The organism is Cutibacterium nasicola (genome assembly GCF_051303185.1).
Classification (GTDB): Bacteria; Actinomycetota; Actinomycetes; order Propionibacteriales; family Propionibacteriaceae; genus Cutibacterium.
Genome location: NZ_JBPPGE010000004.1, coordinates 1 through 115,343, shown reverse-complemented (window position 1 = coordinate 115,343; position 115,343 = coordinate 1). Strand labels below are relative to the sequence as shown.

95 protein-coding genes, 2 tRNA genes, 3 rRNA genes and 5 pseudogenes (1 of these 105 running past the window's edge) are annotated in these 115,343 nt (G+C 63.5%); 70 read left to right on the top strand and 35 right to left on the bottom strand.

The window, feature by feature from the left end:
• From ACSJJT_RS07955 to metG, 8 genes are all read left to right on the top strand, one after another.
• Positions 1-1,211, top strand: the 3' portion of a protein-coding gene (locus ACSJJT_RS07955) for an aminoglycoside phosphotransferase family protein (RefSeq protein WP_435917797.1). It extends 28 nt beyond the left edge of the window; the window shows 1,211 of its 1,239 coding nt (coding positions 29-1,239); its start codon lies beyond the left edge, outside the window; it ends in the stop codon at positions 1,209-1,211.
• A 192-nt stretch (positions 1,212-1,403) separates the two neighbouring features.
• Complete coding sequence (locus ACSJJT_RS07950; protein ID WP_435917796.1) at positions 1,404-2,525, top strand: BMP family lipoprotein; 1,122 nt, start codon at positions 1,404-1,406, stop codon at positions 2,523-2,525.
• Between the two features lie 137 nt (positions 2,526-2,662).
• Complete coding sequence (locus ACSJJT_RS07945; protein ID WP_435917795.1) at positions 2,663-4,252, top strand: ABC transporter ATP-binding protein; 1,590 nt, start codon at positions 2,663-2,665, stop codon at positions 4,250-4,252.
• Positions 4,249-5,514, top strand: coding sequence for an ABC transporter permease (locus ACSJJT_RS07940; RefSeq protein ID WP_435917794.1), 1,266 nt, complete (start codon positions 4,249-4,251; stop codon positions 5,512-5,514). The genes ACSJJT_RS07945 and ACSJJT_RS07940 overlap by 4 nt, the downstream gene beginning before the upstream one ends.
• Positions 5,511-6,869: an ABC transporter permease gene (locus ACSJJT_RS07935; RefSeq protein WP_435917793.1), complete on the top strand. Its 1,359-nt coding sequence runs from the start codon at positions 5,511-5,513 to the stop codon at positions 6,867-6,869. Before ACSJJT_RS07940 ends, ACSJJT_RS07935 begins: the two co-directional genes overlap by 4 nt.
• A 1-nt stretch (position 6,870) precedes the next feature.
• A complete protein-coding gene (locus tag ACSJJT_RS07930; protein ID WP_435917792.1) occupies positions 6,871-7,284 on the top strand; it encodes a cytidine deaminase in 414 nt (137 codons plus the stop codon).
• A complete protein-coding gene (locus ACSJJT_RS07925; RefSeq protein WP_435917791.1) occupies positions 7,281-8,183 on the top strand; it encodes an RNase H family protein in 903 nt (300 codons plus the stop codon). Before ACSJJT_RS07930 ends, ACSJJT_RS07925 begins: the two co-directional genes overlap by 4 nt.
• A gap of 66 nt (positions 8,184-8,249) precedes the next feature.
• Complete coding sequence (metG, locus tag ACSJJT_RS07920; protein ID WP_435917790.1) at positions 8,250-10,034, top strand: methionine--tRNA ligase; 1,785 nt, start codon at positions 8,250-8,252, stop codon at positions 10,032-10,034.
• 128 nt (positions 10,035-10,162) lie between these two features.
• Here metG and ACSJJT_RS07915 read toward each other — a convergent pair whose 3' ends face one another.
• From ACSJJT_RS07915 to ACSJJT_RS07880, 8 genes are all read right to left on the bottom strand, one after another.
• Complete coding sequence (locus ACSJJT_RS07915) at positions 10,163-10,684, bottom strand: 3'-5' exonuclease (protein ID WP_435917969.1); 522 nt, start codon at positions 10,682-10,684, stop codon at positions 10,163-10,165.
• A gap of 1,096 nt (positions 10,685-11,780) precedes the next feature.
• Entirely contained in the window at positions 11,781-13,436 is a 1,656-nt protein-coding gene (locus ACSJJT_RS07910; protein WP_435917789.1) for an MFS transporter, read from the bottom strand.
• Positions 13,437-13,530: 94 nt separating this feature from the next.
• A complete protein-coding gene (locus ACSJJT_RS07905; RefSeq protein ID WP_435917787.1) occupies positions 13,531-14,181 on the bottom strand; it encodes a uridine kinase family protein in 651 nt (216 codons plus the stop codon).
• A 34-nt stretch (positions 14,182-14,215) separates the two neighbouring features.
• Positions 14,216-14,914: a DUF2207 domain-containing protein gene (locus ACSJJT_RS07900; protein WP_435917785.1), complete on the bottom strand. Its 699-nt coding sequence runs from the start codon at positions 14,912-14,914 to the stop codon at positions 14,216-14,218.
• Positions 14,915-14,948: 34 nt separating this feature from the next.
• The gene (locus ACSJJT_RS07895) at positions 14,949-16,625 is read right to left on the bottom strand and encodes a phospho-sugar mutase (protein WP_435917783.1); all 1,677 of its coding nucleotides are present in this window, start codon (positions 16,623-16,625) and stop codon (positions 14,949-14,951) included.
• A gap of 24 nt (positions 16,626-16,649) precedes the next feature.
• Positions 16,650-17,462, bottom strand: coding sequence for a purine-nucleoside phosphorylase (locus ACSJJT_RS07890; protein ID WP_435917782.1), 813 nt, complete (start codon positions 17,460-17,462; stop codon positions 16,650-16,652).
• A 224-nt stretch (positions 17,463-17,686) separates the two neighbouring features.
• A complete protein-coding gene (locus ACSJJT_RS07885; protein WP_435917781.1) occupies positions 17,687-18,409 on the bottom strand; it encodes a hypothetical protein in 723 nt (240 codons plus the stop codon).
• A gap of 56 nt (positions 18,410-18,465) precedes the next feature.
• Positions 18,466-20,235, bottom strand: coding sequence for an acetyl/propionyl/methylcrotonyl-CoA carboxylase subunit alpha (locus ACSJJT_RS07880; RefSeq protein ID WP_435917780.1), 1,770 nt, complete (start codon positions 20,233-20,235; stop codon positions 18,466-18,468).
• 260 nt (positions 20,236-20,495) lie between these two features.
• Here ACSJJT_RS07880 and ACSJJT_RS07875 point away from each other — a divergent pair, with 260 nt between their 5' ends.
• Positions 20,496-21,014: an NUDIX hydrolase gene (locus ACSJJT_RS07875; RefSeq protein ID WP_435917778.1), complete on the top strand. Its 519-nt coding sequence runs from the start codon at positions 20,496-20,498 to the stop codon at positions 21,012-21,014.
• A complete protein-coding gene (locus ACSJJT_RS07870; protein WP_435917777.1) occupies positions 21,011-22,009 on the top strand; it encodes a magnesium transporter CorA family protein in 999 nt (332 codons plus the stop codon). Before ACSJJT_RS07875 ends, ACSJJT_RS07870 begins: the two co-directional genes overlap by 4 nt.
• Positions 22,010-22,602: 593 nt before the next feature.
• Here ACSJJT_RS07870 and ACSJJT_RS07865 read toward each other — a convergent pair.
• Complete coding sequence (locus ACSJJT_RS07865) at positions 22,603-23,337, bottom strand: DeoR/GlpR family DNA-binding transcription regulator (RefSeq protein WP_435917776.1); 735 nt, start codon at positions 23,335-23,337, stop codon at positions 22,603-22,605.
• A gap of 204 nt (positions 23,338-23,541) precedes the next feature.
• Between ACSJJT_RS07865 and ACSJJT_RS07860 the strand changes: the two are divergent.
• The 4 genes and pseudogenes from ACSJJT_RS07860 (at position 23,542) to ACSJJT_RS07845 (ending at position 27,682) form a co-directional block, all read left to right on the top strand.
• A pseudogene (locus ACSJJT_RS07860) lies at positions 23,542-24,133 on the top strand (HAD-IA family hydrolase).
• A 352-nt stretch (positions 24,134-24,485) separates the two neighbouring features.
• Positions 24,486-24,827 (top strand): hypothetical protein, encoded by a 342-nt coding sequence (locus ACSJJT_RS07855; RefSeq protein WP_435917775.1) that lies wholly within the window; start codon positions 24,486-24,488, stop codon positions 24,825-24,827.
• Between the two features lie 1,166 nt (positions 24,828-25,993).
• Entirely contained in the window at positions 25,994-26,365 is a 372-nt protein-coding gene (locus tag ACSJJT_RS07850; protein ID WP_435917774.1) for a hypothetical protein, read from the top strand.
• A 513-nt stretch (positions 26,366-26,878) separates the two neighbouring features.
• Entirely contained in the window at positions 26,879-27,682 is an 804-nt protein-coding gene (locus tag ACSJJT_RS07845; protein WP_435917773.1) for a hydroxymethylpyrimidine/phosphomethylpyrimidine kinase, read from the top strand.
• Positions 27,683-27,761: 79 nt separating this feature from the next.
• Here the strand turns inward: ACSJJT_RS07845 and ACSJJT_RS07840 are convergent, their stop codons facing one another.
• Positions 27,762-28,496: an SDR family oxidoreductase gene (locus ACSJJT_RS07840; RefSeq protein WP_435917772.1), complete on the bottom strand. Its 735-nt coding sequence runs from the start codon at positions 28,494-28,496 to the stop codon at positions 27,762-27,764.
• 57 nt (positions 28,497-28,553) lie between these two features.
• On the opposite strand from ACSJJT_RS07840, the gene ACSJJT_RS07835 reads away from it, so the two are divergent.
• Together ACSJJT_RS07835 and ACSJJT_RS07830 are read left to right on the top strand one after the other, a co-directional pair.
• Entirely contained in the window at positions 28,554-29,765 is a 1,212-nt protein-coding gene (locus ACSJJT_RS07835; protein ID WP_435917771.1) for an arginine deiminase, read from the top strand.
• A gap of 26 nt (positions 29,766-29,791) precedes the next feature.
• Positions 29,792-30,211: a hypothetical protein gene (locus ACSJJT_RS07830; RefSeq protein WP_435917770.1), complete on the top strand. Its 420-nt coding sequence runs from the start codon at positions 29,792-29,794 to the stop codon at positions 30,209-30,211.
• A 42-nt stretch (positions 30,212-30,253) separates the two neighbouring features.
• Here ACSJJT_RS07830 and ACSJJT_RS07825 read toward each other — a convergent pair whose 3' ends face one another.
• Genes ACSJJT_RS07825 through ACSJJT_RS07815 form a run of 3 tightly spaced genes read right to left on the bottom strand, consistent with a single transcriptional unit; the run spans position 30,254 to position 32,701 of the window.
• Positions 30,254-30,895, bottom strand: coding sequence for a Maf family protein (locus tag ACSJJT_RS07825; protein ID WP_435917769.1), 642 nt, complete (start codon positions 30,893-30,895; stop codon positions 30,254-30,256).
• A 1-nt stretch (position 30,896) separates the two neighbouring features.
• On the bottom strand, positions 30,897-31,130 hold the full coding sequence (locus tag ACSJJT_RS07820; protein WP_435917768.1) for an acyl-CoA carboxylase subunit epsilon: 234 nt from the start codon (positions 31,128-31,130) through the stop codon (positions 30,897-30,899).
• A complete protein-coding gene (locus ACSJJT_RS07815) occupies positions 31,127-32,701 on the bottom strand; it encodes an acyl-CoA carboxylase subunit beta (protein ID WP_435917767.1) in 1,575 nt (524 codons plus the stop codon). The genes ACSJJT_RS07820 and ACSJJT_RS07815 overlap by 4 nt, the downstream gene beginning before the upstream one ends.
• Positions 32,702-32,779: 78 nt before the next feature.
• Between ACSJJT_RS07815 and ACSJJT_RS07810 the strand changes: the two genes are divergently transcribed.
• Both ACSJJT_RS07810 and ACSJJT_RS07805 read left to right on the top strand, forming a co-directional pair.
• A complete protein-coding gene (locus tag ACSJJT_RS07810) occupies positions 32,780-33,619 on the top strand; it encodes a biotin--[acetyl-CoA-carboxylase] ligase (RefSeq protein WP_435917766.1) in 840 nt (279 codons plus the stop codon).
• 47 nt (positions 33,620-33,666) lie between these two features.
• Complete coding sequence (locus ACSJJT_RS07805) at positions 33,667-34,386, top strand: Type 1 glutamine amidotransferase-like domain-containing protein (RefSeq protein WP_435917765.1); 720 nt, start codon at positions 33,667-33,669, stop codon at positions 34,384-34,386.
• Here the strand turns inward: ACSJJT_RS07805 and ACSJJT_RS07800 are convergent.
• Positions 34,370-34,915 (bottom strand): PH domain-containing protein, encoded by a 546-nt coding sequence (locus tag ACSJJT_RS07800; RefSeq protein WP_435917764.1) that lies wholly within the window; start codon positions 34,913-34,915, stop codon positions 34,370-34,372. The two genes, ACSJJT_RS07805 and ACSJJT_RS07800, sit on opposite strands and share 17 nt — an antisense overlap.
• Positions 34,916-35,094: 179 nt before the next feature.
• Between ACSJJT_RS07800 and ACSJJT_RS07795 the strand changes: the two genes are divergently transcribed.
• The 3 genes from ACSJJT_RS07795 to purE all read left to right on the top strand — a co-directional run bounded on the left by ACSJJT_RS07795 (position 35,095) and on the right by purE (position 37,480).
• Positions 35,095-35,475: an MFS transporter gene (locus tag ACSJJT_RS07795; RefSeq protein ID WP_435917763.1), complete on the top strand. Its 381-nt coding sequence runs from the start codon at positions 35,095-35,097 to the stop codon at positions 35,473-35,475.
• Between the two features lie 249 nt (positions 35,476-35,724).
• On the top strand, positions 35,725-36,897 hold the full coding sequence (locus ACSJJT_RS07790; protein ID WP_435917762.1) for a 5-(carboxyamino)imidazole ribonucleotide synthase: 1,173 nt from the start codon (positions 35,725-35,727) through the stop codon (positions 36,895-36,897).
• Positions 36,890-37,480: a 5-(carboxyamino)imidazole ribonucleotide mutase gene (gene purE / locus ACSJJT_RS07785; RefSeq protein ID WP_435917761.1), complete on the top strand. Its 591-nt coding sequence runs from the start codon at positions 36,890-36,892 to the stop codon at positions 37,478-37,480. Before ACSJJT_RS07790 ends, purE begins: the two co-directional genes overlap by 8 nt.
• 72 nt (positions 37,481-37,552) lie before the next feature.
• On the opposite strand, the gene ACSJJT_RS07780 is transcribed toward purE, so the two are convergent.
• The gene (locus ACSJJT_RS07780) at positions 37,553-40,513 is read right to left on the bottom strand and encodes a glycoside hydrolase family 2 TIM barrel-domain containing protein (protein WP_435917760.1); all 2,961 of its coding nucleotides are present in this window, start codon (positions 40,511-40,513) and stop codon (positions 37,553-37,555) included.
• 284 nt (positions 40,514-40,797) lie between these two features.
• Positions 40,798-42,105 (bottom strand): LCP family protein, encoded by a 1,308-nt coding sequence (locus ACSJJT_RS07775; RefSeq protein ID WP_435917759.1) that lies wholly within the window; start codon positions 42,103-42,105, stop codon positions 40,798-40,800.
• 105 nt (positions 42,106-42,210) lie between these two features.
• Here ACSJJT_RS07775 and ACSJJT_RS07770 point away from each other — a divergent pair, with 105 nt between their 5' ends.
• Positions 42,211-43,236, top strand: coding sequence for a glycosyltransferase family 2 protein (locus tag ACSJJT_RS07770; RefSeq protein WP_435917758.1), 1,026 nt, complete (start codon positions 42,211-42,213; stop codon positions 43,234-43,236).
• 2 nt (positions 43,237-43,238) lie between these two features.
• Here ACSJJT_RS07770 and ACSJJT_RS07765 read toward each other — a convergent pair whose 3' ends face one another.
• On the bottom strand, positions 43,239-43,970 hold the full coding sequence (locus tag ACSJJT_RS07765; RefSeq protein WP_435917757.1) for a TIGR03089 family protein: 732 nt from the start codon (positions 43,968-43,970) through the stop codon (positions 43,239-43,241).
• Between the two features lie 67 nt (positions 43,971-44,037).
• On the opposite strand from ACSJJT_RS07765, the gene ACSJJT_RS07760 reads away from it, so the two are divergent.
• The 5 genes from ACSJJT_RS07760 to ACSJJT_RS07740 all read left to right on the top strand — a co-directional run bounded on the left by ACSJJT_RS07760 (position 44,038) and on the right by ACSJJT_RS07740 (position 51,285).
• Complete coding sequence (locus ACSJJT_RS07760; RefSeq protein ID WP_435917756.1) at positions 44,038-45,114, top strand: mannose-1-phosphate guanylyltransferase; 1,077 nt, start codon at positions 44,038-44,040, stop codon at positions 45,112-45,114.
• Entirely contained in the window at positions 45,111-45,845 is a 735-nt protein-coding gene (locus ACSJJT_RS07755; protein ID WP_435917755.1) for a hypothetical protein, read from the top strand. Before ACSJJT_RS07760 ends, ACSJJT_RS07755 begins: the two co-directional genes overlap by 4 nt.
• 148 nt (positions 45,846-45,993) lie before the next feature.
• On the top strand, positions 45,994-46,251 hold the full coding sequence (locus ACSJJT_RS07750; protein WP_435917754.1) for a WhiB family transcriptional regulator: 258 nt from the start codon (positions 45,994-45,996) through the stop codon (positions 46,249-46,251).
• A gap of 154 nt (positions 46,252-46,405) precedes the next feature.
• The gene (locus ACSJJT_RS07745) at positions 46,406-49,750 is read left to right on the top strand and encodes a glycosyltransferase (protein ID WP_435917968.1); all 3,345 of its coding nucleotides are present in this window, start codon (positions 46,406-46,408) and stop codon (positions 49,748-49,750) included.
• Positions 49,747-51,285, top strand: a complete 1,539-nt coding sequence (locus ACSJJT_RS07740; RefSeq protein WP_435917753.1) for a DUF5719 family protein — start codon at positions 49,747-49,749, stop codon at positions 51,283-51,285. The genes ACSJJT_RS07745 and ACSJJT_RS07740 overlap by 4 nt, the downstream gene beginning before the upstream one ends.
• Before the next feature lie 12 nt (positions 51,286-51,297).
• Here ACSJJT_RS07740 and ACSJJT_RS07735 read toward each other — a convergent pair whose 3' ends face one another.
• Entirely contained in the window at positions 51,298-51,717 is a 420-nt protein-coding gene (locus tag ACSJJT_RS07735; RefSeq protein ID WP_435917752.1) for a metallopeptidase family protein, read from the bottom strand.
• Positions 51,718-51,795: 78 nt separating this feature from the next.
• Here ACSJJT_RS07735 and ACSJJT_RS07730 point away from each other — a divergent pair, with 78 nt between their 5' ends.
• From ACSJJT_RS07730 to aroQ, 5 genes are read left to right on the top strand one after another with little or no spacing between them, the layout of a single operon-like run.
• Positions 51,796-52,170, top strand: coding sequence for a DUF3499 domain-containing protein (locus tag ACSJJT_RS07730; RefSeq protein ID WP_435917751.1), 375 nt, complete (start codon positions 51,796-51,798; stop codon positions 52,168-52,170).
• Between the two features lie 10 nt (positions 52,171-52,180).
• Positions 52,181-52,459 (top strand): Trm112 family protein, encoded by a 279-nt coding sequence (locus ACSJJT_RS07725; RefSeq protein WP_435917750.1) that lies wholly within the window; start codon positions 52,181-52,183, stop codon positions 52,457-52,459.
• Positions 52,456-53,493: a phosphoheptose isomerase gene (locus tag ACSJJT_RS07720; protein ID WP_435917749.1), complete on the top strand. Its 1,038-nt coding sequence runs from the start codon at positions 52,456-52,458 to the stop codon at positions 53,491-53,493. The genes ACSJJT_RS07725 and ACSJJT_RS07720 overlap by 4 nt, the downstream gene beginning before the upstream one ends.
• 1 nt (position 53,494) lies before the next feature.
• Positions 53,495-54,499: a cation diffusion facilitator family transporter gene (locus ACSJJT_RS07715; RefSeq protein ID WP_435917748.1), complete on the top strand. Its 1,005-nt coding sequence runs from the start codon at positions 53,495-53,497 to the stop codon at positions 54,497-54,499.
• Positions 54,496-54,927, top strand: a complete 432-nt coding sequence (gene aroQ / locus ACSJJT_RS07710) for a type II 3-dehydroquinate dehydratase (protein WP_435917747.1) — start codon at positions 54,496-54,498, stop codon at positions 54,925-54,927. The genes ACSJJT_RS07715 and aroQ overlap by 4 nt, the downstream gene beginning before the upstream one ends.
• Positions 54,928-54,983: 56 nt before the next feature.
• On the opposite strand, the gene ACSJJT_RS07705 is transcribed toward aroQ, so the two are convergent.
• Positions 54,984-55,226 (bottom strand): DUF3039 domain-containing protein, encoded by a 243-nt coding sequence (locus tag ACSJJT_RS07705; protein WP_435917746.1) that lies wholly within the window; start codon positions 55,224-55,226, stop codon positions 54,984-54,986.
• A 108-nt stretch (positions 55,227-55,334) separates the two neighbouring features.
• Here ACSJJT_RS07705 and ACSJJT_RS07700 point away from each other — a divergent pair, with 108 nt between their 5' ends.
• Positions 55,335-56,144 (top strand): RDD family protein, encoded by an 810-nt coding sequence (locus tag ACSJJT_RS07700; protein WP_435917745.1) that lies wholly within the window; start codon positions 55,335-55,337, stop codon positions 56,142-56,144.
• Positions 56,145-56,242: 98 nt separating this feature from the next.
• On the top strand, positions 56,243-58,351 hold the full coding sequence (gene malQ / locus ACSJJT_RS07695) for a 4-alpha-glucanotransferase (protein ID WP_435917744.1): 2,109 nt from the start codon (positions 56,243-56,245) through the stop codon (positions 58,349-58,351).
• Between the two features lie 101 nt (positions 58,352-58,452).
• On the opposite strand, the gene ACSJJT_RS07690 is transcribed toward malQ, so the two are convergent.
• Together ACSJJT_RS07690 and ACSJJT_RS07685 are read right to left on the bottom strand one after the other, a co-directional pair.
• On the bottom strand, positions 58,453-58,728 hold the full coding sequence (locus tag ACSJJT_RS07690; protein ID WP_435917743.1) for an HU family DNA-binding protein: 276 nt from the start codon (positions 58,726-58,728) through the stop codon (positions 58,453-58,455).
• A gap of 197 nt (positions 58,729-58,925) precedes the next feature.
• Positions 58,926-60,266 (bottom strand): nicotinate phosphoribosyltransferase, encoded by a 1,341-nt coding sequence (locus ACSJJT_RS07685; protein WP_435917742.1) that lies wholly within the window; start codon positions 60,264-60,266, stop codon positions 58,926-58,928.
• Between the two features lie 74 nt (positions 60,267-60,340).
• Between ACSJJT_RS07685 and clpS the strand changes: the two genes are divergently transcribed.
• Both clpS and ACSJJT_RS07675 read left to right on the top strand, forming a co-directional pair.
• Positions 60,341-60,634 (top strand): ATP-dependent Clp protease adapter ClpS, encoded by a 294-nt coding sequence (gene clpS, locus ACSJJT_RS07680; RefSeq protein WP_036975426.1) that lies wholly within the window; start codon positions 60,341-60,343, stop codon positions 60,632-60,634.
• Positions 60,631-61,191 (top strand): DUF2017 family protein, encoded by a 561-nt coding sequence (locus ACSJJT_RS07675; RefSeq protein WP_016665926.1) that lies wholly within the window; start codon positions 60,631-60,633, stop codon positions 61,189-61,191. The genes clpS and ACSJJT_RS07675 overlap by 4 nt, the downstream gene beginning before the upstream one ends.
• Before the next feature lie 3 nt (positions 61,192-61,194).
• Here the strand turns inward: ACSJJT_RS07675 and ACSJJT_RS07670 are convergent, their stop codons facing one another.
• From ACSJJT_RS07670 to ACSJJT_RS07660, 3 genes are all read right to left on the bottom strand, one after another.
• On the bottom strand, positions 61,195-61,737 hold the full coding sequence (locus ACSJJT_RS07670) for a NifU family protein (RefSeq protein WP_016665925.1): 543 nt from the start codon (positions 61,735-61,737) through the stop codon (positions 61,195-61,197).
• Complete coding sequence (gene feoB / locus ACSJJT_RS07665; RefSeq protein ID WP_435917740.1) at positions 61,737-63,695, bottom strand: ferrous iron transporter B; 1,959 nt, start codon at positions 63,693-63,695, stop codon at positions 61,737-61,739. The genes ACSJJT_RS07670 and feoB overlap by 1 nt, the downstream gene beginning before the upstream one ends.
• A gap of 61 nt (positions 63,696-63,756) precedes the next feature.
• On the bottom strand, positions 63,757-64,074 hold the full coding sequence (locus ACSJJT_RS07660) for a FeoA family protein (RefSeq protein ID WP_196768540.1): 318 nt from the start codon (positions 64,072-64,074) through the stop codon (positions 63,757-63,759).
• Between the two features lie 179 nt (positions 64,075-64,253).
• On the opposite strand from ACSJJT_RS07660, the gene murI reads away from it, so the two are divergent.
• The 25 genes from murI (at position 64,254) to ACSJJT_RS07535 (ending at position 90,261) form a co-directional block, all read left to right on the top strand.
• Positions 64,254-65,108 carry a glutamate racemase gene (gene murI, locus ACSJJT_RS07655; RefSeq protein ID WP_435917739.1) on the top strand — a complete coding sequence of 285 codons (855 nt, stop codon included), beginning with the start codon at positions 64,254-64,256 and terminating at the stop codon, positions 65,106-65,108.
• Positions 65,109-65,158: 50 nt separating this feature from the next.
• Entirely contained in the window at positions 65,159-65,923 is a 765-nt protein-coding gene (rph, locus tag ACSJJT_RS07650; protein ID WP_435917738.1) for a ribonuclease PH, read from the top strand.
• On the top strand, positions 65,920-66,534 hold the full coding sequence (gene rdgB / locus ACSJJT_RS07645) for an RdgB/HAM1 family non-canonical purine NTP pyrophosphatase (RefSeq protein ID WP_435917737.1): 615 nt from the start codon (positions 65,920-65,922) through the stop codon (positions 66,532-66,534). Before rph ends, rdgB begins: the two co-directional genes overlap by 4 nt.
• Position 66,535: 1 nt before the next feature.
• Entirely contained in the window at positions 66,536-67,348 is an 813-nt protein-coding gene (locus ACSJJT_RS07640; RefSeq protein WP_021104418.1) for a thymidylate synthase, read from the top strand.
• Between the two features lie 21 nt (positions 67,349-67,369).
• The gene (locus ACSJJT_RS07635) at positions 67,370-67,843 is read left to right on the top strand and encodes a dihydrofolate reductase (protein ID WP_435917736.1); all 474 of its coding nucleotides are present in this window, start codon (positions 67,370-67,372) and stop codon (positions 67,841-67,843) included.
• On the top strand, positions 67,840-69,258 hold the full coding sequence (locus ACSJJT_RS07630; RefSeq protein WP_435917735.1) for a DNA polymerase IV: 1,419 nt from the start codon (positions 67,840-67,842) through the stop codon (positions 69,256-69,258). Before ACSJJT_RS07635 ends, ACSJJT_RS07630 begins: the two co-directional genes overlap by 4 nt.
• Positions 69,259-69,650: 392 nt before the next feature.
• On the top strand, positions 69,651-70,535 hold the full coding sequence (locus ACSJJT_RS07625; protein ID WP_435917967.1) for a prenyltransferase/squalene oxidase repeat-containing protein: 885 nt from the start codon (positions 69,651-69,653) through the stop codon (positions 70,533-70,535).
• A gap of 1,460 nt (positions 70,536-71,995) precedes the next feature.
• The gene (locus ACSJJT_RS07620; RefSeq protein ID WP_435917734.1) at positions 71,996-72,178 is read left to right on the top strand and encodes a hypothetical protein; all 183 of its coding nucleotides are present in this window, start codon (positions 71,996-71,998) and stop codon (positions 72,176-72,178) included.
• 64 nt (positions 72,179-72,242) lie between these two features.
• Complete coding sequence (locus tag ACSJJT_RS07615) at positions 72,243-74,060, top strand: hypothetical protein (protein WP_435917733.1); 1,818 nt, start codon at positions 72,243-72,245, stop codon at positions 74,058-74,060.
• Between the two features lie 60 nt (positions 74,061-74,120).
• On the top strand, positions 74,121-74,675 hold the full coding sequence (locus ACSJJT_RS07610) for a hypothetical protein (protein WP_063279889.1): 555 nt from the start codon (positions 74,121-74,123) through the stop codon (positions 74,673-74,675).
• Positions 74,676-74,937: 262 nt separating this feature from the next.
• Positions 74,938-75,804 (top strand): hypothetical protein, encoded by an 867-nt coding sequence (locus ACSJJT_RS07605; protein WP_435917732.1) that lies wholly within the window; start codon positions 74,938-74,940, stop codon positions 75,802-75,804.
• Positions 75,801-76,817: an energy-coupling factor transporter transmembrane component T family protein gene (locus ACSJJT_RS07600; protein WP_063279891.1), complete on the top strand. Its 1,017-nt coding sequence runs from the start codon at positions 75,801-75,803 to the stop codon at positions 76,815-76,817. The genes ACSJJT_RS07605 and ACSJJT_RS07600 overlap by 4 nt, the downstream gene beginning before the upstream one ends.
• The gene (locus ACSJJT_RS07595; RefSeq protein ID WP_435917731.1) at positions 76,804-78,276 is read left to right on the top strand and encodes an ATP-binding cassette domain-containing protein; all 1,473 of its coding nucleotides are present in this window, start codon (positions 76,804-76,806) and stop codon (positions 78,274-78,276) included. The genes ACSJJT_RS07600 and ACSJJT_RS07595 overlap by 14 nt, the downstream gene beginning before the upstream one ends.
• Positions 78,260-79,147 carry an ECF transporter S component family protein gene (locus ACSJJT_RS07590; protein ID WP_021105648.1) on the top strand — a complete coding sequence of 296 codons (888 nt, stop codon included), beginning with the start codon at positions 78,260-78,262 and terminating at the stop codon, positions 79,145-79,147. Before ACSJJT_RS07595 ends, ACSJJT_RS07590 begins: the two co-directional genes overlap by 17 nt.
• 14 nt (positions 79,148-79,161) lie before the next feature.
• On the top strand, positions 79,162-80,277 hold the full coding sequence (locus ACSJJT_RS07585) for an AAA family ATPase (RefSeq protein WP_435917966.1): 1,116 nt from the start codon (positions 79,162-79,164) through the stop codon (positions 80,275-80,277).
• 2 nt (positions 80,278-80,279) lie between these two features.
• Positions 80,280-81,167 carry a DUF58 domain-containing protein gene (locus tag ACSJJT_RS07580; RefSeq protein ID WP_435917730.1) on the top strand — a complete coding sequence of 296 codons (888 nt, stop codon included), beginning with the start codon at positions 80,280-80,282 and terminating at the stop codon, positions 81,165-81,167.
• The gene (locus ACSJJT_RS07575; RefSeq protein ID WP_435917729.1) at positions 81,151-81,657 is read left to right on the top strand and encodes a hypothetical protein; all 507 of its coding nucleotides are present in this window, start codon (positions 81,151-81,153) and stop codon (positions 81,655-81,657) included. The genes ACSJJT_RS07580 and ACSJJT_RS07575 overlap by 17 nt, the downstream gene beginning before the upstream one ends.
• A complete protein-coding gene (locus tag ACSJJT_RS07570; RefSeq protein ID WP_435917728.1) occupies positions 81,648-82,619 on the top strand; it encodes a vWA domain-containing protein in 972 nt (323 codons plus the stop codon). Before ACSJJT_RS07575 ends, ACSJJT_RS07570 begins: the two co-directional genes overlap by 10 nt.
• Positions 82,616-83,566, top strand: a complete 951-nt coding sequence (locus tag ACSJJT_RS07565; protein ID WP_021105642.1) for a vWA domain-containing protein — start codon at positions 82,616-82,618, stop codon at positions 83,564-83,566. The genes ACSJJT_RS07570 and ACSJJT_RS07565 overlap by 4 nt, the downstream gene beginning before the upstream one ends.
• Positions 83,563-84,372 (top strand): tetratricopeptide repeat protein, encoded by an 810-nt coding sequence (locus ACSJJT_RS07560; RefSeq protein ID WP_435917727.1) that lies wholly within the window; start codon positions 83,563-83,565, stop codon positions 84,370-84,372. The genes ACSJJT_RS07565 and ACSJJT_RS07560 overlap by 4 nt, the downstream gene beginning before the upstream one ends.
• 338 nt (positions 84,373-84,710) lie before the next feature.
• Complete coding sequence (locus ACSJJT_RS07555) at positions 84,711-86,849, top strand: PKD domain-containing protein (protein ID WP_435917965.1); 2,139 nt, start codon at positions 84,711-84,713, stop codon at positions 86,847-86,849.
• On the top strand, positions 86,846-87,403 hold the full coding sequence (locus ACSJJT_RS07550; RefSeq protein ID WP_277101963.1) for an adhesin: 558 nt from the start codon (positions 86,846-86,848) through the stop codon (positions 87,401-87,403). The genes ACSJJT_RS07555 and ACSJJT_RS07550 overlap by 4 nt, the downstream gene beginning before the upstream one ends.
• A gap of 772 nt (positions 87,404-88,175) precedes the next feature.
• Complete coding sequence (locus tag ACSJJT_RS07545; protein ID WP_435917726.1) at positions 88,176-88,739, top strand: hypothetical protein; 564 nt, start codon at positions 88,176-88,178, stop codon at positions 88,737-88,739.
• A 316-nt stretch (positions 88,740-89,055) separates the two neighbouring features.
• Entirely contained in the window at positions 89,056-89,634 is a 579-nt protein-coding gene (locus tag ACSJJT_RS07540; RefSeq protein WP_435917725.1) for a hypothetical protein, read from the top strand.
• A 45-nt stretch (positions 89,635-89,679) separates the two neighbouring features.
• Positions 89,680-90,261 carry a hypothetical protein gene (locus ACSJJT_RS07535; protein ID WP_435917724.1) on the top strand — a complete coding sequence of 194 codons (582 nt, stop codon included), beginning with the start codon at positions 89,680-89,682 and terminating at the stop codon, positions 90,259-90,261.
• A 37-nt stretch (positions 90,262-90,298) separates the two neighbouring features.
• On the opposite strand, the gene ACSJJT_RS07530 is transcribed toward ACSJJT_RS07535, so the two are convergent.
• Positions 90,299-92,212: an alpha/beta hydrolase gene (locus tag ACSJJT_RS07530; protein ID WP_435917723.1), complete on the bottom strand. Its 1,914-nt coding sequence runs from the start codon at positions 92,210-92,212 to the stop codon at positions 90,299-90,301.
• A 54-nt stretch (positions 92,213-92,266) separates the two neighbouring features.
• On the opposite strand from ACSJJT_RS07530, the gene dcuC reads away from it, so the two are divergent.
• Together dcuC and ACSJJT_RS07520 are read left to right on the top strand one after the other, a co-directional pair.
• On the top strand, positions 92,267-93,712 hold the full coding sequence (dcuC, locus tag ACSJJT_RS07525) for a C4-dicarboxylate transporter DcuC (RefSeq protein WP_435917722.1): 1,446 nt from the start codon (positions 92,267-92,269) through the stop codon (positions 93,710-93,712).
• Between the two features lie 66 nt (positions 93,713-93,778).
• Positions 93,779-94,642 (top strand): MurR/RpiR family transcriptional regulator, encoded by an 864-nt coding sequence (locus ACSJJT_RS07520; protein ID WP_435917721.1) that lies wholly within the window; start codon positions 93,779-93,781, stop codon positions 94,640-94,642.
• Here the strand turns inward: ACSJJT_RS07520 and ACSJJT_RS07515 are convergent.
• The 4 genes and pseudogenes from ACSJJT_RS07515 to bcp all read right to left on the bottom strand — a co-directional run bounded on the left by ACSJJT_RS07515 (position 94,632) and on the right by bcp (position 97,534).
• Positions 94,632-95,792, bottom strand: coding sequence for a lyase family protein (locus ACSJJT_RS07515; protein WP_435917964.1), 1,161 nt, complete (start codon positions 95,790-95,792; stop codon positions 94,632-94,634). The genes ACSJJT_RS07520 and ACSJJT_RS07515 overlap by 11 nt on opposite strands.
• A pseudogene (locus ACSJJT_RS07510) lies at positions 95,793-95,996 on the bottom strand (lyase family protein); the annotation flags it as partial.
• A gap of 915 nt (positions 95,997-96,911) precedes the next feature.
• A tRNA-Leu gene (locus ACSJJT_RS07505) sits at positions 96,912-96,996 on the bottom strand.
• Positions 96,997-97,048: 52 nt separating this feature from the next.
• Positions 97,049-97,534 carry a thioredoxin-dependent thiol peroxidase gene (gene bcp, locus ACSJJT_RS07500; protein ID WP_435917720.1) on the bottom strand — a complete coding sequence of 162 codons (486 nt, stop codon included), beginning with the start codon at positions 97,532-97,534 and terminating at the stop codon, positions 97,049-97,051.
• Between the two features lie 83 nt (positions 97,535-97,617).
• On the opposite strand from bcp, the gene ACSJJT_RS07495 reads away from it, so the two are divergent.
• The gene (locus tag ACSJJT_RS07495) at positions 97,618-98,184 is read left to right on the top strand and encodes a DUF3618 domain-containing protein (RefSeq protein WP_435917719.1); all 567 of its coding nucleotides are present in this window, start codon (positions 97,618-97,620) and stop codon (positions 98,182-98,184) included.
• Between the two features lie 99 nt (positions 98,185-98,283).
• Here ACSJJT_RS07495 and ACSJJT_RS07490 read toward each other — a convergent pair whose 3' ends face one another.
• The 6 genes from ACSJJT_RS07490 to ACSJJT_RS07465 form a co-directional block, all read right to left on the bottom strand.
• Entirely contained in the window at positions 98,284-99,165 is an 882-nt protein-coding gene (locus tag ACSJJT_RS07490; protein WP_435917718.1) for a carbohydrate ABC transporter permease, read from the bottom strand.
• The gene (locus tag ACSJJT_RS07485; RefSeq protein WP_435917717.1) at positions 99,162-100,208 is read right to left on the bottom strand and encodes a carbohydrate ABC transporter permease; all 1,047 of its coding nucleotides are present in this window, start codon (positions 100,206-100,208) and stop codon (positions 99,162-99,164) included. Before ACSJJT_RS07485 ends, ACSJJT_RS07490 begins: the two co-directional genes overlap by 4 nt.
• A gap of 109 nt (positions 100,209-100,317) precedes the next feature.
• Positions 100,318-101,631 (bottom strand): ABC transporter substrate-binding protein, encoded by a 1,314-nt coding sequence (locus ACSJJT_RS07480; protein ID WP_435917716.1) that lies wholly within the window; start codon positions 101,629-101,631, stop codon positions 100,318-100,320.
• A gap of 413 nt (positions 101,632-102,044) precedes the next feature.
• A tRNA-Lys gene (locus tag ACSJJT_RS07475) sits at positions 102,045-102,117 on the bottom strand.
• A 56-nt stretch (positions 102,118-102,173) separates the two neighbouring features.
• Entirely contained in the window at positions 102,174-102,902 is a 729-nt protein-coding gene (locus ACSJJT_RS07470; RefSeq protein ID WP_435917715.1) for a type 1 glutamine amidotransferase, read from the bottom strand.
• Positions 102,899-104,053 (bottom strand): DUF1727 domain-containing protein, encoded by a 1,155-nt coding sequence (locus ACSJJT_RS07465; protein WP_435917963.1) that lies wholly within the window; start codon positions 104,051-104,053, stop codon positions 102,899-102,901. Before ACSJJT_RS07465 ends, ACSJJT_RS07470 begins: the two co-directional genes overlap by 4 nt.
• A gap of 333 nt (positions 104,054-104,386) precedes the next feature.
• Between ACSJJT_RS07465 and imuA' the strand changes: the two are divergent.
• From imuA' to rrf, 6 genes and pseudogenes are all read left to right on the top strand, one after another.
• Positions 104,387-104,983: pseudogene (gene imuA', locus ACSJJT_RS07460) on the top strand (DnaE2-dependent mutagenesis accessory factor ImuA').
• Positions 104,973-106,399 (top strand): annotated as a pseudogene (locus ACSJJT_RS07455) (Y-family DNA polymerase). Before imuA' ends, ACSJJT_RS07455 begins: the two co-directional pseudogenes overlap by 11 nt.
• 167 nt (positions 106,400-106,566) lie before the next feature.
• Positions 106,567-109,732, top strand: a pseudogene (locus tag ACSJJT_RS07450) (error-prone DNA polymerase).
• Between the two features lie 525 nt (positions 109,733-110,257).
• A 16S ribosomal RNA gene (locus ACSJJT_RS07445) occupies positions 110,258-111,783 on the top strand.
• A gap of 263 nt (positions 111,784-112,046) precedes the next feature.
• Positions 112,047-115,129, top strand: a 23S ribosomal RNA gene (locus ACSJJT_RS07440).
• A 98-nt stretch (positions 115,130-115,227) separates the two neighbouring features.
• Positions 115,228-115,343 (top strand): 5S ribosomal RNA (gene rrf, locus ACSJJT_RS07435); the annotation flags it as partial.

The following is a 115,343-nucleotide window of genomic DNA, read 5'->3' as shown; positions in this document are numbered from 1 at the left end:
CTGGTAAGGACCCTGACGGGGCGGTTCTGCTCACCGGCCCGGAAGCCGGAGAACTGCTGAAGACAGCCGTCGAGCACGCCGACGGAACCCTGCTGGAATGGCATCTCGACCACGTCGACGCCAACCCCGGCCAGTCGACCACAGCGACCTACCAGGCGCGGGTGCACTGGCCGGCGGGGGAACGACAGGAGCTCTTCGGCATGAGCGCTCGTGCCAGTGGTCCGGCAATGACGGATTCTCGCGCGGACATCTACGTTGACGGGTCTCGGGAGGTCGCCGTGTGGCGATACCCCGAAGATCCCGACCTGCCGGGGTTGTCGCGGGCTGCCTACCCCGAGAAGATGGCGGACATCATCTCGGACCTGGGGCTGGTCAATGGCCGCGTCAGTGCCGACCAGATCAGTCTCCGAATGATCGGGTACCGGCCCAGACGTCGCGCGGTGTTGTGCGTGGAGGTTGCCAATCGACGCTTCTACGTCAAGGTGCTGCGCGACGGCATCTTCCAGGCGACCCTGGCCCGTCACGACCTCCTCACGCGTGCGTGCGTGCCAAGTCCTCGCGTCGCCGGGGCCACCGACGACAATCTGCTCTTCCTGACCGAATTGCCGGGGCGTCCCCTCAGCAATGCCCTCTTCGAGCCGGGAAACCCGTGTACCGCCGAGAGTCTTGTCGGGCTGCTCGACCAGCTCCCTCCGCAGGTGTGCGACCTGCCCCGACGCTCCCCGTGGAGTGACACGGTGGACCATTACTGCCGCATGGTCGCTGCCGCAATGCCCGATCAGCAGGCTCGCCTGGACCGGATGTCGCGCATCATCTGCCAGGGGTTGGCGGGTCTGCCACAAGGAGACGAACCCACCCACGGTGACTTCCACGAAGGCCAGATCCATGTCTGGAATGGTCAGGTGTGCGGGATTCTTGACGTCGACACCATCGGACCGGGCCGACGAGCCGACGATCTGGCATGCCTAGTTGCCCATCTGTCAACGGTGCGGCACATGACTTCCTCGCAGGCGGATCGGATGCGACAGATCCTGACGGCATGGGTACCAGTCTTCGATGCGCGAGTCGATCCGGTCGAGCTGAGGTTGCGCTCCGCGGCAGTCGTGATATCCCTTGCGACCGGGCCCTATCGCAGTCAGGAAACCAACTGGGGTGCTGAGACGATGTCGATCATCGACGCGGCTGAGGCCCTGGTCAATCAGGTCGCCTGAGGGCCAGATGCGATCCACGAAGTGGACGTGTCGGTGAAAGTCGTTGAGGGATCTTCCCCCTTGGTGGGCTGAGTTTGACCATCGAGGTGTCGATTCCGCCACGGAGGGGTTACAGTTTGATGGCCCGATCGGCGAAACCTGCCAAGTGGGCTCCCTGTTCGTTGGATCATCGTCTGCTCCAGGAGGCAGTCCGTGAAGAAGTCACACCTCGCTATTCCCGCTGTTTTTGCAGCCGCAGCACTGTCGCTGTCGGCATGCGCGCAGGCTCCGGATGCGTCCTCGGGATCCTCGTCAACGTCCACTGCCACCTCAGATGCCGACAAGGACAACTCGAACTCCGGTGAGTTCAAGGCCTGCATGGTCTCTGACTCCGCTGGCTTCAACGACAAGTCCTTCAACGAGACCTCTCTGCGAGGCCTCAACAAGGCTGCCAGCGATCTCGGCGTCAAGACCGCCAAGGTGGAGTCGAAGGACGACAAGGACTACGCCACCAACCTGCAGTCCATGGTCGACGCCAAGTGTTCGGTCGTGGTCTCCGTCGGGTTCCTGCTCGAGAAGCCCACCATGGCCGCTGCCAAGGTGAACCCGAACGTCAAGTTCGCCATCGTTGACGACAACCCCAAGGGTGCCCCGTCGAACCTCAAGCCGCTGATCTTCAATACCGCGCAGTCCTCCTTCGAGGCTGGCTACCTGGCCGCCTCGTTGACCAAGACCGGCAAGGTCGCCACCTTCGGCGGCATGAAGATCCCGACCGTGACCATCTTCATGGATGGCTTCGCCCAGGGCGTCGACTACTACAACAAGCAGAAGAACAAGTCGGTGCAGGTCATCGGCTGGAATGCCGAGAAGCAGGACGGGCAGTTCGTGCCGCAGCCGAACCCGTTCCAGAACGTCTCCGGTGGCAAGACGACTGCCCAGGCCCTGCTCAACCAGGGTGCGGACATCATCCTCCCTGTTGCCGGTAATGCCGGAAACGGCGCTCTGCAGGTCGTGAAGTCCTCCGGTGGCAAGGCCAACGCCATCTGGGTTGACGGCGATGGCTGCAAGACCCAGCCCTCCTACTGTTCCAACATCATCACCTCGGTGTACAAGGGCATGGATGTCGCCGTGTTCGACGCCATCAAGGCTGCCAAGGATGGTTCCTTCGACAACAAGCCGTACATCGGCTCTCTCGAAGATGGCGGCACCGGCCTGTCCCCGTACCACGAGTTCGACTCCAAGATCCCTGCTGAGGTCAAGGACGAGCTGAAGACGATCAAGGAGGACATCACCTCCGGCAAGATCAAGATCACCTCGAAGGCTCAGCCCAAGTGAGTGTGAGGCGCGAACTCGGTTCGCCCAGCTTGTGAGCCGCCAACCGTGTGAGCCGACGACGCGCCGACCTCCCCGGGGAGGTCGGCGCGTCGTCGGCTCACACGACATCAGGGATCAGACGTGGAAGGATCAGCCCCGTGATCACCAACACCGCCGCTGCCCCACCCGCAGACCGCGCTCCCGTCAAGGATGGACTGAGTCTGCGCGGAGTCACGAAGAGGTTCGGGACGCTTACGGCCAACGACCACATCGACCTCGACATCGTCCCCGGGCGCATCCATTGCCTGCTCGGCGAGAATGGTGCCGGCAAGTCGACCCTCATGAACATCCTGTACGGGTTACTGCCCTCGGATGAGGGGTCGGTTTACATCGACGGCGTGGAGCAGCACTTCGACAATCCCAAACAGGCCATGGCAGCCGGCATAGGGATGGTCCACCAGCACTTCATGCTCGTCAACGTCTTCACGGTGGCCGAGAACATCGTGCTGGGACGTGAGGAATCGACTGCCGGTGTGTTGTCGATGGGACGAGCCCGCGCGAAGGTGCGAGAGCTGTCCGATCGTTACCATTTCGACGTCAACCCGGACTCGGTCATCGAGAATCTACCAGTCGGTGTCCAGCAACGTGTCGAGATCCTCAAATCCTTGGCCAATGACGCCAAGTACCTCATCTTCGACGAGCCCACCGCCGTGCTCACCCCGCAGGAGATCGACGAGCTCATGGCTGTCATGAAGACCCTGCGAGATGAGGGACGAGCCATCGTCTTCATCACGCACAAGCTGCGCGAGGTCCGCGCCATTGCTGACGACATCACCGTGGTTCGCCGCGGCAGGATCGTCGGTGAGGCTTCCGCCGACCAGTCCGAGGCCGAGCTGGCGGAGATGATGGTGGGACGAGCCGTCAAGTTGATCGTCGACAAGGACGACGCCAGGCCGACCGGGCCGCGTCTCGAGGTCGAGAACCTCACCGTGGCCGATGACCTCGGATCGGTCGTTGTCGACGACGTCTCCCTGACCGTCGAGGGAGGAGAGATCCTTGGTGTTGCCGGTGTGCAGGGAAATGGCCAGACCGAGTTGGCGTCCTCCCTGCTCGGGCTCATCAAGCCGACCTCGGGATCCATCCGTGTTGACGGCAAGGACACCAGCGGCGCAGCCCCGATCAAGACGATCGAGGCGGGTCTGGGATTCGTGCCCGAGGATCGTCAGCGTGACGGTTTCGTCGGTGAGTTCTCCATTGCCGAGAACCTCATCCTCAACCAGGGCGGTGCCTACTCCAAGCACGGCAACCTACAGCTCAAGCGCATCGCCGACAACGCCCGCGACCGCGTCGCTGAGTTCGACATCCGTACCCCCTCGGCCTGCCTGCCGGTATCCTCCCTGTCGGGCGGCAACCAGCAGAAGGTCGTCCTGGCTCGCGAACTGTCGCGCCCGTTGAGCGTGCTCGTGGCATCCCAACCCACTCGTGGTGTGGACGTCGGTGCCATTGAGTTCCTGCACCAGCGCATCGTCGAGGAGCGGGACAACGGCACCGCTGTGCTCATCGTCTCCACCGAGCTCGACGAGATCGAGGCACTGTCGGATCGCATCGCAGTGATGTATCGCGGGCGCGTCGTCGGCATCGCCCCGGCCGGAACTCCCCGCGACGTCCTCGGCCTCATGATGGCCGGACTCAGTTATGACGAGGCGTGTGACAGCGTCGCCACGGGACACAAGGAGGTCTCGGAATGAGCACCGAATCCCCGAAGCCCACCCATTCGAAGGAGACCACTGCGTCGACGGTATCCGCTTCGACCAAGGCCAAGCCGCGTCGTTCCTTCCCGTGGAATGACCTGTGGGTGACTATCGCCGCCTTCGTGCTGGCCTTCATCGTCTCGGCCATCGTCATGGTCGCTGCTGATCCGAAGATCAACAAGGAGTGGAGCTACCTCTTCTCCCGTCCTGACGCCCTGTCCGACTCCTGGGCCCAGATCTCCTCGGCCTATGCCGCCCTGTTCCAGGGAGCATTTGGGTCCTGGCAAGCCCTCACTGCGACGACGGCCCAGTCCGCCCCGCTCATTTGCGGTGGTCTTGCCATCGGCCTGGGCTTCAAGGCTGGCCTGTTCAACATTGGTGGTCAGGGTCAGGCCATCGCCGGCGCGACGCTGGCCGTCTGGGTGGGATTCAGCTTTCACAGCCTGCCGCTGTCAGTTCACCTGCTCCTCGCCGTGATCGCCGGATTCGTCGGCGGAGCCATCTGGGGTGCCATCGCCGGCGTCCTCAAGGCCCGCGCTGGCGCCAACGAGGTCATCGTGACGATCATGCTCAACTACATCGCCAGCGGCCTGTTGGCGTGGTTGCTGACGACGAAGGCCTTCCAGATGCCCGGTCGCACCGACCCGATCGCCCCGATCGTCGACTGGAACGCCACCTTCCCGCGCCTGGCAGGGTCCCAGTTGCACCTGGGCTTCTTCCTGGCGTTGCTGTTGGCCGTGGGCACCTGGTGGTTGTTGGACCGCACCCATCTGGGCTTCCAGATCCGTGCTGTAGGCGCCAATCCGAATGCCTCGGCGACTGCCGGTATGAACACCAACTCGATCATCGCCTGGACCATGGTCATCTCAGGTGGCCTTGCCGGTATGGCCGGGGTCGAGGTTGCCCTGGGCCCGATCTCGGGCGCCACCCCGACCCAGCTGTCCATCGGCCTGGTCGGAACCATCGGCTTCGACGCCATCACGGTGGCCCTGTTGGGCCGCTCCAAGCCACTCGGCATCGTGCTGGCCGGTCTGTTCTGGGGAGCCATGAACCAGGGCGGTCTGCGCATGCAAGCCATGACCCAGACGTCTCTGGACCTCGTCCGAGTGATCCAGGCCGTCATCGTCATGTTCGTGGCCGCTCCGATACTGGTCAAGACCATCCTGCCCTTCCTCAAGACCCGCAAGGACAAGCGAAACAACAAACGCGACCGCGGTCCGGTCCCAGCCGACACCACCACGAAGGGAGCCCTGGCATGAGCCCGGCATCGCGCTTTCCTCGTCCCACCACGTCCGACATCACCAAGACCGGTGCTGAGTTGCCCACCGAGGCCAGTCAGGCCCTTGACAAGGAACTGGAGTTCGAGCGGGTTGAGTCCCGCGAGGCTCGTACCCACCGTCTGTCGACGGGTGCGCTCATCGCCATCATGGCCGTGATTCTGTTCTTCCTGCTGACCAGGACCTCCGGCAGGGCTCATTTCGCCTTCACCGATGCGTTGGCAGGCAAGGATCTGGGCACCCTGACCGTCCCCGGATTCCCGATCGTCCTCGTCAGTGCCATCGCATGTCTGCTCGCGGCTGCTGCCTTCTTCATGGGGCGTAGCCGTCACACCCTGACCGTCACCGCTGGCGTGGTGGCCGGTATCGCCATCATCATCGGTTTCCTGGGCTGGGCGGCTGCCGGACGCGAACTGCCCTTCCAAGTGGCTGGCCAGCTGCAGGGCACCCTGTCGGTGGCCACCCCGCTGGTCCTCGGCGCTCTCTGCGGTGTCATGTGCGAACGTGCCGGTGTCGTCAACGTCGCCATCGAGGGCCAGATGCTGACGGCGGCCTTCGCGGCGGCCCTGGTTGGCTCGATGACTCATTCGGTTGTCGCGGCCATCGTCGCGGCGATCATCGCCTCGGTGCTGACGGCCGCCCTGCTGGGTGTGTTCACCATCAAGTACTTCGTCGACCAGGTCGTCATGGGCGTGGTGGTGAACCTCTTCGCGTCCGGTCTGACAGGCTTCCTCTACACCCAGCTGCTCTCTCTCGAGGCCGAGAAGTACAACACCGCCCCGATCATGGAGGCGGTGGCGATCCCTGGGCTGTCCAGGATCCCGTTCTTCGGCCCGATCTTTTTCTACCAGACGATCCTGGTGTACATCGGCTTCCTCTGCATCCCGCTGGTGTGGTTCTTGCTGTGGCGTACCAAGTGGGGTCTGCGGGTGCGCTCCGTGGGTGAACACCCCGAGGCTGCCGACACCGTCGGTATCTCCGTTGCCGGTGTCCGGTGGTCGGCGGTGCTCGTCGGTGGCATCTTCGCCGGTCTGGGTGGAGCCTACTTCACCATCGGTACCGTCGGTTCCTTCTCGAAGGACATCACGGTCGGCAACGGCTTCATCGCCCTGGCAGCCCTCATCATGGGCCGTTGGCGCCCCGGCCTGGCTGCCGTCATGGCACTGTTCTTCAGCTTCGTGACTCAGTTGTCCACCGAGCTGTCGACGATCAGCGCCCCGATGCCCTCCCAGTTCCTGCTCATCCTGCCGTACATCGCGACCATCGTCGCCGTGGCTGGTCTGGTGGGCAAGGTGAGGTCGCCAGCTGCAGACGGCATCCCGTATATCAAGGAGTGACGTGGACGTCAACTGGGGAGCACTGCGCCGTCGTGCCCGTGAACTGACCACACGTGCTTATGCGCCGTACTCCCACTTCCCGGTGGGAGCGGCTGGGCTCGCCGAGGATGGTCGCGTCGTCGTCGGGTGCAATGTGGAGAACGCCGGATACGGCGTCACCCTGTGTGCCGAGTGCGGGCTGATCAGTGACCTGGTGGCCGGGGGAGGGGGACATCTCCTCGCCCTCTGTTGCGTGGATACGACCGGTACGACGATCATGCCGTGTGGGCGTTGTCGTCAGTTGCTGTGGGAACATGGCGGTCCGACGATGCTCATTGACACCCCAGCCGGGGTGCAGACGATGGCCGAGGTGCTGCCGCAAGCCTTCGGCATCGACGACCTTGATCGCGTAGCCAACCAGCAGGAGAAGTCATGATCGTGGCCGCAGCCGACGGGTCCTCCCTCGACAATCCAGGACCAGCCGGTTGGGCCTGGTACATTGATGACGACACGTGGGCTGCAGGCGGCTGGCCGCGCGGCACGAACAACATGGGCGAGCTCAAGGCCGTCCTCGACCTGCTGCGCGCCACCCGCGACGCCGACGAGCCGCTGACGATCCTGTGCGACTCCCAGTACGCCATCAACTGCTGCACCAAGTGGATGCCCGGCTGGAAGCGCAAGGGGTGGCGCAAGCGCGACGGCAAGCCGGTCCTCAACCGAGACCTGCTGGAGTGTCTTGACGAGGAGCTGGAAGGCCGTGACGTCACCTTCGAGTGGGTCAAGGGTCATGCCGGTCATGTCATGAACGAGGCGGCCGATCAGCGTGCCCGCGCTGCTGCCACCGCATTCCGGGACGGCACTCCGGTGAATCACGGCCCAGGATTCGGTGGGGTCGCTCGCGAGCCCGAGCCGCAGGAGGACGTCCCGACCCCTGGACGCAGCGTCGAGCAGGAGGAACTGTTCGACCTGCCCGAGCGTCCGGCCTCCCCAGACCAGGAGCTCATCGGTGTTCTGACGGACATGGAGCGTCGCCTCCTGCAGACCGACGCCGTCGCCCATCGGCGCGCCCTCGAGGAGCTCGCAGCCCCCGATTTCGTCGAGCACGATGCGAATGGTCGGCTCTGGACGAGGGGTCGTGCCCTGGCCGACATGCCTGCTCCGCAGGTGAGGGCAAGCGTCGAGATCCTCGGAATGGTGCGTACCGGTCCGCAGGACGTCCTGCTGCGCTGGCGAGCTCGGGCCGGATCTCGGGTGAGTCTGCGAGTGTCCTTGTGGCACCGCGACCCCGAGCGTGGTTGGCAGCTGAGATTCCACCAGGTCACTCCGGTGCGCTGACCTCCGGGATGGTCACAGTCGCTGGAGAGGCGACCGAAACCGGGTCATACCGATAGAGTTGGCCCCATGTGTGCCAACATTCTTGCCGCTGTCGCGTGGCCCTACGCCAATGGGCCTCGACATATCGGCCATGTGTCCGGATTCGGTGTCCCCTCTGACGTCTTTGCTCGGTACATGCGAATGTTGGGCCACCGAGTTCTCATGGTCTCCGGCTCGGACTGTCACGGCACCGCCATCTCGGTCAAGGCTGACCAGGAGGATCTGACGGCCCAGGAGTGTGCCGAGAAGTACCACCGCATCATCGCCTCTGACCTGCAGGGCCTTGGTCTGTCCTACGATCTGTACACCTCGACGATGACGGACAATCACGCTCACGTCACCCAGGAGATCTTCACCCGGCTCTACGAGAACGGCTACGTCGTCAAGAAGGCCGAGATGGGTGCTTTCGAGCCGTCGACTGGCCGCACCCTGCCAGACCGCTACATCGAGGGCACCTGCCCGATCTGTGGGTACGACGACGCCCGCGGTGATCAGTGTGACAATTGCGGTCGTCAGCTCGACCCGGCTGACCTGCTGAACCCACGCTCCAAGAACACGGGGGCCACTCCGCAGTTCCGCGAGACCGAGCACTTCTTCCTCGACCTTCCTGCCCTCGCCGAGTCCCTGACGGCGTGGATCGACACCCGCACCGATTGGCGTCCCAACGTCCTCAAGTTCTCCCACAACCTCCTCGAAGAGCTGCGCCCGCGCGCCATCACCCGCGACCTCGACTGGGGCGTCAAGATACCGGTCGAGGGCTGGGAGAACGAGCCCATGAAGCGCATCTACGTGTGGTTCGACGCCGTCATCGGTTACCTGTCGGCCTCCATCGAGTGGGCCCGGCGCATCGGCAAGCCGGATGCCTGGCGCGAGTTCTGGAACGACGAGGGCGCCCGCTCCTACTACTTCATGGGCAAGGACAACATCGTCTTCCACTCCGTCATCTGGCCCGGCATCCTGCTGGGTACCAATGGCCGTGGTGACAAGGGCGGAGAACCCTCCGAGGAGCTCGGCATCCTCGACCTGCCGACTGAGATCGTCTCCAGCGAGTTCCTCACCATGAGTGGCTCGAAGGTGTCGAACTCGCGTGGCGCAACCATCTTCGTCGGGGACTTCCTGCATGAGTTCGGACCCGACGCCCTGCGTTACTTCATCGCGGTGGCGGGCCCGGAGAATCAGGACACCGACTTCACCTGGGAGGAGTTCGTCCGCCGGGTGAACTTCGAGCTGGCCAACGAGTGGGGCAACCTCGTCAACCGTTCCATCTCGATGGCCTTCAAGAACTGTGGCGATATCCCGGCCGCCGGTGAGCTGACCGACGCTGATCGCGAGCTGCTGGACGCCTCGGCCGGCGGATTCGACACCGTGGGGGACTTGCTGGGCCACGCCAAGTTCAAGGCCGCCATCACCGAGGCGATGAGAATTGTCGGACTGACCAATGCGTACCTCTCCACCCAGGAGCCGTGGAAACTCAAGGACAACCCGGAGCGCCGCGACACTGTGCTGCACGTGGCCCTCCAGGTCGTCAGCGACGTCAACACCATGCTCACCCCGTTCATGCCGCACTCGGCGCAGAGGATCTACGAGGCCCTGGGCGGCGAGGGCGTGTGGGCTGCTCAGCCCGAACTCGTCGAGACCGATGGTGCTGCCCCCATCCTCATGGGTGACTACGCCTCCGAGAAGGCCTCGTGGGGACGTCGTGAGATTGCGGTGGGAACCCCGTTGGCCAAGCCCAGCCCGATCTTCCGCAAGTTGGACGCCAAGCTGGCGGAGACCGGCCCGCAGTGGGCCCCGGTCAATCCGCAGCCCTGACGCGCATTCGGAGTATGTAGGCTTCCGGGGAGCTGTCAAGAACTGCTCTGAACCGACGATGGCGACGTTGCCATCGTCGGTTCTGGCAGCTGCGTGTCGTGCCCGGCAGGTACAAGCCGGACGAGAGGTCAGAGTTGGCTGGCCAGTCGCTGCAACTGGCAGACGATGAGGGCGCACGCCTCCGCGTCGGAATCCGCCCGGTGGTGAGTGAGGTGGTAATTGGGCGCGCAGGCCTCAAGCACCGTCGGAAGCTTGTAATTGGGTAGGCCAGGGATGAGGCGCTGGGCGGTCCGGTAGGAGCAGAAGAACGGAGACGGCAGGGTGACGGTGCCGAAGTACTCGTCGAGCTGTCGCCACACCCGCGAGTCAAACATGGCGTTGTGGGCGTAGACGGGGGAGTTGGCGACGAACGTCGAGATGTCGTCGGCCAGCTCGGGCCACATGGGTGAGTTCTGGACATCTGCCGCGGAGATGCCGTGCAAATAGGTGAACTGAAAACTGTCCCATCCCCGGGGCGGACGGATGAGGGTGTTGAACCTGTCGACGACCTGACCGTCAAGTACCTTCACCATGGCCAACTGGCAGGCCGAGACGCCACCCATCCGATTCGCCGTCTCGAAGTCGACCGCCACGAACTCGCGACTGGTCATGTGGACGGGAGTAGGTATCAGGGCCGAGCGACTTCCGGAAGCCAGGGCATTCGACGCCGACCTGCCGGAGGACACCGTCCGGGAACCACCGACGCCGTGCACACCACGGGACGCGGCCTGAGCTGCCTTCTGTTTCTTGGCTACCTCGACGAGCCGTTTCCACTGCTCATGGTGAGCGGAGGGATCTCGTCCCTCCACCTTGGCCCATATCTCATTGGCCTTGGCCAGACGCTTCTGCAGGTCGAGGCGGTGGTCCTGGCGAGTTGGCTCCAGACCAAGGTTCAGCCACGACTCGATCGTGTGCACCTCGGCGGCATAGGCCTTGACCTTGTGTTGGATCTTTGCCACCTCGATGACGTAGAACTCCATGACGTTGGCCGGACGGTTTTTCGCCGTCTCGACCATGGCATCCATGCATCCGGTGGCTATGACGAGGGCTTGCTCGTAGTCACCATCACGCTTGAGGGCAGCGATCGTCGGCGTCCAGTCACAGATGGCGCGGCCACGGTACCTCGGCATCACCCAGTCATCAGTGGCGTCCGTGGAAGCCGCCGCCGGCGCAGTGTGCGCGATGTCATTGGACGACCTGTCGCCGAGAGCCAGGTCGAGCCACGTGCGTAACCCCATGCGGAGCCTCCTGTCCCGGAACGTCGGGGGTGGGCCGCCCCCCAAGATGCTCAGCCAGGATATTCCGGACCTCCGACAGCACTGGTGGCATGGGCCGGAGTACCAGAGGCACATTCCAGAGATCGCAGAAATCCTCGCGACTGTGCGGCACGTCACCGTTGTCGTGCGGGGACACGTCATGATGTGCAGATCATGACTGTGTCACGATTCCTCGGAACGTGACCAGGAGGACGATGCCGTGAACCCGACCGTCGTCAACAGCGTAAAGCCAGAACTCCTCCTTGACCAACGAGAGCGGCTTGACTGCATGGCATGACGCAAGGGGCAATCAACCAGGCGGAGACTGGAAAGGCCGCTGATACGTCCGTCGTGCTGGATGCTGCGTTTTTTTGGGGGGGAAAAAAGAACCGGAAGGATGACAGTTGACGGGTTGGGGGCCGATGTCGACCCCCAACCCCTCAGTGCTTCATCACTGCGGTGCCTGTTTGCGGGCCTGACGCATGACCATGAGCGATCCGAGCAGACCGAGCACCAGGAAGAGCGCAGAGAACCCGATCGACCATGCCGCCGCGTGTGCAAAGCCAGTCTCGAGGCCGTGGATGACGGCGTCGCGGGAATCACCCAAGGGGCGAATCAACGGACTGTCAGGGGAGGCATTGCGCAACCCCGAAATGGCGGATCCGGCAGAGTCCTCGGTGGCCTGGACCACCTTGTCGAGCACCTTGGCCGGGACACCGCTGATTGAGGACACCGCATCAGGAATGGAGTGGTTCATCGCAGAGCCAAGGGTGGACCCGGCAATCGCGGCACCGAAGGCCGAGCCGAGCTGACGCACCGTCGACTGGGTGGCCGACCCCGCTCCCGAGTGCTCCTTGGGGATGTCATGCAACACCGTTGAGGTGAGCTGAGCCGAGGCCAGGCCCAGACCAATGCCGTAGACCACCAGGGTCAGCACGACGAACCACGTCGATGCCTGGACGCCGACCACCCATGCCAGCAGTCCGACCCCGACAGCCTCCAGAGCCAGTCCGAGAACCACGACCCCAGGGGCACCCATGCGGGCAGCCAGGTGACGGGCAGAGGCCCCGGAGAAGAAAGCCCCCAGCGCCATTGCGGCCAGTACGACGCCGGTGCGCACCGTCGACAGACCGACCGAGTTCACCAGGAACAAGGGCAGCACAAACATCAGCGAGAACTCGCCAATGGCCACCGTTGCGGCGGTGAGGTTACCCCAGGAGAAGGTGCCGACACTGAACAGTTTCAGATCGAGCAGAGCGTCACGGCCGACCTTGGCACGGTGGTTCTCCCACACGATGAACAGCACGATGAAGACCAGACCGATGGCAATCGTCCACGGCACCGGGGACATCGACCAGCTCTCCGGCCATGACCAGCCAAAGACCTTGAGGGTCTCCTTCTTGGTCCACCAGCCGAGGGAGGTGGCCTCGATGAGGCCGAAGACCAGCAGGCCGAAGCCGATGGCCGAGGTGAGCAGGCCGTCGACGTCAACGCCTTTCTCGGCCTGTTTGCCACGAGTTTGCGGCACCCATGCGGCGATTCCCGCCAGGACGAGCAGACCCAACGGCAGGTTGACCCAGAAGATCCAGCGCCAGGAGACGTACTCAGTCAGGACACCGCCCAGAAGTGGGCCCAGAGCGGCCATACCACTCATGACGGCACCCCAGATGCCGAAAGCCGCGGCGCGGTCCTTTCCCTGGAACAGCGAGTTCACCGAGGACAGGGTGGAAGGCAGTACCAGCGCGCCACCAACACCCTGGACAGCGCGCGAGGCGATGAGTGAACCAGAACCTGACGCCGTCGCTGCGAGTAACGAGCCTCCGACGAAGAGCAGCACACCTGCGGCGAAGGTGGTACGACGGCCGACCCGGTCACCCAGACGCCCGGAACCCAGCAGCAGTGCGGCGAAGATCACGTTGTAGATGGCGTTGACCCACTGCGCGTCGGTGAGGCTCAGGTTGAGCGCCGAGATCATCGTCGGCAGGGCGACACCAACAATTGTCCCGTCCAGAATGATGAGTGAGAGCCCGGCGGCGAGGACGGCGAGGGCTTTCCAGCGCCCGGGGAACGGTTGGGCCGGGGTGGCGGTGGAGGCGGCGTCTGTCACGACATTCCTTTCGACCCCACCGACACTACGGAGCATGTGGCCTCGCAGCATCGGCCAAAAGGTTGAAAAACCCTCCGGCACTCAGTCATGGTGACTAGTTCATGAGGCCCGCGACGGTGGCACGTGCTCGTCTCATGCTCATTGGCTGGAATCCCATGACGATGGCCCGCGATCGCATCGCCGGTTCGCTCTGGCACAGGGCCAGGCCGCGGCGAATCAACACCTGTGGTGACTTGCGGTGCTGTCGTAGATCGCGGATGAGACGGCGGGCGAAGTTGAACCAGCGGGGACGGTCCAACCAGATGGGCAGCACCTCCATACCGGCTCGCAGACACGGGTCGAGCAGGTCGAGGGCGAAGATCCCCTCGGCGACGACAGCTGGCGCGTCTCCCACGTTGACGAGGTGAGTGCCGTCAGCCTCGGACTTCGAGATGTCATAGCACGGGGCCTCGACACGCCCCATGGCGGCGAGTTCACCGAGGGCTTCCACAGCCGCTGGAAGGTTCCAGGAGGCGACGTCGTCCCAGTCGACCATGCCGTGCACCCGGGGGAGACCGAGCTCATCATGATCGCGGTAGAAGTCATCAAGGCGCAGTTCGGGCAGCTCCGCCACATGGGTCAGACGGGACTTCCCGGATCCAGAGGGCCCTGCCAGCAGGATGATCGTGCGCGCCACGGCTGTCGATTCTATCGGGATTGCAGATCGGACGTCGGCCCGGCTACCCTTGACGACAACGTTGATCATGATGCGATCAGCGTGCCTTACCACGCAGCGTGCTTTACCACGATCCGCCGCCTCCACCGCCGAACCCGCTGTCACTGGAACTCGATGAGAATCCAGAGCTGGAGCTGGAAGTACTGCTGGGTGACGCCGACATGGAATTGCTCATCTCGTTGATGGTGGAGGCGAGGTCGTGAGTGAAACCGCCCGCCATGAGGGGAATCCACGTTGGCCCGGGATCCCAGTTGCCGGCTGTCTCGAGGCGTGCAGATGTCGAGGTCCACTTCTCAGTAATTCCGAATGCTGCAGCCCAGGGTAGATAGGCCGAAAAGATGTCGAAACCCTCTTCGATCCTGAGCTGGTCGACCTCAATAGTCGAGGCATTGACGGGAACGTCCAGATTGTCGAAAATACGCCAGTTGATCTCGTCAAGGTGGGATGTGGCATTGTTGCGTGTGATAAGCCCGTGGGCCGTATAGGTGATCCGGTACTTCTGCTCTCCGGTAAAGGTGTGTTCGTCCGATCCAATTCGAAGGCTGGCCACCCCGCCGCCGGCAAAGTTCATAGTGGGGTCAGCCCCTGACGGGCTTGACACATGAAAGTCCGTGTAATCGACGTGACGAATATGATCGGGATCGTCAGTGAGTCTTTGCGCAGACACAAAGGTCAGATATGGACCGTGTTTGGGCTGGGTGCCGAAGTCGTATGTGAGGTCGAGAACGACTCCAGCCTTGCCGTCAACCCGTTGTGCGGCCAATCCGAAAAGGTTGACGGTGAGTGGTACCGCAGGCTCAGATTCCGAGGACCTGTGACATCTCCTGACGAAGCGTCGTCATCTGCGCATCGAGGCGTGCTTTGGTGGCTGCCAGGTCAGTCTGGGACTCCTCCGGCGTAGCTCGTGCCTCGAGGTAGCACTTGAGCTTGGGCTCGGTGCCGGAGGGACGGGTTACGACGTGGACGCGAGGCCCATTCAGCTCTATGGCATTCTGCTGGGGAAGCCCGGAACCATTCCTGGGGTCGTTGAGGTCGCACACCTCAACGGCATCGCCGAGCAGGGTGGCTGGCGGCTGGCTGCGAAGACGGTCCATGGCGTCGGAAATGATCGACATGTCCGTGACGCGCACGGCCAGCTGGCTGGTGCGGTGCAGTCCGTGGGCGGCCCAGATCTCGTCGAGTCGCTCGGAGATCGTGGTGCCAGAGGCCTTGAGCTCACCCGCCAGACGCATGATCGTTGCGAGGGCGGTGATGCCGTCCTTGTCCGGCACATGGGAGGGGTCGCAGCAGTAGCCGATGGCCTCCTCGTAGCCGAAGACGAGGCCGGGTACGCGGCCAATCCACTTGAAACCAGTCAGGGTCATGCGGTGCTCGCGTCCTGCTGCCGTGGCCATCCGTCCCAGACAGGTCGACGAGACCACCGAATTGGCGTAGACCCCGTCCAGACCACGTCGCAAGGCGTCGTCACCCAGCAGGGTTCCGAGCTCGTCACCGGTGAGCATCCGCCAGTCACCGTCGATGACGGCGGCAACGGCGCAACGGTCGGCGTCAGGGTCGGAGGCGATGACGACGTCAGCGTCATGCGTGCGAGCTTGGGCGATGGCCAGGTCGATGGCGCCTGGCTCCTCGGGGTTCGGGAAGGCCACCGTGGGGAAGTCCGGGTCTGGGTCGAGCTGCTCGGCGACTCCGATGAACTCCGGCAGGCCGGCCTTCTCCACGAGGCGACGCACGACACGGGTCCCGACACCGTGCATGGCGGTGTAGACCCAGGTGACGTCCGGATTGGCCTTGGTCAGCTCGGCAGCACGGGCGACGTAGGCGTTGATGAGCTCGTCGCCGATGAGTTCGATGTCGTCACCACGTGGGATCGCCGCGACGGGATCGGTCGATACGACCTTGATCTCGTGGGCGATCTCGGTGTCGATGGGAGGCACGATCTGGGAGCCGTCACCCAGGTAGACCTTGTAGCCGTTGTCGGCCGGCGGGTTGTGGGAGGCAGTTACCATGACGCCGGCGACCGCGCCGTAATGCTTGATGGCGAAGGCGGTCACCGGGGTCGGGATGGGGGAGTCGGCCAGCAGAGCGTGGAATCCGGCCCCCGCCATGATCTCGGCGGTGTCGCGGGCGAAGACGTCGGAGTTGTGCCGGGCATCGAAACCGATGACCACCGACCCCTCCTTCTCGCCGTGGGCACGCAGCCAGGCCGCGAATCCAGCAGCGGCCCGCTGGACGACGACGCGATTCATCCGGGATGGGCCGGGGCCGAGAGCGGCACGCAGGCCAGCGGTACCGAAGGTCAACGGGCCGGAGAAGGCCGACTCAAGGGCCTTGACGGCTTCGCAATCACCGGACTGGGCGCGGGTGAGCAGGTCGGACAGTTCGGCGCGGGTGACCTCGTCAGGGTCCTGGTCGAGCCAGGACTGGACCTCGGCGACGAGTTCGGGGGACAGGCCCTCGGGTTGTGTGGTGATCATGGTTCCTCGACAGTGTGGGGTGGATCAGATGGCAGCCGTGATGTCAGCGAGCAGGTTTGCCAGACGGGGAGCGGCCTCCTTGCCGGCGGCAATGACCTCGGCGTGGTCGAGAGGAGCGTCGGTGACACCAGCGGCGTGGTTGGTGACCAGGGACAGACCCAGCAGGTCGATTCCTGCTTCCCGGGCGGCAATGGCCTCCAGGGCGGTCGACATGCCGACGAGGTCGGCACCGATGGTGCGAGCCATGTGGACCTCGGCGGGGGTCTCGTACTGGGGGCCGCGGAACTGCGCGTAAACGCCGGTTGGGGTGCCCGGAGCCACCTTTTCGACGACCTCGAGCAGGGTCGGGGTCCATGCCGTCGACATGTCGATGAAGGTGGCGCCACGCAGCGGGGTGGCACCGGTGAGGTTGATGTGGTCACGAATGGCGACGACGGTTCCAGGACCCCAGGCCGGGTCAAGGCCTCCGCAGCCATTGGTGAGGATCATCGTGCTGGCGCCCAGGGCCGCGACAGTGCGCACTCCATGGACAACCGGCTCGACTCCACGTCCCTCGTAGAAGTGGGTGCGTCCGGTCAGAACGACGGCGGTCTTTCCGGTGGGCAGTGTGACAGCAACGAGGTCGCCGCCGTGTCCGGCAACGACCGGTGCCGAGAATCCAGGCAGCTCGCCGAGAGGGATCCGTCCACGGGTCTCGCCGAGGTGATCAACTCCGGCAGACCAGCCCGAGCCGAGCACCAGGCCCATGTCGACGCTGGTGAGCGAGAGGCGGGAACAGATGGCATCGGCAGCATCGCGGGCGATGGCCTGGGGGTCGGTGAAATCCGGTGTCGTCATGGGGTCAACCCTAGAGGTTTTCACCGACTCGGGCGCGAATCCCCGGCCCATTGTCAGCTGGTGTCCGAGTCCGGAGGGGTGGCGTCGATACGTGTGCTGAATCAGTCGCGTGGTCGAGGTGAGCAGTTTCTCTCATGTCAGCAGAAAGTCCGCCACGGCTGAATGAATGCGGCCATGACCTCCATGATGGCCACATGGAAAGGGCCTGGGGATCAACCGCAGGATCAGAAGTCGTCGAAGAGGGCGGAGAACAGTCCCAGACCCACCAGGCCGAGACCACCGACGGCCAACCCGCTGATGACCGGGTCGGACTCGTAACGGCGGTAGTAGCCCTGGACCCACGGCGCATAATCCGGGCCAGCCTGCCAGTAGGGCAGCTGGGCGCCGTTGACGTCGACGGTACGGATCCACGGGGAGCGTCCCTGTTGGATGCGCTGGGCGTCGGCTGCGCAGGCCGGAACCTTGCGCGCAACTCCGCCGTCAGGGGAGTACATGACGTCAGTGGTCGACGGGCCGTGAGCCGGGTCGAAGAAGCACGGTGGACGCACCTCGGGAATTGGCTCTCCATTGGCGCGGGCCTGCACGCAGGCGATGGCGTGACGACCCTCCTCGAGGGTCTCGGTGACGAGCGGGATCGAGCGGGTGCCCTTGTCCTGGGCCATGAGCGTCTTGGCGCGGTCGTAGCAGTCCAAGGCCATGCTCCAGTCCTTGCGGCCCTCGACCGACACCTCCTTGCCGATCATCTCCATGTCAAGATCGCGCAGGGCCTCACCGAAGGTGGTGACGTCCTCCTCGGTCTCCTGACGCATCTGCGAGACCTTGGCCTCGATGGCCTTGGCACGCCGGGCCTCCACCTCGCGGGACTGACGCTGGGCGCGCATCAGGGACGCCATCGTTGCCACAAATCCCACGAAGAACAGCAGGAAGAGCAGGAGGTCACCGGACATGGTCACCAGAATGCCCTGTGAAACGGACACTCACAAGAAGAATCACGCTGCACATTTCACTCATCGACGATCTCACAGATGACCTCGCCCGAGGCGACCGTCGAGCCAACCGCGGCGTTGAGGTTACGGATGACGCCAGAGCGATGGGCAGCCAGGGGCTGTTCCATCTTCATGGCCTCCATGACGACGATCTGGTCGCCCTCGTTGACCTGCTCTCCCTCGACGACATTGACCTTGACGATGGTTCCCTGCATCGGGGAGGCCACCGAGTTGCCGGTTGCCGAGGTGTGGCGTCCGGCGCGGTTGCGACGGGTGGGGCGACGAGACTTCGTACTCGGTGCCTGACGGGCGCCGTGCAGGGAGGCCGGGATGCGTACCTCGACGCGCTTTCCGTTGACCTCCACGACGACCTCGCGAGGGGGCTCGGTGTCCGCGGACTCTCCCAAGGACCCGGTGTAGGGCTCGATCGTGTTGTCGAACTCGGTCTCGATCCAGTCGGTGAAGACGCCGAAGTGGCCGTCGACCGCGGTGAAGGCAGGATCCTTGACGACCGCGCGGTGGAAGGGGATGACCGTCGGCATGCCGTCGATGACGATCTCGTCGAGGGCTCGGGCAGCGCGGGCCAGGGCCTGCCCGCGGGAGTCTCCCGTGACGATGAGTTTTCCGATGAGGGAGTCGAAGGCTCCCGGAACAGTCATGCCGGAGTGGTAGCCCTCGTCAACCCGGACACCGGGGCCATACGGTGCCTGCCACGACGTCAGGGTGCCAGGCGCAGGCATGAACCCCATGCCGGGATCCTCGGCGTTGATGCGGAACTCGAAGGAGTGGCCGCGCAGTGTCGGATTCTCGGGCTCGAGGTGGCCACCCTGGGCCACGTGGAACATCATCTGCACCAGGTCGACCCCGGCGACTTCCTCAGAGACAGGATGCTCCACCTGTAGACGGGTGTTGACCTCGAGGAAGCTGATGGTCCCGTCCAGACCGACGAGGAACTCGCAGGTTCCGGCTCCGACGTACCCGGCCTCCTTGAGAATGGCTCGGGAGGACTCGTAGAGACGGCTCAGCTGCTCGTCACTGAGGAATGGCGCCGGGGCCTCCTCGACGAGCTTTTGGTGACGACGTTGCAGGGAGCAGTCACGGGTCGAGATGATCTGCACGGTGCCGTACTGGTCGGCGATGCACTGAGTCTCGACGTGACGCGGCTTGTCGAGGTAGCGCTCCACGAAGCACTCGCCGCGTCCGAAAGCAGTGACGGCCTCGCGTACGGCCGACTCGTAGAGGTAGGTGACCTCATCCATGGAACGGGCGACCTTGAGGCCGCGGCCACCACCACCGAAGGCGGCCTTGATGGCGATCGGCAGGCCGTGTTCCTTGGCGAACTCGACAACCTCCTCCGGGCCGTCGACCGGGTCGGCGGTGCCGGGAACGAGGGGAGCACCGACCTTCTGGGCGATGTGACGGGCCTGAACCTTGTCGCCGAGGACCCGAATGGCCTCCGGGGGAGGGCCGATCCAGATGAACCCGGCGTCGATGACGGCTTGGGCGAAGTCGGCGTTCTCGGAGAGGAATCCGTACCCGGGGTGGATCGCGTCGACCTCGGCGCGACGAGCGACGTCAAGGATCTTGTCGACGTCGAGGTAGGTCTGGGCAGGGGTCACGCCGTTGAGGGCGAAGGCCTCGTCGGCAAGCTTGACGAACAATCCCTCGGAGTCAGAGTCCGCATAGACAGCCACGCTCGTGATACCGGCGTCCTTGGCGGCACGGACGACGCGCACCGCGATCTCGCCACGGTTTGCGACGAGTACCCGCTTGATGGTCCTGTCCACGGTTCCTCCGATCGGCTCTCGGGGCGGGGTGCCCTCACGGCGAGTCTAAAGGGTCAGAGTTCGTCCTCTCGTCACTGTCCATGTGTTCTCGCCCTTGACAATGCTGCGTCGACCTCGCGTGGTACATCCGGAAGATCCGATGGCACCAACCCGATCTGGTGGCAACTCCTGCCCGCAGAACCGGGATCGCCATCACAAATGCGGCGCGAGCTCGTCGTGGATCCGTGAGGATGGCGCACCTGACCGCTACCCTGACAATCATGGCGACACCGCAGTTCATCGTGGACCTCAGACGGCACATCGGACATGACCCGTTGTGGCTGTCAGGCAGTAGCGCGGTGGTCGTGCGCCAAGGACCGCGCGGACCCCAGGTGCTGCTCGTCAAACGTGCTGACACCGGGGCATGGACCCCGGTCTGCGGAATCATCGAACCGGGGGAGAGGCCTGATGAGGCCATCCTTCGCGAGGTTCGGGAGGAGACCGGCGTGGAGGCGGAAGTCGTCCGGCTGGTACGGGTCAATGTCGCCTCCCCGATTACCTACCCCAATGGCGACCGCTGCCAGTTCCTCGATCATGACTTCCTGTGCCGGTGGGTCAGTGGCGAACCTCGAGTGGGTGACGACGAATCCAGCTGTACGGGTTTCTTCGGCGTCAATGACCTGCCCGAGATGTCCCCGCATCATCGTCGACGTATCGAGGCCGCACTACACCCCTCTGACGACGTGGTCTTCAGCTCGGATGCAGACATCGACGGCGCCGACCGTGACGAGACCCCATGAGCCTGCCCCAACTCTCCTCCCGCGTGTGGCGGCACGGGAAGGTCGTTGCCGAATCGGTGCCCCTGGACACTCTGAGTGACGAGCTCGCCAGTGACCAGACGCTGATCTGGTACGACCTCACCGCTCCCGATCGCGAGGACATCGACATCCTTGCCGACGAACTCGATCTGGAGTTCCACACCGTCGAGGATGCCGAGGCTCCCGGCGAGCGTCCGAAGGTCACCCGCTATCCCGATCATCTCTTCCTGACGACTTACGCCGCGACCATCGGCGAGACGAATGACCCCAACAGTCGCATCATCATCTCCCGGGTATCTGTGTGGGTGTTCGAACATGGCGTCGTCAGTGTCCATCGCGACGACCTGCCCGAGATCGAGGAGGTGCTCAATCGCCTTGACGCCAACCGCGATCTGGTCTCGAACGGGCCGATGGGTATCGTCCATGCCATTCTTGACGTCCTCGTCGACGGTCATTTCGACACCGTCCAGCACCTGGACGACGTCGTCGAACTCGTTGAGGATCAACTCTTCGACGACTCGATCGACACCCAGCGGGTGCAGTTGCGGGTCTACCGGCTGCGCAAGGAGCTGGTGCAGTTTCGTCGAGTCGTGCTCCCGATGCGCGAGATCGTCTCGACGATCAGCCGTCCGAGCAGGGAAGCCGTGGCTGTTCCCCGGGTCCTCGAACCGTACTTCAACGATCTGTACGACCACTCCATGCGCGTCTCGGAATGGTCCGATTCCCTGCGGGACCTCGTCGCGACGATCTTCGAGACGAATCTGTCCATCCAGGACGCCAAACTCAACACCGTCATGAAGAAGTTGGCCGGGTGGGCTGCCATCATCGCCGTCCCGACCCTCATCACGGGGTGGTTCGGACAGAACGTTCCCTTCCTGGGCGACGGCCGACCACTGGGGTTGTGGATCTCGGTCGGGCTCATCACCGTGTCGAGCCTCGTGCTGTACCTGGTTTTCCGTAAGGAAGACTGGATCTGAGGAGACCAATAGGCGTCTGACAGTGCAGAACTCTTGTCCTCAGATTGCATCAATTGGGTAAGGCCGCTTATCGTATCGGCACATGTGAGACGCCCCGCGGCCGGACAGATCGTGCTGGCCGCCGACGACAAGCTCGCGGCCTACGCGCAGAGTGCGGTGAACGACATCCTCGACGGCTTGATTCCCAGTCGGCTCGGTTCTGCCGCCCATGCCTGGCCAGCGGCCAGCGGGGGCTGCATGTGCCCTCCTGCAGGGTTTTCGACTTTGCCCGGTCGACACGTCGGCGTGGTCGACCGGGGCCCTCGCGCACCCGTGGTTGGCCGGGTCTCGGAGAATGAAGGGCTAATAGTGAGTATTCCCTCACCCGGTGTGCACTCAAAAGGGAGCCTGACCCGGTTCTCCGGACACTGATTCTGAGGTGATGGTGGCCTCAGGGAAGGAGCTCGTGATGCCTGTTGCGAAGTCGCCGGAGTTCCGGCGTCGTGCCTCGGAACTGGCCGACCAGGGCGAGCCGGTGCGAAGAACCTGGCCGGATCGGGTCCTGTAAGAAATTCTCTAACTAGCCGAGAAGCGCGCTTTCGCTGGGGCTGGTCTCAGGCGGCGATATGGATCGTAGCTCCTGCCACGCGGAAGGCTTCTAGGGCCGCGTCAGGTGCGTCTGGGGTGGTGACGAGATCGTCGATGTCGTCGATCTGCCCGAATCGGAAACTGGAAGTTCTGGACAGTTTGTCGCCTGTGACGGCCAGGATAGTGCGGCTCGTGGAATGAAGGATGGCTCGTTTCACTTGGGCGTCCTGGTGGGTGGTGACGGTGAGGCCATTGCCGGGTGCCGCGGAGCACGCGCCCACGACGGCGATGTCGGCGCGGAATCCGTCCAGGGCCTGCAGGCATGAGGCGGCTTCGTAACGGAGGCTCTCCGCCATGACTGTGCCACCTGGTGTGGCGACCGTAGCTGTCCCGGCAGCGGCGAGGGGCAGGGCTGCACGCAACGAGAGACACAGTGCCGTCACGGGTTGGCCTCGTAGGGCCTCGGCCACGGCCGCCATGGTCGAACCGTTGTCGATCACCACCGCCATATCGTCATCAACCAGATCTGCGACGGCACGGGCGATGGAAGCCTTGCCCCCGGCGTTCTCGGCAGCCCGCAGCGAGTACGGCATCGGTGCGCCCCGCAATGCCACCGCCACGGCCCCACCGTGGACCTTGCGGAGCTGCCCGTGGCCTTCCAGGTCGGTGAGGTCGCGCCGGATCGTCGCCGGGGACGCCCCTGTGAGCTCGACGAGTGAGTCCACGGAGATTGGGGACGGGCCCAGCGCCCTGATGATCATTCTCTGACGAAATACTCGTTGCACATGATTATTTCATCACAGATGCTGGAGTCATGACACATCTGTGGAACCGAATCTGGGCCGTACTCACCACACGTGGGATGACTGTCACGGCGAGCGTGTGCCGCCAGTTGAACGGCCAGGCAGGGGATGACCATGGCGCGTGACGCGCTGCTCATCGGGATCCGGGCGGTTCTACTCGTCATGGACGGAACGTTGGTGGATTCCACCGAAGCCGTGGAGTCCATCTGGACCGCATGGGCACGTCGCAACGGCATCGTTCCCGCTGATGTGTTGGCCTACTGCCATGGCAGGGACGTGGCCTCAACGGTCGCGCACTTCCTGCCCCAGCTGTGCCAGGAAGAGGTCCGGGCGATGGCCGCCGACCAGCTCGATGCCGAATGCACACAGCTGGGCACCGTGAGACCCGTCACCGGAGGCCACGAGCTTGTCGGTTGGCTCGAAGGCCGCTCGATGACATGGGGCGTCGTCCCCAACGCTCCCTGTCGGCTCGCCCTCGCCCGGTTCGGCGCAGCGGGCTTTGCTCCGTCCCTGTTGGTCACGTTCGAAGACGTCGAGCACGGTAAACCGGCCCCCGTCGGGTACATCCAGGGCAGCCAGCGTTGTGGGGGCCGTTCTTGCCCATACTCTGGCCGTCGAGGACTCCGAGCCGGGCCTTGCAGCAGCACGCGCTGCCGGGATGGTCGTCGCGGCCGTGGGAGGACGCACCGACGCCGACCTGGTGTGCCACGACCTCCACGACCTGCGCAACCGATTCGTTGGAGCCATCCAGTGACAGCACTGAGATTCCCCCGGCCGTGAACGTCCGCGTCTTGCAAGCTCTCGGCGAGGAGGCAGTGCTGAACAGGCACCACACCAGCGAGCCTTCGCCGCGGCAAGGGGCAGAACGATGGCCGCTGAGCATCGTGCTGATGCCACCACCTGAAGCCACTCAGGCACTGGACTCCCTGACCCAGACAGCGGTGGATCTAGCCGGCCCCACACACCTCCGCAGCGGCGCCCAAGGTTGCGCACACATCACAATCAGAGCCTTGGAAAACCGACGACCCGTACCACCTGGAGATCCCCTCGCTATGAGGTGCGCACGCGCGTTGGACCGAGCCTGTGCCCAGCACCCTCCCCTCACCATGAGACTCGAACAACTCGTGCTGACACCCGGTGGCGTCCTCGCCGTCCTTGATCCGACCGGCGGGGATGCAGACCAGTTCCGAACGCATACCCTCGGCCGCGAACTCGGCCCCGACGCCCACAGAGAAGGACCCATCAGTCAGCGAGACCTCTGGTACGCGTCACTGCTCCATTTCCGCGGACCAATTCTCCAACCCCACGAGCTGGTCACCTGGGTCCGATCGCATCCAACTTCCACCGCATGGACCTTCCCAAAGGCGACCCTGTGCACCTACCGAACTACCACAACCGCCATGCTCCCCAACACCATCCACACGGCAGCCTTCCGACAAGTTTTATGACCGCGCTGGTCGAGTTGGCGGCACAGCCGCCTTGGTGCGGTTATCAAGTGCCCCAACCCGTAGGTTTCAGAGTGTCCTACAAACGGTGTAAGTGGCTCCGGGCCTTGACCTCGGGTTGTGGGAATGTGGAATCCAGCATGGGCTGGAGGAAACGAGATGATCAGGACCATGGCCAGGAAGAATTACTCGATGAAGTTTTCGTCAGCCGGCCGTTGACTTGTAAGAGACCACCCCGGACGCGACGTTGAAGCAGGTCGCCGCTGACCTGCGTCGTCCGGGGAACGCTCGCGTTGTGGGTCGAGGACGTGGGCAACAGGGTGCGGACGAACAACGCGACGGCGCAGCCCCCGAGGCTAGGGTGGACCACAAGCGCGTCGCGCAGGTGATGCGTGCCCAGGGGATCCGGCGTCGCCGGGTTCGCACCACGGTCCCCCTCGCCCGAGAGGTGCCACTTCCTGACGAGAGTGAGGATGATGTCTTGACACGGTGGATGGTCGCCGAAGTCATAGAAGCCAGGGGGCGTCTCGAATTCATGGTGCTGGCTATGCGCGAACCGGAAGTAGCCTAACTTGTGAAGGTCTGGCAAGACCGATACGTAGCGCACTTCGAGGCGAGGGGGTACCGGCACTCCGGGGCGCAGGCCGCTATGCGACTCCTCACGGGGGCATCCCTTGAGGACCTTATGACACGTGTAGCCCCCAAGTAACTCAAAGGACCGTGGACGAACCGGAAGGGACCTACTGACGAGGTCATGTCGACGGTCAGGTCACTGTCGATCGAGCATCTGGCCGCTCCCCGCGACATGCGCATCCCGGTCAGCCAGATCGGACACGCTGATTGCCGCATACTACTTCATCCCACCTGAGGTGACGGGTCAATGACGAGTCCTGACGCCGCCATGGGCGGTTCCGTCAATTTCAAACGGTGTCGTGGTCACTCCCCGGCGGGCCTGGACGGGTAAAATAACCTCGGGGGCTTCGCCAACCTAACGGACGACTTGGAGTCCAAAATCTTCGCGGCCTTCCCCACTGTTACCGTAGTCTGGCCCAGCCACGGTGGCGCCACTACACGCGGGGCCGAGCGGCCCCGCCATGCCGAGTGGTCGGGCACGCAGCTGGTAACCATATCGTTACCCTCCAGCACCACCTCTGCGTAGAGTGGCGACTATGAGCGATTGGATAACCATCCTTGGGGGCGCAGTTGCGGGCGGGGCCACGTCCCTGGGCGTAGCGAGCTGGCAGCGGTTCTCCGGGCGACGCGACAGGCTCGCCGATCTGCGGCTCGATTTGGTGCGGCGACTCGCTCGCGACAAGGGAGGTCCGGAGCTGGCGTCCGCCCTGAATGAGGTACCCGTTGTCTTTGGCCACGACGAGCGTGCTCTACGACTCTATCGAGCTTCCGTGCCTGGCAAGGATGGACGAGCAGACACAGATCGGGTGGAGGATCTGATTGTCTACTTGGCCCAGGCCGTGGGGCTGGGCAAGGTCGATGCCGCTGACCTTCGCAGCGGGTTTGCCTCGCCCCGTAGGCCCGTTTGACAACCTGTCTGAGCGTCTGGATTTACTCTGGGCATGCAGCCCCGCTGAGCTTGCGTGGCAGCGGGAGCCAGTTGCTGTTGTGGTGCCTGCCGGGAGCTGGCCGGTCGGCCTAGGTGTCTTCACCCCGAAAGTTCGGCGTTGACTGGCCGATCGCGCCGGGCGGAACAGGTGTTCCGCGTTGATGCAATGAACAACGCGACCAGCCAGCAGGCGATCCGGTTGCGATCAGGTCCGACCAAGTCCCAGCAGGTGGATCAGGCGGTGAGCGTGACTTACTGACCTTGCTCGGGCGGGTGATGCCGTTGTCTTGATATTCCGCCACCACTTCCTACCCGTTGTGCTCGGCGTCCTTGAGCCCGACCTTCAACTGTTGCTGGACGTTCAGCGCTTGGCCGCTTAGGTATTGGGAGATACGAGTGTAAAGGGCAGCTCGGACAGCCATGCGCCCAATGTACTCTTTAAGCTCTTCCGATGTTCCCAACATGACCGGGCAAGACTCCTAGACTGGCCGACGTGACGAAGATTGCACTAGCCATTGCCGGGTCCGAGGCCTCCGGTGGCGCCGGAGCCCAGACCGACCTCAAGACCTTCCACCAGCTCGGGGTGTTCGGATGCACGTCCCTGACCTGCATCGTCTCCTTCGATCCCGACAACGACTGGGGACACCGATTCGTGCCGGTCGATCCGCAGGTCATTCATGATCAGATCGAGGCCGCCGTCGCCGTCCACGGCCAGATCGACGCCGTCAAGATCGGCATGCTCGGTACCCCGACGACCATCGGCGTCGTCGCCGAGGCCTTGGAGGCCTACAAGTTCCCCAAGGTTATCCTCGACCCCGTCCTCATCTGCAAGGGCCAGGAGACGGGTGCCGCCCTCGACACCGACAACGCCCTGCGCGAGCAGATCCTGCCGCATGCCGACGTCATCACGCCGAACCTCTTCGAGACGCAGACCCTCGCCGACGTGGACGAGATCACCTCGGTCGAGGCCCTCAAGGACGCTGCCAAGAAGATCGGTGACCAGGGAGTTCCGGTCGTCATCGCCAAGGCCGGCACCCTGTTGAACACCGGCACCGCCCTGGACGTCTACTACGACGGCCACGACTGCGAGGTCCTCGAGGTTCCCGCCGTCGGTCAGGAGCGTGTCTCCGGTGCTGGCTGCACGCTGGCTGCCGCGATCACCGCGGAGATCGCCAAGGGAGCCAGTCCGCTGGACGCCGCTCGCACCGCCAAGCAGGTCGTCGTCTCGGCCATCGAGAATCGGATGCACGGCAACGCCCCGTTCGACTGCGTCTACCAAGGTAATTACCGAGCCTGATCATTCATGACTTGACCCCGGCGGATATCCGCCGGGGTCAAGTCATGTCTCGATCCGTCATGATCACAGAAGTTGGGGGTCAGCGTCGGAAGACCGGACGCACTGACAGCTCCTCGATCATGGCCTCGGGGCTGGCCTCCAGGGCCGCGCGGACGGTGACGGCGACGGACTGTGGCCGCAGGTGCTCGGCGGCGTCGTAGGGACGTCCGGCTTGGGCCTGCAGTTCCACCTGCATGTCGGTGTCGACACGACCGGGGTGGATTGACGTCACCCGTACGACACCACGCTCCTCCTCACGCAGGGCATGTGTGAGGGCACGCAAGGCGTACTTCGAGGCCGCGTAGACGCCGCCGCCAGCCGGGGTCCGCAAGAAACCAGATCCTGAATTGATCATGACGATGTCGCCATGGCTGGCCCTCAGCAGGGGCAGCACGAGGTGAGTGAGGTCGGCGACGGCGACGACATTGATCTCCAGCACTCGACGCCACTCCTCACGGCTCTGAGCTGCGATCTCACCGGGAGACGCGGCACTCACCCCGGCGCTGTTGACGAGAACATCGAGACTGTCCAGCTGAGACACGGCCGCCGCAGTGGCCTCCTCGTCAGCCAGATCGACGACGAAGGGGGAGGCGTCAGGCAGTTCAGAGACCACCTTCTCGACGGCCTCGCGGTGGCGTCCTCCCACGATGATGTGGTGGTCTCGCCCTAGTTCCTCGGCGATCGCCCGTCCGATCCCGCGCGTCGCCCCGGTCACGAGGACTTTCTTGGTGTGCTGGTCGTTGTGTGAAGTTTCCGACGTCGTGGGGGGTTCCATGACGCAACCGTACTCGTCTTGCCAGCGAGCAATCCCGGGTTGTGGTTGGCTACCGTCATGGCAGAAGGCACGTGCGATGTCAGATCCGAAGTCGGGCGGTTGCGGACCGTCATCCTGCATCGCCCCGGCGACGAATTGCGCAGACTGACGCCGCGCAACAACGACAAGCTCCTGTTCGATGCGATGCCCTGGGTCGATCAGGCCCAGCGTGACCACGACGTTTTTGCGTCGATCCTCACAGACCGCGGCGTTGAGGTTCTCCTGCTCGGAGATCTGCTGCGCGAAACCCTCGACGACGACGTTGCCCGTCACCAGGCTGTTGACGATCTACTCGCTGATCTGCGGTACGGCGACGGGTTGCGAAGCTACCTGTGTCAACGCCTGTCGGAGCTGTCCAGTGACATGTTGGCGAAGGTGCTCATGGCCGGCCTGTCCAATGGTGAACTGGCCACCGTCGAATCCGTCGCGCCCCGCAGCCTGGTGACGAGCCTGCTGGCTCCCGAGGACTTCATCATCGACCCGCTCCCGAACCTGCTCTTCACCCGCGATTCCAGTGTCTGGGTGGGTAACCATCCGGCCGTGACATCCCTGACGATGCCGGCACGGCGCCGCGAAACCCAGCTGACCGACCTCATCTACCGTCACCATCCAAGATTCCTGGGACACAGCGACTGCTATGGCTGGCGGCTGGAGAACCTGGAAGGTGGGGATGTCATGCATCTGGGGGAGCAGGTCATGGCGATTGGTGTGGGGGAGCGAACCACCCCGTCGGGGGCTGAGCGTCTTGCCCGCACCGCCTTCGAGCTGGGAGTGGCTCACACCGTCCTGGCCGTGCCGATTCATCAGCAGCGCGCCACCATGCACCTGGACACGGTGTGCACCATGGTTGACGTCGACGCCGTCGTCATGTACCCCCAGATTGCTGACAGCTTGACGGCTGTTCCGCTCACTCCTGACGGAGACGACATTCGTATCGGCGAGCCTGCCCCGTTCCTGACGGCTGCTGCCGAGGCCATGGGGATCGACCGGATGCGTGTCATCGACACCGGCCTCGACCCCGTGACTGCCGAGCGCGAGCAGTGGGATGACGGTAACAACACCCTGGCGTTGGCACCGCGCGTGGTGGTGGCCTACGAACGTAACACGAACACCAACGCCCGTCTGGAGGCCGCCGGCATCGAGGTGCTGACGATTCCGAGTTCAGAGTTGGGATCGGGCCGCGGTGGTCCGCGCTGCATGTCGTGCCCAGTGCTGCGCGACAAGCTGTGAGGCGGGATCGCGATAGCATCACCGAAATGAGATCCGCAGCAGCGCTTGCAGTGACGGCACTGCTCGTCGTGACAGGGTGCGCTCCCTCACACGAGGGAGCCGTACCAAGCCCAGTTTCTGCATCCGCCACCCCGGTTCCTGCCGATGCGGACACCCTCGCGGACCTGGGGTGTGACCATGGTCCCCGAAACTTCCGGCTGCCCAAGGGCCTGGCTGTCACCTTGCGAGTTGATCACGTCAACAACGTCACCCTGCTCACGAAGCCAGATACGTCGGGCAGAGTCCACGACTTTCTGGCCGACAACCTGTCGGCGTCAGGGTTCACGGTGACGGGAAATGCCAACGGGTCCCTCACCTTCGTCTCAAATCGCGCTGATACGAAGGGATGGAGTGGAGCGTTCACCAGCTCCGACGAGGCCGCCGGGTTGACCCTGCGACACGGCTGAGCGTCACTCCCGCGCGCCAGTGACGCTCAGGTCGGCACGAGCTCAGGCCAGGTGGCCACCCTCCGGACCATTCCACAGCGACGACCATTCGACGTCGAGGTCCATGAGCATCTGGCGCAGCAAGGGTAGGGAGAGTCCGGTGACATTGTGCGGGTCACCGTTGATCCGGGTGATGAAGGCACCGCCCAAACCGTCGATCGTGAACGCCCCGGCCACCTTGGCGGGTTCGCCACTATCCACGTAGGCGTCGATCTCGGCGTCAGTGAGATCTGCGAAGGTGACGACGGTTTGGCCGACGCGGGTCTGATCGCGGATCTGACCGTTCTCGATGACGGTGACATGGTGTCCGCTGACGAGGACGCCCTGGTGACCTCTCATCCGGCGCCACCACTGCCGGGCGCGCTCGGCAGTGTGTGGTTTGCCGAGAATGCGGCCGTCAAGGTTGAGAACGGAATCGCAGGCCACCACGATCATTCGGTCCGCGGAGTACTCCTCAAGGATTCCGGACTCGATGACGGAGTGGGCCTTGAGGCGGCACAGCCTCGCCGTCATCGTGACGGCGTCCTCCCCGCGAAGACGGCTCTCATCAGCCCCCGACGCAATGACGACGGGTTCGATACCCGCGGAACGCAGTATCTGCAGCCGGGCTGGGGATTTCGACGCAAGAACGAAACACGTGGCCATGTCAGTAGCGTCGCAGGGACCCTCGCCAGGCCGCTTGCCCGGGCATGAATGGCTCGCGGATGGTGCGCCAATAGGACTTCCAACCGAAAGCGATCGGTCGGTCGTCGGGCACATAGGCGTTCGGGCCCGGACGGGTGAGCTCGGTCAGCACTGCGACGAGGGCGCCGAGCTCCTCGTCGGTGAGATGCCCTTTCGTGACTTTGATCGGATCATCGTCCATGGCGTGCCCACTCACAGCGGGATGTTCCCGTGCTTCTTGGGAGGTAGCGCCTCGCGCTTCGTGCGCAGCAGACGCAGGGTGCGGATGACCGAGGCGCGGGTCTCGTGCGGGTGGATGACCTGGTCGATCCAGCCTCGCTCAGCCGCCTGGTACGGGTTCGACAGGGTCGTCTCGTACTCGTCGACGAGCTCCTTGCGCTTGGCCTCCGGATCGGGATCGGTGGCCAGGGTGCGGCGGTGCAGGATGCTGACGGCTCCCTCGGCACCCATGACAGCGATCTGGGCCGTGGGCCAGGCGAGGTTGACGTCGGCACCGAGGGTCTTTGACCCCATGACGATGTAGGCGCCGCCGTAGGCCTTGCGGGTGACGACGGTCAACAGCGGCACCGTGGCCTCAGCGTAGGCGTAGATGAGTTTCGCGCCGCGTCGAATAATGCCGTCATGCTCTTGCTCCACGCCGGGCAGGAATCCGGGGGTGTCGACGAAGGTGAGCACCGGGATGTTGAAGGAGTCGCAGGTCCGGACGAACCGGGCAGCCTTCTCGGAGGCGTCGATGTCGAGAGTGCCGGCGTTGACCATGGGCTGGTTGGCGACGATGCCGATGACGCGGCCCTCGATGCGTCCGAATCCACAGATGACGTTCGGGGCGAAGAGCTCGTGGATCTCCAGGAAGGTGTCCTCGTCGAGCACGGTCGTGATGATCTCGTGCATGTCGTAGGGATGGTTCGCGGAATCCGGGATGAGGACGTCCAGCTTGCGGTCATGATCGGTGATCGTCAGGTCAGCCTCGCCGTCATCGTAGAACGGCGGATCCTCCAGGTTGTTCTGCGGCAAGTAGCTGACGAGGTCGCGGACGAACTCGAGGGCGTCGTCCTCGTCATTGGCCAGATAATGGGAGTTGCCCGACTTCGTGGAATGGGTACGGGCCCCTCCCAATTCCTCGAGGGAGACGTCCTCGCCGGTGACCTGCTTGACGACAGCTGGGCCGGTGATGAACATCTGGGAGGTCTGATCGACCATGACGATGAAGTCGGTCAGGGCGGGGGAGTAGACGTGACCGCCAGCTGCGGCGCCCATGATGATGGAGATCTGGGGAATGACGCCCGAGGCCCTGGTGTTGCGACGGAAGATGTCGCCGAACCGGGCCAGCGAGGCCACGCCCTCCTGAATACGAGCACCGCCGCCCTCATTGATGCCGATGAGGGGACAGCCCGTCTTGACGGCGAAATCAATGATCTTGCAGATCTTCTCGCCGTAGACCTCGCCCAAGGATCCACCGAAGATCGTGACGTCCTGGCTGAACACACAGACCGGACGACCATGGATCGTACCGACACCGGTGATGACACCGTCGGTGTAGGGACGTTTGCGTTCCATGCCGAAGTTCGTCGAGCGGTGACGAGAGAACTCGTCGAGCTCGGTGAAGGAATCCTCGTCCAGCAGCCGCAGAATGCGCTCCCGGGCGGTCATCTTTCCGGCGGCGTGCTGCTTCTCGATGGCCGAGGGGGATGCGGCATTGACGGCCTCGTCGATCCTCCGACCAAGGTCGGCGATCTTTCCTGCCGTGGTGTGGATGTCGATCTCCATGGGCCGAGACTATCCATCACAGGCGACAAGCGTGGTGTCGGGCCGCTTCCCGGGACGGAGGGTGGATAGTCTGTGCGGGTGCCTTCCACACCTGCTGCCATTGCTGATCGCGTCGTCGAACTTGCCGGGAACACCATGTTCACCGGGCCGCGCGGGGGAGGGGTTGCGTGCGTCGACTCCACCGGCTCGACCAACGCTGACATGGCCGCCTTCGTCCGCGCCGGAGGGACCTCGTTTCGCCTCCTCGTTGCTGATCACCAGGATGGTGGCCGAGGACGTTTCTCACGCAGTTGGCACGATGTCCCGGGAACGAGTCTGGCGATCTCTGCCCTGGTGCCCAATGATCGTCCCGCCCAGGACTGGGGCTGGCTCTCGATGGTGGCCGGACTCGCCGTTGTTGAGGCCATCGAGGAGGTCGGCGGGGCCGATCGCTCCCGGGTGACGTTGAAGTGGCCCAATGACGTCCTGGTGGATCTTGGCGCCGATCATGGTGGCAAGGTGTGCGGGATCCTGTCGGAGTGTGTCGATGGACCGGCGGGTCCACACGCCGTCATCGGGATCGGGATCAACGTGTCGATGGGGATCGACGAGCTGCCCGTCCCGACGGCGACCTCCCTGGCGTTGTGCGGGTTGAACCACGACAAGAACGAGTTGTTGGCCAGCTTGCTGGTCCACCTCGACGAGTTGCTGACGGTGTGGCTGGGGACCGGAACCGTGCGGGATCAGTACGTGGCGCGATGCGACACCATCGGTGCCCCGGTGCGACTGACCTTTGACCCGGAGATCATCGGTGGAGGTGACGAGGCTGTCGACGGTGTCGGCGTCGACGTTGATGTCAACGGTGCCATCGTGGTGGAGACCTCGCAAGGACGTCGCAGCTTCAACGCGGGAGATGTCACCCATCTGCGCACCAGGTGAGTTCCACCACGGCCCCCTGAATGTCCCGACCACCTAGACTGCTGACCATGACGACCCACATCCTGGCTCTTGGTGGCGGCGGTTTCTCGATGTCGAACCGTGGTGAGCCCACCGCTCTCGACCGTCACATCCTTGACCTGTCCGGAAAGTCCTCGCCCCTGGTGTGTTTTGCCCCCACCGCGGCAGCCGATGACCCGGTCTACGTCAATCGTTTTCTGGCCGCTTACTCGGTGCTGGGTGTGCGGACCATGGTGCTGACCCTGTGGCAGGGGGCGGCGGAGTCGGTGGAACGCCTTTCCCGGGCCGACGTCATCGTGTCAGGCGCTGGTTCGGCTGCCAACCTCATGGCGCTGTGGCGGATGCACGGTGTCGACCACGTCATCCGCCGCATGACCTCGTCACAGGATGACGTCGTGCTCGCCGGGGTGGCCGCCGGTGCGGCGTGCTGGTTCTCCGGCTGTCTGACTGACGCCTTCGGTGACCTGCGTGCCTGGCGAGGTGGCATGGGTTTGCTCGACGGGTCGTTCTGTCCCCACTTCGACGGCGAGTCGGAACGTGCCCCGATCTATGCCCAGTCGGTTGCCAACGGAGTTCTTCCCGCCGGTTACGCGGTTGATGATGGAGCGGCGATCCACTTCGCCGACGGTGAGTTCTCCGGCGCGGTTGCCGAGCGTGAGGAGGCCACGGTCTCGAGGTTCTCCGCATCCGAGGAGCCGACGTCGTCGGGAGTTCTGCGCGAGGAGCTCGACGTCACCGTGCTATTATGACCTCCCACGGCTGCTGCTGGAAGCTGTCACCGTATTCGTCGCCGTCATAGCGCCCGTCGGTCAGGTCAGCGAGGAGGTCCGCCACCCGGCGGGCACCCGGGACGTCATTGAGGACCATCTGGTCCGACGGGGTGGTGAGGACGAGTTTCCCGCAACCCATGATCCGATCGAACACGCCCGCCTGCCAGGACACGTCAACAAGGCTGTCGATCATCACGTCGTGACCTCGCCTGACCACGACGCCATGACGCAGCATCACGCGTCGATCGGTGACCGTCATCGTCGTGGTGAACCACTTCAACCACGGGACGACGGTGCCGACGAGGATGAGTGCGGCTGCGATGGCCGCGACGATCGGCCAGTACTGGGCTCGCATCTCGACCGTCATGAGTCCGAGCAGGGCAGCAGCCCCGACGACTGCCACGAACCCGACGACGACGGGCCAGGACAGCGCCTTGGCGTGACGACGAGAGTGCACCAGCACCGTCTCGCCATGATTGCGCCGCAGCGGCTGTCCGACTCGCACCATGGTTCCAGTATGGACGACCTCGCACTGTGAACGAGTCACGTGCGGGCGGTCTGTGTCCCGGAAGTCCTGCTGGATGTCCACATCAACGTCGAGAGTGTCCACTTCCCCTCGCCGCACTGGCCTTCTCGCCTGCCGCGGCCCCGCTGGGAACGGACGTGTGTCTGCCGACCTTCGTCCAGATGACCCACGATCTGGACACCACCTCGGCGACGGTCCAGCTCACCTTGACGTCGTTCATGATCGGCATGGCTGTCGGTCAGCTCTTCGTCAGGTACACCCTGGTTTTCTCGATCGGGGTCGGAGCCCTCTTCGCCCACGTCTCGACATCCCCATACGTGTTGCAGCAGCTCGGGTTGTCGTCCAAGCTCCATGCCGTGGCGTTTGTGATCAATTCGATGATGATTGCCGTGTCGTCGTTGGTGGATGTGCGGTTGGTACGTCGTTTCCACGTCCGCAACATCCTGCATAGGGCCTGCGGCACCATCTGCGTCACGACGATTGTCCTGCTCCTCAGCGGTGTCTTGACCCTGGCCTGTCTGGCCCTGACACGTCGGTCCTGAAGGCCTTGCCCGGTCAGCTTCGGCCACCTGCCCCGCAACGCTCGTGGAGAATCCGGGAAAACAGGTGCACTCCGCCTGCTGGGGTGGCAGCAGCCTTGTATCCTTTCGGCTTGGCCACGGGCGATCGTTGTCAACGCCAGGTCGGCCTTCGACGTGACCCCGATACGTGAGCGATCCGGCGGGCACATCCACGGGTGGAAGATCCGGGAGGACAGCTCTCCCGCGGTTCTGTGTCCGGTGGCCGTTACGATGAGGGTCGTGACCTCCTACACCATTGGAATTATTGGCGGCGGGCAGCTTGCCCGCATGATGCACCAGGCTGCGATCGGGTTGGGGGTGCGCACCCGCCTGCTGGCCTCCGACCCTGACGAGTCCGCGGCCCAGGTGATGTCTGACGTCGCCGTCGGCTCCCATCTCGACCACGACGCCGTGATGGACTTCGCGGCGGGGTGTGACGTCGTCACCTTTGACCACGAACACGTGCCGACCGTCCTCGTCGAGGAGATGGAACAGGCCGGGTACGCCGTGCGCCCAGGGGCGGCTGCCATGGTCCACGCTCAGGACAAGGTCGTCATGCGTGAGTTCATGGAGAAGGAGGGATTCCCGAACCCGGCCTGGAAGGTCTGTGACGCCCCCGACGATCTCGTCGCCTTCGGTGAGAAGCACGGCTGGCCCGTCATCGCCAAGACGTCTCGCGGCGGTTACGACGGCAAGGGAGTATTCAAGATCGACGGTCCCGGCGATGCCGGGGAACCCTTTGAGGCTGCCGGCGGACTGGCCGACGGCAAGCAGCCAATTCGTATCCTCGCCGAGGAGTTCGTCGACTTCCGTCGTGAACTGTCTGCCGTCGTCGTTCGCTCCCCATCGGGCCAGGGAGCCGCCTACCCGGTCACACAGACCATCCAGCGTCACGGGGTTTGCGCCGAGACGATCAGCCCGGCACCGGACATGTCCTCGGACCGCCAGGTGGAGCTGCAGACCATGGCTCTGGACATTGCTGGGCGCCTCGATGTCGTCGGAGTCCTCGCCGTCGAGCTCATGGAGCGCGAGGATGGTTCCGTCGTCGTCAACGAGCTGGCCACCCGACCCCATAACACCGCCCATTGGACCATTGATGGCGCGCAGACGAGCCAGTTCGAGAACCACATGCGAGCCGTGCTCAACCTTCCTCTCGGTTCACCGGCCCTGACCACTCCCGTGGTTGTCATGGCCAATGTCCTCGGCGGGTCCGAGGAGGACCTGACCGGGGCTCTGCAACACTGTTTCGCTCGTGACCCGGAACTGCGCGTCGAGTTGTACGGGAAGTCCGTGCGACCCGGCCGCAAGGTCGGTCACGTCACCTGCCTCGGTGACGACGTCGAGACGACTCGTCGCCGAGCGCACCATGCTGCCGCCTACCTCATGGGAGAACACGATGCCTGAGACCACCGTCAACAGCCGCAAGCCGCGTTGCGACACCAAGGTTGGGACAGCGGCCGGGACCGCACACCGGATGGCGGGTGACACCATGGGCCCGCAGGTGTCGATCATCATGGGTTCGGACTCCGACTGGCCGACGATGGAGCCCGCCGCCCAGGTGCTCACCGACTTCACCGTGGGATTCGAGGCGGACGTCGTCTCGGCCCACCGCATGCCCGAGGACATGGTCGAGTTCGGCCGTGGCGCCCACGAGCGCGGTATCAAGGTCATCATCGCCGGTGCCGGTGGTGCTGCCCATCTGCCCGGTATGGTTGCCGCGCTGACCCCGCTGCCGGTCATCGGAGTGCCGGTTCCGCTGGCCCATCTCGACGGCATGGACTCCCTGCTGTCCATCGTCCAGATGCCTGGTGGTGTACCGGTGGCGACGGTCGGTGTCGGTAATGCCAAGAACGCCGGTCTGCTGGCCGTGAGGATTCTTGCCGCATCGAATCCCGAGCTGTGCGACGCCATGGTCAAGTACCAGACCGAGCTGCACGACATGGCGGCCGCCAAGGGGGAGAAGGTGCGCACCCACTCGCGCCCCTGAGCGAGTCATCGATACGCGGATGGCCCCGAACTGTTGCGGTCCGGGGCCAGTTCGCTGCTTCTAGACCCTTGGTCAGATCAGGGACAGGGTCAGCGACATATCAACCGGGCGGGCGTACAACCGGTGGGACATGATCGGCATCGGGCCGCAGGAGGTCGATCCCAGCGGGGCCGAGAGGGCGTCGAGGGTCAGCCAGGTGTGGCCGTCGGGCTCCAGATCCCACGTGTGGGCGGCGTTGAACAGGGCCTTCGATGTCCAGGGACGAACCGCGAAGGCTGGCCAGCTGCCATCAGCAGCGATACGCAGACCACCGCCGGGGCCGGTGATCGTCAGGTCGTGGGCTCCCTGGCGAAGACCGTTCTCCTGAGGCATGACGTAAGGCGTCTGAAGACCTGCCACCTCGGAATCCCAACGCCCCCAGGTGGCGGCACGCCGAGAGTCCGGGTAATTCTCGGTCGGACCAAGTCCGAACCAGGACACGGTGGTCCATTCCTCAGGCAGGCCCATCGTCACGCCGATGCGACCCAGCATTGTCGGCCAGTGCCCGTGAGGCTCGACGTGGAGATCGAGATGGATCCCTTCGGATCCCTCGTCGGCCTGGACGGCTCGCCAATTCCACGTCGTCGTCATGGAATCTCGAGCAGCTGCCGCGGCACTACGAGTGACGACGACCAGGTCATCTCCCTCCTCGCGCACCGAGACCGTGGTGTGGACGAGCCGGTCGAGACCGGCAGCCAGCGCGGAGCCACCAATGTTGTTACGAGCCAGGCTGCTGGCCCGGTCGTTGCCGATCAGGGCGCGGAAGAGATCGAGAACCGGTGCGACGATGCCGTTCCCGCCCAACTCCACGAGACGACCACGACGGTCGAAGCGAGCAGGTCCGAGAACCCAGCCGCTACCGTCGCGACGCGGGTGGGACGATGCCGGAGGACACGGACGGGGGAGAGGCTCAGGGATCAGCAGGCCCGACGCCCGTGCCACCACGTGGCCCGCCTGAGCCCAGACGGTATCCTTGACCAACCTGGCCTCGACGACGACGACCATCCGGTCGGAGATCTCGTCGGGAACCGGCACGGATCCGGTCCAGGACTGATGAGCGGGCAGTGCTCCGATGTCCAGAACACCTTCGTCGGTGACCTTGCCGTCGTCGACGAGTTGCCAGACGAATTCGAGATCGGACAGATCGGCGAAGTCGAGGCGGTTGATGACGGTGATGCCGTCGCCGGCGCGCAAACGTGACCCGTCGACCTCGATACGTACCGCACCCATCGTCGCCGTGAACTCCAGCAGGCCGGGTGAGGGGATGCGGTCGGGCATGATGAGTCCGTCGCAGACGAAGTTCGAGTCATGCAGCACCTCGCCGAAGTCGCCGCCATAGGCATGTCCGCGTTCGGTGTCGATGCCGTGGTCGATCCACTCCCAGATGAATCCGCCGTGCATACGGTCGCGGTGGAAATGCGGGTCGAAACAGCGTTCCTCGTAGTCAGCAAGCTCTCCCGGACCATTTCCCATGGCGTGGGCGAACTCGCACATGAAGAAGGGAAGCTCGAGCTCGCGGCCGGTCTGCGGGGCAGGCTCGGCACCCGGCATGACGGTGCGATCGCGGATGGCCTCGACCCACTCCATCCTCGGGTACATGATGGTCCACACGTCGGAGATGGCGTGGGCGTGGTCACCCTCGTAATGGGTGAACCGAGACGGGTCGCGATGCTTGACCCAGTCGTTCATGAGACGAATGCCCTCACCGCAGTGGGACTCGTTGCCCATTGACCATCCGATGATCGAGGGATGGTTCTTGTCCCGTTCCACGGTGCGTTGGATGCGGTTGAGCAGGCAGTCGTACCAGCGATCGTCGCCAGTGGGGTTGCCGTCCCAGCCACCCCACTCGAAACCGTGGGTCTCCAGGTCGCACTCCAGGAGTACCCAGACCCCGTACTCGTCGCACAGGTCGAGGAAGCGGGCATTCGGCGGGTAGTGCGAGGTGCGGACGGCATTGACGCCGTGGCGCTTCATGAGCTCGAGGTCAGCGCGCATGGTCGCCTCGTCGAGGGTGCGTCCGGTGTGCGGATCCCACTCGTGCCGGTTGACGCCTCGGAAGACGACCTTGTTCCCGTTGACGGTGATGACGTCCCCGTCGATGGCGACGGTGCGGAACCCGATCCGCAGGGAGACGGTCTCGGAGCCGGTCGATACGGTGGCGTCGTAAAGCTTCGGGGTTTCAGCAGTCCAAGGTCGCGCGTCGGGGATGGTCACCTCGGTGTTGCAGGTGGTGGTGACGTCGAGTTCCGGAATGGTGACGGTGGCGCCGCCGGGTCCGTCAATGGTGAGCTTGCCGGTCCCGTCGCGCCAGGATGCGTGGACGAAGAGGTCGTTGATGCCGCCGTGCGGGCGTGCCAGCAACGTGACCTCGCGGAAGATCCCCGACATCCGCCACATGTCCTGGTCCTCCAGGAAGGTGCCGTCGGACCACTGGCTGACGGCTGCCGCCAGCACATTGCGGCCGGGGCGCAGCTGCGCAGTGACGTCGAACTCACTGGTGAGACGCGAACCCTTGGTCCAACCCAGCTCGACTCCGTTGAGCCAGACGCGACAGAAGGAGTCGACTCCCTCGAAACGCAGCAACACCCGTTCAGCGTTGGTGAAGTTCTCACCGACTTCGAAGGTGTGGCGGTAGCACCCGGTCGGATTCTCATCGGGAACGACGATGTCCTCGTCGGGCGCCGGGACGGGGATCGGGTAGTTGACGTTGAGATATGTGGGGCGGCCGAAGGGTGCCTCGCCCGCCGGGTCGGTCATCTGCCACATCGAAGGAACGACGAGGTCGACGAAGTTGGTGTCGTTGAACTCTGGGTCGAAGAAACCCTCCGGTGCCTCAAGGGGGGAGCCAACGAGCTGGAAACGCCAGGTTCCCGACAGGTCGAGGGTGGGGGCGTCGGTGCGAAGGTGGGCTCGTGGGGCCACGGGTCCCTGCCACGGGACGAGGTTCGTCAGGGCGGCGTCGATCCCTGGGGCGGTGTCGGCATTGGCAACCATGAGCACCACCGTAGAGCTCGCCGGTGAAAACGTGTACATCTCGGTTTCAACGGATGAGCGCCACGAGTTTCCACGTGGGGTGTGACCGGTCAGCAGGCACGCCCGTGGTGATCCCGGAAGATGCGTGTCTCACGAGCAGGAGGGGTGGCAGTACCGGCATGGTTTCCCGGAGTTACCACGGTCTGCCCACACCATCACGGCTGTCACGGGTGTTTCAGACCGTGGTACGACTGGAAAAATCGACGCTGCCAGCCGATGGTCGATCGCGGCGTCGTGGTGTCAGGTCAGGACAGTTCGGTCACCCTCGAGGTGTCACCGTTCCTCAGTTCGCCCCACAGCTGGGCCGCCTTCTTGTCATTCCACAGCACCGAGGAGCCTGCCGAGGTGTAGGCCGAGACCGTCGACACCGGGACTGTCATCCTGATGCCGTCGTTGCCGGAAACCTTCATGAGTCCGCGAGCAGCCTTGAGGGTGGTCACGGTCGAGGTGTCGGTGCCGAGCTTCACCGCGTCCGAGGCCGCCATGTTGAGGTTCCAGTAACGCACCGGGTTGATGAAGGTCCACGGGCTGATGGCCTTCTGCGCGACCTGGGAAGCCACCTTCTGCTGTCTCTTGACGCGCCCCAGGTCACCCTCAGGATCGGCCTTGCGCATGCGGACGTATCCCAGGGCCTGAACCCCGTCGAGGGTCTGGGTACCGGCAGGAAGGTTGGTGTGGGAATCCTTGTCGACCATCGGCTTGTCGAGGGTCACCTCGACCCCCCCGACTGCGTCCACCACTTCCACGAAGCCGCTGAACCCGATCTCGACGTAGCCGTTGATACGCAGGTCAGTGGCCTTTTCAATGGTCTGGACCAGTAGCTTGGCACCACCGATCGAGTAGGCGGCGTTGAGCTTGTTGCGATTGTGCCCGGGGATGGGCAGGTACGAGTCGCGTGGCAGGGAGATGAGGACGTTCTTTCCCTGCGGCGGCATGTAGAGCAGCAGCATGGTGTCGGTGCGAACGCCGCCCTCGGTGCCGGTACCCAATTCCTTCTGTTGCTTCGTCGTGAGGTTCTGCCTCTCGTCGGTGCCGACGAGGAGCACGAGGGTGCCGGGATGACTCGCACCCCGCGGACCGTCCGGGGTGGCGTCGACGGTTCCGGTCCGGCTCAACGCATAGGACGGTACGGCGACAAGCCACACGAGCCACGCCAACAGCAGCACCATGATGGTCTTGAAGGGGTGCCGACGCTTGCGGGGGTGCGGTGCGGGACGACTCGCAGGCTGGCGCGGACGAGGAGGTGGAGGGGCTTGGCGCGGGGGCCGCCGGGCCGATTGGCCGCCAGATCGGTACGGGTCGGGGGCAGGACGCCGGGAGGTTCGCGGTTGTGGGGCTGGACGGGTGGATCGGTCGGTACCCTGCCGGGAGTGCGGGCGTTGACCACCCTGCGAGCGGCCCGCCCCACTGCGGGGTCGGCCCGATTCGCTGCGTGGTGCAGGTGTCGGATCGATACGGGTGGCGTCGTTGGCGTCGACTCCGTACAGCCAGTCCAGGTCGGACTGACGAGATCGCTTGTCGCGAGGACCGCGCCCGGTGTCTCGGTTAGGCATGAATTCCACGGTAGCCGCAGGTCAACGCAGATTCGTGAGCCTTGTCGGGCGAGTCCCGTGTGCCGCAGGATCCACAGTTTCTTCCGAACTGGCACAATGTCGTTCATGTCGTCATACCTCGCGCCCCCGGTCAGTGTTGTCATACCGGTGAGAAACGAGGAACGGTATCTCGAGGAATCGGTGGCTGGTGTCCTCAACCAGGGCTACCCGGGGCAGATGGAGATCATTCTCGCCATCGCTCCCAGCACTGATCGCACCGCTGAGATTGCCCGGCAGTTGGCTGCACGTGACGATCGCATTCGGGTCATCGACAATCCCGACGGAACGACCCCCAAGGCCCTCAATCTCGGTGTGGCCGCTTCCCAGCACGACATCATCGTGCGCGTCGATGCTCACGGTGAGCTCGGCCCGGAGTACATCGCGACGGCGGTCGAGCTGTTGGAGCGAACCGGGGCGGCCAATGTCGGTGGAATCATGGATGCCAAGGGCCGTACCCCCTTCGAGCAGGCCGTCGCTGTCGCCTACACCTCGAGGCTTGGCCTGGGCAGCAGCTCATTCCACCAGGGAAATGCCCCGGAAGGGCCAGCGGAGACGGTCTTCCTCGGGGTGTTCCGCAAGGCGGATCTGGAGGCTGTCGGCGGCTTCTGCCCCGAATTTGATCGCGCTCAGGACTGGGAGCTCAACTACCGCCTGCGTCAGTCGGGACGAGAAGTCTGGTTCAGCCCCAATCTCCGGGTGACCTACCGACCCCGCTCCACCGTCAAGGCGTTGGCCAAGCAGTTCTTCCGCACCGGCCAGTGGCGTCGCGAGGTCATGCGTCGCCATCACGACTCGGTGAGCTTGCGTTACCTGGCCGCTCCCATCGCCGTCACCGGGGTCGTGACGGGAACGGCCCTCGGAGTCGTCGGAATCGTCGAGGCGGCCAAGGGCAAGCCTTGGCTGAAGCGCTGGCCCCTCATTGGATGGGCGGCTCCGCTGGGCTACGGAAGCATCATCGGGGTTGGATCGGCCGCGATGAAACGCGACATGGAGCCGAGCGTCCGGGCCCGCCTGCCCATGGTGCTGGCGATCATGCACATGAGTTGGGGAGTCGGATTCCTCGTCGGTCTCGGTGAGCGTTCCGAGGACTGACCTCACACCTCGACGGCACCTTCCTGGGCGGAGATGGCCCCGAGATCGTCGCTCGATTCGACCAGGACGAGTGATCCGCCGCCGAGCAGGCAGCTGACAAGGATCGTGGCGACGAGTTCGCCACCACCGACGTGAATCCGTTCCGGGGAGAGCAGCACCGGTCGGTCCAGTGGCGCGACGCCACACAACTGTTCCCCGGTCCATTCCTGACATCCCTTGAGCCACACCGACCCGGCAGCGGCGGGTCGTGCAGCGACGAGGTCGTCAGGGCCAGCCAGCACGTCCGCGTTGTCAATGGCGCCCGGGATGGGGTTCTGGCACGGGGTTGCCAATGGCGTGAGGCTGCACTGGACGAGGACCTCGGGGGAGCCGACAGGGTCGGTGGCCAGGCCGGTCACTTCCACCGCGGCTTCGTCCTGCCCGGTGAGGTCGACCCGTAGACCGGCCCACCAGGAGGCCAACAGCCACACACAACTGGTCCAGTGGCCAGGGCGTTGCCCCAGGACCGACAACCTCGCGACGTCTCCTGCCGCGATCCCCTCGGAGTCGAGGAGGTGAACGGACTTGGTCACCCAGGTGAGCAGGGTGCGGGCGGACAATTCACCGCGATCTGTGCCGTCATACCAGGTCAGGATCGGCAGCGCACCCGCCTCCTCGCTGCGACGCCACAGGGCGGTGAGCGGGTCGGAGCTGCGGGAGGCGGTCGGTCGGGCCAGGGAAACCATGGCCACCATTGTGAAGGATGAAACGCCGCGGTGCGTCCAACACGGTTGCGTCGGTGTGGTCAGATACTCTGTCGACATGCAACACGTCCTCATCCTGGCAGGCGGGTCCGGTACGCGCCTGTGGCCACTGTCTCATCAGGGAGAGCCCAAACAGCTGCTGGAGCTCATTGACGGGATGAGCCTGCTGCGGATGGCCTACGAGCGGGTGGCCGGTCTCGTTCCGGACGCCAACATCTTGGTGTGCACCGGCGCCTCGTATGCCGATACCGTGGCCAAGCTGTTGCCGGAGCTCCCGGCTGAGAACATCCTCGGTGAACCGGTCGGACGGGACTCCCTCAATGCCGTGGCATGGCCGGCTGGCATCATCGCTGACCGCGATCCTGACGGCGTCATGGCTGTCGTCACGGCTGACCACATCATCCGTCCTGCTGACGACTTTCGCGCCGCCTTGCAACACGGATTCGATCTCGCCACGGACGACCCTGCCGCCTTGGTGACCTTCGGCGTCGTCCCCACCGAGCCAAACACCGGTTTCGGTTACCTTCACCGGGGTGGCCCGCTGGATTCGGATCCTCGTGGTTACAAGGTTCTCGAGTTCGTTGAGAAGCCCAGCCCGGAGCTTGCCCGCGAATACCTCGATTCAGGCGAGTATTGGTGGAACTCCGGCATGTTCGTCTGGCGGGCATCGACCCTGTTGAACTGTGTGTCCCAACTCAAGCCCCGGACCCGCCACCAGGTTGACGAGCTTGTCGCCGATCCGTCCCGGATCGCCGAGGTGTACCCGCTCATGGAGAAGGTCTCCGTCGACATCGCGGTGATGGAACCGGCCTCCCACGGCGGATGCGGAGTACATGTCGCTGCGATTCCGCTGGAGATCCAGTGGTACGACGTCGGCTCCTATGAGGCCTTGGCCCCTCACCTGCCTGAGGACGGTGGGGGTAACAACGTGACGGGTATGACCGTCACCGTCGACTCAGCCGGGAATCTGCTCATCAACGACCGTCCTGATACCGTGCTTGCCGTGGCAGGTTTGCACGGCATGGCCGTGGTGAGCACCGACCGTGCCACCCTGGTGGTGCCGCTCTCCCACTCCCAGCAGGTCAAGGCTCTGGTGGCTGAGGTGGCTGCCCAGGCGGGAGGACGATTCGCGTGAAGAACGCCCGGGAAATCCGCGAGCCCATTGCATGGACCGTCATCGTCGTCAGTATCGGATTTCTCGTGGCCTTCCTGGTGCGGGCCGTCACGATGATGATCCACGAGCACAGCGGCCTTTTCGGAATGGCTCGTAGCTTGTCGGGAAGTTCGCTGGGCATCGGCATGATCCTGTTGCTGCTGGCCGCGGTCCTGGTGTGCCGGTTCATTCGTCCGGCGACTCCTCATGCCGAATTGCTCGGCAAGGTGTCTGCTCTCATCGTGGCGAGTGCTGCCGGATTCGACCTCATCCTTGCTCTGCTCGCTCCCGTTCATGGTCCTGGGGGAGTTCTGGGGGCGTCCCTGGGGCTCTTCGGTGACCTTCTGGCCATTGCCATCAAGGTCCTGGCTGCGTGGGTACTGCTGGTGCTGACGCGGCCGGAGGCAGCCACTTCTGACGAAGCCGAGGGTTCCGACGTGGAATCTGAGGCGGAGGGTGTGAAGCTGGAACCTGCAGGTCAACTCGCGGTCACCCAGGAGGCTGACATCCCCGCTCAGGAGGAGTTCAGCTGGCCTGAGGGTGTCGGTGCGGTCTGGACGAGGGCCGGTGATGCGGCGAGTGGCGAAGGCGCATCCGCATGGGACCCTGGTCAGACCAGAAACGCTCAGAAGTGGTCGAGCGATTCGACATCTCAACAGGTCGGAGGCGACGCAGAGGGCCACCAGTGGTCGAACGACCGCGAATGGCGGTGAGAATCAACCACACCTCTGCCATGATCCCCGATGCGACACGCCGGTAGTTGCGGGGTTTTCCCGAGATGGAGTCGCGCGCTGAATCTCACACGTGTAGTTTGTGCATCGGCGCGGAACCCGCCGCGTCTGATCTCGAGGAGCTTCCCCCATGGACGAGATTCTGACTTTGGTTGCCGGAGGCGGTGACGACGAGCCGGAGTGGCATGACAAGGCCTTGTGTGCCCAGACCGATCCGGAGGCGTTCTTCCCTGAGAAGGGCGGATCCACCCGTGAGGCCAAGCGTATCTGTGAGTCCTGTGAGGTGCGTCGGGAGTGCCTGGAGTACGCCCTCGAAAACGACGAGAGGTTCGGAATCTGGGGCGGGTTGTCCGAGATGGAGAGGCGTCGACTGCGCAAGCGGGCGTGACCATTCTCGCGTCAGACTACGGTGATGAGAGCCCGGTAGTATTCCCTGTCTGCCCGGAGTTACCGTCGGCGCGATTGATGTGTGTGATGATCAATCGTGTACATGTGACGTGCACGCCGAGCTCCAAGACGTCAACGAACAGGTGGCCTACCAGGTGAGTGACGAGAAGTACTCTGCGCGGACCGAGCCCGACGAGGGCCGTCGGGCTGACCGCGGCGATGCTCCACGCACTGTGGAGGGGCTCACGGACTGGACGATTCCCGTCATCCCATCGGTGCGGGCCGATCCGGAGGACTGGGCATGGGCGCACGAGCGCCGCACGCCTGCCGTCCCTGACATCACCGCTGACGAGGTCGCCGTCATCCTGCTCGTCCACCAAGCGGCTGACTGGTTGCCGCGAACTCTCAACGCCCTGCGTCGCAGCGACGAGAGGGCCGCCGTCCAGATCGCGGTTGACCTGGGTTCCACCGACGGGTCCACGAAGATGCTCGAAGAGGCTGTCGGGGAGGGGCTGCTGGAGGAGTTCGTGACGGCCAGCGCTGACACCACGCCTGGCCAAGGCATCAACCTGGCCCTTGATCGTCTTCCTGACGACGTCACCCACATGTGGATCTTGCATGACGACGTCGAGGTACGTCGGGACTCGTTGAGTTCGCTGCTTCATGAGGCTTCACGCAAGCCTCACCCTGACGTCCTGTACCCGACCTTGCTCAAGCCGGCTCGTCACAACTACCCCGAGTTCATTGACGAGCAGGGCCAGAGCGTCAGTACTGGAGGTACTCGGGTTCTTCCCGTCGTTGACCGCGGTGACATCGACCAGAAGCAGGCCGATCCCAGCCCGATCCTGGGAGGATCGACGGCTGGCATGTTCGTTCGGCTCGGGGCGTGGCGCCGTCTGGGCGGGTGTGATCCCGCCCTTCCCCTCTTCCGTGACGGCGTCGACTTCGGGTGGCGTGCCAACGAGGCAGGCATGGTGGTGCGCACCGCCCCGACCTGTACCATCCATCACCGTCAGGCCGGTCGAGGGTGGCAACGCGAGTCGAACCTGGCCCCTCGTCCGGACGCCACCGACCGCCTCGCTGGCATGCGCATGGTCGCGGCCCGCACCGGTCATCCGACTCGCACCAGTGCCGCCCTGTTGCTGGCGAGCCTCTGGCGATTCATCGTCCTGCTGGTCGGCAAGGCTCCTTCCCGTGCTGTCGACGAGTGGCGAGCCGGCTGGCAGCTGTGGAAGACCCGTTCACTCACTCGCGAGATGTCGCAGCGGTTGGAGGAGTTCCACGCTCGGTGCGACCCCGACGATCTGGAGAACACCAATCGGCTGCTGCCCAGCCGGCGCAGTGTGTGGGCCCGCGCCGTCGACCGCTACGCCGGGGACCTCTCTGACCGGATGCATCCGTGGCGCAACGATGACACAACGACGATCGACGATCTCACCGGTGACGACTTCACCGCCCGTGACCATCACTTCGTCGTCAACCCGTACACCGTCATGGTCGGGCTCATGGTGCTGTGCGGGCTCATTGCCTGCCGTGGCCTGTATGGGCCGGGTAGTGTGACCTCGACATGGCTGGCTCCGGCCCCGCGCGATCTGTCCGACGCCTGGCACCGCTGGCTCACCGCTGTTCCGGGCGTGACGGGGGCGAATGCCCCGTGGCTTGCCTGGCCGGCCTTCGGGTCGGTCCTGACGATTGGCAAGCCAGAAGTCCTCGTCCGCATCCTGCTCGTCCTGACGCCGCTGTTCACCGCGATGTCCGCGCACCGCCTCTGCCGTCGCGTCATCGGCGTCGGCGTGACGGCGGTGCTTCTGTCCAGCTTCTGGGGACTGCTACCGATCCTCACCGGAGGCCTGGCGCGCGGTTCGGTGACGGCCCTGGTACTGGGAGTCATCCTTCCCCACATGGCATTGCACACCTGGCGCCTGGTGAACCCCGAAACGGTTGACGTCGCCGGACTGCGCGGTGCTGGCGTGGGTAACCGTCGTGTCGGGGGCGTCTCGTCGGCAGGTGGCCTGGCCCTGTGGTCGGCTCTGGCGATCAGCCTGGTCCCTGCGCTGTGGCTCTACCCGCTGGCGGTTGCTGTTGGCATCCTCATGACTCGGCCGCGTCGTCCGCTGCTGTCAGCCATCGTTGCGGTGGGACCGCTCGTGGTCATCTCGCCGTGGATTCCACGGTTGTTCAGTGAGCCCGGACGGATGGTGACTGGGGCCGAGCCGCTGTTGAGCCCTGTCGTCGAGACCCGGGCCGGGTTGTGGTTGTTGGTCGGACGATCCATCGTTCCGGGCGTTGCTCCGACCGCGTTCACCCTGATTGCGATGATCCCGGTGTGGATCGCCGCGTTGTGGGCAGTGTGGCGTCTGGTCATCGACCGGTCTGCCTCCGTCGGATCCCGCACCGGGCATCCGAGGGGCCGGGTGCTGGCCCTCATCCTCGTCTACCTGGTGTGCCTCGTCCTTGCCGGTGTTGGGTCACGCATCCTGGTTGACGTCTGGGGTGTGCAGGTTCATCCGGCCATTGAGCCGTGGCAGCTCATGGGTGTCGGCGTTCTGCTGGTGCTCATCGCAGCAGCATGTCAGTCGGACTCACTCACGCGGGCTGAGGTCGATCATGATCCCGCTGATGAGTCCCCCACCTTGGCAGAGCTTCTCGGCGGTCTCGGTAATCGTTTTCTGCCCTGGGTGATGGCGGTCTCCGTCGCCGCAGGTGGCGCCTGGTGGTTGGTAGGTGGCGCTCGGGGCCCGATGACCATCACTGACGAGATGCGTCCTGCCTATGTCGCTGCGGTGGAAGGCTCGCCGCGCCAGACTCGTACCCTCATGGTGAATGTGCATGGCAGCGATGCCCGCTGGAACCTCGTCGACGCCCAGAACCCGAGCTGGGGAAGTGGCGAGCGTCCCGTCATGTCCTCGGACAGCCGGATTGCCAATCCAGCTGCTGACCTTGCTCTGGCTGTGGCGACCGGTGCTGTCCCCGATGACCTTGCGAGTCGGCTCTCCTCGCTGGGAATTGGCCATCTGTGGCTGCGCGGGGCAGGAGCCGACGTCGTAGCCCAGGTTGGCAACGCGGCTGGTCTGACGGCTGCCAACACGGATCCGACGACGACCGTCTGGACGGTGTATGGGCAGCCGTCCAGGGCTGTCATCAGTGCAGTGGACGCAGACCAGGAGCCAGTCGCCGGAAAGGTCACCACGTCAGGAACCCTCACGATCCTCGAACCCCGTGACGACCGCTGGAAGGTCGAGGTGGGTGGTAGCCAGCTCGAACCGGCGCCCCAACACGGGATCGGGGAGTCTTACCAGGTCGGCTCGGCTCGTGGCGACCTGACCTGGTCGATGCCGACCCAGGGATGGGCCTGCGCAATCGAGTTGGTGGCTCTCGTTGTGTTGATGCTCGCCGCCGGCCCCCAGGCCCCCCAGCGCAGCCGTGCCGTCGCCCCGCGCCGTTCCGTCCGTGCTGGTGGCCGTAAGGCGCGCCGTCACCGTCGCCAGGAGGAGTCATGAGCGACCGTCCGCGCCGCGCCCTTGCCGATGACGAGGAGCCCGAGGACATCTTCGAGGCCGAACCAGTCGAGGCTGGTCGTGCCCGACGAGCTGTGGATGCTGAGGATGTCGGTGACCAGCCGGCGGTTCGCCGCCCTGCCCGAGCCATGGATCCTGACGATGTCGCCACTGCCGATGAGGATGACCTTGACAGGCACGACGACCCGTCGACAGCATCAGCAGCTGACAGGCCGACCACAGACGACAAGATGGGGCAGCACTGGAGGGGGCCGGTCTGGGCAGTGACCCTGGCCGTGGTGGCCGTGGCGCTCTCATTGTTGTCGACAGCGATTCCGCAGTCCCAACGCACGGCGCCGACGGCTCAGCTCGTCTCGTCCGGGCGCACCCTCGTGTGCCCGCCCTCCCAGGGGAAGGCCAGCCTCGCCGCTGGCTCCATGGGCGGCAGTCTGCAGGTCGGTACGTCCGCGGACAAGTTGTCCGAGAGCTCGGTTCCTGCTGTGACGAAGATCGACAACTCGGCTGGATTCGTTCGTTCCACGGCAGGGCAGCGTGCTCCGACGGGATCGGCCCTGGCCACCGAGAATGGCATGACGGCCTGGGTTCCTTGCGTGGGAGCGGCCACTGGTGGCGCGGTGAGCCTCACCAATCCGTCTGCCTCGGACCTCGTGGTCGTCAACGCGGACACGCGGACGGCGACTGTCGACGTCACCTTGTTGGGTCCCAAGGGAGAAATCGACACCGCCGGCATGCGTGGCATCCGGGTGTCGCCCGGGCAGACCAAGGTGCTGCCGCTGTCGGTGTGGGACAACGACACCGCCCCTGTCACCGCGCTGATCGACTCGAGGGAAGGACGAGTCGTCGTCGGAGCCCGTACCTGGGCTGCCAAGGGTCGCGAGACGATCGTGATGGCGCCCGCAGCCAAGACCGTCTACGTGCCAGCGGTCCCGGCGAAGGTACCCACGGCAACCCTCGTCGTCTCCAACCCCGGCACGACCCGGCTGAGCGTGTCCGTGACGGCACTGGCGGGACACGGATCGTTCATCCCTGACGGTGCTGACGAGATTGACATCGATCCGCGCTCGACGATTCAGGTCGATCTGTCGAAGGCGTTGGCAGGAGAGGCCGTCGGCCTCACGCTGTCGGCCCACGATCCACTGGTGGCCAGGTTGTTCGTGCAGGGAAAGCACGGTACCACCGACTTCGCCCTCGTCGGACCCGGCTCGCCCAGCGAGGTGCTCGAACAGACCCTCGGCGCCGGCGGCACCCTCCAGCTGTCGAATCCCAGTCAGGAAGCCGTGACGTTCACAGGAACCCTGACAACTGACGGCGGGAAGAAGACCACTGTCAACGGGACGGTTCCGGCCGGTTCCACGTGGTCAGGGAAGGTTCCAGCCGCAGGCCACCTGCACATCGCCGGGTCGGCCCCACTCGTCGGTGGTGTGGTGTCTGACAGCGGTCTGGCCGTCGTGCCCTTGGATGCCGTCGCCACCTCAACGAACGGACGCCGCGTCGACGTCGATCCACAGTTGCGCTGACAACCGATGGCCTCAGTTGTCGATACTGGGGTCGATCTTCTCCACCGGAAGGCCGGTCAGGGCTGACAACTGCTCGACCAAGGTGCGATGCACGAGGATGGCCAGGCCACTGCGGCTGGCGGTTCTCAGCTCGAGGGGTCGCCGATAGATGACGACCCGAGCAGAGGAGTCATCGCTGCCTTCGACTGCCGACGACAGTGGAACCCGTCCCTCGGTCCAGTCCGGCATGGTGGGAACGTCCTCCGCCCCTACGACGACGTTGTCGAGGATCCCAGGGCACGACCACTGCACCTGGTGGATGGCTTCGGCCAGGCATGCCGTGAAGAATTCAGCGTTGGTGGGGTCAATGCGGTCGATACGCCCACCATGGGCGCGCGGCAGGACGACTGGCCCGCGCTGGCCACGGCCATGACGGTTTCGACGCTTGGACATGGGACCACTGTATTGCGGATGCGCCGGTACCCGCGTGGCATCACGGGGAAAACAGGGCCGTGGCGTACCGTGCCCTGAGTGAGAGAGTGCATTCGACCCGGATGTTCCCGACCAGCAGTTGCGACGCTGACCTACGTGTATGCCGAGCGCACCGCGGTCCTCGGCCCCTTGGGACCCGGCCGTGAACCCGGCGCCTACGACATGTGTGCTGGGCACGCCGAAGTCCTCTCAGCCCCAGTGGGGTGGGAAGTCATCAGGCTCCCGGGCATCGACGATTCCGCCCCGACGCCTGCGGTGGACGACCTCATGGCCCTAGCTGCGGCGGTGCGCGAGGTGGGAATGCTGGAAGACGAGGTCCTCCCCGAGCCAGATCCGGCCTCGGTTCATGTTCTGGGCCGTCGTGGCCACCTGTCGGTGATCACGGACGCCAGCCACGACGTCTCAAGCCATTAGGATGACGGTTATGCCTGATCTACCGCTGGCCACTGAGGCACTCGACCTCTCACCGGCTTTCCTGGAGGTGGCGGCCTGCCCGGCATGCCACTCCCGGTTCGCGCTTGACTTCGACAGTGGGGAGCTCGTCTGTTCCTCACCGTCCTGTGGGCTGGCCTTCCTGGTGCGCGACGGTGTTCCCGATCTTCGCCTGGACGCCGCCCGCCAGCGCGGGGTGACGAGGACCGCTGACGCTCAGGACACCGAGGCCTTCGAACCTACTCGCCGTCATGAGATGAGACCTCAGTGACCTTCGACGACTCACGTCTCGACGCGCCGCTCGACCCTCTGACGGAGGGGGTTCTGCGACACCTGGCGAGCTCCGGTGCACGTATCCGTCGCGACGCGGCCGACCTCGACGAGGTGCGTCGAACCGTCGGTGAATGGGGACAACCCAGGGGAGTCCTCGTCGTCGGTCCGGAAGCCCGTCTGGTGCGCTCAGTTCTGGAACCGGTGTGTCCGGTGCCCCTCGTTGCATGGCCTTTCCGACGTCTACCGGCATGGGTGGGCCCGCTGGACCTCGTGGTCGTCCTCGATGCTGACCGACGATGCGCGGCCCAGGTGGCGGAGGCGCGGCGTCGCGGTAGCGCCATCATCCTCGCCTCCACCGAGAACACCGAGTCCTGGCATGTCGCCGGTAACCATGACACCGCCCGCATAAGGATGGCATCCGAGGACTCCATGTCAGCCGCAGTTGCTGCGCTGGCAGTGCTGGGTGATCTGGGGCTCGGCCCTGCCGTCGATCCGGGCCAGGTTGCTCGCGTGGCGGACATGGTGGCCGAATTGGCCTCACCGCATCGCGACCTGGCGGTCAACCAGGCCAAGGACCTGGCCTGTGCCCTCGCTGACGCCGACCCCCTGACCTGGGGCGGATCGGTACTGGCTGCCCGAGCTTCTCGTCGCCTGGCCGAGTTGATGCGTCGGGCAACGGGCCGAATCGCGCTGTCGGCTGACGCCGCCGCCCTGCGCCCCATCATTGAATCCGCTCCCAGACGAGATCCGTTTGCCGATCCCGATGTCGATGGCGAATCGCGTCGACCGGTCCTTGTCGTCATGGATGACGCCGAGGCCGAGCACGAGGCCGTTCGTCGAGAGTTGGAGCAGCTTTGTGGCGTCCACGACGTGACGGTGCGCAGCGTCACTCTGCCGCTGGGTATTGATGAGAGGTCCTCCTCGATGGACCGCTACGTTGCCCTCTTGCTGCAGGGAAGTTTCGCTGCCGTCTACCTGTCCCTTGGACTGAACCGTCTGGAAAAGATTCATGAGTCAGTCTTGCGTGGTTGACATGTCGGACGAGGCAGAGAAGCCGAGGAAGGAGGGCGAGGGTCGCAAGGCGATCGTCGCCGCTGCCTCTGCCAACCTCGCGATTGCGGCGACGAAGGCCCTGGCATGGGCGCTGTCGGGCGCGTCCTCGATGCTTGCGGAGGCCATTCACTCGGTGGCCGACACCACCAACCAGGTCGTCCTCATGGTCGGAGGCAAGGCCTCGCACAAGAAGGCCGACGAGGACCATCCCTTCGGCTACGAGCGGGCCCGTTACCTGTCCGGCTTCATCGTTGCCGTGGTCATCTTCAGCGTCGGTGGACTGTTCGCCCTGGGCTCGTCGTACCAGAAGATCCGCGACACCCTCGCCGGCAAGCCTGACGAGCTGCTCGACTCCCAGTGGTGGTGGGTACCGCTGGTCGTGACGGTCATCTCGGCATGTGCCGAGGGAGCCAGCCTGCACACCGCTCTCAAGGAGAGCAAGCCATATCGCGAAGGCATGACGATCCTGCAATACATCCGCAAGACCAAGGCCCCGGAGTTGCCAGTGGTCATGATGGAGGACTCGGCTGCCGTTCTCGGTCTGCTTTTCGCCTTCCTCGGTGTCGGTCTCACCGTCCTGACGCACAATCCGATCTTCGACGGCATCGGATCGGCCTGTATTGGCGTCCTGCTGGTTGCCGTCGCAGCCATTCTCTCCCGAGAGATGAAGTCCTTGTTGGAGGGGGAGTCAGCGACTCCGGAGTCGCGCAAGGCCATCCACGACGCGCTCGTGAGCACTGACGGCGTCGACTCGGTCATCTACATGAAGACGGTTCATCTGGGTCCCGACACCATCCTGCTGGCTGCCAAGATCGCCGTCGACCCGGGCGACTCCGCAATCGAGGTGGCACGCATCATCGACAATGCGGAAGTGGCCGTCCGTGTTGCGGAACCGCTTGTCGGCCCGCTCTTCCTCGAACCTGACATCCGGTATGGTGATCGTCGCATCAAGGAAGACGAGAAGCGTCCGGAGGATCAGGTATGAGCAAGCCAGTCCTGGTGCTCAACGGCCCGAACTTGGGACGACTGGGCCGTCGCGAACCACAGATCTATGGGATGACGACCCACGATGACCTGACGGCTCGGCTGATCGAGTACGGTCGCGAGTTCGGGCTCGACGTCGAGGTGCGTCAGACCGACTCCGAGGAGCGGATGATCGGGTGGATACATCAAGCTGCTGACGATCGGATCCCGGTCGTCATCAATCCGGCTGCCTGGAGCCACTACAACATCGCGATTGCTGATGCCTTGGCCCAGGTGGAGGCACCCTGCATCGAGGTGCACATCTCCAACATCGCCACCCGGGAGGAGTTTCGTCACCACAGTGTGGTCTCGGCGCACGTCACCGGGACGATTGCCGGCCTCGGCTTGAAGGGTTACGAGTTGGCCCTCGCCTGGTTGGCGGCGTCCTGACGCCGACGCGCGCTGCTCCGAAGTGACGGAAACGGCGGGACGCCGGGTCGGGTGACTCAGCGCGTCATCGACTCGAAGATGTCCTTGCACTCCGGGCAGACGGGGAACTTGTCCGGATTGCGGGAGGGAATCCACACCTTGCCGCACAGGGCGACGACAGGGGTGCCGTTGACCATGGCGTCGGTGAGCTTGGCCTTCGGAACGTAGTGGGAGAAGCGTTCGGCGTCACCGTCATCGAAGGATGGGCGAGCCTTCTCCTCGACCGCCGTGCTGGAACCTGGTGCCACCTGTGTGCTCATGGTGGACCAGTGTACGTGGCCGGCAACATACCTGACCACGGATGACGGCGAGTCCAGCTGCCAGCGGACGTGATTAGCATCATGGGCCCATCGTGGGAGAATGGACCGGTGACGAATGCGACTCCTCCCCCCATGGGCTGGTATCCCGACCCTGCCGGAAGTGAGCAGGAGCGGTATTGGGACGGCGAACGCTGGACCCGCAATCTGCGAAACCCGCCCGAACCCGAACCGCGTCATGCCACCGGTCATGTGCCTGAGACACTGGCCCCGGTCTCGCGGGTGCCGTCGTCCCCGCGCCAGATGACGACTGCGCCGCGCAACGCAGACGTGGCGGCGCCGCGCAACAAGTGGGGCACCACCGCTGACGGTGTGCCCTTGGCCGGGTGGTGGTGGCGGGCTTTGTCGACCGTCATCGATTTCGTCCTGGTGTGGACCGTTGTCGGCATCACCATGCACGAGAAGATCGCCAGCATCATGGCGAGTTACCAGGCGTTCCTCAACGAATCGATGCGCAAGATCAGCGCAGGGGCGAGCCCATCGGATGTCATCACCACCCAGTCGCTGAGCGATGCAGGGTTCGTCAATGACATGACGAGTCTTGTGGGTGCCGTCATCATTGCCCAGGCGATCTACCAGTTCATCATGCTGGCGACCTGCGCTGGGTCGGTTGGTCAGCTCGTCTGCGGGCTGCGCGTGGTGATCATCAACCAGGGTAAGGACCATCGCCGACTGGTGTGGTGGCGTGCCCTTGTCCGTGCCACGGCCTGGGCCTTCGTGGAGGTTGGTAACCAGGTCCTCGTGTTGTTGACCCCGTTCAGTTATCTCATGCCGCTGTGGCAGCGATCCCGCCAGACCATCCACGACGCCATTGCAGGTACCCAGGTGGTTCGTCCGGTCCGCCAGCTCGACGCCGAGTAGATGCCGAGTAGATTTCGTCCAGACGGGGCGACGACGTCGTCCCCACAACCCGTCCGCATCGATCCCGCCCCGACGTTGGAGGGCACCGAAAGGCCGTCATGTCCTTGACAGATCCCCACCTGACGACCCTGGCCGACCATTTCGGCATCGCTCGTGACTATCACGACTGGAAGGGTCAGTACACCGAGGTTGAGGAGGCGACCGTCATCGCCGTCCTTGCCGGGCTCGGGATCGATGCGTCGACCCCGGAACTGGCCGAGCAGGCGTGCCGAGAGGTCGCCAACCACACCTGGCGTCGTGTCCTGCCCGGAATCGTCATGCTGCGCGAGGGCCAGGAGGGACGTGTTGATGTCCACGTCAATGCCGGGGAGTGGGTCGAGGTCCACATCATCTGTGAGGACGGTCACCGTCGCGAGTGCTGGCAGGTCGACAACTGGAACTCAGATCGCCAGGTCGAGGAACGCTGGATCGGCGAAGCCACCTTCGGCATCCCGGCTGACCTTCCGCTGGGTTACCACACCATCGTCGCGACGTCGGCTGATCATCGCACCACGTCGACCCTGGTGGTGTCCCCGAACTGGCTCGGCCTGCCGAGATCGATGGGCTCGTCCCGGGTCTGGGGACACGCGGTGCAGCTGTACTCGACACGGTCCCATGGCTCATGGGGAATGGGTGATCTCTCCGACCTGGCCGACCTGTCGACCTGGGCGGCGACCCAGGGCGCGGATTACGTGCTCGTTAATCCATTGCATGCCAGCCAGGTCGTCTCGCCGATCGAGCCCTCACCGTACCTACCCTGCAGCCGACTCTTCCTCAATCCGCTGTATGTGCGCCCTGAGACCATTCCTGAGTTCGCAGATCTCGACTCCTCCGAGCGTTCCAAGGCTCGGTTCGCCCAGGCTCGCGCAGCTGCGGTCACTGAGACGATCGACCGTGACTCCTCCTGGATGGCCAAGATGCCGGTTCTCGAGGCCATCCACGCCCTTGGTCTGGCAGGGTCGCGAAAGCTGTCCTACCAGGCCTTCCGCAGGTTGCGCGGCACCCGTCTGGTCGATCTGGCCACCTGGTGTGCGCTGACTGAGGTGTACGGCAATGACTGGCATGACTGGCCGGAGGAGTTCCAGCGCCCCAGCAATCGCGCCGTCTCGGAGTTCGTGCGCGCACATGAGGACCGCGTCGACTTCTTCATGTGGCTGCAGTGGATCGCTGATCAGCAACTTTCGGCCGCCCAGTCGGCCGGGCGCGATGCCGGGATGTCCCTGGGCCTCATCTGTGACATGGCCGTCGGCGTGTCCGGAACCGGTGCTGATGCGTGGATGCTCGGGGACCTCTTTGCTGACGGTGTCTGCGTCGGTTCCCCGCCTGACGCCTTCAACCAGGCCGGCCAGGAATGGGGTCAGCCGCCGATGCGCCCGGACATGCTGGCCGACATGGCCTACCAGCCGTTCCGGGACATGGTGAGGGCTGCCCTGCGTCACGCCGGAGGTATTCGTATCGACCACATCCTCGGCCTGTTCCGGCTGTGGTGGGTTCCCGCCGGTCTCGGCCCGCGCATGGGTACCTACATCCGGTACGACCACGAGGCCATGGTCGGCATCCTGGCTTTGGAGGCCTGTCGTGCCGGCGCGCTCGTCGTGGGTGAGGACTTGGGCACCGTCGAGCCGTGGGTGCGTACGTACCTGCGTGAGCGCGGGATCATGGGCACCTCGGTGCTGTGGTTCGAAAACGGCGAGGACGGTCACCCGCTGGCACCTGAGCAGTGGCGTGAGTACGCCATGGGTTCCGTGACGACCCATGACCTGCCTCCGACGACCGGCTATCTGGCTGGTGACCACGTCGAGGTGCGCAATGAACTCGGACTGCTCACCGAATCCTTGGAGCATGAGCGGGCCGAGGCAGCCCGTCAGACGCACACCTGGATCGGTATCCTGCAGGCGCGAGGCGTGCTGGAGGGCGGCGATCCGTCCGAGGAGGCGGTCGTGCTGGCCATGCACCGCATGCTCACCCAGACACCGTCGAAGGTCCTCAACGTCACCCTCACCGACGCCGTGGGGGACCGACGGACCCAGAACCTGCCCGGTACGACCAACGAGTACCCGAACTGGCGAGTGCCGCTCAGCCATCCGGACGGCTCACCGATGTGGCTCGAGGAGATCTTCACTGATGAGAGGGCCGCGCGACTGTCTGCGGTCATGAACGAGAAGTGATCGGCCGACGTTGGCCGTAGAACATACCAAACCGGGGTCCGACGCCTGATGGCATCGGACCCCGAATGTGTGGTCACGGGTCAACGACCCGTGTCAGTCGCTCAGTCGGCAACGGCCTTCTTGAGGGTGCTGGAGGCCGAGATCTTGACGGCCTTGTGAGCGGGGATGGTCATGGACTCGCCGGTGCGGGGGTTGCGGCCATTGCGGGCGGGGCGCTCAACGGCCTCGGCAGTGAACAGACCGGGAAGCTGCACCTTCTCTCCCCTGGCCAGGGCGCTGGTGATGACGTCGGTGAGAGCCTTGACGGCCTCGTTGGTCTGGGTCTCGGTGAGCGAGGCCTGCTTGGCAACGGCCTTGATGAGCTCGGACTTGGTCATGGGGTCTCCTCAGATGGACTGTGTTCGGTTATCGGCTTCATGCCGTTTCCCTCACCAAGGACATTAGCGGGTGTGGGGTCTCAGTCAAGCCCGAACGTGCGTCAACAGTGCGTTTGGTGCTCGTTTGTGACCATTGTTGACCGATTTGTCACATGCCGAGTGGTCAGGACGGCAGGTCGTGTCGCACTGTGGATCGGTCACGAGAGCGAAGCGCCGAGGACGGTGTCGGCGCCGTCGTCGCCCTGTCTCACCATGATGGTCGGAATGGCCTGGTCACCGCGGGATATACGTCGTCCGGAGATCGGCAGCTCGGCAATCGCGGCCTGGTGGCGCTTGCGTGCCGACTCGAGGGGCTCACGGCCCACGACCTCACCGTCGACGATGAGGGGAACGATGAGGTTACGGTCGTCAGCGTCGGCCGTGGGCTGTCGGCCCACCCCGACGACCTCGGCGGTGGCTGTTCCACCTGAACCGATGCGTCGCACCGCGTATTTGCGTCCGCCCACGGTGTTTTTGTGGGAGGACTTCTTGGCCACCGGCAACAGCTCGGCGTCCGGGTCGTTCGAGGTTGCGCGGGCGACCAGCTTGTAGACGAAGGAGCAGGTCGGCGCTCCCGAGCCTGTCACGAGGGAGGTTCCGACTCCGAAGCCATCGACGGGAGCGCCACGCAAGGCGGCAATTTGCCACTCGTCGAGGTCGCTGGTGACGATGACGCGGGTGTTCGTGGCACCGAGGTCATCGAGCAGGTCGCGGACTTGCCGGGCGACGATGGACAGGTCGCCGGAGTCGATACGGACTGCGCCGAGGCGTCCCTGGGTGAGGCGGATGGCCGTCCGCACGGCGTTGTCGATGTCATAGGTGTCCACCAGCAGGGTGGTCTTCTCCCCATAGGCGGCGAGCTGGGCACGGAAGGCATCCTCCTCGGTGTCGTGGAGGAGGGTGAAGGCGTGGGCAGCGGTGCCGGAGGTGGGGACGCCGTAGCGGATGCCGGCAGCGAGGTTCGATGTCGGACCGAACCCGGCGATCCAGGCAGCGCGAGCAGCGGCGACAGCGGATTCCTCATGGGTACGACGAGAGCCCATCTCGATGATGGAGCGGCCCTCGGCCATCATGACCATGCGGGAGGCTGCTGAAGCGATTGCGGAATCATGATTGTAGGTGCTCAGCAACAAGGTCTCGAGGACGCACGCCTCGGCAAAGGTGCCCTCGACAGTGAGGAGGGGTGATCCCGGGAAGTAAAGATCGCCCTCAGCGTAACCATGGATGGATCCGGTGAAACGGTAGTTCGACAGCCACTCAGCCATGTGCGGGCCGACGACCCCGGTCTTCTCCAGGAAGGAGACCTCCTCGTCGGTGAAATGAAAGCCCTCCACCGCATCGAGGACACGTCCAGTGCCGGCGACAACGCCGTAACGGCGGCCTTCGGGGAGACGACGTGGGAACAACTCGAAGACGCAGCGGCGGTCGGCGGTTCCTGACGCCATGGCAGCCTCGATCATGGTCAGCTCGTAATGGTCGGTGAACAGTGCGGTCGACATGGGCCACAGTTTAGGGGGATGGGGCGTCCCCGTTGGCGGGGTTCAGGTGCCCCCGGTGGTGACAGAATGGGCACATGTCTGCAACCACCGTGGAACCCATGGCACGGACCGACCGTCTCACCGATGAGGAATCGACGTGGACGACCGTCGTCTGGGACGACCCGGTGAATCTCATGGACTACGTGACGATGGTGTTCATGAGGTATTTCGGCTACCCGCGCGAGAAAGCCGTGCAGCTCATGATCCAGGTCCACAACCAGGGCCGGGCGACGGTGGCCGAGGGGTCCAAGGAGGAGATGGAGATCGCGGCGCACGCCATGCATGGCTACGGATTGCAGGCCTCGGTCGAAAAGGGCGGGCAGGAATGAGGATTGAGGGTACCCGGAATCAGTGGGTCTGGTACCTGGAGCGCCGCGAGACCATCGGCATCGAGATCGCCCTGGGGCACTACGTCGAGGCCTTGTCGCGGTTGCGCACCACCACCGCTCGTGACAGTTCGGGGGCAGACCCGTTCGCCTTCTGGGAGAGCCAGTTTTGCGGCCCTCAGGAGGACGACGAGGTGCGTCGCGCCATCCTGCCGAGCGCCTACCGCGACGACGACGCTGCCGACGCTCAGTTCCATGCCAGTCATGACGCCGAGGAGGTCGCCGCGCGCTGTGAGGATGCCGAGGCCTTGCGAACTGATCTGGAGGCATTGCACCGAACTGGCCGTGTCCCCATGAATCCGGTGACGACTCAGCGGTGGCTTCGTACCGTCAATGCGCTGCGGGGAATGATGGCGGCCAGGTTGGGTGTCACTGACCAGATCACCGCTGACGAGGTCGCCCGGGTCGCCCAGGAGGAGCTGGAGGCCGAGGAGGAGTGTGTCTACGAGTGGCTCGGTTTTGTCGTCGAGGTGCTCGTCGAGGTGGAGTTGTCGGAGTAGGGCTCAGATCTCGTGGACAGTCACCGGCTCGCGCAGCCTCAGGCTGAGCTGGTGTTCCAGCCGCTGGTGCAAGGTGATGAGAGCTGCCGGACACCCCCGGCAGGCACCTTTCATGGCCACGGCGACGGTGCGTTGCCCGTTGTCGACCGTGACGTCGACCAGTTCGATCGACCCACCATGCATGGCAGCCACGGCACCGACAGGGCCAGCGATGAGTTCGTCGGCGCACCATCTCAGGGTCTCGGCTTCGTCGAGGATCTGGGCATCGGGTCCACCGCTCCAGTCGTCGGTCCTTTCGAGAGCCATCGTCAGAGCGGTCCGGAAGTCGCCACCGATACGCTCCCAGCTGTCCTCGAGGACGGTGGCGATGACGGCACCAACCGTCACCTCGACGTGCACCCGTCCCAGGAACTCGTCGAGACCAGGCGCGCTCACCAATTCACCGGCGAAGGGTAGGCTCACCCCCGACACCACCCAACGCAGGGTCGCGGGGTCAGCCGTCGCCTCCGGGTGAATGGCCGTGGAAGGACGCGAGGCAAGCTTCATCAGATCACCAGATTCGTCACGAGACGACCGATGAGGGCCATGATCCACGCCAGCGCGAACATGTAGCCGAAGGCGACCGCCGGCCACTTCCACCCGCCGGTCTCTCGTTTCATGATGGCAATGGTGGACATGCACTGCAGGGCATAGGCGAAGAAGAGGATGAGGGCAACGATGGTTGCCGGGGTGAAGATCTTCTCGCCCTCGTGGTCGCCGTGCGTCCACGTCCAACGGTCCAGCTGTTGGGCCACCTCGGCATCGTCCTCTGGGTCGGTGGCTGAAGCCATCTGGCCCAGGGTGGAGACGGCCACCTCTCGAGCAGCCAGTGATCCGATGAGGGAGACGTCAATGCGCCAGTCGAATCCCAGCGGTTCGAAGACCGGCTCGACGGCCTTGCCGACACCAGCAGCGATGGAGTGATCCATGGTGTAGGCCGCCACGGCGACGTCATCGCGCGGATCGACACCCGCTTTTGACAGCTCGGAGTCAGACTGCATCGGGAAGGTCGTCAGGGCCCAAATGACGATGGTCGTCAGCATGATGATGGTGCCAGCCTTGTGCAGGAAGGCCTTGGTGGGCTCCCACATCGCGATGCCCACCGAGCGCAGTGTGGGAATCCGATATGGCGGCATTTCCATGTAGAAGGGCAGGAGTATGCCGGAGCGATCGGTGATCTTCTTGACGACCCAGGCCGCCGTCATCGCCGACACCGCGCCGAGCAGGTAGAGCAGGAACATCGCCACACCTCGCCCGGAGAACGGGCCGATGCGGGTGGCGTCGGGGATGAGCATGCCGACCAGCAGCACGTAAACGGGCAGTCGGGCCGAGCAGGTAGCCAGCGGGACGCCGAGCATCGTCGCGATGCGGTCCTTGGCCGAGGGGATGGTTCTCGTGGCCATGACCCCGGGGATGGCGCAGGCGAAGGAGGACAGCATGGCCACGAATGCTCGTCCCTCCAGCCCGGCACGGCTCATCACCTTGTCCATGAGGAATGCTGCCCGTGACATGTAGCCCACGGCGTCCAGCAGGGCCAGCAGTAGGTACATCAGCAGGATCTGTGGGACGAAGACGAGTACGGCTCCGACGCCGCCGATGATGCCATCGCCCAGCAGACCGGCGAGGATCGGGTTGGAGACGTGGTCGTCAACCCAGCCGCCGAGCCAACCGAAGAAGCCATCGATGGCGTCCTGGAAGGGCGCTGCCCACGTGAACAGTGCCTGGAAGAATAGGAACATCACGAGGAAGAAGACGATCGTTCCCCACACCGGGTGCAACAGGACCTTGTCAATGCGCTCGGTGCGAGAGTCGGGCTGGGGATCCTGGTACCCCGCGCTGGCAAGGGTCGAGTCGACCCATCCGGTCAGCTCCTCTGCTGCGGTGGGCGGCGGAATGGGGGGACGGCTCCAGGTCTGCCACTCGCTGATGAGGTGACGTAGTTCCCCGATGCCGATGCCACGGTTGGCGACCACGGAGACCACTGGTACGCCCAGTGCCTGGGACAAGGCTGCGGTGTCGAGGCTGCCGCCGCGTCGTCCCAACTCGTCAGCCATGGTGACGACGACCGCTGTGGGGAGGTCTCGCTCCAGGGTTTCTGCGAGTAGCAGCAGGGATCGGCGCAGGGCCGTCGCATCGGCGACCACCAGAACGGCGTCAGGTGCCTGGACGCCCTTGATCGTCCCATCCAGAGCCTCGGCGACAATGGCCTCGTCGGGGGAGATGGGGGTCAGTGAATACGTCCCGGGAAGATCCTCGATGCCGTACTCGTCACCGCCGATGTGGCACACACCGGTGCTGCGGGAGACGGTGACGCCGGGGTAGTTGCCGGTCTTGGCGTGCAGACCCGTGAGGTGGTTGAAGATCGACGTCTTGCCACCGTTGGGAGAGCCGACCAGAGTCAGTTTGGGTGATCCCGTCGACAGCTCGACGGTGGGATCGGTGTGGCACGTGACGGTTGCGGGCATGGGCAGTCCTCGAATGGGCGCGTGTCATCGCGCAGGAAGGGTTGGGAAGGAAAGTGGACTGTCAGGCGGCTGCGACGGACAGCTGAGCCTCGACAACAGGGCGCGATGCGGTCTGTGGAACAGGGCGGACCATGATCATGTCAGCTTGGGCTCGACGCAGACACATCTGGACGTCGCAGACGTGGAAGACCATCGGGCCACCGAAGGGTGCCTGGCGAATCTTGGTGATGTCGCGGCCCTGTCCGAACCCGAGCATGTGGAGCCGGTGACAAATGTGGTCAACACACTCGGGTGCAATGGACTCGATGGTCGCGCTCTGGCCAGCGGCCAGGCGGCTGAGCGGCACGATGGTCTCCTCATCTGCGGTGCCGCGGTGTATCTGCTTCCTCATCTCGTCTCCTTCGTGATTCCATGACGGCGTCGGAACTCCCGGTGCAGCCCAAAGGATAGTCAAGCCTTACCTCATTGTCATTACCGGGGGTGTTTTTCGGCATGTGGACGTCGTGAAAACCCTGTGGATGGCCGGTTGGCGGCGAGGGCGGGGTAGTCTTGCCAGCCGTGACCGAACCTGATTTCGACGTTGTCGACTCACCGATCGGCATCTTCGACTCTGGATTCGGAGGGCTGACGGTGGCCCGATCCGTCGTCGACCTCATGCCCAACGAGGACATCATCTATCTGGGTGACACGGGTCGGGCGCCCTATGGTGAGAAGACGATTGCCGAGGTGCGCCGCTACGCCCTGCAATGCCTCGATCGACTCGTCGCTCACGGCGTGAAAGCCCTGCTCATCGCCTGCAACACGGCGTCATCGGCAGTGCTGCGGGATGCTCGGGAGCGTTATGACGTCCCGGTCATCGACGTCATCATGCCGGCTGCTCGGCGAGCCAGTTTGGCCACCCGGAACGGTCACATCGGCGTTATCTGCACCGAGGCCACGGCTCGCTCCTTGTCCTACCAGGACGCACTGGCAGCGGTGCCTGGAATCACCCTGACGACCCAGGCCTGCCCGCACTTCGTCCCCTACGTCGAGGAGGGAATCACCAGCGGCCCGGGGTTGGAAGCTATTGCTCGGGACTACCTGAAACCGATCCAGGAGGCCGGCTGCGACACTCTCATCCTGGGCTGTACCCACTACCCGCTGCTCGCCGGGCTCATCTCCTACGTCCTCGACGACGACGTCACGATCATCTCTTCCTCCCACCAGTGCGCGCGGGCCTCGTACTCCTTGATGGCTGAGTCGGGACTACTGCACTCCGAACCTCGTGAATCCAGCCGCTACTTCCTGACGACTGGTAACGCCGAACGTTTCGAGAGGCTGGGGCGACGACTCATGGAGGGTTTCGTCCACGACGTGCAGTCGGTGCACGCCGACCGCCATCCCTTCGGGGATCGTGCGGTCGTGCGCGACTGAGTGACGCAGGTGAGTGACACGGTGGCGGTGCCGCGTCATCGTCATGATTCGTGTCAGTCCCTCCGGCTACCCTTGGCGGCGTGAGTGAGACTTCTCGAATTGATGGACGGTCACTTGACCAGTTGCGTGAGGTCACCATCAAGCGCAACTGGCTCTGTCAGGCCGAGGGATCGGTGCTGGTGAGTTTCGGTCGCACCACCGTGCTGTGCAATGCCTCGGTCACCGAGGGGGTGCCGCGCTGGCGCAAGGGATCGGGCCTGGGCTGGGTGACGGCGGAGTACGAGATGCTGCCGCGCGCCACCAACGAGCGCTCCGCTCGGGAGTCCCGCAAGGGCAAGGTCGGCGGGCGCACCCACGAGATCTCCCGGCTGGTCGGACGATCCCTGCGCGCCGTCGTCGACGACAAGGCGCTGGGTGAGAACACCATCATCCTCGACTGCGACGTGTTGCAGGCCGATGGCGGCACCCGCACCGCCTCGATCACCGGCGCCTACGTCGCCCTGGTCGATGCCGTGAACTGGCTGCGGGAGCGCGGCAGTCTGGCCGGGGAACCCATCACCGGATCGGTGCAGGCCATCTCGGTGGGAGTCGTCGGTGGCACCCCGATGCTCGATCTCGCCTACGAGGAGGACTCCCGAGCCGACACCGACATGAATGTCGTCATGAGCGGTACCGGCGACTTCGTCGAGATCCAGGGCACCGCCGAGGGAGCTCCGTTCAACCGTGATCTGCTCAACCAACTGCTCGACCTCGCCGCTGGTGGTTGTGCCACCCTCAAACAGGTCCAGTCCGAGGCCCTGGGGGTGAGCCTGTGAGCCGCATCGTGTTGGCCTCCAACAACCCCAGGAAGCTGGTCGAGCTGCGTCGCACCTTCGAGTCGACCGGCACCCCGGTCGAGGTCGTCGGTCTGTCGGAGGTGAGCGACGTCCCGGCTCCCGCCGAGACCGGCACCACCTTCGTCGAGAACGCCCTCATCAAGGCGCGCGCCGCCGCCCGTGACACCGGTCTGCCGGCCCTGGCCGACGACTCCGGCCTCGAGGTCGACGCCCTCAACCGGATGCCGGGCATCCGTTCGGCACGCTGGTCGGGGCCGCAGGCCACCGACGAGCGCAACCTTCGACTGCTGCTCGAGCAGACCTTCGACCTTGCCCCCGAGCGCCGTCGTGGCCGTTTCGTGTGTGCGATGGCCTTCGTCGACCCCGACGGCACGCAGATCACCAAGGTCGCCACCATGGAGGGTCGGGTCATCCCCGAGGCCAGAGGAGCCAACGGGTTCGGCTACGACCCGATGTTCGTTCCCGACGCGCAGCCCGGCAACCTCACCAGTGCCGAGATGACCGCCGAGGACAAGGACGCCATCAGTCATCGCGGCCAGGCGGTGCGAGCCATCGTCCCGGCCGTCGTCGCCCACCTGGAAGGCCACTGAGATGCAGGTGTACCTCGACCTCCTGCAGCGCATCCTCACCGAGGGGGTGCGTCGCCCCGACCGTACCGGCACCGGTACCCTCAGCGTCTTCGGCCACCAGATGACCTTCGACCTGCGCGAGGGTTTCCCGTTGGTGACGACGAAGAAGATCTACACCCGCAGCGTCTTCGGGGAACTGCTGTGGTTCCTGCGCGGGGACACCAACATCGGCTGGCTGCACGAGAACAACATCCACATCTGGGACGAGTGGGCCGACGAGGATGGTGACCTCGGCCCGGTCTACGGCCACCAGTGGCGTTCCTGGCCCGACACCGATGGCGAGGCGATCGACCAGATCGCCCGGGTCATCGAGCAGATCCGCACCAACCCGTGGTCGCGTCGGCACATCGTCTCGGCGTGGAACGTGGCCGAGGTCGACCAGATGGCCCTGCCACCGTGTCACACCCTGTTCCAGTTCTACGTCACCCCAGACGAGCAGGGGGAGCCCACCTGGCTGAGCTGCCAGCTCTACCAGCGCTCCGGCGACACCTTCCTGGGGGTGCCCTTCAACATCGCCTCCTATGCCCTGCTCACCCACCTGGTCGCCTCGGTGACCGGTCTCAAGCCGCTGCGGTTCGTCCACACCCTGGGCGACGCCCACCTCTACCTCAACCACCTCGACCAGGTTCACGAGCAGTTGCAGCACCAGCCTCGCAGTTCACCGCAGCTCACCGTCAACCCACAGGTGCGTGAGATCGACGGGTTCGAGCTCTCCGACATCAAGCTCACGGGGTACGACCCCTACCCGGCCATTCCCGCACCGATCGCCGTCTGACCGGCTCGTCAGGAGGATTCCATGAAGGTCGTCGCCATCGCTGCCGTCGCCGACAACGGCGTCATCGGCTCCGGACAGGACATGCTCTGGCACATCAGCGCGGACTTCCGCCGTTTCAAGAAGGTGACGATGGGCCACACCCTGGTGTTCGGCAGGCGCACCTTCGAGCAGGTCGGGAGGCTGCCGGGGCGTCGCCACATCATCTGCACCCACGACCGGCAGTGGTCGGCCGACGGGGTGGACGCCGCCGCCAGCCCGCGTGAGGCCGTCGAGATGGCCCGGGACGCCGGTGAGACGATCTGCTACATCGCCGGTGGCGGCCAGATCTACGCCGATGCCCTCGACCTGTGCGACGAGCTCGACATCACCGAGGTGCATCGCAGCCCTGAGGGGTCGGCGCGGTTCCCGACCATCGATCCCGCGGTGTGGGCCGAGATCCGGCGTGAACCCCGTGACGGATTCGACTTCGTCGGTTACCGCCGCGTGACGTCGTGAGGCCGACGGCGTCGATCCTCCATCTGGACATGGACGCCTTCTTCGCCTCGGTGGAGCAGCGCGACAAGCCCTCACTGCGCGGCAAACCGGTCATCGTCGGCGGGGTCGGCGGCCGGGGAGTGGTGGCGACGGCCTCCTACGAGGCCCGGGTGTTTGGGGTCCACTCCGCGATGGCGGGGGCACAGGCCCGCCGGCTGGCACCGCATGCCGCGTTCCTGTCCGGGCGCTTCGAGGCCTACCGGGAGTCGAGCAGGGTCGTCATGGCAACCCTGCGGGAGCTCTCCCCGCTGGTCGAGCCTCTCAGCCTGGACGAGGCCTTCGTCGATCTGGAAGCAAGGGCAGTGCCCGTTGACGACCTCGACGCCCTGCGCCAGATGGCTACCGAGCTGCGGGCCAGGGTGGCCGAGCGCACCGAGGGGCTGAGCTGCTCGGTGGGGATCGGATCGAGCAAGTTCATGGCCAAGGTGGCCTCCGAGATGGCCAAACCGTCGCGAGGCCATGCCGATCAGGTCGTCCTGGTCGCTCCCGGAACCGAGGCCGAGACCATCGCACCCCTACCGGCACGGGCCATTCCCGGCGTCGGACCGGTGACCGCAGAACGTTTGGAGACACTCGGGTTTCGCACCATCGGTGACGTCCGGGCCGCCCGTCGGGCGGAGCTGGTGCACGAGTTGGGGCAGGCCGCCGGGGCGAGCCTGTTCGCCCTGGCACGGGCTCAGGACGATCGCCCGGTGAGCGTCAGCCGGATCGCCAAATCCATCTCGGTGGAGGACACCTTCGAACACGACCTCACCGATCGCCGGGAGTGCCGGGAAATCGTCGAGCGGCACGCCGGGCTGGTGTGTGGCCGGTTGAAGCGATCCGGCCATTTCGCCCGCACCGTGACGCTCAAGGCGAAGATGGCCGACTTCACGGTGTGGTCGCGGTCGGTGACGTTGAGCGGGTCCACCGACTCACCGGAGCGGATCGCCCGCCTGGCGGTGCGCATGCTCGACTCCCTCGACCTGCGCGAGGGAGTGCGACTGCTGGGCGTCGGGGTGTCGAACTTCACCACCTCGGCCCAGGAGGAGCTGTTCGACCTGGACGGTGAGGGCCAGCTGCGTGACGACCCCGTGGTCAGCGAGGGCGTCCCACTGATCCAGCCAGGGCCGTTCGGGCGGCGGCGATCCTTCGACGGCAGGCGTTGGCCGCCGGGCGCCGACGTGGTTCACGACGAGTACGGCCGGGGCTGGGTGTGGGGATCGGGACACGGCGTCGTCACGTGCCGGTTCGAGCACCGCGGCAGCCCGATCGGCAGGGTGCGGTCGATTCCCGAGGACGACGCGGCCCTGCACCCGGCGCACCCCCTGGGCCTGGCATGGCAGCCGCCGGAGGAGGGGGAGAGGACTTCATCGGGGGACGAGCCCTCCCACTGATCTCGCGAGGCGGATGCTCACAAGCCCGACTCCCGTGGTGGATGCCTGTGTCGATGAGCGTTTGGTGAGCGTTTTTGGGGGGGTGGGTATGGCATCTGTCGGGACGGGTGTATCTTTTTCTCTGTCAGCCCAATGGGTGGGTTGATACCCGGGTGATGTGGGGAAGTCGGTGGGAATCCGGCGCTGTCCCGCAACCGTGACCACATCTTGTGTGGAAGTCGGAGTACCAGATCACCGCGGGGATTGGTTTCCTGTTCCGTCGAGGGTTACGGATCGACACCGACGCATGCCACGCCTGTGCTGTCATGGACCCCTCTCGGAACGTGCTTCCGAGGAGGAGCGACATGGCAGTAGAAGCAACGACGACGTGCAAGCGTGTGGTGGGCCCGGTGATGGCTGCCGCACTGATGATAGGCGCAGTGGGGGTGACGGCGGCCCCTGCCCAGGCAGCTCAGGCGTCTGGGCCTGCCGATTATGCCTCCCAGGCCGGCAGGGCGGCTGGTTACATCGATAAGCACAGTGCCGATCTGACCAAGGACAAGTTGGGGCCGCAGTTGGATGGGGCTTTGGCGTTGGTGGCTGCTGGCAGGAAGGATTCGCCTACCGTCGCCAAGGTCAAGGACAACATCAAGACCCAGGGGCAGAGTTACTGCACTGAGACGAATGTGGGTGGATGTGCGAAGGTGACGATCACCCTGCTGGCTCTTGGTGAGTCGACCACCTATGACGGGTTCGACTACTCCCAACGAGTGACGTCACTGCCGGCCTCGGCACTCAAGGAGTATGCGACGAATCAGGCGTTGGACATGATTGCCCTGGAGCGGTTGGGCAAACCGATCCCGCAGAACCTGCTCAAGTCGGTCACCGAGTATGCGTCCACGACTCCCAAGTGGGATGACCCGGACACTGACGGTCTCATGCTTACGGCTTTGTCGCATGTGACGGCCCCGGACAAGCAGAAGGCTGTCACGAGTCTTGTCAAGCGTCTTGACGCCGACAAGCAGGATGGTGCCTGGGGTTCCAAGGGCAAGGGCCCGAATGTGAACACCACTGCGTGGGTGGCACCAGGACTGTACCGTGCTGGCGATGCTGACCACAAGGCGCAGGCTGTGGCCGGTCAGAAGTGGCTCGTGAGTCAGCAGCAGGCTGACGGGTCTTTCAGCACACCGTATTCGCCGTTGATGGCGACGACGCAGGCGGTTCCCGCGCTGCGTGGTCTGCAGTCCTATGACAATGTGGGTGCCAATCAGGCCCACGAGGAGCCGGTTGTTGGCTGACGAGGTGGCGTTTTAGTCATCGTCAAGGTCGCGTTGGGGCGGCTTTTGTGGCTGCCCCAGCGCGATTGTTGTGGTCAATTTGGGTCATTGCGGCAGTGCGTCGTGTCGGTGCGTGGGGTGTGTCAAGTATGTGTGGGCGCCGGTGGGCGTGTGTGATAGCGGCTGTTGTCATGGTTGCGATGTGTGGTGGCGTGGTGCCACGTCAGGCGGTCGCAGACGCGGCATCTGATGATCTTGATACGTGGTCGACGGGCAGCCATCGCTACCCCGATAGCGGCGAAGGCTTTTATAGTAAGGGGGATAAATGGCATGATGGGTGGTGTCGGCAGGGCGAGGGATTTGCGGTTGTTATTGATTTTTCGGGTGCGCCGAAACCGTTGCGTGGCCTGTTGACGGAAAAGTACGTTGGCAATTTTGGTCTGACAGCCAGTGATGGCTGGATCGTCCGCTGTCATATAGGGAAACCAAGTTCTGGCCGCAGGTGGGATAATTACGTTTCCTCGGTGGGCTTCTCGATAGACAAGTACGTGTATCAGCGGCCGTCGCGGACTGTTGAAGCCGGAGGGGGTTTCGATGCGTATTTACTCAATACTACTGGCGTGTGGTATCCCGCAACTTCGCCTCCAGCGGATACCAGCAAGAATCTATATGATTTTACTCCAGGTGTGTGGATTCATGCGGATGCGCACGGTGAGTTGCCGAAATTGCCGGGTCAAGGCACGTCGCTGGATGGGTCATGGCCAGGAAAAATACCGTACGTCGATGACGATCCTTCCCTCACGTTAGTTCATAACTATTACGTCGATCACAATAATGTTCCGTTAGATTCTGTGATGTATGTGTCGTATGGGGGGCCGGCGTGCCGCGGTAATATCAAAGCCGAGCTTATGCTGAATTCGTCGGAGCCCCACCCGGCTAAGCAGGTGTGTTTGGGGGATGCGGCGGCGCATCCGGAGAAATACAAACGCATGGATCCTAAGACGGGTCAGCCGTGTCCGGGGTGGACGTTGACGCCGCAGTTCTCGGATGGGACTGTGAATGGGTGTGTGCCGAAGAATCCTCGGCCGCGGCCTTCTACTCCCACGGGTGGCCCCACGCGGGATCCGGGGTCGGGGAACGGGCCGCATCCGCACAGGCCGCGGCATACTCGTAGGCCGACTCCTCCTGTCAGGCCGCATCCTGGCCAGCACCGTGCAGGTGTGGGCGGGGCCACTGGTCGCGATGGCACTCCTCATCATGGAGTCTTCCATCGGAACGCTCACAAGGATGTTCATGCGGGTGATCGGGTGAGCTCGCAGGTGCGCAAGGCTGCGCGCACGCCTTCCCCATCGGCTCCTCCGTCTACGTCTGCCACACCGTCGGTGTCCGCGTCTCCGTCGCCCTCGGTGTCTCCATCCGCCACACCGTCTCCGTCTGTTTCGGCTGGGGTGGTGGTGTCGCCGTCTCCTGGTGATGGTCGGGTGTGGGGTTCTGAGCAGCAGGGGCCTGCCGCCTCGGATGGTGCTCGTCGTCGGGTACCTGGTTGGGTATGGGGTGCCGGTGCAGGTGTGCTGGTGGCTGCCGGTGTCGTGGCGTGGTGGATGACGCGGGGTAGGCGTCGTGACCGCGAGGACGACGAGGTGGGTACCGACCTGTTCGAGTGAGGCGTCCGCACGGCGGGACGCATGTTTGTTGTTCGATGAAGACTGCCACACGTGAAGGACATGTGTGGATGAGAAAGGCGAAGGATCAATGGGCAAGACGATGATGAGGTGGGTGACGGGGGGTCTGGCTGCCGTGATGGCGGTCGGCGGTCTCGTCGTGCCTGCATGGGCCGATGACGATGATGTGAAGCAGATTCCGACGGCGTCGGCGGATCAGTGGCATCCGGGCTGGTGTGCCAAGGGTGAGGAGGGGTACTCGGTTCTCATCGATTTCGCAGCGCTGGATCCGAAGGATCGCGGTGATCTCGCCCCGACCGCATCGAAGCTCACCGACGCCCATGCCAAGGACGGCTGGCTGGTGCGCTGCCACAAGGGCCTGGAGCCGATCAAGACTGTCGAGCGTGACAATCCAGAGAGATGGGTTAACGCGGAATACTGGGCTGCGGCGGTGGGTATTCCCGGGAAGGTGAATACCCAGCGGTATGCCGAGTGGGAATATCGTTTTTTGGGGATTACTCCTTGGTATGGTATGACCTCGAATGGCGAGCGGATTCAAACGGCGACAATGTCGGTAGTTCCTGACAAGAACGGTACCCTGCCGCCATGGCCGAAAAACGTTAAAGAGGGTCATGACTATCCCGGTAGGCCGAACTCGAATTATTATGGGAATTATTCTGGGATGATCCAGAAGCCGGTGAAGGGAATGGCCGTGGCCGTCACTGCTTTCCCTTTTGGATACAAAAATACCGTTAATGAATATTTCGCTGGTGACAACCCGAATCGGCCCGAGCACCGGCCCCAGTACGGCGAGGCCCCCGCACCGACTCCGGAGCCGACGGTGAGCCCCACGGCGACGTCCGAGCCGACAGCGGATCCGACTCTGACGCCACTCCCGACTCCGGACCCGGAACCCAGCGAGACCACCGATCCAACCCCCGAGCCGGAGCAGATTCCGACGGCGTCGGCGGATCAGTGGCATCCGGGCTGGTGCGCCAAGGATGAGGAGGGGTACTCGGTTCTCATCGACATGGCGGCGTTGGATCCGAAGGACCGGGGTGATTTGAATCCGGCCACGACCACGTACACCGACGCCCACGTCAAGGACGGCTGGCTGGTGCGTTGCCACAAGGGCCTGGAGCCGCTCAAGTACGCTCCAAGTGGCGAGTGGGGCGCAAAGTTCAAGGCGGCGAACTGGGCTGCGAGTGTGGGTATCCCCGGGACACGGGACCTCAATGGGTGGTACCACTTCCTGGGGATCACTCCCAACGGGGATGAGACCTCGGACGGTGACTGGATCTTGGCGGGTGCGTTGACGGTGGTGCCCGACAAGGACGGCATCCTGCCGCCGTGGCCGGAAAAGGTTGTGGAGGGGGAGCCCTATCCGGGTGCACCGATCAATGATCCTGACGTGTTCCCGTCGATGACGGACAAGCCGGTGAAGGGGATGGCCGTGGTCATTGGCTTCGAGCCTGATGGGCACACGGACGATCCGAATGATCCTGACAAGAAGTTCTATTTCGCCGGCGACAACCCGAACCGACCCGAGCACCGGCCCCAGTACGCCGACGCTCCCGCACCGACTCCAGAGCCGACTCCGACTGTGGTGCCGACCCCGACGGTGAGTCCCACGCCGACGGTGTCCCCGACCGGCACCCCGGCCCCGACCGGTACCGTCACGCCGACCCTGACGCCATTGCCCACCCCGGACACGAACCCCAGTGGGACCACCACCCCTGCTCCGAATGCGTCTGTGAATCCTCCCGATTCGACGGTGCGGCCGGTGGATGGCCGAGATGGTCGCGGTGACGCGGAGATACCTGCAGTCCCGGGGCCAGATGGCGGGTCACTGGCTGCTCCCGCACTGCCCGCCACCGGAGCCTGACCAGGCGATGGTGGGGGGACACCCGTAAACGTGTCATCTGTTGTGAAAGGAAGAGATGCAATGATGACAGAGAAGAAGATGGGAATGTCGACGATGAGCCGACGGATCGCCGGCCCGCTGGTTGCTGTGCTGCTGGCCGCTGGTGCCGTGACCGGGACGGGGGCGGCCCAGGCGGCTGGGCCAGCCTCCGGACCGGGATGGCATGATGGGGCCTGCGCTGCCAATGAGGGGCAGACGGTCGTCGTGGACTTCAAGGATGATCCGAGCCACCAGAAGCCGGCTGTGGAGGGCAACTGGCCAGCTGGTGCGAAGGACTCGCGGATTTTGGTGCGGTGCAATGTGGGTGGCACCTGGGCTAATCCCAAGGGTGATGCCCGGACCGAGCCGCTCAAGGCGGTGGGAATCACCTATTCCCCGGAGGGGGGTTTCATCGACACGGTCAATGGTGTTCACGACGATCAGGGCAAGAATGCCTACTGGATGTTCTCTTGGGCCAGTGAGTCCAACAAGAACTGGGATCTGTGGGCCCCGCCGAAGCAAGGCGTTGGCACGTGGGTGGGCGTGACCTTGGGCGGAAACAGGATTCCGTCGATCAATCCCCCCGTCAAGAAGTAAGTGAGTAGTGAAGGGGATCGGCGAGGTCTGGGGGTCTCGCCGATCCCCTTCCGTCATGCCAAAGGTTGCACGGTTGGGGTTGCAGAGGGGATGGATTGTGAAGGCCCGTAGAACGGTATCGTGGGTGGCTGCTGTGGTGACTGCTGGTGTGGCAACTTGGTGGCCGGTTGCGGCACATGCGGATGCTGGTGTCTCGGGCCGGCTATGTGCTGATCCCAATTATGAGTGCACCGTGAGCGTGTATGGAGGTGATGCACGGGAGGTGTCCTATTCGGGGGTCGACGTGACTGGAAAGCCGGGCACCCGGGTGCGGTTGGCGGCCTATTACGTGCGCACCGACGATCACGGCAAGCTGACCAAGCTGGAACGCTTCGTCGTGGGAGACAAGCCGGTGGTCGTCGGGGACACCGGGATCGTGGGCACCAGACTCGGGTTCCCCACCGTTCAGGATGATCCGGCGAAGATTCCCAGCGCATGGGTTTTCGTAGGCCCCGATGATGTGACCTTGGACAACCTCGACAGGGCGGCAGGCAGCTTCGTGCCCTACGGAACGTTGAAACCGACTGTGTTGGGGGACGGCTGGGGACTGGAGAAACCCGTGGGGCAGACGATCGGGGTACGCACCGTCGGGTCGATGCTGACAGGGACGTACCAGATCGAGTACCAGGACGATGCGGGACACTGGGTGAACGTGACCAAGGCCCGGAAAACTAATCCTGATGAGCCTTTTTGCAGTGGCAGCCTTGGGGCGGAGGCGCGTTTCGATAGCCCCGACACGGCCCAGGTGTGTATGGACGACCCCTCCAAGCCGGTCGACATCGGCTACCAGCTGCCACGCGGGATGAGGCATCACCGCTACAAGATGCGGATGACCTCCTATGGCGGTGACGGGTTGATCGTGGTCCACAGCTGGGACGTCGTTCCCTCGGACCACCCCGTGCAGGCCCCCTACAAGGGCACGTTCCGTGAACCGCGCCACAGGGGCGCGTCGAGTCTGGCAGGAGCCGAGGAGAGGCATCCGAGCAACCGAATCGTGCAGGGGGCCGTTGGTGCAGGAGCCGTGGTGGCCGCAGCGGCGATGGCCGGTGCCGGATGGCGAGGACGCCGAATCATGAGAGGACGAGCATGAAACGCGTGCATCCCCTGACGGCCCTGCTGTGGGTCGTCTCGCTGGTGGCCGTGGCGTGGATGGCAGATCAACTCGTGGTGTCACTGACGGCTCTGGTGGCGCTGTGCGTGGTCGCGACGGTGGCAGGTGGTCCCCGACGAGCCGTGTGGCGGCCTGTCCGCGAGATCTGCGTGGTGCTGGTCGTCATCTGGGCACTGCTCCTGGCCGGTGTGCTAGGTCATGTGACGACCACCGGCGGCATCGTGGTGACGTTGCCGTCCATCCTGATCGGCAGCCAGCAGATCGGAGGTGTCGTCCACGTCGGCCCGACGCTGAACGCCGCCAATCATGCCGTGCAGGCGTGTGTGGCAGTGGTTGCCGGGGCGGTGCTGGTGCAGTTGCGCCCCGCCCACGACTGGCTCGACCTGGCCATGTGCTGGCTGGGCCGGGGGGCGCGGGTGATGGCTCCGGGGATGTGCATGGCAGAGGGCGTCTCGGTGGCGGTGGCCGATCGGGTCCGGCTGCGCCGCGGCGGCCTGCGCACCTCGCGTCTGCAGGCTCTGGTCGACGGCATCGATCGTGGCCGCGAGATCGAGGATCGATGGGAGGAGGCCCGGCTTGTGAGATCGCCCCGGTCCTGGTGTCGGGTGCTGGGGGTGGCCGGCACACTCGTCGTGCTGCTGGCGTGCGTCCGTCAGACCATGACGGGCTGGACGCTGTGGCACGGTGCCGCCGTGGACCCCTACTGGGACCGTGCCCTGATGACTGTTGCCGGTCTGTGGGCGCTGGCTGGTCTGGTGGTGCTCATGGTGCACGGGCTGCCCGGGGTGGGGCGGCTGCGACTGGTGGACGTTGCCCTCGTCCTTGCGGTCATCGCAACGGTCGTGGCATGGCTGGTTCGGGGGTGGACGGGGGATGCTGCTGCGTTGGCGACGCCCAGCGGGATGCCCGTCGTGCTGTGTGTCGCCGTGGTGCTCGGTGCGGTCGCCGTGACGGTCACGTTCAACGCTGGAGGTCGACGTGCTCGAGGTTGAGTCGATGTGTGTGGATGTCTCGCGGGTCGGCCGGATCCTGGACGACGTCAGTGTGTGGGCAGGGCAGGGAGTCACCCTTGTCGCGGGCCGCAGTGGCTGCGGATCGACGACCCTGTTGCGTCTCGTCGCAGGGTACCGGGATCGGCAGGTGGTGCGCCGACGGGGCGTGGTCCGACTGTCTGGGCGGCGGATCGACCAGATGAGTCGTGCCGAGCTGCGTCCCCTCCTGACGATGGTGGGGCACCGTCCGCTGGGAGGCGTGATCGACCTCGAGGGTCTCGGAGCCCATGACGTCGAGCTGCGCAGCGTCATCGAGGAGTTGGGGCTCACCCGGTGGTGCGGCACACCAGCGGCACGGATGCCGGCCTGCGTGGCGGCCCGCATGGCACTGGTCGAGGGCATCGCCTCCGAGGCGCCGGTGCTGCTGCTGGACCAGGTGTTGGCACCCATGACGTCGATGTGGCGGTCTCGTGCCGCCTCCTGCATCGCCCGTGTGGCCCGGGCGGGTCGGATCGTCGTATGGGCCGAACATGCCCTGGAACACGCCCTGGGAGTGGCCGACAGCGTCGTGGAGATCGTCGACGGGCACGTCCAGCAGACGGCTGCCCCGTCGTGGTCGTCCAGCCAGCTGCCCCCGACGCCCCTGCAGCAGATTGCTGCCCGATCGGGTGAGCAGTTCTTCACCGATCCGGCCCAGGCCCGCGATCTTCTCGCCGCGGAGGCGGTCACCGCGATGTCTTGTGCCCACCCGCAACAGTCCGAGGGGCCGATACTCGCCCGCGTGGACCCGGCGGGTCTGCGGCTGTCCGGCAGATTGGTTGACGTGCGTGCCGGTCAGGTGCTGGGGGTCGTGTCCCACGACCCGGTTCAGGCGCATCGGGTGGCACGTCGTCTGGCTGCCACGGTGAACCCGTCTGGTCCCGGCGATCGTCTGTTGCGCACCCTGCTGCGTCAGACGAGTGTGCGGCGGGCCTGCGAGCTGGTCGATCGCCGATCCGATCGCTCGGTCGGGGCGAGCATGGAGCTGGCCGACGAGGTGCTGGGGCCGGTGGGTGCGCGTCGCGGTGTCGAGCACGCCGAGGGCCAGCAACGTCTGCTGGCCGACGTGCTGGCGTGCGCAGGCGGTGAGGTCGTGCTGTGGATCGACCCGGGATGGGCGGTCGACGCCGCCAGCGGTGATCGTCTGGTGAAGGCGGTGCGGCAGCGGGGGGCGGCCGTGATCATGGCGTGTCGGGACGTCGACCTGGTGGCCCGATGGTGCGATCGGGTGCTGGTCGTCGATGAGCACGAGGTCGTCGCCGACGGACGCCCCGGCTCCGTGGTGGACGATCTTCCGTGCCCACCCCAGGTGGCCCAGGTGTTCCCCGGCTGTCACGTCGTCAGGGCGACCGATCTGACCCTGGTCCCGGGGGCCGATGCCGTTGCGGAGGGAGGCTGGGCCCATGCGCAACTGGTGTAGTGGAATCGTCACGGCGATACTGGCCGTGGTGACCGGGATGTGGCTCGCCATCCCGCTCATCGACTCGATGCGAGCGGGGACCCGACAGCAGGCCACCGTCGAGGCCCAGGCGATGACCGTGTTCCTCACGGCCGGTCTCGTGCTGCTGGCGGTGTGTCGATGGATCGATGACGGCCGTCGGGTCTGGCGGGTCGGGCTGCTGGTGTGCCTCGTCGTGGTGAATTCGCTGGTGCGGGTGACGATGTCGCCGCGGGTGTTCGGTGTGGAGCCGGTGTTCATCCTGCCCTTCCTGGTCGGGGTGTCGGCAGGGCCGTCGGCAGGATTCCTCGTGGGAGCCGGATCATGTCTGGTCTCCAGCATGCTGGTGGGCACGGTTGACGCGCCGCTGCCCGGACAGATGCTGGCGTGGGGGCTCACCGGGCTCATCGGCTCGGTGCTGGTGCGGGTGCCGGCCAGACCGGCATGGCTGGTCTCGTGGCCACTCGCCGTGCTGTGCGGCCCCGTGCTGGGCGTGATGCTCAACCTCATCGGCTGGCCCACCGACGAGGCCGGTACCGTCGGGCAGGACGGGTCCGACGCCTTCGTGACCGGCCTGTCGAGCACGCAGACGATCCAACGGCTCGTGCGCTACTCGGTGCGCACCTCAATGGGGATCGACCTCACCCGTGGCGTGTGCACCCTGCTCGGCGTCATCATCATCGGCCTGCCGACGATCCGGGCGCTGCGCACCGCCTGGGGCAGTCCCGACCGGCGCACCGACGAGGCCCCGACAAGCCGCAGCACACCGATCAGTTCCGAGGCACTCGAGCGACGAGAACAGGCAAGGACAAGGACGAAGGCATGGTTCACGGACCAGGAGGACACAGCGTGAGCGCAGAGACGACCATGAACATGGGCTGGATGGCAAGGAACCGTCCCCGCCGCGGCGAACCCGACGGACGTGGCGAGTTCGGCAGGCACGGTGGGCCCGGAGGAAACGGCACGCCCGTCGCGAGGGGTAAGTCCAGCACGACGGGGTCGAGGATCGACCCTGCAGAGGTGGACCGGGCACGTCGTCTCGTCGAGACGATCTCGCGAGCCTTCGACTCCAAGGTCGTGGGTCAGGAGGCATTGCGCACGGCACTGCTCGTCGGACTCATCGGCGGGGGTCACGTGCTGCTGGAATCGGTGCCGGGCCTGGCCAAGACGCTGGCGGCCTCCACCCTGGCCTCCACCGTCGATGCCAGTTTCTCGCGCGTGCAGTGCACCCCCGACCTGCTGCCCAGCGACATCATCGGCACCCAGGTGTTCAACCCCGGCAGCAGCACGTTCACCACCGAGCTGGGCCCGGTGCATGCCAACGTCGTGCTGCTGGACGAGATCAACAGGTCCAGCGCCAAGACGCAGGCCGCCATGCTCGAGGCCATGCAGGAGAGGCAGGCGACGATCGGGGGCAAGACGTACCCCATGCCCAACCCGTTCCTCGTGCTGGCGACCCAGAACCCCATCGACGAGGAGGGCACCTACGTGCTGCCCCAGGCGCAGATGGACCGTTTCCTGCTCAAGGTGATCGTCGACTATCCCTCGCCGGCCGACGAGGTGGAGATGTTGCGCCGCCTCAAGTCCGGCGCGCTCGAGTCACGCACCGTGTCTGCGGTGGTGAGCCGCAACGACGTGCTGTGGCTGCAGGGCCTGTCGCGCCGTGTCCACGTGGACGAGTCCCTGCTGCACTACATCGTCCAGATCGTCCATGCGACCCGGCACGCCGGCGACTACCTTCCCCAGGAGCAGGCCCGCTACCTGGAGTACGGCGCCAGCCCACGTGCCACCATCGCATTCGTCGAGGCAGCCTGTGCCCACGCACTCATGCACGGACGTGACCACGTGATCCCCGACGACGTGCGGGCGATGCGCCACATGATCCTTCGTCATCGGCTCATCCTCACCTTCGAGGCCGTCGCCACCCAGGTACCCGTCGAGGAGATCATCGACGGCATCTTCGGCGCCGTGCCCACTCCCTGACCATGGCGTACCTCACAGCTGTCCAAGGACGCCTGGGGCTGTACCCGAGACGTCTGGTCATGGGTCTGCTCGACGGCCAGTACGCGTCGATGACCACGGGGCGCAGCATGGACTTCGACGATCTGCGCTCCTACGTGCCCGGCGACGACGTCAAGGACATCGACTGGAAGTCCTCGGCACGTGCCGGGGAGCTGCTCATCAAGAGCTATCGGGCCGAGCGCAGGCACACCCTCGCGTTCGTCGTGCCGACCGGTGGATCGCTGGCCAGTGCCGCCACGCTCACCCACTCCAAGATCGACGTGGTGCTTGCCACGATCGGGGTGCTGGCATGGGTGGCGTGCCACCAGGGCGACTACGTCACCGTCGTGGCCCCCGGTCAGGACGGTCCGAGCGTGGCGCGACCGTCGTACCGGGACACACAGATCGAGCACATGCTCGCCGGGCTCGACGCCGGATGTCGTCTGGAGGCACCCGATCCCGATCTGGTGGAGCTGCTCGACCTGACCGCCTCGGGGCTGCGTCGTCGCTGCATCGTCGTTGTCGTACTGGACGACTGGGATCCCCGTCCTGCAGACGTGGATGCCCTGGCGAGTCTGTGCGCCCGCCACGAGGTGCTCGCCATCGAGGTGTCCGATCTCGACCTCACCGATCCGGCCCTGGCCGCCGTGCCGACCCGTGACCAGGCAAGTGGCCAGCCCGTACCGGGATTCGTGGCCCGGGACCGGCAGGTGCGTGAGCAGGCCGTGGCCGCCCGACAGGAGCGAGCCAGGCGCCGCGGCCACACCCTGGACCGGCTCGGCATCGTCCACGAGTCCGTTGCCGACGTGGACGACTCGATTGCCGCGATCGTCCGACTCCTCGAGAGGATGCGTCATGCCTCCCGTCACTAGTGCCTCACCAGGGCTGCTGCCCGTGCTGGACCTGTACCCGCCCGTCTCACACGACTCGAGATGGTGGTGGGTGGTCCTTGGCTGCCTGGTCGCGGTCGCAGCCGTGCTGTGGGGGTGTCGTCGCGTCCTGACGAGAATCGACGTCGCAGCCACGGCAGAGGGGCCGGCAACGCTGGAGACGATCCGTGCCACGGCACTACGAGATCTCGATGCCGCCGCCGACGCCTGTCGACGTGGTGAGCCAGACCGTGCCGTGTGCCGAGACATCAGCATGGCCCTGCGCAGGTTCGCCGCGCTCGCCTGCGACAGCGACCTGGACTACGAGGGGTTGGACGAACTCTCTCGCCATGCCGAGGAGGACCCGCGGCTCGATCCGGTCGTCGCGGTCGTCGGACGGTGCTATGCGGTGGAGTTCGACCCGAAGGGCCACGGCGTCGATACCGACGAGCTGCTGGCCGATGCCGTGAGGACGGTGCGCTCATGGACCTGATGTGGTGGTGGATGTGGCCGATCGTCGTCGTCGCGGTCGCCATGACGGTTCTCATCGGGCTGGTGCTGCGCCGTCACGAGAGCATCGAGCGACTTGCAGTGGCACATGTCGACCGACTGCGTGCCCTTCCCGCCTACCGGGATCACGCCCGGCGACGCGTTCGCTGTCTGGTGGTCGAGGTGGTGTGCTGGGCGGTGGCGGCCTGTGGAGTCGGTCTGGTGGCCGCCAGATTGCAGGGGATCGACGATGACGATCGTCAGATACGTACCCGTGATGTCATGCTGTGCCTCGACGTGTCCGGCTCGATGGAGGGGGTGGATCGTCAGGTCATCAACACCTACATCCAGCTGGCCGATCGCATCACCGACGACCGGATCGGATTCGTCATGTTCGACTCCTCGTCGGTGACGGTGTTTCCCCTCACCCACGACCGGGACATCGTCAAGACTGGGTTGAAACAGGCCAGGGACCAGCTCGACCGGGCCGACCTCCCCTCCGGGGTACGCTACGGTCCGGGCGGGTCGCTGGTCGGTGATGGCCTGGCCTCCTGTCTCAGCAGGTTCGACCAGCTCGATCAGCCCCGGTCTCGAAGCATCGTACTCGCCACCGACAACATGAACGCCGGCCCCTCGGTCTACACCCTGCCCCAGGCCATCGACTTGGCTGTGAAACGCCACATCATGGTCTTCGGCATCGTCCCCGAGAACACCGATCTCGATGCCCGGGCGGCCGGTGACGAGTTGCACCAGCAGGTACTGCGTACCCACGGCCAGACCCTGACGATCCCCTCCGACGGGCAGGCCGATACGGCAGACATCGCCCACCGCATCCAGTCACAGGCCAAGAAGGCGGTCATGGCCATGGCCACCCACCGCTCCTACGACAGGCCCTGGCCGGGGGCGCTCATGGTCGGCATCGGGACGCTCGGTGCCATGGTTGCTCGGCGACGGGAGGAACGATGAGTTTTCACCCACACCCCCTCACCGTGGGGTTTGCCGTTCTCCTGCTCGTCGTCGCCGTGTGGTTCGGGGTGCGCAGTCGTCACACCCGCGGCAGGATCGCCACGATGGTGCTGGACATCGTGCTGGCCGTGCTCGTCGGACTCATCGGGATGCACCCCGTGATCGGTGAGTCCGGACGGGAGAACTCCACCGTGGACGCCGACATCGTTCTCATGGTCGACACGACCACCTCGATGGCAGCCCGCGACCACGGGAGCAAGACGCGTCTTTCCGGGGCGATTCGCGACATCGCGCAGCTCGCCTCGGCCTTCAGCGGTGCCCGGTTCACGCTCGTCACCTTCGACAACGAGGCCCGCGTGGCGGTGGCCTCGACCACCGACACCGGCACGATCGTCTCCGCAGCGAACTCCCTCACCTGGCGTGAGGACACCAAGGGCACCGGCACCGACATCGGCGTGGGGGTACCTGCCGCCGTCGAAGCCCTGCAGAAGGCCCGAGAATCGGCACCCCAGGCCACTAGGATGGTCTTCTACCTGGGCGACGGGGAGCAGACGGCCACCAGGGCACCCGGCTCCTTTGCGGCGCTCAAACCCCTGGTGACCAGCGGTACCATCTACGCTTACGGCACCGCCAAGGGGGCACCGATGGCCCGCTCGGCCTTCGACTCCAGCGACGTCACCTACCACGGTCGCAAGGCCATCTCCCACGCCGACCACGCCACGCTGACCACCGCCGCTCGTCAGGCGGGTCTGTCGTTCGCTGCCCGGTCACCGGGCAGGACGCTCACCCCGCCCCAGGTGTCGCTGAACCGCACCAGCCATGAGGAGCAGATGAGCGCGGGCACGGACCTGGCGTGGATCCTCGGCCTCGTCGCTGCCGCCGACGTCGCCGCCCAACTGACCATGAGCGCTCGCCGACTGCGCCGGGCACGAAAGGACGTCCCATGAGAGGCTCCCGCCGCACCCGTCAGACCGATCCGCGACGCTCCCGGCGGGACGTGATGAGCCACGGGCAGGCTCGTCGGGCACGCCGGGCCACCATCGGGATGACGGCGCTGCTCGTCGCCGTTCTCGTGCTCACCGCATGTCGACTCGCCGCCACCTTGGTGTGTGACCGGCTCGGCAGCGGAGCCTTCACCTCCCAACAGTACGACCAGGCCGAGCGCTACTTCGGGGCGAACATGAGGCTCAACGTCACCGAGCCGTGGATCGCCAGCTACGACCGCGGCACTGCCCGAGCAGCCGAGAGCAACTACGCCGACGCCGAGGATGACCTTCGCATCGCACTCGACAAGGCACCGCAGGAGTACAGGTGCCGGGTGGGCATGAACCTGGTGTGGACGATGGAGGAATCGGCGACGATGCAGAACCTCAACCGTGGCACGGCCAAGGCCGGCACGTTGAGGGAGGCCAAGGACATTGCGCAACGGCTCAGGTGCCAGGGCAGAACCACTGCACCCCAGTCCCACACCCGGCAGACCTCGGACGACCAGAGGACCGAACAGTCCACGACGATGAAACGCCTCGATGAGGAGATGAAACAGGACATGCAGGGTTCTCAGTCGCAGGACAAGGAATCGTCGCGTAGGAATGATTCCGAGCAGCAGCGGGAGAAGGACCTGTCGACGAAAAACCAGCAGGCCCTCAATGAGCAGAAGCGGGACACCCAGAACGACGGGTCATCCCAGAAGACGTCAAGTGGCCCCACGGCACCGCCGCCGTCCGGGGGAGTTCCGGACCGGAAGGGCTGGTGAGATCCTGGCGGTGAGGGGAGCTTTCCCAATACATGTGGGGTATTGTGTTCGCTGTCAGCCTGATGGGGGTTGATGCCCGGGTGGTGTGGGGAAGTCGGTGGGAGTCCGGCGCTGTCCCGCAACCGTGACCACATTTCGTGTGGAAGTCGGAGTACCAGGCCACCGGTGGGGAGTGGTTTCTGGTTCCGTCGAGGGTTACGGATCGGCACCGACGCATGTCACGCCTGTGCTGCCCCGTGGCTCCCCTCGGAACGCTCCACGATCAAGGAGTGGCCATGGCAGTAGAAGCAACGACGACGTGCAAGCGTGTGGTGGGCCCGGTGGTGGCTGCCGCACTGATGGTAGGCGCAGTGGGGGCGGTTCCTGCCCAGGCATCTCAGACGTCTGGGCCTGCCGACTATGCCGCCCAGGCCGGCAGGGCGGCCGACTACATCGATGGTCACAGTGCCGACCTGATGAAGGGCAAGTTGGGGCCGCAGTTGGATGGGGCTCTGGCGTTGGTGGCGGCGGGCAAGAAGGATTCGCCTACCGTCGCCAAGGTCAAGGACACCATCAAGGCTCAGGGGCCGAGTTACTGCACTAAGACGAATGTGGGTGGATGTGCGAAGGTGACGATCACCCTGTTGGCTCTTGGTGAGTCGACCACCTATGACGGGCTCGACTATGCCAAACCGGTGACTTCGGAGTCCCAGTTCAAGGAGTATCCAATGAGTCAGGCGTTGGACATGATTGCCCTGGAGCGGTTGGGCAAACCCATCCCGCAGAAGCTGCTCGACTCGGTGACCAAGTATGCGACGACAACCCCAATGCTGCCGGCGGGGATGTGGGGACTGGTCAGTACCGATGGGGTTATGCTCACCGCCTTGTCTCATGTGGAGTTTCCGGACAAGCAGAAGGCTGTCACGAGTCTTGTCAAGCGTCTCGACGACGACCGGCAAGGTGACGGGTGGGGCATAAAGGATCACGGTGCGAATGTGCGTGCGACCACGCGGGTGGCACCGGGACTGTACCGGGCCGGGGATGCCGCCCACAGGGCGCAGGCCGTGGCCGGCCAGAAGTGGCTTGCCGCCCAGCAGCGGCCTGACGGATCATTCCCGGCATACTACTCCCCGATGCTGGCGACGATACAGGCGGTACCGGTGCTGCGTGGTCTGCAGTCCTTCGACACCATCGGGACCCATCAGCCCCGCAGGCTGGTGACAATGACCGTCCTGGGCGACTCGTACTCGGCAGGCAACGGAACCCTGAAAGATGGGTATCCGGCCGATGGATCGTATCGCAGCCCCAAGAACTACGGTTCGGTACTCACCGGCATGCTCAACCAGAAAAGCACGGACACAACCTACCAACTCGACGTGAAAGCCTGGAGTGGCGCCCAGATCGCCACCGGAGACCACAACATCATCAGCCAAGCCGATACCATGGATCCCCACACCGGCGTGGTCCTCATGACCGCCGGAGGCAACGACCTCAACTTCGCCAACGTCGCCGACATGTGTCTTGCTGAGAGACAGAAGCTGGGCGGGTGCCCCGGGATGGTTGATACAGCTCGTAAGAAACTTGGTGCCACGATGACGAACACGGTGACATTGCTGTCACATATCCAGCACCGACTGGCGGATCCGGCTCACACCCGTGTCATCCTGATCGGCTACCCCTACCTCGTCCCCGCCAGATACGATGCCCCCTTCACGGATGTGCCTGCGACTCAGGTACGGGCCGCCGAGGACGAGTTCCGCACCAAGCAGGCCGCCACCATCAAGGCTTGGAACCAGACCCATGCCCTCAAAGTGGCCTACGCCCCCACCACCAGCCTGTTCAACACCCACGAACCTTACCCATTTGTCGTACGGCCTCAAAACCAGTATCGGTGGATCAACGGCATTCTCGAAACGGCAGGAGAACGCGGAGACGACGGGAAAACCCATGCAGATGTAGTATCGCCTTTCGGCGGGTATAACCCAAATTTTTTTCATCCGAATGTGATTGGCCATGAAAAGATTGCCGGGATGGTGCGTCCCTTGGTCAAATCGCCGAGGATGTATGGCCTGTCTTCCGGTGTCTCGCAGGTGGCATCGGTGCCGGGGGTGCGGATGCGTGCCGACGTCATCGGGCAAAACCTGGTACGTGCAGGTGAACCCCTCGAATTGGACGCCTCCTCGTCCTACACCTCCACCGGACACATCCGACGTTGGCAATGGGACCTGGACGGGGACGGCCACTACGAAATCGACAGTGCCACCCCCGAAATCAGCCGAACCCTGACCCGACTGGGGAAAAACCAGGCACACCTACGCATCACCGACACCACCGGAACCAGTGACACCCTCACCTTCCCCATCCACGTCACCCGAGACGGCGACGGCGTGCCCGACAACCAGGACAACTGCCCCACCATCGCCAACCAAGACCAGACCGACACCGACCACAACGGTGTAGGAGACGCCTGCGACCCCCACACCAAGGCACCACGATGACCACCCACAAAGACACAACCAAACAACAGCACCATCACGCACCACTCAACGGCCTCATCATCGGCACCATCGTCGGTGTGGCTTGGCCCACGGTATTCGGGATACTTCATGTACGAGAAACGCTAGTTCTCGTTCCCAAGGCGTACCCCCCCGTATTTACCATGTCGTTTATTTTCCCTCTGGTTGGGTGGCTCACAGGATTGTGGGAACGGAAGGTGTACGCGTGCGACGACCCGAAGAACCGGAGACTCAAAACCAAAATCATAGGTGCCGTCATGGCAACTTTCACTGGCGTGCTCATGTTCTCGACTCACTTTGCTCTTGTAAATGATGAGCTTCTCCTCAACATGGAAGCAGCAGTGCACCCGCTTCCGTTGGCAGTGTTTCCTTGTGCCGGGCTAATCCTCAGTGATATCGGAATCAGACTCAAGAAAAGTGAAATCCCTTTTACTTTTAGCATGAGCATTGCTTCAACGGTCATACTTTTCATAACAGTGGCAGTGTGGTTTTACGTTTTCGGCATTACGAAACTATCCTTGTCCTCTCATTCTTGACGCCCCACACTGTCCCAGTGAGACGTGCCGATGGATGCGGCCAAGTGTGCACAATTCTTAACGGTGACACGAGTTTCAGGGAGCTCCCCTTGCCACAGAGACCACGATGTTCCCATTACCAGACAACCGCTCAGCTGCCAGCAAGAACCAAACTAAGAATTAAGAGCGGAAGGCACCACGATGACCACCCACGACAACACAACCGACCAGCAATACCATCGCGCCCCCTCAACGGCCTCATCATCGGCACCATCGTCGGAGCCGTCTGGGCGATTGTATTCGTCGTGTTTTCCAAGGTGAGGTGGTTCACCTCCCCGAGATTCGCGTGGATGACCTTCATGGGAGCGACGTAAAACAAAAATACTTTACGCTGCAACGCTAAGCATGATCGGAATCGCCACCGCAGCAATCTTCTTCTCTGACTTCTTTCAGGACCCACAATCTCTTGGGTCACAGCTCGACACAGCCCCAAAAATCGGGGCACTTATCCTATATCTGCTGGCACTGATTCCATTCCCATGTGGTGGATGGGCGCTCGGCGCTATTCGAATGAACAACGGCATGGATTTCCGTGGAATTTTCGCATCGATGACGCTCATGTCGATCATTGTTCTGTTGTTGTGCTTCATATGTTGGTTCGCCATAATGGTAGTTTTCTGGTTCTGGATATGGATAATTTTCTGACCGCACTCCAAAATATGACTACACAATCACTGACAGCCAAGGCACCTAGGCAGCCCTGTCACCCCGATGATGAAACCGTGAGGCGCGGATGACAGCAACACCTGACCAGCAGTACCACCGCGCACCCCTCAACGGCCTCATCATCGGCACCATCGTCGGAGCCGTCTGCGCGGCCGTGTTCCTCTTGGCTTCCGAGGGAACGGAGTTCAATCTCGCAATATTGGCGGTCGCCTTGGGATTGGTGTTGTCGTTTTCTCTACTCGGATGGATTGACGGTCTGTGCGAAAGAAGCATCATTTCGCACAGACCCTTGTCCGCGCAGCGGCGTGACATCAAGATGCTCCATGCTGTTACCACGACCTTGATCGGGGTCATCCCGGCCATTGCCTTCTATTCCATCAGCACGGATCGGGATCCGATGAGCGTACCCCGTAACGCAGCTTTCAGTTGGAAGGCGTTGGTTCTGTACGTGCTGCCGCTGATCCCATTCCCCCTCGCTGGTTGGACCCTTGGTGTCATCCGGGTGAGCAACGATAGCCGCAGAGTCATTCCAACGATGACTCTCATGGTGCTTGTGCTGCTGTCCCTGTGTGTGGGGTTTTGGCTTTTTTTCAGCTTGTACCTTCATATATTATTCTTTTTCGCACCCTGAATGGTCTCTCTGTATGACGACAAGCGTCATGATCGTTTAGCTCGGCTGTGAGCATATGTGTTATCATGACAATATCTGGTTAAACTGCGTCCCACCGAACTGGATAGCTGCTGCGTATCCTCCAGTAACACAGCTCCTCCTTAACAGGTCTGAAATTGGCGTGCAAGCGCCTCAGAAAATCGAACCTAAACCCTCGGAAAGAATCTGATGAGATGTTTCTGATAACCACAGCTGCCGTAGCGAGAATCGCTGCGGCACTGGCCCTGGCACCCTCGCCATCGACCTTCAGCCTCGCCAGCGCAACCGAGACACAGCGATGACGACATGTGAGAACGCAGCGCAGCAGCAGTACCGTCGCGCGCCCCTCAACGGCCTCATCATCGGCATCATCGTCGGAGCCGTCTGGGCAGTTGAGTTTTTATTACCTTTCTTATTTCCGATGGGCGGGTATTCACGGAACATCAAAATGGCTTTTATTGCCTTGGCCTTACCTGTGCTTGGATGGATAACTGGTTTGTGGGGCAGAACAGCCTACGGTTGCGCAACCCCGGCGAAAAAGAAACGTAGAGTCAAGATGGTTGGCATCGTCATGACAACCACCACTGGGATACTTGTGTCCATCACTTTTTACAGTCTTGTTGCGGGTATGGAAACTTTTGAGGTACCAGATGATTCCACTTTCAGTTGCAAAGCTTTTGTTATGTTCCTGGCTCCCTTGCTCGTGTTTCCCATTACCGGGTGGGGGCTCAGTATTGCTAAAGTTAATACTCCGAGTGATCGCCACTCGGTAATCTCAAAGATGAGCGCCTGGGTTGCTCTTGGTCTATATCTGTCTACAGCGGCTTGGTTCGCAATTAGCTTATTTTTAAATACATTATTCTTTTTTGAGTTCTAAATACATTCCCACGACGCGCTACTCGTCTGACGTTAAGGCACCACGATGACCATCCACAACAACACACCCAAGGATCAGTACCGTCGCGAACCCCTCAACGGCCTCATCATCGGAGTCATCGCTGGAGTCTGCTGGGTTGTCGTGCTGCGGATTCCCGATGTTCTTCCGGTGAGTGATGGTTCGGGGAACGTGAGGTTGGATCTTGTCGCAATTGCGTTTCCCGTACTGGGATGGGTTTCTGGTTTGTGGGGGAGGAAGGTTCGTCCCTGTGGGAACCCGGCTGACAGGGGGCGCAGGGCTCTGATGATCGGTGTTGTCATGTCCACCCTCCTCGGGATTCTGCTGACGATCGTCTACCACGGTTTCGTACCGAAGCCGAAATACATGGAGATGCCAGCTGGCACCGCCCTCAGCGGCAGGGCCTTCGTCGTCTATTTGATTCCCTTGGCGGTATTCATCCTTGCAGGATGGGTTCTGGGGAAAACGCGAGAACATATTTACACGAATGGTGGATCAGTAATCCTGCGAATGGGTTTCATGGCTGTTCTTGTTCTGACGTGCTCCGTGATTCTCTGGAGCCAACTTGTCTGGTTGCTGATACTCCTCATCTTCCCTTGGACCCTGTGAGCTGTCTCAGTCCGTGGATCCGTTGTGCCTCGTCACCTCAGAACATCGGGATGTACGCCACCGATCCGCCCAGTGCCATGAGGGTGAAAATCGTCGTCGTGACGATCGGGCCCAGCCAGGCCCGTCCGGTGGCGTGGTAGAACGCGCGGTTGAACAACGGCAGCACGATCATCATGGGCAGCAGCGACTGCAGCATGTTGACGTAGAGCCAGTTCGTCGTCCAGTACACGGTTCCGGTGCTGAAGAAGGTGACGTACTGGATGACGAAGATCGCAGCCAGACCGATGGAGTTGGCCAAGGCGATGATGAGCCAGTTGACCCAGCGACGTTGGTTGCCGAACCGCATCGAGGCGTTGACGCGCAACGAGTTCGAGAAGAAGAACAGGAACAGTGCGGGCACATATGTCAGGCCGATGAGTAACCAGCGTTTCGTCAGTGGACGAGCAGCCACGACGAACAGACGGTAGTCGACGTGGAAGAACCCGTACACGATGGCCAGGATCGTGTAGAAGATGGTGATGACGAGCAGTGCCAGGGCCAGGGTGCGTCCGGTCTGGGCCCAAGTCATCCGAACCCCCCAGCTCCGGGGCTCGTCCGCACCACGATGTTTCGACATGCTGTGGCCGATCCACAGCAGGATCAGGCCGAACAGACCATTGACCAGTGACCACAGCACGACGGCGTTGACCATACGGCCGGGGAAGAACCAGCCGTTCTGCTTGTTCGCCGCGGCCGAGAAGACCTGCTGGCTGGCCGCTGACAACGGTATGAAGGTCACGCATGCCACAGCGGCCGAGATGACGAAGATCGTCCAGAAAATCACCGCGCCTCGGCCTCGCGGCTTCGCCGGTGCCGGGCAGACTTCGGTGCGCGCCGGGGAGAACCACGGGATGGTCAGCAGGAGCTTCGTAAGGGGTACCAGCATCACCAGGGCTGCGACGAGGGAAAGACCGTTGCACAGCTCCTTGAGCCACCATGTCTGATTGGTGGTGCTCATGGCGTGTGGTGCGCCCAGGGTGTCGTCGAAGAACTGGATCATCGATCCGATGGCGCTGGGTGTCAGAGGTTGGAAGGGGTGAATGGTGCGGTCATTGTAGGCGACGCGATAGGTACGGTCGCTGGTCGATCCGTACCCCTTGCCGATGACGACATGGTCGACGTGCTGGGATTCCGGCAGTCCGGAGTTGATGACGGCCAACGCCTCTGGTGCGGTGCGCAGATCTCCATTGCCGTTCTTGTTGCGGTAGCCGCCCTCGTCGTAGAACGCGTAGCCGATGCCGACATTGGAGTGGACCTTCTTGAACTTCTTCGCGTCGAGTTTCTGCAGCCATCCGGAGATGAACACTGATCGGATGGGGTTGAGGGCCTCGGCCTTCTCTCGTTCCTCCTTGGTGATCGTGGTGCCGCCGGGGGAGTTGGGGCTCTTGGCCTTCTTGAGGGCCTTGGATTCCTTGGCGCCATACTCTGCTGCCATGCGGCGTACCTGTGATCCGCCGGCGGAATGGCCGGTGATGCCGATCCGGGACTTGTCCACGTAGTTCAACGTGGTGGTGCGTGAGACGTAGTCGATGGCTGGCTTGATGCTCGGATCGTCATTGGTCGGTGGTTGGGAGGTCGACTCGCCCTGGTTGTACGGGTCGACGACCAGGGTGACGTATCCCCGGCGAGCAAGCTCCATGGAGTACGAGATCTGGGTCTCCTTGGTGCGTTGGAAACCGGGGCTCACGATGACCATCGGAGCCTTGTTCTTCTCGGTGGCCGTGTCGGGGCGGAACAGATCAGCACTGACAAGGGCGCCGTCCTTGCCCGGAATCACCAGTCCTTGGACGTTGACCTTTCCACCGTCACGCTGTGCGAGGCTCGAACCCACTGCACCAATGATGATGAGCAGTAGACAGATCAACACGTGCAGTGATGATCGTGCTCGGTGATTCAGTGACGTTGGACGCATCGGTGCTCCTTGGACAGTGGCCTTCAGGGCGCAGAAAATCTTCCCGACAAGAATATGTCAGTTATTCATCGCGCAGATGCAAAGATGTATATTTACTTTCATCGTGATGGGTCACATGACGAGGAGGTCATCATGACGACGGTGCTGGCGCTGTGCGCGCTTGTCGTGACCGTTCTGGCCGGCTGGTTGCTGGTCAAGAGGTACAAGCCTGTGCTGGTGCTGTTGGGGGCCGGTCTGTTGCTGGTCCTCATCCGCGTCATTCTCAGACCGTCGGTCCCGTTGTTGGAAGGCGATGAGAGCTCCGGGAGCGTCTGGTTCGACATCATCGGGCTCATCGAGTCGATTGCGAAGAGCCAGCTCACCGGGGTTGGCCTCATCATCATGGCCGCTGGTGGATTCTCGGCCTACATGAACCGTATTGGGGCCACCGAGGCGCTGGTACGTATCGTCATTGGGCCTGTCACCAGGCTCAAGCAGCCCTATCTCATCCTGGTGTTCACCTACGTCCTGGGGCAGCTGCTCTTCATGGTCATCCCGAGCGCCGCGGGCCTGGCCATGCTGCTCGTCGTCATCATGATGCCGATCATCACCGCTTCGGGGGCCAGCGCCGCAGCTGGTGCCGCAGTCATCGCCACGACGAGTGCCCTGCCCATCGGGCCTGCCACTGGCACGGAGATCCTGGCCGCCCACACTGTGGGACTCTCCCCGGCGGTGTACTTCGTCCGCGATCAGCTTCCGGTTGCGATCCCCACGGTTGTTGCAGTGGCCATCACTCATTTCTTCGTCCAGCGTCGCCTGGATCGCAGGGGTGGCGACGACAGTGCCGAGCATCGCGACGAGGATCCTGCGGCAGCTCGCCAGGCTCCCACGTGGTATGCCATCTTCTTGTTGCTGCCGATCATCCTGCTCATCGTCTTCAGCCCGTTGGCTGTGAAATCCGTGCAGCTGTCGACCGTGTCGGCATTCCTGCTGGTGTGGCTGGTGACCATCCTCGTCGAGCTGATACGCAACCACGATCGCTCGGAGGTTCTGGGTGACGCCAACGCCATGTTCGTCGGAATGGGCAATATGTTCGCCAAGGTCGTCCCCCTCATCATCGGTGCCCAGCTGTTCGCCGAAGGTCTCAAGCAGGCTGGAGTCATCAAACTCCTGGTGAATGGTGCCGAGGGCGTTGGTCTCCCACTGTGGGGCATGGCAGTCCTGTTCAGTGTGGTCGTCGGTGTGGTGACCTTCCTCACCGGATCCGGGGTGGGGTCCTTCACGGCATTCGCCTCCCTGGCCCCAGGCATTGCCAAGGGGCTCGGTGGTAGCGCGGCAAGTATCGTCAACCCGATGCAGTTCTGTGGTGGGCTGTTTCGCTCGGTCTCACCAATCTCCGGGGTGGTCATCACGGTGGCTGGTGCCGCGGGCATCTCGCCGATGGCGGTGGTGCGTCGCACGGCACTTCCGATGCTGGTGGGTTTCATCGTCATGATGATCTCGAGTCTGGTGCTCATCTGAGCACCGGTAGGGTGAAGCCCGCCACGAGATTTCGTGGTGACGGACGCGTGTACAGGGGGCGCCACGATGGCGGAGGAATCCGGGGATCTGTATGGACGACTTGCAGCCTTGCAGGAGCTGACTCCGACAGAGAGTGTGATTGCCCAGTACTTCGAGGACGACTTTCCCCATCTGGCTCTGGAGAACCTTGACGAGATCAGTGCGGCCACCGACGTCTCGACGGCATCGGTGACGCGGTTCGTTCGCAAACTGGGATATGCCAGTTTCCGCGATTTCTCACGATGCCTGCGTGAGGAGGTGGCAGCAAACTTTGATCTGCCCAGTGACCGCGCCACCAGGAGTCCTGAATCTGACGCGCCGGGTGCGATGTGGCGCTCGAAGATGGAGGCTGCTCGACGCAGTATCGACGTTGGCCTGGGGGCGTTGGACGGCGAAGCCTTCGATCGTGTCGTTGAGGTGTTGAAGGATGACTCGCGGCCGGTGTACCTCGTGGCAGCCGCCACCGGGCACACGCTGCTGGATTACTTCAGCCTGCTGGTGCGCTACTACCGGCCCCATGTCATTCTGCTGGAATCGACCGACCGCATGGCGCACCAGCTCATTGATCTGCCCAGCAACGCAATCCTGTTGGCGTCCGTCTTCGACCGGCACTCCCGGATGGTCGAATCCGTGCTACGGATGTTCCACGAGCGCGACATGACCACCATCCTGCTCACGAATCGTTCCTCGACCCCGATGCGTCGATACGCCGAGCACGTCCTGCTGGTGGCCTCGGAGTCGTCGACCGCCTTCCGGTCGCGCGTCTGCTGTCTCATCCTGCTGGAATCCCTGGTGGCGGCCCTGGCCCCGACCGATCCAGACGTCGAGCGGGGCAGGGTCAGAGCCATGCAAGGTTTGTTCGACGACCTCGGGGTGTTCATCACCCCATGACGTCGTTGCCGGTGTGGGGCCGGTCCTCGGCAATGAGGTGGGAGAGCTTGGCGGACAGACCGGTGTAGCGAGACGGGTCGGACAGCTCGTCAAGATCGAGACCTGACAGTTTCTCGGCAACGTGCGGATGCGCGTCGATGAAGTCGTGCAGGCTGATTCCATTGGCTCGATGGGCAGCGGAGAATTCCTGCAGCAGGTCGTGAGCCTCCTCGTGGCCGAGGCGTGGGGCAAGCTCCATCATGATGCCTTCGCTGACGAGCAGGATTCCTTCTCGATGAGCGTTGGCGGCAAGCTGGTCGACGTTGAAGTCCAGTGCGTTCAACAGTGTCAACAGCTTCTGTCCGGCCCCGTCGACTGCCGCCAGGATTCGGGGAACTGCGTCGCGCTCGACCTCGAGTTGTCGGTGGTCCCGCTCGAAGTCACCGGGCGGGTTGGTGAGCACGGTGGCTGCCGCACCGGCAGCCATACGAGCTGCGGCAGTGATTTTCATGGTGGAGAACGGATTGCGTTTCTGAGGCATGGTGCTCGATCCGGAGAGATGCGGATCAAGGGCCTCGGCCGCTTCCCGAAGATCGGTGCGCTGCATGTTGTAGAGGTCCTCGGCGATCTTGGCCAGAACCTGTGCATGGATGGCCAGGTTGCAGGAGAGCTCCGTGAGGGCGTCCCGTGAGGCATGCCAGGCGATGAGTTCGCAGGTGAGTCCGAGTTCTCTGGCGATCTCGACGGCAATTGTTGCGCCATGCGATCCCATCGAGGCGTATGTGCCTGCTGCACCGGAGAACTGCACGAGAAGGCAACGGTGCCGGGTCTGCGTCATGCGCTCACGGGATCGCTCGAGATCGGCGGTCCATCTGGCGAATCTCATGCCGAGAGTGGTGGGAACAGCATGTTGACCATTGGTGCGTGCCACCATGATGGTCTCCGCATGCCTGTCGGCCAGCAGTCGCGTGATTTTCAGAAGGTCATTGGTGCAGGAATCGATGAGATCGAGCGAGTCACGGATCTGCAGGTTTCGAGCGGTGTCGAGAATGTCCTGGGTCGTGGCCCCGAAATGGACCCATCGGCGGGTCGTCTCGTCAAGGGTCTGCCGAAGGCAGTCAAGTCCCAGGGCAAAGGGATTTCCTGCCGTCCCAGAAAAAATACGTTCCATGACGGCATCCGTGGCCTTCGCCTGCTGGGTGATTCGGGTTCCGGTGCCCTCGGGGATCATTCCCAGCTTCGTCTGCACGCGAGCCAGTGCTGCCTCGACGTCGTACCAGCTCTGTACCGTTGATCGTTCGGACCAGATGGTGTCCATTGCCTCGGTCACGTAGCCACGGCGGGTGATCTGACTGTCGAAGGCCCCGAACGCCATTGTTTTCAACCTTTCGTTTAAAGCATCTTGTGTAAAGAATCTAACATCTCCTCAGGGACCACGCCATGATGACAGCCGAGGGCAGTGACTCAGCTCAGCTGCTGTGGCAATCCTGGGTTGAACTGGATCCCATACCACGGCACGTGGCACGGGGGAGCGTCTAGCACAGGATGACCACGGATGCCCTGGTGTCGGTAAATGCCTAGGCGTGGTGGGGGATGCCCTGGCGTGACGATCCGGCAAGGGGGTGGGGCACTGCCCTGCTCGTGCCTTTGTGGCAATCGTGTGTGGGAGTGGGGGTTGTGCCACGCCACGTGGCAGGTGAGGTCGTTCGGTGCAGGATTGCCACGGTGGCTCCCCTGTTCCCTGCTCCCGATTCGGTGAGTGTGGGTCCGGTGCGGCGGGTGTGGGGTGCGCGCTCGAGCGCTGGGTCAGTTTTTGACTGTGCGGGGTTCGTGCATGGCACCTCATCGAGTGACGTGTGGCAAGCATGGTGCTGAACGGTGTGGCTGCTACGCCATGTGGCAGGTGGGGTTGTTCGGTGCAGGATCGCCACGGCGAACCGAGGACCAATGATCTGGCAGACGCGCAGGAGACGCGGTTCCGGGAAAACGGCGTGTGGCAATCGTGTTCGGGATCCCGGCGGTTGCCACGTCTCGTGGCAACCGTCACCCGCTCGCGCCGGAAATCCACACGCGGAACGGCCCACTGGCCCGGGGTTGTCGTGCGGCGTCGTGTACAACCGCTCCTGCCGCGGGATCGGTCACACATCCGATCGTGCTTTGCTCTTGGGCGGCGTTCCACTGAGGCGTGGAAAGTATGGTTTGGCAGCCCGGACAGCCTCAGTGCATGTCTGCCACGAGGAAGCTTGTGAAAAATGCTCGGTACAAGATCATGTCGCCGGGCTGATCGTGCTGGTGCCGGAGAAGGGACTTGAACCCTCACGCCTTGCGGCACAGGAACCTAAATCCTGCGTGTCTGCCAATTCCACCACTCCGGCAACGGGACATCGCGGTCCCGGAACCAAGGAACACTCGATCCAACGGTGCGGGTCAGTCGCTGATACCCAGCTCCCGGCGCAGCTTGTCGACGTGACCCTTGGCGCGAACATTGTACTGTGCCTCGGCAATGGTGCAATTGCCGTCCGCATCGACGTCCACGACGAAGGTGGAACGGATGACACCGACGATCTCCTTGCCGTAGACGTTCTTGGGTCCGTAGGAACCGTATGCCTTCATGACCTCCTTGGACTCGTCGGAGAGCAGGGTTAGCGTCAACGATTCCTTGGTGACGAACTCCTGCAGCTTGTCAACGGGATCGGGGGAGATGCCCAGCACGTCGTAGCCTGCGGTGGTGAAGTCGTCCAGGTGGGCGGTGAAGTCAACTGCCTGTGTGGTACACCCGGGCGTCATGGCCGCGGGGTAGAAGTACACGATGACCTGCTTGCCAGCGAAGTCGGAAAGGGTGATCTGATTGCCGTCAGCGGCGGACAAAGTGAAATCAGGGGCCGCATTACCGGGCTGAAGACGGGTGCTCATGACCTCAACGATATAGGCTATTGCCAGACCAGCGCCGCGCCTACGCCGGCGCAAAGCGCAGACACGGCACCAGGAGGGGTCACATGGCTGATAGCAAGTCGAAGGCGAAGGACGAGCGCTCCGCTGATGAGATCAGGCGGGACATTGCAGCGACTCGTGCTCGTCTGGCGGCCGGGGTGGAGAGCCTCGTGGAAGAGGTGCATCCGGCCACACTCAAGCGCGAAGCCACCGATCGCGCCCGTGACTACGTGCAGGGTGAGTTCGATCAGGTCAAGGGCCAGGTCAAGGACGAGCACGGCTGGCGGATGGATCGCATCGGCATCGCCGCAGGTGCGCTCGCTGCCGGCATTGCTGGCATCATCGTGCTGCGTGCGATCGTCGGTCGCGCCACCGGAGCCACTGCTCGCCGTAAGCTCGAGAAGCTGCAGCTCTCCGAGGCCAAGCGGGTTCGCAAGGAGGCCAAACAGCGTCGCAAGGGTGATGCCAAGGCTGCCAAGATGAACGCCAAGCTCGGTAAGAAGAATGCCAAGAAGTACGGCAAGCTCGACACCGATGACTCGTCGGTGAGCAACCTTGCGGAGAAGATGTTGAAGCAGGCCGCCCTGCTGCGTGCACAGGCTGCAGCTGAGCGCGAGGAGGGTGCTGCCTGAGTATCGGCTCGGCATGAGCTGATCGACACGTACAGATCCAGCATCAATTCGGCCCCGGTCCATTGCAGACCGGGGCCGAACTACGTCGTCAGGCGGGTATCACTTGAGACCACCGGCAGCCAGACCAGCGACGATCCGACGCTGGAAGACCAGCACCATGATGACCAGTGGCACCGTCATGACGACGCCGGCAGCCATCTGGGAGCCGAAGGGAGTGTTGAACTGCGAAGCACCGGTGAACTTCGACAGCAGCACCGTGGCAGGCTCCATCTTCGGATCGTTGATCATCGTGACGGCGACGAGGAACTCGTTCCACGCACCGATGAAAACGATGATCGCCGTGGTGAAGATGCCGGGGGCGGCCAGCGGCAGGATGATCTTGCGGAAAGCCTGGGCGGGGGAGCAGCCATCAATCATGGCGGCCTGCTCGAGCTCGTCGGGCATCTGTTTGAAGAAGGTCGTCAGGTTCCACACTGCCAAGGGCAGTGAGAATGACAGGTCTGGGATGATCATGGCCTGGTAAGTGTTGATCCAGTGCCATGCCGAGAAATTCTTCAGCAGTGGGACGATGATGGCCACCAGCGGGAACATCGACGTCGCGATGATGAGGATGAGGAATCCGCTCTTGCCATGGAAGTCCAGACGCGCGAGGGCGTAGGAGGCGAAGGTGGCGATGAGCAGGGCAATGATCGTCACCGAGATCGAGACGACGAGGGAGTTCATCAGGCCGCGCAGGAAATTGTTGTCCGGCTGGAAGACGGCTTGGTAGTTCTCCAACGACGGGTGAGCGGGCCACCACGTGTTGTCGAAGATCTCGTTGTCAGGACGCAGTGAGGACACGACCATCCAGTAGAAGGGTGCCAGGCAGTAGATGACGATGAGGATGATGCCGATGACCGGAAGCACCTTGGCCCAAGCGTTGTTCTTGTGGTGGGTTTCCTGATCGATGGCTCCCGGGGCGGTTACGGTTGCGGCGCTCATGACAACACCTCCTTGCCATTCGTAGCCGCGGCTTGTGCGGCGTTGGCCTTCTCCCGAGCCCGACGTCCGCCCGGACGTCCGCCGTTGACGAAGGTGCTGGCCTTCATCGGCTTGCGCTTGTGCCCGTCACCGATGAGATCGGCGCCGAGGATCTTGATGAAGGCGAAGGCAATGATGAACACGTAGAGGAACAGGATGATTGCGTACGCGGCAGCCGCGCCGTACCTCAGGTTCGAGGCCTCGTCCTGGACCAGCATCGACAGCGTCTCGACCGAGTTCCTGCGCGGGCCGACGAGGATGAACGGCAGGTCGAACATGCGCAGGGCGTCAAGGGTCCTGAACAGTACGGCGACGACCAGAGCTGGTTTGACCAGTGGCAAGGTGATCGAGACGAATCTCCTCCACGCATTGGCCCCATCCACCTTGGCTGCCTCGTAGACCTCGGTGGGAATCACCTGCAGACCTGCCAGTGTCAGCAGACCGATGTACGGGGCGGTCTTCCAGACGTCGGCGATGATGATTGACCACTTGGCCGTCCAGTTGCCCGAGGCCCACATGATGTGCTGGCCGAGGATGGCGTTGGCGACGCCGTTCTGGTTGAAGATCCAGCCCCACAAGATGGCGGAGACGGCAGTCGGGATCGCCCAGGGGACGAGGATGGCGGCTCGGACGACGCCGCGTCCAGCCATCGCCCGATGCATGATCAGCGCCATGATGACGCCCAGGATGGTCTCGAGGACGACCGTGACGACACCGAAGAGGGTGGTGTTCCAGAACGCGTTCCAGAATCGATCCCCGGAGCCGGTGAAGATGTCGGCGAAGTTCTTCATCCCGACGAACGGCTCGTTGTCGTTGACGAATCCGGTTTCGGGATCCAATCCCGGTTGTCCGTACAGGGCTTGTCTCACCGACTGGATGACTGGGATGACGATGACGATCGTCAGGACGATGAGGGTGGGCGTGATGAGCGCCAGGGCGAGGCGTTCCTGAGCTCTTGCCCGTGAAGACCGCTTGTGGGTCTTCTCCACTGTTGCAGTGGTCATGATGAGGCTCCTTGTTCCCGGTGCTGTCTGCCGGTTAGTGCGAGCGGTGTCATGGATACGGCGGGGTGGGTGACCCGTCCCCGCCGTATCCATGCGGTCTGCGTGACGATCAGGCCTTGATGATCGTCTTCAGCTTGTCGGCCAGCTGCTTTGCGGCGCTCTCGGCGTCCGTCTTGCCCTGAAGGGCCGGGTAGATGGCGTCCTGGATGGCTGCGGTGACGTCACCGTAGGCGACGGCATGTGGACGGCCCTTGGCGCTGTCCAAGGAGGCCTTCAGGGGCGGCAGGTACGGGATCTTCTTGACGTTCTCGTCCTTGGTGTACAACTCGCCGTAGATCGGTGCGTTGGACTGCTTCTCGAGGTTGTACTGCTGGGACTCCTTGTTGGTCCACCACTTGATGAACTTGAGGGCCGTGGCCTTGTTCTTGCAGTTGGAGGTGATGGCGCAGTTGTGGCCGCCCAGGGTCGGCATGTAGTCCTTGCCGTCGATGGAGGGCAGCGGGGCGACGCCGAACTTGTCGGGTCCGAGTTCCTTCATGTCGTTGCCGTACTGGTAAGGCCAGTTGCGCAGGAAGAGGACCTTGCCGGACTCGAAGCCGTTACGGCTGTCCTCTTCCTTCCACTCCAGGGCTGCGGTCGGGATGAGCTTGGACTTGAAAGCGTCGATAGCGGTCTGGATGCCCTTGATGGACTCGGGGGAGTCGACGGTCACCTTTCCGGAGTCGTCGACGATCGCACCACCACAGGTGTTGATGAACTCGGCGATGTTGCAGGTGAGGCCCTCGTACTTGGCCCACTGGCCACCGAACCCACCGATGTCCTGCATGCCTGGTAACTTGCGGACGGCCTCGGTGGCCTTCTTGACGTCTTCCCAGGTCTTGGGAACCTCGACCTTGGCCTTGTCGAGGAAGTCCTTGCGGTAGTACATAATCGGGGCGTCAGTGACGTACGGAGCGGCGTACTGCCTGCCGCGGTATGAACCGGCCTCCCACACCGAGTCAATGACGTCAGCGGGCTTCATGTCCTGCGGGAGCTCCATGATCCAGCGGTTGGCCGCGAACTCGGCAACCCACACCAGGTCAAGGCTGACGACGTCGTATGCGGCAGAGTTCGTCTGAGCGGCGTTGATGAGTGACTGGCGCTGCTGGTCGGCCTCCGAGGACAATTCGATGAGAGTGACCTTCTCCTTGGGGTACTTCTTGTTCCACTCATCAACGTGTTTTTGGACCATTCCACCGGAGAAGTCCTTGCCCTGCACCCAGCTGATGGGGCCTTCGCCAGTGAAGTCTGCGCCCTTGGCTGCGGGCTTGTTGGAATCGGAGCCCTTCGAATCTCCGTTGGAACAAGCTGCCAAGGCACCGAGCGCCAGGGCTCCGACGGAGCCCTGGATGAAGGCGCGGCGAGAGTGTGTGTAGTGCGTCATGCGACTTCTTCCTCCTTGAACTGAGCGATGTCGACAGCGACATCACGTACGCATCAGCGATTTCTTGCAGGTGCGACAGGTCACAACCTCAGGCAGGATAGTACACCGACTCCCTGGCATGTGTGCACATAGGTTCGCGATGAACCTGAATAATTGTGCACGACAAGTGGGATTGGGGGGCTTTCCCCCACATGAATGGTCAGAACGGTGTTGGTATCTGGCTGGATCAGTCTGATTCATTGTGGAAAGTGGGTACCGCTCCGAGCGTCGTCGCTGGGATTGCCGTCTTGGCGACTGGACAACCTCTGACATCGGGGGAGGAGGCAGACTGGGGCGTTTTGTGTCCGAACAGGAGGCGAACATTGAACAAGCCGTTCCATCCTGCTGCCAGGATGGAACGGCTTCTGCTCCGGTGCGCCGCCAGGGACTCGAACCCTGAACCCGCTGATTAAGAGTCAGCTGCTCTGCCAATTGAGCTAGCAGCGCCGGCGAGAAAAAACAGTAGCGGACTTCGGCCAGGATGCAAAATCGAGGTGGCAAGGTCATGGTCGACCGGTGCGTGCGGCATCGATTCGACGCTGCCGCAACGCTGTGATCTCGTGCAGGTCGAGGGGCTCCAAATGGCTTCCTAGAGCCATTTCAAGCACATGGTCGGCGAGTTGGGGGTTGCGTGCGAGAACCGGTCCGTGCGGATAGGTGCCGACGACATGCCCCTGCACGGCTCCTTCGTCGCGACGGTTGCCGTTGCCCCAGCCAACCTCGACAGCGGCCAGCGGTTTGGCATCAGAACCAAGTTCTGTCCAGCCGCCGTGATTCTCGAAACCGGTGATCGGGCAGGTGCTCCCGTCTGGCTGGGTCCAGATGTGCAGAACCTCCCCGACAGCACGCTCCAGACCGCGTCGGGTCTCGATGTCGAGAAGCCCGAGTCCTTCAATGACCTCGTCACGGTCTCCGATGGTGAAGGATTTGCCGCAGATCTGGTAGCCGGCGCACACGGCGAAGAGCATGGCACCCTTGTCAAGGGCGGTGAACAGTCCGCCATCGGCCTTGAGCTCCCGGGCAGCGGTGATCTGGGCGGTGTCCTCGCCGCCTCCCAACAGATAGACGGCCCCGTCCGTGGGCACCTTCTGACCGGGCTCGACGGTGACGAGCTCGGCGCCAATGCCGCGCCATTGCAGCCTCTTGGTGAGGACGACAGCATTGCCGTGGTCGCCGTAGATGCCCAACAGGGACTGGTACAGCAGAACGATCTTGGGACGGTCGGTGTTCATGCCAGTCCTCCGAGTCGGCGCAGTTTCTGGAAGGGGGTGTAGGTCGACAGCACGTCAATGGGATGGTCAGGGTCCCATTTGCCGGCCAGTAACGGGGAGCTGAGGGCCTGGGAGAGGTCCTCGATGACGACGTGCTCCACGCCGGCATAGTGCAGCCTCACGGCCAGGTCAAGGGCACGCGGGCCGGTGCAGATGACGGTCCGTCCGACCAGCTGCTCGTAATTGACGTCCCACAGCCAGGAGACGTCCTTGCCGTCCGCAGCCACCGCATCGATGGCGAGTACCAGCGGATCGGAGGTCGTCAGCGGCAGGGACTCGGTCCAGCCAGCAGGATTCTTCGACAGCAGAAGACGGCAATGGGTGCCGCTGATGGTGCAGGTGGCATAGCGACCAGCAGGGGACTCCACCGTGGCGATCCCGCGCAGCGCGTCTTCGGGCTGGATGCCCATGTGGACGGCTGCGGCAAGGGCGCAGGTGGCGTTGGTGAGGTTGAAGGAACCGGGCACCTGGACGTTGAGGTGGAATCGTTTCCCGGAAGCCTCGACAGCGTCGTGACCCTCCACCCACCAGTCGGCAACAGGCTGACGCAGTTCACATCCGGGGCAATCCCAACCGTCCTCGCCATGGGTGAGGACGGCGCCGCAGTTGGGGCACAGCGTCGAGTCAGCGGTCCAACGGGGTTTAGTGTCCACCCAGATGACGTGACGAGCCTTCTGACACACCCACACGATGAGCGGATCGCAGGCATTGGCGACCACCGTCGGGCCATGTTCGGCGGCCATCTCCAGGGCGGTGCGCCAGTCGCGTCCCAGGAAGGTCAGTTCGTGGTTGCGGTCCAGCTGGTCACGGCTGAAGTTGAGCAGGACCAGTATTTCCGGGCTGCCCATCGCGACGAGGTCGGCGACGACTCTCTCGTCGGTCTCCAACACGGCGATGGTGGCGTTAGGGGCCTCTCCCAGGGCCGAGACGATGCCATGATGCAGGTTGGCCCCATCGGCGTTGGTGACGACGTCTCGGTGGCCCTCAGGAGTCCCAGCCTTCACCGCGGCGGTGAGGAAATGGGTTGTTGTGGTCTTGCCGTTGGTGCCGGTGACGCTGGCGATGCGACGGTCTGCCAGCAGCTCGGGCAAGGCGTTGGGGGCCAACTTCATCGTCACCCGGCCACGGATTGATGCTCCCGAGCCCTTACCCGCCAGGCGGGAGGCTGTTGCAGCTGTCCGCCCGGCCAGCAGGGCCAGTTGCAGCCGCGGGGAGGTGCGGTGTCTTCCAGGTGACGAGGTCATGGCCCCAATCATGACAGGAAGGGATGACGGCCCTGGTGCGCCCCGCCGATGACGAGGAGGCCTCTGTGGTCTCCAAATGTTTGTTGACAAGGTTGTTCGCTGGTGTTTTGGCTGGGTGTCGGAAAACCTGTCGGGCACGCGTGTCACGGTAATTCCCGTCAGCTGCGAGGGGCTGACGAGTGCCGGACAAGGGGGTGCGTGATGATCAACGTCGAAGAGTTGGTGAGCCGTGGTGTCGACGGATTGGAGGCTCCCAGTGGGCATGCCATTCACCCGTTGCTCCAACCCCTTTTCCCCGGTGGACTCATGCCCGCGGTGTACCGGCTGGATGGTGCGTCCTCAGTCGGGCTGGGACTTCTGACCCATGGCTGGTGTGGGGCGGTCGGACTCCCTGAGCTCAGTGTCGAGGCGGCTCGGCAGTGAGGAGTGGAATTGTCGCGGTTGGTGCTCGTGCCCCATCCAGGGAACTGGCTTGAGACGGTTGCCACTCTCATCGAGGGCCTAGACGTCGTTATCGCCGCAGCTCCACCACCGCTGCCGATGACGGCCAGCAGACGATTGATGGCCAGGCTGCGTTCTCGCGGCTCGGTCTTGGTGGTACTGGGGCCGTGGCCCAACCCTGCCGCCCGAATCGACGTCCGCACCATGAGGTGGCGAGGGCTCGGCCAGGGGTACGGCTGTTTGTCTGCTCAGGAGCTTGAGGTGACGGTGGTGAGACATCACCACAACCGTTCCGTGCGGCTCGTTCGTACCGGTACCGGGGTACATCCTGCCGAGGAGGGGACTGATGCCTGCTGAACGGCTCAGTGCAACCCCGATTCGTGCCCTCATGGCAGTGATTCCCGGGTGGCGAATCGTGGCGGCTTCTCGCCGTCAGCGTGGGAATGACCCTCTTCTGGTCGTTGATCGCGGGATCGTCGTCGACTGCTGTTCCCGGGCGGTCGAGGAAGGGGTGGTCCCTGGGCTGCGAGTGAGAGCTGCCCAGCTGCGTTGCCCCGACGCCGTTGTCGTGCCTCACGATCCTGACTCTGAGGGGATTCTCTTCGACGAGGTGGTTCGTGAGATCGAGAAGTCAGTGGCACCTTCGGCCCACGTGGTGCGACCAGGGGTTGCCGCGGTAGCTGCTCGCGGAGTTGCGCGTTTCCATGGTGGCGAACGCGCCGCTGCGCAGCACATGTCCGAGGTGCTGGCTCGGATCGGGTACCCGGATGCAGGGATTTCGGTGGCGGACGGACTGTTCGCAGCAGAGGTGGCTGCCACCGAGGTGGCCGGTCCCGAGAATCATGACCCGAGGATCCTCAATCCCGGGATGTCCACGGCCTTTCTGGCTCCCCACGACGTCTCGGTTCTGGCACGTACCGGACGAGCCGATGAAGCATTGGTCCGAACCTTGCGCCACCTCGGTCTGACGACTGTTGGCTCCTTCGCCGGTCTGGATCGTCAGCATGTCGTCCAGCGGTTCGCGGAGGTCGGTCAGCGCGCCCACGACTGGGCACGTGGCATGGACGTCACGGTGCTGTCATCCCACCGGCCCGAGGACGACGACGCCCTGGAAGTCGTCCTTGACGATCCGGAACCTTCCGGTGCCCAGGTGGTGGCCGTGGTGCGTCCTGTGGTGGAGGAGTTCATGGCAGGTCTGGCAGCCAACGGTCGGGTGTGTTCTCACGCTCGCATTCTCATCCGGGCCACCACGGGGTTGTCTGAGCGCACCTGGCGTCAACCCTGGCAATTCAGCAGTGACGATCTGTTGGCTCGGCTGTCCCGCCAGTCTCGACGACCTTCCGCGTGGCATCGACGAGTTTGGCGCTGATGAGTTCTGCCAGTCCGGTGTCGAGGCGGTGCGGATCGTCCCCACCGTTCATCGTGCGGGTGAGACAGCTGAGGGGCTGTTCGGAGCCAGACCCACCGAGCATCTCGTCCACGTCATCTCCCAGTTGCAGGAGAGGCTGGGGCCCGAAGGAATCCTGGTGGGGGAGGTCGCCGGTGGCCGGATGCTCAAGGACCGACGCCGACTGATTCCCTTCGGGACGGTTGCCGAGGATGCGCGTCCAGTGGATCGTCCCTGGCCGGGCCATGGCCGGTGTACCAGAGGTGGTGGAGTATCCCGGCTGTCTCCGTGAAGCGAGTGCAGTTGGTCACCGAGGACCAACAGGCGTGGGTGTTGGCGGGTCAGCTGACCGGTGGTGGGTCGAGGCTCGTTACGACGAGGCGTGATCAGGGTGAGCTATCACGATCCTCCGATTCCGTGGCGGGAGCTGGAGAGACGTATCTCGGGGTGGTGTCTCCCCAATGACCATCAGGACAGTTACGTCGACCAGGCTGGATATCGCCGCGTCCGCAAGCCCCTTGACAGCCGTCCTGCCCGCCCCAAGGGGCCGGCGGTGCCCTATGCCGAGCTGCACTGTCACTCGTCCTACAGTTTTCTTGACGGTGTCTCCAGCCCGGAGGACCTCGTCGCCCGGGTGGTGGAGTTGGGGTTGTCGGGGGCTTGCCCTGACCGATCATGACGGCCTCTACGGAGTCGTCAGGATGGCTGAAGCGGCTGAAGCCTGTGGTCTTCCCACCATCATCGGGTCGGAGTTGTCCATCGGGGTGCCGGAGCCTCAGAACGGGGTTGCCGATCCGGTGGGCAGCCATCTGCTCGTGGTGGCCAATGGCCCGGAAGGGTATCGCCGCTTGGCAGGAGCCCTCACCGACGCTTATCTGGCCGAGGTGGCCGATGGGCACTGGACCGTCCTCACCGGGTGTCGCAAAGGAGCGGTGAGACAGAGGCTGGCCAAGGGAGTGCCGCAGGCCGAGGTCGAGCTTCGCCACCTGGTTGACCTCTTCGGTGTTGACAACGTCCTGGTCGAGCTGACCGATCATCGTGCTCCTACCGATTCCCGTGACAACGACATCCTCGCTGAGTTGGCGGGTCGTCATGGTCTGACAACAGTGGCGACGACAGCCGCCCACTACGCTGGTGTTGAGCAGCTCGAGCTGGCTTGTGCTTTGCCAGCGGTGCGAGCCCGACGCAGTCTTGACGAGATGGACGGCTGGCTTCCTCCCGGCCCGGTGGCGAGGTTGCGTAGCGGGGTGGAGATGGCAGACCTGTTCAGCCGTCATCGAGACGCGGTGGACAACACCGTGGCTGTGGCTGAGAGAACGGCTTTCCAGTTGAGGTCGGTGCGTCCGCGTCTGCCCGACCAGAAGGCGCCTGAAGGTCACACTCCCATCAGTTGGCTGCGACATCTGGTGGAGGAAGGTCGTCAGGGATGTTACGGGGACGATCCGGTGGCCAAGGACCGACTGGCCACGGAACTTGACCTCATCGAAGCCCGAGATTTTGCCGGCTACTTCCTCATCGTTTCCGACATCGTGGAGTTCGCCCGGTCCCAGGGGATCTTGTGTCAAGGACGTGGATCAGCGGCGGCCTCGGCGGTGTGTTACGTGTTGGGCATCACCGTCGTCGACCCAGTGTTCTACGGACTGTCTTTCGAGCGGTTCCTGTCGGTGCTGCGCGAGGAGGAGCCGGACATCGACGTCGACTTCGTGAGGAGGTGATCCAGTACGTCTACGCCAAGTACCGACGGCGCAATGCTGCCCAGGTGGCTGACGTCATCACCTATTGGCCGCGCAGCGCCATCCGTGACATGGCCAAAGTCCTCGGCTATTCCCAAGGGCAGCAGGACGCGTGGTCCCGTCAGGTGGAGAGACGATCGGTACCGCTGAACTCCCAGAACTCCGATGTCTCCGAGATCCCAGACGACGTCATCGCCCTGGCCCAGCAGGTGGTAGGTCTGCCACGTCACCTGGGCATTCACTCAGCCGGGATGGTGATGACCCGAGAACCAGTGGGACGCATCTGTCCGATCGAGCCGGCCCGGATGCCTGGTCGCACGGTGGTGCAGTGGGGCAAGGAGGACTGTGCCTCGATGGGGTTGGTGAAATTCGACCTGCTGGGGCTGGGAATGCTCTCGGCGCTGAGCATTTCATTTGATCTCATCTCCCGGCACTGCGGACGCTCCCGGACCCTGGCTTCGATCCCGCGCAACGAGCCGGGGGTCTACGACATGTTGTGTCGTGGTGACAGCATCGGTGTCTTCCAGGTCGGGAGTCGAGCCCAGATCGGCACCTTGCCCCGACTCAAACCACGGTGTTTCTATGACCTGGCCGTGGAGACTGGGCTCATTCGTCCAGGTCCGGTGCAGGGAGGCGCGGTGCATCCCTACATCAGACGACGCATGGGTGCTGAACCGATCACTTATCCTCATCCTCTGCTCGAACCAGTGCTCGAGCGCACCCTGGGGATCCCGCTCTTCCAGGAGCAGCTCATGCAGATGGCCACGATGGTCGGCAATTGTACGGCTGCCGACGCTGACCTGTTGCGCCGAGCGATGGGGTCCAAACGCGGGGGTGGAGCGCATTGGCTCCCTGCGCGCCAGGCTCTTCGAGGGGATGGCAGCCAATGGGATCGACGACGACACCGCCCAGGACATCTATTCCCGCATCGAGTCCTTCGCGAATTTTGGATTTGCCGAGTCCCATGCCTTGAGTTTCGCCGGACTGGTGTACACCTCAGCCTGGGTCAAGCTGCACTACCCGGCGGCTTTTCTTGCTGCCCTGCTGCGAAGTCAACCGGTGGGGTTCTGCTCCCCGGCGATCCTGGTGGCTGATGCCCGACGGCATGGTGTGGTGACGCGACGTCCAGATCTGAGGAAGTCGTCGGTGGGGGCTGACCTGGAACCACTGGATCTTGAGGATGGTAATCTCGAGACCGGGAAGGGCGACTGTCTCCATGATCACGACGAGTCCGAGATCGGCTCCTTCGATCCCAGTTGTGATGACGGTGGTCATCGTCGGGATACCCACCTCGCGGTCAGACTGGGGCTCTCTGACGTCTCGGGTATCAGTACCGAGACGGCCACCCGGATCGTTGAGGAGCGGGACCGTGAACCGTTCACCAATCTTGACGATCTCGCTCGGCGGGTTGAACTGAGCAAGGAAGAGGTGGAGGCCCTTGCCCTGGCAGGTGCCTTCGACGACCTTGTGGGTTCCAGACGCGGTGCTCTGTGGCAGATCGGCCAGATTGACGGTGTGGCCGGGCCAGCTGGATGTTCAAAGGTTACCCAACCGCTTTTGCTCGCCGAACCCAGTCAACTGGAGCTACTGGATGACGACCTCCGTGCCACCGGAATCAGCACGGCAGACCATCCTGTTCGCCACGTCCGGAGCGTCCTCGATCGGCGAGGTGTGGTCCGCATTGATCGGTTGGGTGCCGTCGAGGCTGGACGGCGTACAGAAGTTGCTGGAATCGTCACCCACAGGCAGAGACCCGAGACAGCTGGGGGAGTGACCTTCCTCAACGTGGAGGACGAAACCGGCCTGCTCAACGTCATCGTCACTCCGGGTGCATGGAAGCATCACCGACGTGTGGCCCGGACGTCGCGAGCTTTGGTGGTGCGGGGGATTTTGGAAAGAAGCGACGAGGGAGTGACGAGTTTGCAAGCAGATCGGTTGGAAGCCCTCGATTTATCAGTACCCACGAGATCCCGTGACTTCCGCTGAACAGCCTTTGACAAGGGGATATGGTGACAGCGGCACCCTAATTTGCATCATCGTTCATTCATGTGTAATGTCTTCCGAGCTGTCAGGGACTGCTTGAAGCGGCTCCCAGATAGCAGCCGAACTGGATCTCAGCCCGATGGCTTTGATGAGTCGGGGTTGATCTGGTAAGGTTGATTGGGTTGCTGCCTTTAGGGGTGGTGAGCTGATTGTGGCTGGTTCTGCTGGTTGGTCTCGGTTTTGTGTGTCGGGGCTTGGTGTGGTAGGGTTGGTCGGGTCGCCTTGGGGTGGTCCTGCTTGTTGGTGGGGTTGTTCTGTGGGTGTGATGTTTGAGAACTCAACAGTGTGTCTTTGATAGTCAATGATTTTTTGATGCATCTTTTTGGTGTGTCGGATTTGTTTATGGATTCCTTTGTGATTCTGGACATGGACTGGATTTTTTGGTCAGTGTTTGGGGTTAGTGTTTTGGATTCTTCATGTTGACACCGTTGCCCTGTGCCTGTGTGGTGTGGGGTGGGTGATATTTTTTCATTGGAGAGTTTGATCCTGGCTCAGGACGAACGCTGGCGGCGTGCTTAACACATGCAAGTCGTACGGAAAGGCCTCTTTTTGGGGTACTCGAGTGGCGAACGGGTGAGTAACACGTGAGTAACCTGCCCACAACTTTGGGATAACGCTGGGAAACTGGTGCTAATACTGGATATGTGCTCCTGCTGCATGGTGGGGGTTGGAAAGCTTCGGTGGTTGTGGATGGGCTCGCGGCCTATCAGTTTGTTGGTGGGGTAGTGGCCTACCAAGGCGGTGACGGGTAGCCGGCCTGAGAGGGTGACCGGCCACATTGGGACTGAGATACGGCCCAGACTCCTACGGGAGGCAGCAGTGGGGAATATTGCACAATGGGCGCAAGCCTGATGCAGCAACGCCGCGTGCGGGATGACGGCCTTCGGGTTGTAAACCGCTTTCAGCAGGGACGAAGCTTGTGTGACGGTACCTGTAGAAGAAGCACCGGCTAACTACGTGCCAGCAGCCGCGGTGATACGTAGGGTGCGAGCGTTGTCCGGATTTATTGGGCGTAAAGGGCTCGTAGGTGGTTGATCGCGTCGGAAGTGGAAACTTGGGGCTTAACCCTGAGCGTGCTTTCGATACGGGTTGACTTGAGGAAGGTAGGGGAGAATGGAATTCCTGGTGGAGCGGTGGAATGCGCAGATATCAGGAGGAACACCAGTGGCGAAGGCGGTTCTCTGGACCTTTCCTGACGCTGAGGAGCGAAAGCGTGGGGAGCGAACAGGCTTAGATACCCTGGTAGTCCACGCTGTAAACGGTGGGTACTAGGTGTGGGGTCCATTCCACGGATTCCGTGCCGTAGCTAACGCATTAAGTACCCCGCCTGGGGAGTACGGCCGCAAGGCTAAAACTCAAAGGAATTGACGGGGCCCCGCACAAGCGGCGGAGCATGCGGATTAATTCGATGCAACGCGAAGAACCTTACCTGGGTTTGACATGGACTGGGAGTGCTCAGAGATGGGTGCGCCTCCTTGTGGGGCTGGTTCACAGGTGGTGCATGGCTGTCGTCAGCTCGTGTCGTGAGATGTTGGGTTAAGTCCCGCAACGAGCGCAACCCTCGTTCACTGTTGCCAGCACGTTATGGTGGGGACTCAGTGGAGACCGCCGGGGTCAACTCGGAGGAAGGTGGGGATGACGTCAAGTCATCATGCCCCTTATGTCCAGGGCTTCACGCATGCTACAATGGCCGGTACAAAGAGTTGCGAGCCTGTGAGGGTGAGCGGATCTCGGAAAGCCGGTCTCAGTTCGGATTGGGGTCTGCAACTCGACCTCATGAAGTCGGAGTCGCTAGTAATCGCAGATCAGCAACGCTGCGGTGAATACGTTCCCGGGGCTTGTACACACCGCCCGTCAAGTCATGAAAGTCGGTAACACCCGAAGCCGGTGGCCTAACACGTTGTGTGGGGGAGTCGTCGAAGGTGGGACTGGTGATTAGGACTAAGTCGTAACAAGGTAGCCGTACCGGAAGGTGCGGCTGGATCACCTCCTTTCTAAGGAGCGTTTTGTAAGGGCTCATTCAGTGCGTCTCGTGTGGGGCGTTGGTGGATGGGTTGGCTTCTTGTGGAGTATTGGCGTCCTGTGTGTTGTGGCAGGGTCTTAGGCATGCTGTTGGGGTTCTGGGGTATCACACTGTGTGTGGTGGCCTGGTGCGGTGATGCTGCGTCTGCTGTGTGGTGGGTGTGGTGTTGATTCGTGTGGTGGTTGAGAACTGTATAGTGGATGCGAGCATCTTATTATTTTTGTGTTTTGTGTTGTGTAAGTTGTGTAGTGCGATCGGTGGATGCCTTGGCACCAAGAGCCGATGAAGGACGTTGTAACCTGCGATAAGCCCTGGGGAGTTGGTAAACGAGCTGTGATCCGGGGGTGTCCGAATGGGGAAACCTGGAATGTCCGGAGTAGTGTCCGGTGGCCCTGCCCTGAATGTATAGGGGTGTGGGAGGTAACGCGGGGAAGTGAAACATCTTAGTACCCGTAGGAAGAGAAAACAATTGTGATTCCGTGAGTAGTGGCGAGCGAAAGCGGAGGAGGCCAAACCGTGTGTGTGTTCAAGCCGGCAGGTGTTGCATGTGCGGGGTTGTGGGGGCCTTTGGGTTCTGCTGCCGCAGGATCGGCCAGTGATAAATGTTGCGTGAAGGTGAAGCGTCTGGGAAGGCGTACCGGAGTGGGTGAGAGTCCCGTAACTGTAAGCGTGGCACTGGTGAGGGTTGCCCCAAGTAGCGTGGAACTCGTGGAATTTTGCGTGAATCTGGCGGGACCACTCGTCAAGCCTAAATACTCCTTGGTGACCGATAGTGGATGAGTACCGTGAGGGAATGGTGAAAAGTACCCCGGGAGGGGAGTGAAATAGTACCTGAAACCGGTCGCATACAAGCCGTCAGAGCCTTGTGGGGTGATGGCGTGCCTTTTGAAGAATGAGCCTGCGAGTTAGTGATGCGTGGCGAGGTTAACCTGTGTGGGGGAGTCGTAGCGAAAGCGAGTCCGATAAGGGCGCTAGTCGCGTGTTCTAGACCCGAAGCGGTGTGATCTATCCATGGCCAGGATGAAGCGTCGGTAAGACGTCGTGGAGGTCCGAACCCACTTCAGTTGAAAATGGAGGGGATGAGTTGTGGATAGGGGTGAAAGGCCAATCAAACACCGTGATAGCTGGTTCTCCCCGAAATGCATTTAGGTGCAGCGTTGCGTGGTTCTTGTCGGAGGTAGAGCACTGGATGGTCTAGGGGGCCTATCAGCTTACCGAAATCAGCCAAACTCCGAATGCCGGCAAGTGTGAGCGTGGCAGTGAGACGGCGGGGGATAAGCTTCGTCGTCGAGAGGGAAACAGCCCAGATCATCAGCTAAGGCCCCTAAGTGGTGACTCAGTGGAAAAGGATGTGGAGTTGCGTAGACAGCCAGGAGGTTGGCTTGGAAGCAGCCATCCTTGAAAGAGTGCGTAATAGCTCACTGGTCAAGTGATTCCGCGCCGACAATGTAGCGGGGCTTAAGTTATCCGCCGAAGCTGTGGCAGACCCTGTGTGGGTTTGGGTAGGGGAGCGTCCTGTGTGAGGTGAAGCTGCCGGGTGACCGTGTGGTGGATTGTGCGGGAGTGAGAATGCAGGCATGAGTAGCGAATGACGGGTGGGAAACCCGTCCGCCGATTATCCAAGGGTTCCAGGGTCAAGTTAATCTGCCCTGGGTGAGTCGGGACCTAAGGCGAGGCCGACAGGCGTAGTCGATGGATAACCAGTTGATATTCTGGTACCGGCTTGTCACCGTTCGTGTCGAGGTGTGTGATGCTAAGCGTGCGAGCCTGCCATTGTGGCATCGTTGATGTTGTGGTGGTGTGGTGAGTGTGTGAACCGATCATGTAGTAGGCAAGCTGCGGAGGGACGCAGGGAGGTAGCTCATCCCCGGCGATGGTTGTCCGGGGCTAAATGTGTGGACCGTCTGGTAGGTAAATCCGCCGGGTGTGTGGTTGAGGCATGATGGCGAGCCCATGTGTGTGGGTGAGTGAGTGATCCTGTACTGTCGAGAAAAGCTTCGTGAGCGAGGTGGCTGGTCCGCCCGTACCCTAAACCGACACTGGTGGATAGGTAGAGTATACCGAGGCGATCGAGATCATCATGGTGAAGGAACTCGGCAAAATGCCCTCGTAACTTCGGGATAAGGGGGACCTGAGCTGTTGCTGCCACGTGCTGGTGGTTGCGGTGAGGGGCGCAGAGACCAGGGGGAAACGACTGTTTACCAAAAACACAGGTCCGTGCGAAGTCGTAAGACGATGTATACGGACTGACTCCTGCCCGGTGCTGGAAGGTTAAGGGGAACTGTTAGCGTGTGCGAAGCGGTGAACTTAAGCCCCAGTAAACGGCGGTGGTAACTATAACCATCCTAAGGTAGCGAAATTCCTTGTCGGGTAAGTTCCGACCTGCACGAATGGAGTAACGATTTCCCTACTGTCTCCACCATGAACTCGGTGAAATTGCATTACGAGTAAAGATGCTCGTTACGCGCAGCAGGACGGAAAGACCCCGGGACCTTTACTATAGTTTGGTATTGGTGATTGGGACGACTTGTGTAGGATAGGTGGGAGACTGTGAAGTGGCCACGCCAGTGGTTGTGGAGTCATTGTTGAAATACCACTCTGGTCGTTCTGGTTATCTCACTTTGGGCCGTGATCCGGTTCAGGGACAGTGCCTGATGGGTAGTTTGACTGGGGCGGTCGCCTCCTAAAAGGTAACGGAGGCGCCCAAAGGTTCCCTCATCCTGGTTGGTAATCAGGTGGTGAGTGTAAGTGCACAAGGGGGCTTGACTGTGAGACTGACAGGTCGAGCAGGGACGAAAGTCGGGACTAGTGATCTGACGGTGGCTTGTGGACGCGCCGTCACTCAACGGATAAAAGGTACCCCGGGGATAACAGGCTGATCTTGCCCGAGCGCTCATAGCGACGGCATGGTTTGGCACCTCGATGTCGGCTCGTCGCATCCTGGGGCTGGAGTCGGTCCCAAGGGTTGGGCTGTTCGCCCATTAAAGCGGCACGCGAGCTGGGTTCAGAACGTCGTGAGACAGTTCGGTCCCTATCCGCTGCGCGCGGAGGAATCTTGAGAAGGGCTGTCCTTAGTACGAGAGGACCGGGACGGACTGACCTCTGGTGTGCCAGTTGTTCTGCCAAGAGCATGGCTGGTTGGCTACGTCGGGTCGTGATAACCGCTGAAAGCATCTAAGCGGGAAGCATGCTTCAAGATGAGGGTTCCTACAGGTTTCTGGTAAGGTCTCCGGTAGACGACCGGGTTGATAGGCCAGGCGTGGACGCATCGTAAGGTGTGGAGCTGACTGGTACTAATAGACCGAGGACTTACACATTCTGTTTTGAGACGTCAAGAATGGTGTTGTGTCGCATCCACTGTACGGCTCCCAGCCCCCACGCGGGGTTGCGCCAAGCCTGACTGGCCCCATAGTTTTCCGGTGGTCATGGCGGAAGGGAAACACCCGGTCCCATACCGAACCCGGTAGTTAAGCCTTCCAGCGCTGATGGTACTGCATGAGGGATCATGTGGGAGAGTAAGACACTGCCGGA

Coding starts and splice junctions, on each gene's coding strand:
- ACSJJT_RS07940 (WP_435917794.1), top strand. CDS start 4,249: ATGAGCACCGAATCCCCGAAGCCCACCCATTCGAAGGAGACCACTGCG.
- ACSJJT_RS07935 (WP_435917793.1), top strand. CDS start 5,511: ATGAGCCCGGCATCGCGCTTTCCTCGTCCCACCACGTCCGACATCACC.
- ACSJJT_RS07925 (WP_435917791.1), top strand. CDS start 7,281: ATGATCGTGGCCGCAGCCGACGGGTCCTCCCTCGACAATCCAGGACCA.
- metG (WP_435917790.1), top strand. CDS start 8,250: ATGTGTGCCAACATTCTTGCCGCTGTCGCGTGGCCCTACGCCAATGGG.
- ACSJJT_RS07915 (WP_435917969.1), bottom strand. CDS start 10,684: ATGACCAGTCGCGAGTTCGTGGCGGTCGACTTCGAGACGGCGAATCGG.
- ACSJJT_RS07905 (WP_435917787.1), bottom strand. CDS start 14,181: ATGATCAACGTTGTCGTCAAGGGTAGCCGGGCCGACGTCCGATCTGCA.
- ACSJJT_RS07895 (WP_435917783.1), bottom strand. CDS start 16,625: ATGATCACCACACAACCCGAGGGCCTGTCCCCCGAACTCGTCGCCGAG.
- ACSJJT_RS07890 (WP_435917782.1), bottom strand. CDS start 17,462: ATGACGACACCGGATTTCACCGACCCCCAGGCCATCGCCCGCGATGCT.
- ACSJJT_RS07885 (WP_435917781.1), bottom strand. CDS start 18,409: ATGTCCGGTGACCTCCTGCTCTTCCTGCTGTTCTTCGTGGGATTTGTG.
- ACSJJT_RS07875 (WP_435917778.1), top strand. CDS start 20,496: ATGGCGACACCGCAGTTCATCGTGGACCTCAGACGGCACATCGGACAT.
- ACSJJT_RS07870 (WP_435917777.1), top strand. CDS start 21,011: ATGAGCCTGCCCCAACTCTCCTCCCGCGTGTGGCGGCACGGGAAGGTC.
- ACSJJT_RS07865 (WP_435917776.1), bottom strand. CDS start 23,337: ATGATCATCAGGGCGCTGGGCCCGTCCCCAATCTCCGTGGACTCACTC.
- ACSJJT_RS07855 (WP_435917775.1), top strand. CDS start 24,486: ATGAGACTCGAACAACTCGTGCTGACACCCGGTGGCGTCCTCGCCGTC.
- ACSJJT_RS07850 (WP_435917774.1), top strand. CDS start 25,994: ATGAGCGATTGGATAACCATCCTTGGGGGCGCAGTTGCGGGCGGGGCC.
- ACSJJT_RS07840 (WP_435917772.1), bottom strand. CDS start 28,496: ATGGAACCCCCCACGACGTCGGAAACTTCACACAACGACCAGCACACC.
- ACSJJT_RS07835 (WP_435917771.1), top strand. CDS start 28,554: ATGGCAGAAGGCACGTGCGATGTCAGATCCGAAGTCGGGCGGTTGCGG.
- ACSJJT_RS07830 (WP_435917770.1), top strand. CDS start 29,792: ATGAGATCCGCAGCAGCGCTTGCAGTGACGGCACTGCTCGTCGTGACA.
- ACSJJT_RS07825 (WP_435917769.1), bottom strand. CDS start 30,895: ATGGCCACGTGTTTCGTTCTTGCGTCGAAATCCCCAGCCCGGCTGCAG.
- ACSJJT_RS07815 (WP_435917767.1), bottom strand. CDS start 32,701: ATGGAGATCGACATCCACACCACGGCAGGAAAGATCGCCGACCTTGGT.
- ACSJJT_RS07805 (WP_435917765.1), top strand. CDS start 33,667: ATGACGACCCACATCCTGGCTCTTGGTGGCGGCGGTTTCTCGATGTCG.
- ACSJJT_RS07800 (WP_435917764.1), bottom strand. CDS start 34,915: ATGGTGCGAGTCGGACAGCCGCTGCGGCGCAATCATGGCGAGACGGTG.
- ACSJJT_RS07795 (WP_435917763.1), top strand. CDS start 35,095: ATGACCCACGATCTGGACACCACCTCGGCGACGGTCCAGCTCACCTTG.
- ACSJJT_RS07790 (WP_435917762.1), top strand. CDS start 35,725: ATGAGGGTCGTGACCTCCTACACCATTGGAATTATTGGCGGCGGGCAG.
- purE (WP_435917761.1), top strand. CDS start 36,890: ATGCCTGAGACCACCGTCAACAGCCGCAAGCCGCGTTGCGACACCAAG.
- ACSJJT_RS07780 (WP_435917760.1), bottom strand. CDS start 40,513: ATGGTTGCCAATGCCGACACCGCCCCAGGGATCGACGCCGCCCTGACG.
- ACSJJT_RS07775 (WP_435917759.1), bottom strand. CDS start 42,105: ATGCCTAACCGAGACACCGGGCGCGGTCCTCGCGACAAGCGATCTCGT.
- ACSJJT_RS07770 (WP_435917758.1), top strand. CDS start 42,211: ATGTCGTCATACCTCGCGCCCCCGGTCAGTGTTGTCATACCGGTGAGA.
- ACSJJT_RS07765 (WP_435917757.1), bottom strand. CDS start 43,970: ATGGTGGCCATGGTTTCCCTGGCCCGACCGACCGCCTCCCGCAGCTCC.
- ACSJJT_RS07760 (WP_435917756.1), top strand. CDS start 44,038: ATGCAACACGTCCTCATCCTGGCAGGCGGGTCCGGTACGCGCCTGTGG.
- ACSJJT_RS07750 (WP_435917754.1), top strand. CDS start 45,994: ATGGACGAGATTCTGACTTTGGTTGCCGGAGGCGGTGACGACGAGCCG.
- ACSJJT_RS07740 (WP_435917753.1), top strand. CDS start 49,747: ATGAGCGACCGTCCGCGCCGCGCCCTTGCCGATGACGAGGAGCCCGAG.
- ACSJJT_RS07735 (WP_435917752.1), bottom strand. CDS start 51,717: ATGTCCAAGCGTCGAAACCGTCATGGCCGTGGCCAGCGCGGGCCAGTC.
- ACSJJT_RS07725 (WP_435917750.1), top strand. CDS start 52,181: ATGCCTGATCTACCGCTGGCCACTGAGGCACTCGACCTCTCACCGGCT.
- ACSJJT_RS07715 (WP_435917748.1), top strand. CDS start 53,495: ATGTCGGACGAGGCAGAGAAGCCGAGGAAGGAGGGCGAGGGTCGCAAG.
- aroQ (WP_435917747.1), top strand. CDS start 54,496: ATGAGCAAGCCAGTCCTGGTGCTCAACGGCCCGAACTTGGGACGACTG.
- ACSJJT_RS07705 (WP_435917746.1), bottom strand. CDS start 55,226: ATGAGCACACAGGTGGCACCAGGTTCCAGCACGGCGGTCGAGGAGAAG.
- malQ (WP_435917744.1), top strand. CDS start 56,243: ATGTCCTTGACAGATCCCCACCTGACGACCCTGGCCGACCATTTCGGC.
- ACSJJT_RS07690 (WP_435917743.1), bottom strand. CDS start 58,728: ATGACCAAGTCCGAGCTCATCAAGGCCGTTGCCAAGCAGGCCTCGCTC.
- ACSJJT_RS07685 (WP_435917742.1), bottom strand. CDS start 60,266: ATGTCGACCGCACTGTTCACCGACCATTACGAGCTGACCATGATCGAG.
- clpS (WP_036975426.1), top strand. CDS start 60,341: ATGTCTGCAACCACCGTGGAACCCATGGCACGGACCGACCGTCTCACC.
- ACSJJT_RS07675 (WP_016665926.1), top strand. CDS start 60,631: ATGAGGATTGAGGGTACCCGGAATCAGTGGGTCTGGTACCTGGAGCGC.
- ACSJJT_RS07670 (WP_016665925.1), bottom strand. CDS start 61,737: ATGAAGCTTGCCTCGCGTCCTTCCACGGCCATTCACCCGGAGGCGACG.
- feoB (WP_435917740.1), bottom strand. CDS start 63,695: ATGCCCGCAACCGTCACGTGCCACACCGATCCCACCGTCGAGCTGTCG.
- ACSJJT_RS07640 (WP_021104418.1), top strand. CDS start 66,536: ATGCAGGTGTACCTCGACCTCCTGCAGCGCATCCTCACCGAGGGGGTG.
- ACSJJT_RS07635 (WP_435917736.1), top strand. CDS start 67,370: ATGAAGGTCGTCGCCATCGCTGCCGTCGCCGACAACGGCGTCATCGGC.
- ACSJJT_RS07625 (WP_435917967.1), top strand. CDS start 69,651: ATGGCTGCCGCACTGATGATAGGCGCAGTGGGGGTGACGGCGGCCCCT.
- ACSJJT_RS07610 (WP_063279889.1), top strand. CDS start 74,121: ATGATGACAGAGAAGAAGATGGGAATGTCGACGATGAGCCGACGGATC.
- ACSJJT_RS07600 (WP_063279891.1), top strand. CDS start 75,801: ATGAAACGCGTGCATCCCCTGACGGCCCTGCTGTGGGTCGTCTCGCTG.
- ACSJJT_RS07590 (WP_021105648.1), top strand. CDS start 78,260: ATGCGCAACTGGTGTAGTGGAATCGTCACGGCGATACTGGCCGTGGTG.
- ACSJJT_RS07585 (WP_435917966.1), top strand. CDS start 79,162: ATGAACATGGGCTGGATGGCAAGGAACCGTCCCCGCCGCGGCGAACCC.
- ACSJJT_RS07580 (WP_435917730.1), top strand. CDS start 80,280: ATGGCGTACCTCACAGCTGTCCAAGGACGCCTGGGGCTGTACCCGAGA.
- ACSJJT_RS07575 (WP_435917729.1), top strand. CDS start 81,151: ATGCCTCCCGTCACTAGTGCCTCACCAGGGCTGCTGCCCGTGCTGGAC.
- ACSJJT_RS07570 (WP_435917728.1), top strand. CDS start 81,648: ATGGACCTGATGTGGTGGTGGATGTGGCCGATCGTCGTCGTCGCGGTC.
- ACSJJT_RS07565 (WP_021105642.1), top strand. CDS start 82,616: ATGAGTTTTCACCCACACCCCCTCACCGTGGGGTTTGCCGTTCTCCTG.
- ACSJJT_RS07560 (WP_435917727.1), top strand. CDS start 83,563: ATGAGAGGCTCCCGCCGCACCCGTCAGACCGATCCGCGACGCTCCCGG.
- ACSJJT_RS07555 (WP_435917965.1), top strand. CDS start 84,711: ATGGTAGGCGCAGTGGGGGCGGTTCCTGCCCAGGCATCTCAGACGTCT.
- ACSJJT_RS07550 (WP_277101963.1), top strand. CDS start 86,846: ATGACCACCCACAAAGACACAACCAAACAACAGCACCATCACGCACCA.
- ACSJJT_RS07545 (WP_435917726.1), top strand. CDS start 88,176: ATGACAGCAACACCTGACCAGCAGTACCACCGCGCACCCCTCAACGGC.
- ACSJJT_RS07540 (WP_435917725.1), top strand. CDS start 89,056: ATGACGACATGTGAGAACGCAGCGCAGCAGCAGTACCGTCGCGCGCCC.
- ACSJJT_RS07535 (WP_435917724.1), top strand. CDS start 89,680: ATGACCATCCACAACAACACACCCAAGGATCAGTACCGTCGCGAACCC.
- ACSJJT_RS07530 (WP_435917723.1), bottom strand. CDS start 92,212: ATGCGTCCAACGTCACTGAATCACCGAGCACGATCATCACTGCACGTG.
- dcuC (WP_435917722.1), top strand. CDS start 92,267: ATGTCAGTTATTCATCGCGCAGATGCAAAGATGTATATTTACTTTCAT.
- ACSJJT_RS07520 (WP_435917721.1), top strand. CDS start 93,779: ATGGCGGAGGAATCCGGGGATCTGTATGGACGACTTGCAGCCTTGCAG.
- ACSJJT_RS07515 (WP_435917964.1), bottom strand. CDS start 95,792: ATGGAACGTATTTTTTCTGGGACGGCAGGAAATCCCTTTGCCCTGGGA.
- bcp (WP_435917720.1), bottom strand. CDS start 97,534: ATGAGCACCCGTCTTCAGCCCGGTAATGCGGCCCCTGATTTCACTTTG.
- ACSJJT_RS07495 (WP_435917719.1), top strand. CDS start 97,618: ATGGCTGATAGCAAGTCGAAGGCGAAGGACGAGCGCTCCGCTGATGAG.
- ACSJJT_RS07490 (WP_435917718.1), bottom strand. CDS start 99,165: ATGAGCGCCGCAACCGTAACCGCCCCGGGAGCCATCGATCAGGAAACC.
- ACSJJT_RS07485 (WP_435917717.1), bottom strand. CDS start 100,208: ATGACCACTGCAACAGTGGAGAAGACCCACAAGCGGTCTTCACGGGCA.
- ACSJJT_RS07480 (WP_435917716.1), bottom strand. CDS start 101,631: ATGACGCACTACACACACTCTCGCCGCGCCTTCATCCAGGGCTCCGTC.
- ACSJJT_RS07470 (WP_435917715.1), bottom strand. CDS start 102,902: ATGAACACCGACCGTCCCAAGATCGTTCTGCTGTACCAGTCCCTGTTG.
- ACSJJT_RS07465 (WP_435917963.1), bottom strand. CDS start 104,053: ATGAAGTTGGCCCCCAACGCCTTGCCCGAGCTGCTGGCAGACCGTCGC.